This is a genomic window from Haloarcula sp. Atlit-47R (assembly GCF_003665985.1).
GTDB classification, from domain to species: Archaea; Halobacteriota; Halobacteria; order Halobacteriales; family Haloarculaceae; genus Haloarcula; species Haloarcula taiwanensis.
Genome location: NZ_QPLQ01000005.1, coordinates 109,036 through 223,211, shown reverse-complemented (window position 1 = coordinate 223,211; position 114,176 = coordinate 109,036). Strand labels below are relative to the sequence as shown.

Annotated in this window: 101 protein-coding genes and 1 tRNA gene (2 of these 102 only partly in view); 50 read left to right on the top strand and 52 right to left on the bottom strand. The window is 62.1% G+C overall.

From position 1 onward, the window contains the following. The 3 genes from DVK00_RS18050 to DVK00_RS21845 form a co-directional block, all read right to left on the bottom strand. Positions 1–212 carry the start of a phosphopentomutase/phosphoglucosamine mutase gene (locus DVK00_RS18050; protein WP_121512487.1) on the bottom strand. The gene continues 1,156 nt to the left of window position 1, outside the view, so 212 of the gene's 1,368 nt are visible here — the first part of the coding sequence; its start codon is at positions 210–212; its stop codon lies beyond the left edge, outside the window. Positions 213–343: 131 nt separating this feature from the next. Continuing rightward, positions 344–1,066 (bottom strand): archaeal proteasome endopeptidase complex subunit beta, encoded by a 723-nt coding sequence (gene psmB, locus DVK00_RS18045; protein ID WP_121512486.1) that lies wholly within the window; start codon positions 1,064–1,066, stop codon positions 344–346. 90 nt (positions 1,067–1,156) lie between these two features. Further along, positions 1,157–1,327, bottom strand: coding sequence for a hypothetical protein (locus DVK00_RS21845; RefSeq protein ID WP_198560228.1), 171 nt, complete (start codon positions 1,325–1,327; stop codon positions 1,157–1,159). A 273-nt stretch (positions 1,328–1,600) separates the two neighbouring features. Here DVK00_RS21845 and DVK00_RS18040 point away from each other — a divergent pair, with 273 nt between their 5' ends. The 3 genes from DVK00_RS18040 to DVK00_RS18030 all read left to right on the top strand — a co-directional run bounded on the left by DVK00_RS18040 (position 1,601) and on the right by DVK00_RS18030 (position 2,851). Continuing rightward, a complete protein-coding gene (locus DVK00_RS18040; protein ID WP_004515717.1) occupies positions 1,601–1,972 on the top strand; it encodes a DUF555 domain-containing protein in 372 nt (123 codons plus the stop codon). A 70-nt stretch (positions 1,973–2,042) separates the two neighbouring features. After that, positions 2,043–2,585 (top strand): CBS domain-containing protein, encoded by a 543-nt coding sequence (locus DVK00_RS18035; protein WP_005534977.1) that lies wholly within the window; start codon positions 2,043–2,045, stop codon positions 2,583–2,585. Between the two features lie 86 nt (positions 2,586–2,671). Next, positions 2,672–2,851, top strand: coding sequence for a hypothetical protein (locus tag DVK00_RS18030; RefSeq protein ID WP_101349801.1), 180 nt, complete (start codon positions 2,672–2,674; stop codon positions 2,849–2,851). Between the two features lie 29 nt (positions 2,852–2,880). Here the strand turns inward: DVK00_RS18030 and purM are convergent, their stop codons facing one another. Genes purM through DVK00_RS18015 form a run of 3 tightly spaced genes read right to left on the bottom strand, consistent with a single transcriptional unit; the run spans position 2,881 to position 6,148 of the window. Continuing rightward, positions 2,881–3,888 carry a phosphoribosylformylglycinamidine cyclo-ligase gene (purM, locus tag DVK00_RS18025; RefSeq protein ID WP_121578134.1) on the bottom strand — a complete coding sequence of 336 codons (1,008 nt, stop codon included), beginning with the start codon at positions 3,886–3,888 and terminating at the stop codon, positions 2,881–2,883. 53 nt (positions 3,889–3,941) lie between these two features. After that, positions 3,942–4,616: a metalloprotease gene (locus DVK00_RS18020; RefSeq protein ID WP_101349803.1), complete on the bottom strand. Its 675-nt coding sequence runs from the start codon at positions 4,614–4,616 to the stop codon at positions 3,942–3,944. Further along, complete coding sequence (locus DVK00_RS18015; RefSeq protein WP_101349804.1) at positions 4,616–6,148, bottom strand: TraB/GumN family protein; 1,533 nt, start codon at positions 6,146–6,148, stop codon at positions 4,616–4,618. The genes DVK00_RS18020 and DVK00_RS18015 overlap by 1 nt, the downstream gene beginning before the upstream one ends. 247 nt (positions 6,149–6,395) lie before the next feature. On the opposite strand from DVK00_RS18015, the gene DVK00_RS18010 reads away from it, so the two are divergent. From DVK00_RS18010 to DVK00_RS17995, 4 genes are all read left to right on the top strand, one after another. Continuing rightward, positions 6,396–6,671, top strand: a complete 276-nt coding sequence (locus tag DVK00_RS18010) for a PadR family transcriptional regulator (RefSeq protein WP_004515723.1) — start codon at positions 6,396–6,398, stop codon at positions 6,669–6,671. Between the two features lie 57 nt (positions 6,672–6,728). Beyond that, positions 6,729–7,172 (top strand): acyl-CoA thioesterase, encoded by a 444-nt coding sequence (locus DVK00_RS18005; protein WP_121537659.1) that lies wholly within the window; start codon positions 6,729–6,731, stop codon positions 7,170–7,172. Positions 7,173–7,283: 111 nt separating this feature from the next. Continuing rightward, a complete protein-coding gene (locus DVK00_RS18000) occupies positions 7,284–7,739 on the top strand; it encodes a hypothetical protein (RefSeq protein ID WP_121512482.1) in 456 nt (151 codons plus the stop codon). 121 nt (positions 7,740–7,860) lie between these two features. Beyond that, entirely contained in the window at positions 7,861–8,040 is a 180-nt protein-coding gene (locus tag DVK00_RS17995) for an HEWD family protein (RefSeq protein WP_004593110.1), read from the top strand. 134 nt (positions 8,041–8,174) lie between these two features. On the opposite strand, the gene DVK00_RS17990 is transcribed toward DVK00_RS17995, so the two are convergent. Continuing rightward, entirely contained in the window at positions 8,175–10,991 is a 2,817-nt protein-coding gene (locus DVK00_RS17990; protein WP_101349807.1) for an oligosaccharyl transferase, archaeosortase A system-associated, read from the bottom strand. A gap of 96 nt (positions 10,992–11,087) precedes the next feature. Between DVK00_RS17990 and aglG the strand changes: the two genes are divergently transcribed. Further along, positions 11,088–12,023 carry a glucosyl-dolichyl phosphate glucuronosyltransferase gene (gene aglG, locus DVK00_RS17985; RefSeq protein WP_101351417.1) on the top strand — a complete coding sequence of 312 codons (936 nt, stop codon included), beginning with the start codon at positions 11,088–11,090 and terminating at the stop codon, positions 12,021–12,023. A gap of 21 nt (positions 12,024–12,044) precedes the next feature. On the opposite strand, the gene DVK00_RS17980 is transcribed toward aglG, so the two are convergent. The 4 genes from DVK00_RS17980 to DVK00_RS17965 are packed head-to-tail and all read right to left on the bottom strand — an operon-like array spanning position 12,045 to position 16,863. Continuing rightward, positions 12,045–13,496: a lipopolysaccharide biosynthesis protein gene (locus DVK00_RS17980; RefSeq protein ID WP_101349808.1), complete on the bottom strand. Its 1,452-nt coding sequence runs from the start codon at positions 13,494–13,496 to the stop codon at positions 12,045–12,047. Beyond that, complete coding sequence (locus DVK00_RS17975; protein ID WP_101349809.1) at positions 13,496–14,599, bottom strand: sulfatase-like hydrolase/transferase; 1,104 nt, start codon at positions 14,597–14,599, stop codon at positions 13,496–13,498. Before DVK00_RS17975 ends, DVK00_RS17980 begins: the two co-directional genes overlap by 1 nt. 39 nt (positions 14,600–14,638) lie before the next feature. After that, entirely contained in the window at positions 14,639–15,934 is a 1,296-nt protein-coding gene (locus DVK00_RS17970; RefSeq protein ID WP_101349810.1) for a sulfatase, read from the bottom strand. 2 nt (positions 15,935–15,936) lie between these two features. Beyond that, positions 15,937–16,863, bottom strand: a complete 927-nt coding sequence (locus tag DVK00_RS17965) for a glycosyltransferase family 2 protein (protein ID WP_233560830.1) — start codon at positions 16,861–16,863, stop codon at positions 15,937–15,939. 311 nt (positions 16,864–17,174) lie between these two features. Here DVK00_RS17965 and DVK00_RS17960 point away from each other — a divergent pair, with 311 nt between their 5' ends. The 3 genes from DVK00_RS17960 (at position 17,175) to DVK00_RS17950 (ending at position 21,721) form a co-directional block, all read left to right on the top strand. Beyond that, complete coding sequence (locus tag DVK00_RS17960) at positions 17,175–18,875, top strand: glycosyltransferase family 39 protein (protein WP_101349812.1); 1,701 nt, start codon at positions 17,175–17,177, stop codon at positions 18,873–18,875. 105 nt (positions 18,876–18,980) lie between these two features. Further along, complete coding sequence (locus DVK00_RS17955; RefSeq protein WP_101349813.1) at positions 18,981–20,120, top strand: glycosyltransferase family 4 protein; 1,140 nt, start codon at positions 18,981–18,983, stop codon at positions 20,118–20,120. Positions 20,121–20,284: 164 nt separating this feature from the next. Then, the gene (locus DVK00_RS17950) at positions 20,285–21,721 is read left to right on the top strand and encodes an oligosaccharide flippase family protein (protein WP_101349814.1); all 1,437 of its coding nucleotides are present in this window, start codon (positions 20,285–20,287) and stop codon (positions 21,719–21,721) included. Positions 21,722–21,734: 13 nt separating this feature from the next. On the opposite strand, the gene DVK00_RS17945 is transcribed toward DVK00_RS17950, so the two are convergent. Next, positions 21,735–23,159 carry a sulfatase-like hydrolase/transferase gene (locus tag DVK00_RS17945; RefSeq protein ID WP_101349815.1) on the bottom strand — a complete coding sequence of 475 codons (1,425 nt, stop codon included), beginning with the start codon at positions 23,157–23,159 and terminating at the stop codon, positions 21,735–21,737. A gap of 125 nt (positions 23,160–23,284) precedes the next feature. Between DVK00_RS17945 and DVK00_RS17940 the strand changes: the two genes are divergently transcribed. The 3 genes from DVK00_RS17940 to DVK00_RS17930 all read left to right on the top strand — a co-directional run bounded on the left by DVK00_RS17940 (position 23,285) and on the right by DVK00_RS17930 (position 26,969). Continuing rightward, positions 23,285–24,466 (top strand): glycosyltransferase, encoded by a 1,182-nt coding sequence (locus DVK00_RS17940; protein ID WP_101349816.1) that lies wholly within the window; start codon positions 23,285–23,287, stop codon positions 24,464–24,466. A 68-nt stretch (positions 24,467–24,534) separates the two neighbouring features. Beyond that, entirely contained in the window at positions 24,535–25,512 is a 978-nt protein-coding gene (locus DVK00_RS17935) for an alkaline phosphatase family protein (protein WP_101349817.1), read from the top strand. Positions 25,513–25,514: 2 nt separating this feature from the next. Further along, the gene (locus tag DVK00_RS17930) at positions 25,515–26,969 is read left to right on the top strand and encodes a sulfatase (protein WP_101349818.1); all 1,455 of its coding nucleotides are present in this window, start codon (positions 25,515–25,517) and stop codon (positions 26,967–26,969) included. Here DVK00_RS17930 and DVK00_RS17925 read toward each other — a convergent pair. Beyond that, positions 26,960–27,808, bottom strand: coding sequence for a TrmB family transcriptional regulator (locus tag DVK00_RS17925; RefSeq protein WP_101349819.1), 849 nt, complete (start codon positions 27,806–27,808; stop codon positions 26,960–26,962). The genes DVK00_RS17930 and DVK00_RS17925 overlap by 10 nt on opposite strands. 328 nt (positions 27,809–28,136) lie before the next feature. Between DVK00_RS17925 and aglJ the strand changes: the two genes are divergently transcribed. After that, positions 28,137–29,183, top strand: a complete 1,047-nt coding sequence (gene aglJ, locus DVK00_RS17920; protein WP_121537661.1) for an S-layer glycoprotein N-glycosyltransferase AglJ — start codon at positions 28,137–28,139, stop codon at positions 29,181–29,183. 1 nt (position 29,184) lies between these two features. Here the strand turns inward: aglJ and DVK00_RS17915 are convergent, their stop codons facing one another. After that, the gene (locus DVK00_RS17915) at positions 29,185–29,511 is read right to left on the bottom strand and encodes a hypothetical protein (RefSeq protein ID WP_101349821.1); all 327 of its coding nucleotides are present in this window, start codon (positions 29,509–29,511) and stop codon (positions 29,185–29,187) included. Positions 29,512–29,557: 46 nt separating this feature from the next. Continuing rightward, on the bottom strand, positions 29,558–29,908 hold the full coding sequence (locus DVK00_RS17910; protein WP_101349822.1) for a helix-turn-helix domain-containing protein: 351 nt from the start codon (positions 29,906–29,908) through the stop codon (positions 29,558–29,560). Between the two features lie 136 nt (positions 29,909–30,044). Between DVK00_RS17910 and DVK00_RS17905 the strand changes: the two genes are divergently transcribed. Both DVK00_RS17905 and DVK00_RS17900 read left to right on the top strand, forming a co-directional pair. Beyond that, positions 30,045–30,464 carry a DoxX family protein gene (locus tag DVK00_RS17905; protein ID WP_101349823.1) on the top strand — a complete coding sequence of 140 codons (420 nt, stop codon included), beginning with the start codon at positions 30,045–30,047 and terminating at the stop codon, positions 30,462–30,464. Between the two features lie 109 nt (positions 30,465–30,573). Beyond that, positions 30,574–32,226 (top strand): rhomboid family intramembrane serine protease, encoded by a 1,653-nt coding sequence (locus tag DVK00_RS17900; protein ID WP_101349824.1) that lies wholly within the window; start codon positions 30,574–30,576, stop codon positions 32,224–32,226. Here DVK00_RS17900 and DVK00_RS17895 read toward each other — a convergent pair. From DVK00_RS17895 to DVK00_RS17865, 7 genes are all read right to left on the bottom strand, one after another. Further along, a complete protein-coding gene (locus tag DVK00_RS17895; protein ID WP_101349825.1) occupies positions 32,223–32,849 on the bottom strand; it encodes an METTL5 family protein in 627 nt (208 codons plus the stop codon). The two genes, DVK00_RS17900 and DVK00_RS17895, sit on opposite strands and share 4 nt — an antisense overlap. 50 nt (positions 32,850–32,899) lie before the next feature. Next, positions 32,900–34,459 carry an ATP-binding protein gene (locus DVK00_RS17890; protein ID WP_101349826.1) on the bottom strand — a complete coding sequence of 520 codons (1,560 nt, stop codon included), beginning with the start codon at positions 34,457–34,459 and terminating at the stop codon, positions 32,900–32,902. Between the two features lie 96 nt (positions 34,460–34,555). Next, entirely contained in the window at positions 34,556–35,629 is a 1,074-nt protein-coding gene (locus DVK00_RS17885) for an ATP-binding protein (protein WP_101351418.1), read from the bottom strand. A gap of 2 nt (positions 35,630–35,631) precedes the next feature. Further along, a complete protein-coding gene (locus tag DVK00_RS17880; RefSeq protein WP_121512473.1) occupies positions 35,632–36,078 on the bottom strand; it encodes a response regulator in 447 nt (148 codons plus the stop codon). Then, positions 36,071–38,002: an ATP-binding protein gene (locus DVK00_RS17875; protein WP_121578132.1), complete on the bottom strand. Its 1,932-nt coding sequence runs from the start codon at positions 38,000–38,002 to the stop codon at positions 36,071–36,073. The genes DVK00_RS17880 and DVK00_RS17875 overlap by 8 nt, the downstream gene beginning before the upstream one ends. A 60-nt stretch (positions 38,003–38,062) precedes the next feature. Further along, positions 38,063–39,109: a diphthamide biosynthesis enzyme Dph2 gene (dph2, locus tag DVK00_RS17870; RefSeq protein ID WP_101349829.1), complete on the bottom strand. Its 1,047-nt coding sequence runs from the start codon at positions 39,107–39,109 to the stop codon at positions 38,063–38,065. A gap of 55 nt (positions 39,110–39,164) precedes the next feature. After that, complete coding sequence (locus tag DVK00_RS17865) at positions 39,165–40,439, bottom strand: methyl-accepting chemotaxis protein (protein WP_121537665.1); 1,275 nt, start codon at positions 40,437–40,439, stop codon at positions 39,165–39,167. A 218-nt stretch (positions 40,440–40,657) separates the two neighbouring features. On the opposite strand from DVK00_RS17865, the gene DVK00_RS17860 reads away from it, so the two are divergent. Then, a complete protein-coding gene (locus DVK00_RS17860; RefSeq protein WP_008309674.1) occupies positions 40,658–41,056 on the top strand; it encodes a YlbF family regulator in 399 nt (132 codons plus the stop codon). A gap of 111 nt (positions 41,057–41,167) precedes the next feature. Here the strand turns inward: DVK00_RS17860 and DVK00_RS17855 are convergent, their stop codons facing one another. Beyond that, positions 41,168–41,617 carry a universal stress protein gene (locus tag DVK00_RS17855; RefSeq protein WP_101349831.1) on the bottom strand — a complete coding sequence of 150 codons (450 nt, stop codon included), beginning with the start codon at positions 41,615–41,617 and terminating at the stop codon, positions 41,168–41,170. Between the two features lie 180 nt (positions 41,618–41,797). On the opposite strand from DVK00_RS17855, the gene DVK00_RS17850 reads away from it, so the two are divergent. The 3 genes from DVK00_RS17850 (at position 41,798) to DVK00_RS17840 (ending at position 44,842) form a co-directional block, all read left to right on the top strand. Then, complete coding sequence (locus DVK00_RS17850; protein ID WP_101349832.1) at positions 41,798–42,631, top strand: MBL fold metallo-hydrolase; 834 nt, start codon at positions 41,798–41,800, stop codon at positions 42,629–42,631. A 171-nt stretch (positions 42,632–42,802) separates the two neighbouring features. After that, positions 42,803–43,906 carry a hypothetical protein gene (locus DVK00_RS17845; protein WP_101349833.1) on the top strand — a complete coding sequence of 368 codons (1,104 nt, stop codon included), beginning with the start codon at positions 42,803–42,805 and terminating at the stop codon, positions 43,904–43,906. 39 nt (positions 43,907–43,945) lie between these two features. After that, complete coding sequence (locus DVK00_RS17840) at positions 43,946–44,842, top strand: hypothetical protein (RefSeq protein ID WP_101349834.1); 897 nt, start codon at positions 43,946–43,948, stop codon at positions 44,840–44,842. Between the two features lie 12 nt (positions 44,843–44,854). Here the strand turns inward: DVK00_RS17840 and DVK00_RS17835 are convergent, their stop codons facing one another. The 7 genes from DVK00_RS17835 to DVK00_RS17805 form a co-directional block, all read right to left on the bottom strand. Further along, on the bottom strand, positions 44,855–45,799 hold the full coding sequence (locus DVK00_RS17835) for an ABC transporter permease (RefSeq protein WP_101349835.1): 945 nt from the start codon (positions 45,797–45,799) through the stop codon (positions 44,855–44,857). Further along, the gene (locus tag DVK00_RS17830) at positions 45,796–46,791 is read right to left on the bottom strand and encodes an ABC transporter ATP-binding protein (RefSeq protein ID WP_101349836.1); all 996 of its coding nucleotides are present in this window, start codon (positions 46,789–46,791) and stop codon (positions 45,796–45,798) included. Before DVK00_RS17830 ends, DVK00_RS17835 begins: the two co-directional genes overlap by 4 nt. Then, the gene (gene nosD / locus DVK00_RS17825) at positions 46,778–48,169 is read right to left on the bottom strand and encodes a nitrous oxide reductase family maturation protein NosD (RefSeq protein WP_101349837.1); all 1,392 of its coding nucleotides are present in this window, start codon (positions 48,167–48,169) and stop codon (positions 46,778–46,780) included. Before nosD ends, DVK00_RS17830 begins: the two co-directional genes overlap by 14 nt. Beyond that, positions 48,166–48,966 (bottom strand): hypothetical protein, encoded by an 801-nt coding sequence (locus tag DVK00_RS17820; protein WP_121578131.1) that lies wholly within the window; start codon positions 48,964–48,966, stop codon positions 48,166–48,168. The genes nosD and DVK00_RS17820 overlap by 4 nt, the downstream gene beginning before the upstream one ends. Before the next feature lie 29 nt (positions 48,967–48,995). Then, positions 48,996–50,975, bottom strand: coding sequence for a TAT-dependent nitrous-oxide reductase (nosZ, locus tag DVK00_RS17815; RefSeq protein ID WP_121578130.1), 1,980 nt, complete (start codon positions 50,973–50,975; stop codon positions 48,996–48,998). Position 50,976: 1 nt separating this feature from the next. Beyond that, positions 50,977–51,489 carry a plastocyanin/azurin family copper-binding protein gene (locus tag DVK00_RS17810; RefSeq protein WP_101349840.1) on the bottom strand — a complete coding sequence of 171 codons (513 nt, stop codon included), beginning with the start codon at positions 51,487–51,489 and terminating at the stop codon, positions 50,977–50,979. Positions 51,490–51,728: 239 nt separating this feature from the next. After that, entirely contained in the window at positions 51,729–52,454 is a 726-nt protein-coding gene (locus DVK00_RS17805) for a hypothetical protein (RefSeq protein WP_101349841.1), read from the bottom strand. Positions 52,455–52,977: 523 nt separating this feature from the next. Between DVK00_RS17805 and DVK00_RS17800 the strand changes: the two genes are divergently transcribed. From DVK00_RS17800 to DVK00_RS17760, 9 genes are all read left to right on the top strand, one after another. Then, on the top strand, positions 52,978–53,784 hold the full coding sequence (locus tag DVK00_RS17800) for an IclR family transcriptional regulator (protein ID WP_101349842.1): 807 nt from the start codon (positions 52,978–52,980) through the stop codon (positions 53,782–53,784). Between the two features lie 710 nt (positions 53,785–54,494). Next, complete coding sequence (gdhB, locus tag DVK00_RS17795) at positions 54,495–55,778, top strand: glutamate dehydrogenase GdhB (protein ID WP_101349843.1); 1,284 nt, start codon at positions 54,495–54,497, stop codon at positions 55,776–55,778. Between the two features lie 6 nt (positions 55,779–55,784). Beyond that, positions 55,785–56,732 (top strand): arginase, encoded by a 948-nt coding sequence (gene rocF / locus DVK00_RS17790; protein WP_394337678.1) that lies wholly within the window; start codon positions 55,785–55,787, stop codon positions 56,730–56,732. Positions 56,733–56,824: 92 nt separating this feature from the next. Further along, positions 56,825–58,147: an aspartate aminotransferase family protein gene (locus DVK00_RS17785; protein ID WP_101349844.1), complete on the top strand. Its 1,323-nt coding sequence runs from the start codon at positions 56,825–56,827 to the stop codon at positions 58,145–58,147. 59 nt (positions 58,148–58,206) lie between these two features. Continuing rightward, positions 58,207–58,995 (top strand): basic amino acid ABC transporter substrate-binding protein, encoded by a 789-nt coding sequence (locus DVK00_RS17780; RefSeq protein ID WP_101349845.1) that lies wholly within the window; start codon positions 58,207–58,209, stop codon positions 58,993–58,995. A 4-nt stretch (positions 58,996–58,999) separates the two neighbouring features. Further along, on the top strand, positions 59,000–59,680 hold the full coding sequence (locus DVK00_RS17775) for an amino acid ABC transporter permease (protein WP_101349846.1): 681 nt from the start codon (positions 59,000–59,002) through the stop codon (positions 59,678–59,680). Next, positions 59,677–60,429, top strand: coding sequence for an amino acid ABC transporter ATP-binding protein (locus DVK00_RS17770; RefSeq protein ID WP_101349847.1), 753 nt, complete (start codon positions 59,677–59,679; stop codon positions 60,427–60,429). The genes DVK00_RS17775 and DVK00_RS17770 overlap by 4 nt, the downstream gene beginning before the upstream one ends. Then, the gene (locus tag DVK00_RS17765) at positions 60,426–61,412 is read left to right on the top strand and encodes an amino acid ABC transporter permease (protein ID WP_121537679.1); all 987 of its coding nucleotides are present in this window, start codon (positions 60,426–60,428) and stop codon (positions 61,410–61,412) included. The genes DVK00_RS17770 and DVK00_RS17765 overlap by 4 nt, the downstream gene beginning before the upstream one ends. A 42-nt stretch (positions 61,413–61,454) precedes the next feature. Further along, positions 61,455–62,171 (top strand): helix-turn-helix domain-containing protein, encoded by a 717-nt coding sequence (locus DVK00_RS17760; protein ID WP_121537681.1) that lies wholly within the window; start codon positions 61,455–61,457, stop codon positions 62,169–62,171. Between the two features lie 249 nt (positions 62,172–62,420). On the opposite strand, the gene DVK00_RS17755 is transcribed toward DVK00_RS17760, so the two are convergent. The 6 genes from DVK00_RS17755 to DVK00_RS17730 form a co-directional block, all read right to left on the bottom strand. Then, positions 62,421–63,458 (bottom strand): tyrosine-type recombinase/integrase, encoded by a 1,038-nt coding sequence (locus DVK00_RS17755; RefSeq protein ID WP_101349850.1) that lies wholly within the window; start codon positions 63,456–63,458, stop codon positions 62,421–62,423. Continuing rightward, positions 63,455–63,868, bottom strand: coding sequence for a DUF5805 domain-containing protein (locus DVK00_RS17750; protein WP_101351420.1), 414 nt, complete (start codon positions 63,866–63,868; stop codon positions 63,455–63,457). The genes DVK00_RS17755 and DVK00_RS17750 overlap by 4 nt, the downstream gene beginning before the upstream one ends. A gap of 2,068 nt (positions 63,869–65,936) precedes the next feature. Beyond that, positions 65,937–66,407 (bottom strand): hypothetical protein, encoded by a 471-nt coding sequence (locus DVK00_RS17745; RefSeq protein WP_101349851.1) that lies wholly within the window; start codon positions 66,405–66,407, stop codon positions 65,937–65,939. Positions 66,408–67,183: 776 nt separating this feature from the next. Continuing rightward, on the bottom strand, positions 67,184–67,609 hold the full coding sequence (locus DVK00_RS17740) for a hypothetical protein (RefSeq protein ID WP_101349852.1): 426 nt from the start codon (positions 67,607–67,609) through the stop codon (positions 67,184–67,186). A gap of 56 nt (positions 67,610–67,665) precedes the next feature. After that, positions 67,666–69,588 (bottom strand): methyl-accepting chemotaxis protein, encoded by a 1,923-nt coding sequence (locus DVK00_RS17735; protein WP_121578129.1) that lies wholly within the window; start codon positions 69,586–69,588, stop codon positions 67,666–67,668. A gap of 2 nt (positions 69,589–69,590) precedes the next feature. Then, positions 69,591–70,799, bottom strand: coding sequence for an ABC transporter substrate-binding protein (locus DVK00_RS17730; protein WP_101349854.1), 1,209 nt, complete (start codon positions 70,797–70,799; stop codon positions 69,591–69,593). Positions 70,800–71,135: 336 nt separating this feature from the next. On the opposite strand from DVK00_RS17730, the gene kdgK1 reads away from it, so the two are divergent. The 3 genes from kdgK1 (at position 71,136) to DVK00_RS17715 (ending at position 75,010) form a co-directional block, all read left to right on the top strand. Further along, positions 71,136–72,095: a bifunctional 2-dehydro-3-deoxygluconokinase/2-dehydro-3-deoxygalactonokinase gene (gene kdgK1 / locus DVK00_RS17725; protein WP_121578128.1), complete on the top strand. Its 960-nt coding sequence runs from the start codon at positions 71,136–71,138 to the stop codon at positions 72,093–72,095. A 100-nt stretch (positions 72,096–72,195) separates the two neighbouring features. Then, positions 72,196–73,986: a pyruvate kinase gene (pyk, locus tag DVK00_RS17720; protein WP_121578139.1), complete on the top strand. Its 1,791-nt coding sequence runs from the start codon at positions 72,196–72,198 to the stop codon at positions 73,984–73,986. 52 nt (positions 73,987–74,038) lie between these two features. Further along, complete coding sequence (locus DVK00_RS17715; RefSeq protein WP_101349856.1) at positions 74,039–75,010, top strand: ROK family protein; 972 nt, start codon at positions 74,039–74,041, stop codon at positions 75,008–75,010. A gap of 28 nt (positions 75,011–75,038) precedes the next feature. Here the strand turns inward: DVK00_RS17715 and DVK00_RS17710 are convergent, their stop codons facing one another. From DVK00_RS17710 to DVK00_RS17695, 4 genes are all read right to left on the bottom strand, one after another. After that, positions 75,039–76,214, bottom strand: coding sequence for a Cdc6/Cdc18 family protein (locus DVK00_RS17710; protein ID WP_121512453.1), 1,176 nt, complete (start codon positions 76,212–76,214; stop codon positions 75,039–75,041). 54 nt (positions 76,215–76,268) lie between these two features. Continuing rightward, positions 76,269–77,360: a hypothetical protein gene (locus tag DVK00_RS17705; protein WP_199722479.1), complete on the bottom strand. Its 1,092-nt coding sequence runs from the start codon at positions 77,358–77,360 to the stop codon at positions 76,269–76,271. 42 nt (positions 77,361–77,402) lie between these two features. Further along, a complete protein-coding gene (glpK, locus tag DVK00_RS17700; protein WP_121537697.1) occupies positions 77,403–78,935 on the bottom strand; it encodes a glycerol kinase GlpK in 1,533 nt (510 codons plus the stop codon). A 128-nt stretch (positions 78,936–79,063) separates the two neighbouring features. Further along, positions 79,064–81,607: an extracellular solute-binding protein gene (locus tag DVK00_RS17695; protein ID WP_121578126.1), complete on the bottom strand. Its 2,544-nt coding sequence runs from the start codon at positions 81,605–81,607 to the stop codon at positions 79,064–79,066. 348 nt (positions 81,608–81,955) lie between these two features. Here DVK00_RS17695 and glpA point away from each other — a divergent pair, with 348 nt between their 5' ends. From glpA to DVK00_RS17680, 3 genes are read left to right on the top strand one after another with little or no spacing between them, the layout of a single operon-like run. Next, a complete protein-coding gene (glpA, locus tag DVK00_RS17690) occupies positions 81,956–83,683 on the top strand; it encodes an anaerobic glycerol-3-phosphate dehydrogenase subunit GlpA (RefSeq protein WP_101349861.1) in 1,728 nt (575 codons plus the stop codon). After that, positions 83,673–84,947, top strand: coding sequence for a glycerol-3-phosphate dehydrogenase subunit GlpB (gene glpB / locus DVK00_RS17685; RefSeq protein ID WP_101349862.1), 1,275 nt, complete (start codon positions 83,673–83,675; stop codon positions 84,945–84,947). The genes glpA and glpB overlap by 11 nt, the downstream gene beginning before the upstream one ends. Then, a complete protein-coding gene (locus DVK00_RS17680; protein ID WP_101349863.1) occupies positions 84,944–86,320 on the top strand; it encodes an anaerobic glycerol-3-phosphate dehydrogenase subunit C in 1,377 nt (458 codons plus the stop codon). The genes glpB and DVK00_RS17680 overlap by 4 nt, the downstream gene beginning before the upstream one ends. 7 nt (positions 86,321–86,327) lie before the next feature. On the opposite strand, the gene DVK00_RS17675 is transcribed toward DVK00_RS17680, so the two are convergent. Beyond that, a complete protein-coding gene (locus tag DVK00_RS17675; RefSeq protein ID WP_121537701.1) occupies positions 86,328–86,780 on the bottom strand; it encodes a universal stress protein in 453 nt (150 codons plus the stop codon). Positions 86,781–86,877: 97 nt separating this feature from the next. Next, positions 86,878–89,574: a phosphoenolpyruvate carboxylase gene (gene ppc / locus DVK00_RS17670; protein WP_101349865.1), complete on the bottom strand. Its 2,697-nt coding sequence runs from the start codon at positions 89,572–89,574 to the stop codon at positions 86,878–86,880. A 153-nt stretch (positions 89,575–89,727) separates the two neighbouring features. Between ppc and DVK00_RS17665 the strand changes: the two genes are divergently transcribed. Beyond that, a complete protein-coding gene (locus DVK00_RS17665) occupies positions 89,728–90,432 on the top strand; it encodes a helix-turn-helix domain-containing protein (RefSeq protein ID WP_101349866.1) in 705 nt (234 codons plus the stop codon). Positions 90,433–90,440: 8 nt separating this feature from the next. Here DVK00_RS17665 and DVK00_RS17660 read toward each other — a convergent pair whose 3' ends face one another. Then, a complete protein-coding gene (locus DVK00_RS17660; protein WP_121578125.1) occupies positions 90,441–90,836 on the bottom strand; it encodes a hypothetical protein in 396 nt (131 codons plus the stop codon). A gap of 119 nt (positions 90,837–90,955) precedes the next feature. Here DVK00_RS17660 and DVK00_RS17655 point away from each other — a divergent pair, with 119 nt between their 5' ends. The 8 genes from DVK00_RS17655 (at position 90,956) to DVK00_RS17620 (ending at position 100,639) form a co-directional block, all read left to right on the top strand. Then, positions 90,956–92,368 carry an ABC transporter substrate-binding protein gene (locus tag DVK00_RS17655; protein WP_121578124.1) on the top strand — a complete coding sequence of 471 codons (1,413 nt, stop codon included), beginning with the start codon at positions 90,956–90,958 and terminating at the stop codon, positions 92,366–92,368. A gap of 2 nt (positions 92,369–92,370) precedes the next feature. Continuing rightward, complete coding sequence (locus DVK00_RS17650) at positions 92,371–93,183, top strand: ABC transporter ATP-binding protein (RefSeq protein WP_101349869.1); 813 nt, start codon at positions 92,371–92,373, stop codon at positions 93,181–93,183. Beyond that, positions 93,180–93,878, top strand: coding sequence for an ABC transporter ATP-binding protein (locus DVK00_RS17645; protein WP_101349870.1), 699 nt, complete (start codon positions 93,180–93,182; stop codon positions 93,876–93,878). Before DVK00_RS17650 ends, DVK00_RS17645 begins: the two co-directional genes overlap by 4 nt. Continuing rightward, positions 93,875–94,864, top strand: coding sequence for a branched-chain amino acid ABC transporter permease (locus DVK00_RS17640; RefSeq protein ID WP_121578123.1), 990 nt, complete (start codon positions 93,875–93,877; stop codon positions 94,862–94,864). The genes DVK00_RS17645 and DVK00_RS17640 overlap by 4 nt, the downstream gene beginning before the upstream one ends. A 136-nt stretch (positions 94,865–95,000) precedes the next feature. After that, entirely contained in the window at positions 95,001–96,164 is a 1,164-nt protein-coding gene (locus DVK00_RS17635) for a branched-chain amino acid ABC transporter permease (protein WP_121512439.1), read from the top strand. Between the two features lie 73 nt (positions 96,165–96,237). After that, positions 96,238–97,092, top strand: coding sequence for an alpha/beta fold hydrolase (locus DVK00_RS17630; protein ID WP_121578138.1), 855 nt, complete (start codon positions 96,238–96,240; stop codon positions 97,090–97,092). Further along, a complete protein-coding gene (locus DVK00_RS17625; RefSeq protein WP_121578122.1) occupies positions 97,085–98,713 on the top strand; it encodes an AMP-binding protein in 1,629 nt (542 codons plus the stop codon). The genes DVK00_RS17630 and DVK00_RS17625 overlap by 8 nt, the downstream gene beginning before the upstream one ends. A gap of 54 nt (positions 98,714–98,767) precedes the next feature. Next, on the top strand, positions 98,768–100,639 hold the full coding sequence (locus DVK00_RS17620; protein ID WP_121578121.1) for a PAS domain S-box protein: 1,872 nt from the start codon (positions 98,768–98,770) through the stop codon (positions 100,637–100,639). An 82-nt stretch (positions 100,640–100,721) separates the two neighbouring features. On the opposite strand, the gene DVK00_RS17615 is transcribed toward DVK00_RS17620, so the two are convergent. The 3 genes from DVK00_RS17615 to DVK00_RS17605 form a co-directional block, all read right to left on the bottom strand. Further along, the gene (locus tag DVK00_RS17615; RefSeq protein ID WP_101349874.1) at positions 100,722–101,972 is read right to left on the bottom strand and encodes a mandelate racemase/muconate lactonizing enzyme family protein; all 1,251 of its coding nucleotides are present in this window, start codon (positions 101,970–101,972) and stop codon (positions 100,722–100,724) included. Positions 101,973–102,179: 207 nt separating this feature from the next. Continuing rightward, positions 102,180–102,250: transfer RNA gene (locus tag DVK00_RS17610), tRNA-Pro, on the bottom strand. 95 nt (positions 102,251–102,345) lie between these two features. Next, a complete protein-coding gene (locus DVK00_RS17605; RefSeq protein ID WP_101349875.1) occupies positions 102,346–103,431 on the bottom strand; it encodes a nitrous oxide reductase family maturation protein NosD in 1,086 nt (361 codons plus the stop codon). Between the two features lie 151 nt (positions 103,432–103,582). Between DVK00_RS17605 and DVK00_RS17600 the strand changes: the two genes are divergently transcribed. Together DVK00_RS17600 and DVK00_RS17595 are read left to right on the top strand one after the other, a co-directional pair. Continuing rightward, positions 103,583–104,917 carry a DEAD/DEAH box helicase family protein gene (locus DVK00_RS17600; RefSeq protein WP_121537712.1) on the top strand — a complete coding sequence of 445 codons (1,335 nt, stop codon included), beginning with the start codon at positions 103,583–103,585 and terminating at the stop codon, positions 104,915–104,917. Between the two features lie 68 nt (positions 104,918–104,985). Next, the gene (locus DVK00_RS17595; protein ID WP_121537714.1) at positions 104,986–106,563 is read left to right on the top strand and encodes a DUF790 family protein; all 1,578 of its coding nucleotides are present in this window, start codon (positions 104,986–104,988) and stop codon (positions 106,561–106,563) included. Between the two features lie 77 nt (positions 106,564–106,640). Here the strand turns inward: DVK00_RS17595 and DVK00_RS17590 are convergent, their stop codons facing one another. The 4 genes from DVK00_RS17590 to DVK00_RS17575 form a co-directional block, all read right to left on the bottom strand. Continuing rightward, positions 106,641–107,864 (bottom strand): nucleotidyltransferase family protein, encoded by a 1,224-nt coding sequence (locus tag DVK00_RS17590; RefSeq protein ID WP_121578120.1) that lies wholly within the window; start codon positions 107,862–107,864, stop codon positions 106,641–106,643. After that, entirely contained in the window at positions 107,858–108,772 is a 915-nt protein-coding gene (locus DVK00_RS17585; RefSeq protein ID WP_101349879.1) for a hypothetical protein, read from the bottom strand. Before DVK00_RS17585 ends, DVK00_RS17590 begins: the two co-directional genes overlap by 7 nt. A gap of 423 nt (positions 108,773–109,195) precedes the next feature. Beyond that, the gene (locus tag DVK00_RS17580) at positions 109,196–109,633 is read right to left on the bottom strand and encodes a lasso peptide biosynthesis B2 protein (RefSeq protein ID WP_121578119.1); all 438 of its coding nucleotides are present in this window, start codon (positions 109,631–109,633) and stop codon (positions 109,196–109,198) included. Further along, positions 109,614–109,910, bottom strand: a complete 297-nt coding sequence (locus DVK00_RS17575; protein ID WP_121578118.1) for a PqqD family peptide modification chaperone — start codon at positions 109,908–109,910, stop codon at positions 109,614–109,616. The genes DVK00_RS17580 and DVK00_RS17575 overlap by 20 nt, the downstream gene beginning before the upstream one ends. Positions 109,911–110,058: 148 nt before the next feature. Here DVK00_RS17575 and DVK00_RS17570 point away from each other — a divergent pair, with 148 nt between their 5' ends. After that, positions 110,059–111,870: an ABC transporter ATP-binding protein gene (locus DVK00_RS17570; protein ID WP_394345574.1), complete on the top strand. Its 1,812-nt coding sequence runs from the start codon at positions 110,059–110,061 to the stop codon at positions 111,868–111,870. Positions 111,871–111,902: 32 nt separating this feature from the next. On the opposite strand, the gene DVK00_RS17565 is transcribed toward DVK00_RS17570, so the two are convergent. Both DVK00_RS17565 and DVK00_RS17560 read right to left on the bottom strand, forming a co-directional pair. Beyond that, positions 111,903–112,403, bottom strand: coding sequence for a hypothetical protein (locus tag DVK00_RS17565; protein WP_121578117.1), 501 nt, complete (start codon positions 112,401–112,403; stop codon positions 111,903–111,905). Next, on the bottom strand, positions 112,400–113,311 hold the full coding sequence (locus tag DVK00_RS17560) for an RsmB/NOP family class I SAM-dependent RNA methyltransferase (RefSeq protein ID WP_121578116.1): 912 nt from the start codon (positions 113,309–113,311) through the stop codon (positions 112,400–112,402). The genes DVK00_RS17565 and DVK00_RS17560 overlap by 4 nt, the downstream gene beginning before the upstream one ends. A gap of 51 nt (positions 113,312–113,362) precedes the next feature. On the opposite strand from DVK00_RS17560, the gene DVK00_RS17555 reads away from it, so the two are divergent. Both DVK00_RS17555 and sppA read left to right on the top strand, forming a co-directional pair. Beyond that, positions 113,363–114,136 carry a proteasome assembly chaperone family protein gene (locus DVK00_RS17555; RefSeq protein ID WP_121537722.1) on the top strand — a complete coding sequence of 258 codons (774 nt, stop codon included), beginning with the start codon at positions 113,363–113,365 and terminating at the stop codon, positions 114,134–114,136. Next, positions 114,136–114,176, top strand: partial view of a signal peptide peptidase SppA gene (gene sppA / locus DVK00_RS17550; protein WP_121578115.1) — the 5' end (the start) only. Its footprint extends 955 nt past the window's final position; only the first 41 of its 996 coding nucleotides appear in the window; the start codon lies at positions 114,136–114,138; its stop codon lies beyond the right edge, outside the window. Before DVK00_RS17555 ends, sppA begins: the two co-directional genes overlap by 1 nt.

Here is a 114,176-nt window from a genome sequence, read left to right as displayed (position 1 = left end):
GGCACGCGGCCGATTCTGACGACTCGCGCGCCGGCGCTTTGCAGTCCCGCGGCCATCGCATCAGCGAGCGCTGGCGAGGTCACGCGCCCGTCGTACCCAAGCACGAACGTCTCGCCGTCCTGCCCAGTCGCCTGTCCGACTCGCAGTGCAAGGTCCGGCGTCACCTTCGATACAACATCACCGCGGATCCCCGCGGTCCCGAACAGTTCCATACCGGCGATGCGGAAGCCGACCGTATAATTCTCTCGTTCGCACGTCAGTTCAGAGACGCCCCGTGGACGGCTGGTCGAGAACTGTGGTTAGCGTCGGAGACAAGCGGTCGAAAAGAGACTGGAAAAGCCGATTACAGCAGTTCGTCGAAATCGTAGCCGTTGATGTCGACGCCGTCGGCAGTGACATCGGCGAGGTAAATACCGTTACCAGAGCCGGTGTCACGCTCGGCGGCGGCGTTGATCGAGGCGGCAGCGACTTCTTTTGCCTCTTCGTTTGTCATCTCTTCCTCGTAGCGGTCTTCGAGTGTCCCGTACGCGACGGTGAGCCCGGAGCCGGTGACAGTGTAGTCGTCCTTCATGACGCCGCCGGCCGGGTCGATGGAGTAGACGTGGTGGCCGTCGTCGTCGACGCCGCCGAGGATAGGGTTGATAGCGAAGAAGGGGCCGCCGCGGGCGAAGTTACCTGCCAGCGTCGAAAGCGCCTTCATGCTGATATCCTCACCGCGGCGTGCCTCATAGAGATTGACCTCCGCGCGAAGCGTCCGGATGAACGACTGTGCGCCGCCGACGCTCCCAACGAGGGTCAGCGCCGCCGTAGGGTGAATCTGTTCGACTTTCTGGACGTTCTTGTTCGAGACGAAGCGACCGCCAAGCGAGGCGCGCATGTCCGTCGCGATGACGACGCCCTCGGACGTGCTGATACCGATAGTGGTCGTTCCGGTCTTGTTCACCTTCTCTGAATCCTGTGTGGACTGTGCGGGGAGCTCGCCGACTTCGGGTGCGTACGGGTCGCTCTGGAACTCGTCAGCAGCCTGGGGTCCAGAAAGATCCGGCCCCGGAGTCATATCTCGCATTACTGTGGGGTACTAGTCGGGCGCTGATAAAACCTCTTTTCCTGATGAGCCTGACCGCAACCGTCGGTAGGCTCAGTCGGCTGTCCCGTCTTACGCGCTCGCCTGATCGTAGGCCTCGTTGAGTCCTGACACGGCCCGGTCCATCGGCAGTCGGAGTCCGAACCGCTCCGTGAGCATCGCTACCGGTAGCAGCACGATGCCCAGGAGCAGGGTAAGTTGATACAGTGCGAACAGCGTTGCGGTGTACAGTCGAGCTACCATCTTCCTCGGTCGTTTCAGAGAGAGACTTGTATATAAGTCTTGCTGCCACATTTCAGTCAAGAATTATCGATTATGAAGAACTGATGGGCCGCGGTCCTGCGGTTTACTCAAACGCCCGAGAAGACGAGCAACCGACTGGACAACTCTCTGAACAGATATAATGGGGGGATGAGTCAGACGGCTGGTTTGCATAAGTTATAGAGATAGTAACGGTGACGTGCGCAACAGAAGCGAATCAAAACTATCGAATAGTCGGGCCACGAGAGCTAATGTATGAACTACCTCGTGGCGATGGAAGCAGCCTGGCTGGTTCGTGATGTAGACGACATCGACGACGCTATCGGTGTCGCAGTGAGCGAAGCGGGGAAGCGGCTCAACGAGGCCGAGATGGACTACGTCGAGGTCGAGGTCGGCGCGACCGGCTGCCCGGCCTGTGGCGAACCGTTCGACTCGGCGTTCATTGCGGCCGACACGGCGCTCGTCGGACTGGTACTCGAGATGGATGTGTTCAACGCCGAATCCCCGGAACACGCACAGCGGATCGCCAAAAGCGAAATCGGCGGTGCACTCCGGGATGTCCCGCTGAAAGTCGTTGAGGTATTTGAGACCGAGGCCGACGAGGACGAAGCCGAAGCCGAGGCATAACTAAACCCACCTTGATTCGCTTGCCGCGGTAGCCGTGGGCTTTTTATATTACCTCTGGTAATTAGCGGATATGGACTTACCGACGCCACAGGACCTGCGGGAACGCCGCAACGAACTCGGGCTGACCCAGAGTGAACTGGCGGAGCGGGCTGACGTCTCCCAACCCCTTATCGCTCGTATCGAAGGTGGTGACGTGGACCCGCGGCTGTCGACACTCCGTCGCATCGTGACTGCTCTCGAAGAGGCCGAGGGCGGCATTATCAAAGCCCGCGACCTGATGAACTCGCCTGTCGTTGGCGTTGCGCCCGACGATTCCGTCCACCAGACGAAAGACGTGATGGACGAGAAGGGGTACTCACAGGTCCCCGTCATCCGGGACGGGGCCCCGCAGGGCCTCATCGGCAACTCCGATATCCGTCAGCGGCCCGAGGAGAACGTCGGCGACCTTCCAGTGGCTGAAGTGATGAACGAATCTATCGCAACCGTTGAGCCAGACGCACCCATCGACGAAGTCGACGCTTACTTGAACCATAATGCGGCTGTGATGGTCGTTGAAGGTGGAGAAACTATCGGTGTCATAACCGAAGCAGACATCGCGCGTACGGTCAGCTAACTCTGATTCTCACAAACGCGAATAGGGATAGTGGGGCCGTACTCCCCGTAGGAGGGGCTTACTACCGAAAACAGTGTCAGGGGTATATGTCTATTCTCACCAACGATAGACGTATTCACATGGCCAATCCCAGCGACCCACTGTACGCCGAACTCGAAAAGGCACTTGAAACCGCCGAAACTGAAGCGGCCAGATACCATATCCGCCAAGCACTCCAGATTCGGATTGCGGAGGAGACCGCCGGCAAAGACATCCTGTCAGCCTGAACGCGCCCGATGGGCATCCGTCGCGCCGCTCACTCGGTAAGTCCGAGGCCGCGAATCGAGACCGCCTCGTCCCCGTCAGTCACTTTGCCGATGACGCGCGCGTCCTCGCTGTCGTTGACGATTGCCGCAGCATCGGCCTCGGACACTGCGGCGACGAACCCGGTCCCCATGTTGAACGTCCGGTGCATCTCCTCGTCAGAGACCTCGCCTTCCGCTTGAACGAACTCGAAGACGGGCTGGGCCTCGAAGGGATCCGTAATCTCGTACCGGTAGCTCCCCATCCGCGTGAGGTTCGTCCAGCCGCCGCCGGTGACGTGTGCGGCCGCATGGGTCTCGCTGGCCCGGAGCGGGGCCAGCACCTCGCTGTAGATCCGTGTTGGCGTCAGCAGTTCCTCGGCGATGGTCCTGTCGGGGTTCGGCGGGAACGGGTCGTCGTACTCGTGGTCGCGCGTGACCGCCTCGCGCGCCAGCGTGAGCCCGTTGGAGTGGATGCCCGAGGAGGGCCAGCCGACGATGGCGTCGCCGGGCTCGGCCTCGCCGGGGAAGACGGCGTCTTTCGGGGCCAGTCCGGCGCAGGTCCCAGCGATGTCCAGTCCCTTGATGACGTCGGGCATCACGGCGGTTTCGCCGCCGACCAGCGCCACGCCGGCCCGCTCGGCCCCCGCCCGGAGCCCCGCGCCGATGTCCTCGCTCGTCTCCTCGTCGGGCGTCTCGACCGCGAGGTAGTCGACGAACGCCACCGGCTCGACGCCGGTCGCGATGAGGTCGTTTGCGTTCATCGCAATGCAGTCGATGCCGATGGTCGAGTAGTCGTCGATGGCCTCGGCGACGAGCAGTTTCGTGCCGACGCCGTCCGTCGCGAGCGCGAGGTACTGGTCGCCGATGTCGACCAGCCCGGCGTAGTCGCCCTCGAACTCGCCGGCCGCGCCGATGAGCGCCTTCGTCGCTGCCTCGCTGGCGTCGATGTCCACACCGGTTTCTGCGTAGGTCAGTCCCTCCTCGCCCTCGGTGTCGTCCGCGGACTCGCTGTCGGTCATACCCGAGAGCGCGCGTGGCGCGGGCAAAAGAGCGTCGTTCCGGCGGAGGCGGCTTAGAGGACAAACAGCGCGCCGACACCGAGCAGAATCGACGGAATCGCCACGACGAGAAACACCGGCGTGCTCCATTCTCGGACCGTTCGGCCGTCGAGCGGGCCGAAGGGCAGCATGTTGAAGCCGGCGAGCAGGAGATTGATCTGCAGGCCCATCTGCGCGACTTCCCAGAGGAAACCGCCCGTGCCCGACAGTAGCGCCGCGACGAACGGGACGAGGAAGACGGCGGCGAGCGCGAGGTTCGTCACCGGCCCGGCGACGGCGATGAGGCCGTGTTGCTTGGCCGTCAGGCGGCCGCGGTGGACGACCGCACCCGGCGCGGCAAACAGGAAGCCGACGAGGCCGCCCAGGACCGCGAACCCGAGCATCCGGTAGTCGGCCTTGAACGCGGCTATCTGGCCGAAGCGGACGGCGACAACCTTGTGAGCCAGTTCGTGTAGCAGGAAGCCGACACCGACGGTGAGCAGACTGACTGCGAACGTGCTGGCGATTTCGGCACCCGAGAGGCCGCCGAACTGGCCGAAGACGATGCGCCGGAACTCCCGTTCAAGGAAGAACGTGAACGCCAGCCCGAGCGCGAGCCAGGCGACGAGAAGGTCCCGGAGTTCGCGCTGGCTGAAGCTGAGGCCGCCGATGGTCCGACCCGCAGCGGTTCGCCGTCGTCGACCCGCCATCAGAGGACCCCCACGAGTATCTGCGTTCCTTCGCGGACGCCCTGCCAGAGCAGGCGCGAGACGCCCTGCATTCCGCCGATGTCCGACGAGATGTACGGGATCAACACCGGGAAAACGACGTACGACGCGATGGCGCTGCCGACGTTCGTCAGCGCGACGACAAGAATCAGCCGGAACAGTGGCACCGCACGCATCCGGCTGACGAGGTCCATGACCGGCGACTCCTGGTCGTTGAGTATCTCGTTGAGCGTCGCGATGTCGCTGATGTTGACGGAGATGTACCGGAGTTCGACGTAGCCCGCGAACCAGCCGGCCGCGAGCAGCGGGAACAGGCTGGTCAGCCAGCCGAAGGCACCGGCGGCGGCCGCACTCGACCAGTGTGCGCCGGCCACCTTCGCCAGCCCGCCGGCCAGCACGGCGTTGACGGCGACCAAGGCGACGAAAAGCTCCAGCAGTACCGCCTGGCTCGCGCCGCCGAGGATGAGCAGGCCAAAGAAGACGAGAAAGACGACCCCGAAGCCGTAGCCGACGAGCTTGTACAGCGACACACGACGGCCCCCCTCGGTGCCGGTGAGCGACTCCATCGGCGGGAGCGTCTCCGGATTGTCGAGATAGTTCTCGATGCCCTCACGGTGGCCAGCACCCACAACGGCGAGGACGTGATAGCCGGCCTCGCGGAGGGCGATAAGTCTGTGTGCAATGAACGCATCGCGTTCGTCGATGAGCGCCTCCGCGCCGCCGGGAGAAAACTGACGGAACTCCTCCATCATCGCGCTGACCACGTCGGTATCCGTCAGTTTCTCCATGTCGAACTCCTCAACGTCGGCCTCGCCGCGGAACTGGACCAGCAGTGCGGCGATAGGGATTCCGAGACCGGCCGCGGCAACACAGATGAGCAACAGCGTATCGAGCAAGCCCTCGACGGTCCCGCCGAGACCGCCCGGCAGAACCCCCGAGAGCGCCCCACTCGGGACAATAAACGGACCGCCGAAGGCCCCGGCGACGACCGCAAACAGCCCGCCGAAGACAGCGCCGACAGTCAGCCCGACGGTCAACGGCGGCCCCATCTCGGCCGCGAGACTGCCGACGAGCTTGAGCTTCTCGACGGCCGTCAGCCGCGCCCAGAACCGCTGGACGGTCGTCTGAATATCCCGGTCGACGAGTGCGACGCCGAGGCCGAGCCGTTCGGCGGTGTCGATGCCCGCTTTCATGTCCGCACCCGGCTCGATGTCGAACCGGTCGCCAAGTCTGGTCTGGATGTACGACAGCATCCAGTACGCGAGGAACTGAAAGACGGTGTTCCCGCGCAGGAGGTCGCTCGCATCGAGGTCGTCAGGCGTTTCGCCTTTGATCTGGCGATACCGACCCTCGTCGAGTTCGACGGCGACGATATCGGGCTCGGAGTCCTCAATCGCTGATTCCACTTCCCTGACGCTGTGCTCGGAAACGTGAGCGGTTCCGACGACATCGACGCGTCCCGCCCCCGACGGTTCCGGGAACTCGTCTGCCGCCGACTCCGCGTGTTCGGTCATCACCCGCGTTACACATTCGCTTCCCTTACCCTTGTCGGGTCCAGGTGACTACGCTGAAACACCGACCGAAATCATGTTTGTGGCATTGTATGTTCCCGCCACGGGGCGAAGCTATTACCGACTCTCGTGTTAATACAGCCAGAGATGCCGTGGTAACTACTGGACGGTGACGGCATCTGTAAATACGTAATAGATTTGCTGATTCAAAAGACTGATATGTATAGAGTCAAACTGTATCGGATATACGATGTATGACCTGACTGGATTCCAGCGGGACCTGCTGTACGTCATTGCAGGCCTTGACGAGCCCCACGGGTTAGCAATCAAGGAAGAGCTCGAAAACTACTACGAAAGCGAGGTCAACCACGGCCGGCTGTATCCGAACCTTGACACGCTCGTCGAGAAGGCACTCATCGAGAAGGGCGAACGCGACCGCCGAACGAACTTTTACACGCTGACCAAGCGCGGCCAGCGCGAACTTGACGCCCGGAAAGAGTGGGAAGCACAGTACGTTTCGGCGTAGCCACGTTTTCGAAGCCCGTTCGACAGACTCAACCCAAGTGCTGGCCAACCTCGGGCCATGCCAACGGTACTGGAAACCTATATCGAGAACCGCTGGATGGTCCAGCCCAACCACTCGAATCATCTGGGTTCAACCCACGGGGGAAACGTCCTGAAATGGATGGACGAACTCGGGGCGATGTCGGCGATGCGCTTTGCCGGTGAAACCTGTGTCACCGCGCGGATGGACCAGGTAAACTTCAAGCGACCCATCCCTGTCGGTGACACGGCTCTTATTGAGGCGTTTGTCTACGACGCTGGCGAGACGAGTGTCAAAGTTCGGCTCCGGGCCGCCCGAGAGAACATCAGAACCGGCGAGACTGAATCGACCGCTGAGTCGTACTCGGTGTACGTCGCGGTCGACGAGGACCGGAACCCGGTTCCCGTACCCGACGTGGCGACCGAGACTGACCGTGGTGAACAACTGCGACAGCGCGCCCTCGACGGGGAAGCGAACCGCTGATACTGTCTGCTGCAATTACCACACTGTCACCTCGGAGCGACGACTACCGTACCGTCACGACGGGACAGCCAACAGTATGAGCTTTATTCGGCTCCGCCACGTACCACGACTATGACACTCGATGTTGAGACGCCGGAGCGGCCGGCGCTGTCTACCGGCGTCGCTGCCGATGAGTACGACGATGCGGACGTACAGGGCGACGAATACCGGCGCGAGGAACTCGCCGAGGCCCTTGACGACGGCGCGTGGGCCGACGCGTTCGAAGAATGGGCCGCGGACGCGTCGCTCGATGCCGACCAGTGGCAAATCGTCACCGACCTGGGACTCATCGAGGAGTTCGATTTCTTCTGGGACTCCTTCGCAGGTCGCGTCGGCTACCACGCACCGGGCTTGCCCGAGGACTGGCGCGAGCGGGAGATCCATCCGGGCATCGACTCCTGGGGGACGGTCTCGGGTATCAACGCCGGACTGACCGAGTTCGGACAGGTCGTCTGTGAGGTACTGGCCGACGAGTACATTGACTGGGAAGCGGAAGAAGTCAGCGCGGACGACCTCCCGGACTTTTGAGCGCGGTAGCGGTTGCTGTCGTCAGTGCCGGTGTGGCACTCCAACGCTGTCGGCTCTGACTCGTCCCGAAGACCGGTCAGGGACCGGCAGCCTGATAACGACCCACGCGCTTGGACCAGATATGGCTGAAATCGTTACCCCACGCAAACGCGAGTGTGAGCGGTGTGGGCGGGTCGACGAGTGGGACCCGGACCAACACAGCTGGCGTATCGTCACTGACGACGGCACCAAGCAATCTGGCGACCCACACTGTCTCCACGAGTGGGATATCAACGGCACGTTCAATCCGCTGGCCGAGTGAGTTCGCCGCCCGCTGCTCCCGACTTTTCGACCGGCAGGCCTGTCACTGTTAGAACGGAGTCAGCCGACAGAATCCAACAAAAAGTCTCGGGTAGGCCGCACAGGCTCCGCCAGTGACCAACCGCCGGGACGCAGCTATGCCCCCGCTTCAGCCACGCCTTCGGTCACTGGTGCGCGTGATTCACCGCTGGTCTCGTTGCCCTGCTGAATCGTTACCGGTTCCAGCTCGACGGTCGCGGCGGAGTCGTCCTCACCGATAACCTGTCCCTCGGTGACCTCGGTCGTGCCAGTAAAGCCGGTCCTGTTACCGTTGTTAGTACCGACTGCGCTGAACTGGTACTGGGTCTCGGCACGGACACTCACGTTCGTGTAGCCCTCGTCAGTTCCCCAGTCGTCGTAGCCGGTCGTCGAGTAGGGCACGGTCATCTCGAAGTTCCCGTTCTGATCTGTCTGGGTCCGCTGGCGGTAGATGAACGTCTTGTTCGTGGCTGGGTTGCGCATCTGGACGGCGGTCTGGACTGTCGTGTTGGCCGGTCCGGTCCCTTCAATCGTCGCACCGGGGACGCGCTCGAATATTTTCGTCCAGGCGGAGTGCTGGTATTGCGGACTGTTCGGGAACGCCTCAGTCTCACTGGAACCGACCAGACGGTAGTGCTCCATCGCCGGTACACGCTCGCCAGGTGCGTCGCCGTAGCCGCCGAGTTGCGAGGTCGCATCCTGTTCGACGTACTGACGGGCCAGTTCAAGTGACTGGAACTGGCGGATGACCTGGCCCTGCTGTTGGCCCTCCGGCTCCTGTTCGTTCGTCGGTGCACCACGGTACTGCACGCCTTGGCTCGTCTGTTTGTTCTCCCAGTCGATGACAATCGGCTGAGGCTCGGCGGCACTTCCGTGGAAACGGTACAGCCGAGTGACCATCGTCTCGTAGTAGGCCTGGTGCTGGAACGTCACCTGGCGGACCCCACCGGCTTGGGACTGGATGTACAGCCGACTGTAGTAATCACTAGTCTGTACTCCGTCAACGAATGCCGGTGGTGCAAAGAACTTGCCACCGAGGTTTCCGTTGGTCTCAGCCATCTTCCAGTCGACGGCAACGTACCGCGTCTTCGCGTCGTCTTCGTCTGTGCTATTGAGGATACTGTTGGCCCGCGTCTCGTTCTGTGCGATCAGGAACGGTGCGGCCGTATCCGTTCCCTGCTGGAAGGGGTTCGCGTTCGGCACCCGTTCGCCTCGCGTCGTAATCCAGTGCCCGTAGTCCCACCACGACAGGACGCCGTACTGCCCCTGCTGGTAGTCGAAGTCGTCCTGTTTCTGATAGGTGCCGTAGTAATCGAGAGTCGCGTCACCACCGGTGCCGTACGCGCCCTCCGCGGGCGTGTTCCCTTCCATCCACTGTAGGCTCTCGTCCCAGCCCTGAATACTCGGCCCGGGACCGGTCGAACCGGCTTCGACCGGCGCTGTGCCGAACGCGAATAGTGGGACGACGATGACGAGAAGTACCGTGAGAATCGTCATGACCTGATAGTATTCGATCCCGTCGTCGGCGCTGAAATCGAACCAGTGGATGAATTGGCCGACAACCATTCCCGATAGCACTGCAATCGGCGCGGCCAGATAATACGCGAACCGCTGCTGTGTAAACGCGGCAAGTAGAATGAACAGTGCCCAGACGACGACGAGCAGTTCTTCAGCGGGCGCATCGTCGGAGAGGAACTGTTTTGCGAGCAGAAAGATTCCACCGATAGCCGCAACGATGACAGCAAACCCGTGTGCCTCGAACAGGACCCCAGCGCCCCGTAGCGGCGCGGCCTCGCCGACGGTTCCGGCCGTTTCACTGATCGTGAACCCGATGACTCTCGTTACGTTTCGCGTGAAGAAGTCCCACAGGCTGGGAGTCAGCAATGCCATCAGAACAGCCCCGGACGCGAGGATTCCAAACACGACCGCTGGATACACGTACCGGCCGTATTTGCGCTGCTCCATGAAGCGGGCTAGCCACGCCATGAACACACAACCGAAGCAAACGGCCAACGCCAGCCCCGGCTGGAGCAGCGACTGGGCGGTCGCTGTGATCTCTAGGACGTTGATTCTCGATGCACTCACCACGGCGGCAGTCGCCATCGTGATTGCGCCCGCGATAGCTGTGTGTTCTGGGCTGCTGTCGTGAACGTACTCCAGACACAGTCGGAGCAGGAAGAAGACACCGAGTATCCCGAGAAGGAGCACACCCGGGGGCCAGACCCAGAGATACATCGCAATTGCCACACCGGCCAGCATGGACCAGCTGATGGTGTCCCGGAGTGCGTCTATGTCTCGCTCGGTGAACTGCTCGTAAATCGGTTTGTCACGTGCGGCGACGCTGACCGCCACCATGACACCGAGGACACCGAGTACCTGAAAGAGCGCTTCGGCGACGTGGTGGTCAGAGAAACCGACGAGGCTCCGCTGCAAGAGCCACCCGGTCGAGAATGCCATCACAGTAACCGCAGTTACGCCGCCGAGGCGGCCGCCGAGTCGCCGTCCGATAAGATACGTCGGAATGGCAACTAGCGTCCCGAACACGGCCGGCGCGAACAGAACCGTCATCGCGACTGTCTGGTCACTGGGGGAACCCAGGCCGATAATCAGGGCCACTGTCGCGATGATCTGGTCGAAAAGCGTCCCGAACTGCCCGTTACTGGTCCCGTATGGGAACGCTGTCCACGGATCGAACGGCATCGTCGAGGGCCAGTTTTGTACGACGTACTGGGTCGAACGGTAGTGATACCAGGCATCGTTCCCGCTGAAGAGAACTTCGCCGTCAACAATGAAGTTCTCCCAGCTCCGGACGCGATTCCACAGCATGAACCCGAGCAGTACCAGGAGGACCGGAATGTGGTACCAGCGCTCGGCCCACTCTAGGGCGGACTCGAGTTCGGGGTTGTCGTCAAGATAGCCCCGTGATTGACTCATTGCACGGAAAAACTGCCAAGGCGCGCATAAGCCTTTTGACCTCTATGCGGGCGCAGGATGGAAACGCCTAACAGTACCGGTGGCACACCACCGACCATGCGAGTCTCGGTCGTGCTCTGTACGCACACGATGGAGCGATACGACGACTGTCGAGCGGCGGCCGAGAGCGTCTTAGCCCAGACCTACGACGACGTGGAACTCGTACTGGTTTCGGATGGGAACCGGGACGTGTACGAACAGTACGAATCCGACTTCGGCAACCGAGACGATGTCCTGATACACTGTAACGACGAGAACGTCGGACTGCTAGAGAGCCGGAACAATGGGGCCGAAGTCGCCACCGGGGACGTTGTCGCATTCATCGATGACGACGCCATCGCTGACGAGAAGTGGGTCATGGCGCTAGTCGATGCCTACCAACAGGAGAACGCGCTCGCGGTCGGCGGCCGAATGACGCCAGCGTGGGTCGCCGGCAAACCCAGCTTTCTGCCTGCGGAGTTCTACTGGCTTATCGGTGTGACCCACCGCGGATTTGGACCGAACGGCGACCCCGACGAATCCGGCGTCGTCCGCAATACCTTCGGCTCGAACATCTCCTTCAAACGGGACGTGTTCCTTGAACTGGGCGGCTTTGAGGACGACATCGGCGGCCGACAGGGCGAGAAGAACCTCCAGGGCGGCGAGACGGAACTCTGTGCGCGCCTGCGTAGCGAATACGACAAAGGGGTGTACTACACCCCCGACGCGCTGGTCGCACACAAGATATTCGACTACCGGACCGACCCGGGGTGGCTCGTGGACCGCGCGTTCTGGCAGGGCTACTCCAAGCGCGGGATGGAGGTGTTCGTCCCTGAATCGACCGGCGCGGAGTCGGACTTCCTGGGGGACCTCCTGTTCCGGTTCGCCCCGTCGCGTCTCCGCGATATCGTCACGTCCCCGTCGCTCGGGGCCGTCCTGCAGTTCCTCTTCCTCTTTCTGCTCACGGGGAGCGTCGGCGTCGGCTACCTCTATGGGATGTACGTCTGGCGGTAGCCTCAGCCGCGCCCCACTGACTCAGTTCAGCACCGAGTCCAGTACCTCGGTGGCCTCGTCGAACGTCAGGACGCCGGAGACGTGGCTACCGAGCGCGTAGACGCCGAGGCCCACGAGCGGGAGGATGCTCAGGTCGATGAACCACGGCCCGTATGGTTCCAGCGCGAGCAACAACAGCGTCGTGCCGAGGCCGAGAGCGAGCACCCGGACTGCCGGGAACCCGGTGAGTGGCTTGAGACCGACGTTACGCGCCGCTACCACGTGAGTCACCGCCATGAGCCCGTATGCGGTTGAGGTGCCGATAGCCGCGCCGACGATGCCGATTCGCGGTATCAGCGCTAGGTTCAGGACGACGTTCACCACCACCGACGCGCCGGTCGCGAGCAGCAACTGCCGCAGGTGTCCCCCAGCCTGTAGCACCGGCCAGATGACCCGCGCAATGGCGAAGCCGAGCACGCCCGGCAGGAGAACCTGGAGCGGTCGGACGCTCGCCTCATACGGTTCGCCGAAGTACACGGTGAGGAACTGCTCGCCCAGGACGAACACGCCGGCGACGAGCAACACCGTGAGGACGACGACGTACCGGAGGAGCCGCGACAGCAGCGACGTGAGGCGGTCTATCCGCCCGTCGGCCCAGAGGTCCGCCGTCGACTGAATCATCACCATCTCCATCGCCACCGAGACGACCCACATGAACTCAGAGACCTGCAGTGCCGCCCGGTAGTGACCGGTTGTCGTTGCGTCCCAGAAGTGACTGACAAGCAGGATGTCGACCTTGTACATGCTTGTCAGGAGGAGCGTGAGTACCATCGACTGGGCCCCGAACCGAACGAGCGGCCGCGCGTAGGTCCGGAGAGCCAGGCTACGTATCGACGGGAGTACGCCGGCCTCGCGGAACGCAAGTGCCGTCGAGAGCAGGCCGGTGAGCAGGAACCCGGTCGCGAACCCGGCGAAGACACCCGGCACGCCGTACCCGGCCCCGGCCAGCCCGAGCCCCACGACGGCAAGGATGACCGACCGGGCCGGGACGAGCGGTTCGGCGAGTTCCTCCCGCTTGTAGGCGTGGAGCACGCCGCGCCCAAAGTAGTACAGCTGCTCCCCGACGACCGCACCGAGCATCAGGTACAGCGCCGTCTGGAGCGTCCCGTCGGTAAGCCAGGTTATGAGCCCGACCAGCGCCGGAATCCCGACGAGGAGGCTCCCGACGTGGAGTGCGAAGGACGTGGTGACAACGCTTGCTCGCTCCTCGCCGCGCTCCCGCGAGGCGTAGGTCTTGGTCGCCTCGAACAGCCCGAGGTTCAGTATCTTCCGGCTCGGGAGGAAAATCGCCATCACGAGCGCGTAGGTCCCGAACCCGCCTTCGCCGACGGTACGGACCAGCAACGGGATGAAGACGGCGAAGGTCAGGAGTCGGCCGAGGTCGCCGGTAAACACCGAGAGGTAGCCTTTCAGGATGCTGTCGTCATCGGCCATCACTCGACGTAACCGAGGTCGCGCATCTGCTGTTTGAGGTCCTCGTCGACGTCCTCGCGCTCGACGTCGACCGTCTCGCCGTTCCGCACCATCGACACGTCGGCGTCGCGGCTCACGATTTTCGTCTCGAAGTCCTGCCACGCGACGGTCGTCGTGCCGTGCCACGGGGCGATGGTGAGCGTCTGGTCTCGGGGCGTCTCGCGGACGTCTTTCCCGTGCCACTCGGACGGGATCTCGCCGCCGACTTCGGCAAGCAGCGACGGGGCGATGTCGAGGACGCTGAGTGGCTCACACAGCGAGAGGTCGTTCGTCGCCACGGGCACGGTGGTCAGCGCGTCGACCACCCGCCGCCGCTGTGGCTGGTGGAAGTAGTGTCCGTCCTCGCCGAACTCGTCGCCATGGTCCGAACTGAACACCACGAGCGGCTCCGACGAATCCACCGAGTCGACGAGGCGCTCTATCTCGGCGTCCGCCCGAGAGAGGGTCTGGCGGTACTTCCGCGTAATCGTCTCCTTCTCGTCGGCAGTGAGCTTCTCAGGGGCGAACAGCGCCTTCCGGTCTATCTCCTTGGGCACGGCGTCGTCGCCGAGGCCGTACGGGCGGTGGGTGCCCATCATGTGGAGCCACATGAACCGCGGGCCCGACTCGTCGTTGAACGCCGCGATGGCGTTGTCGATGAGTTCGTCGTCCGGGAGCCGGTTCGATAGCTTCGCGTGGGGCGGCCGGAAGCGGTGGTAGACCTTCCGGATGAGGTCGAACTGTGAGGCGAACTGTCGGAGCGGGTTGCCGCGGTTGCCCGCCTCGCAGTAGTTCTCGTAGACGTCAAATCCCGCGTCGAACCCGAACCGCGGGTCAGTGTGGGGAGACGAGGAGAGGCCAATCGTCGTGTATCCGGCCTGGGAGAAGGCTTCGGCGACTGTCGGGGACATCGCGCGGGACTCGATAGCCCCCTGGTACGAGGCGGTCAGAATACTGGCGAGGCTCGGTCGCGTGTAGTGGGCCCCGGTCACGCCCCGGTGGTTCGAGAACGTAGAAACGAACTCCATCGCGTCTAGGAAATCGTGACGGACGGAGTCCGCAGTAACGAAGATGACATCCCTCATTGCTACCAGCACCGATTGAGAAACACTTGAGTCCTACGGTCAGTCCACGTAGCCGAGGTCTTTCAGCATCTCTTGCGTGTCGGCATCGATGTCCTGGTCGCTGACGTCGCTGCCGGCGCTGTCCCACGCCTGGAGCTTCTCGCGGAGGTCGTCGTACGGCGTCCCGTCCGTCGCGCCGGCGGCGACGAGGTCGTTCGTCTCCTCGGGGTCCGCCGAGAGGTCGTACAGTTCGTGCTCGGTCCCCTCGCGAATGAGCTTCCACCCCGGCGTGCGGAGGCCGATGGACTCCGCGAACTCCGGATAGGCGGTCAGGAACGCGTCTCGGTCTCCCGGCGGCGTCCCGTCGTCGTTCACGCGGAGGCTCCGCCCCTCGAACGCGTCCGGGACCTCGACGTCCAGCAGGTCGAGCACCGTCGGCGCGATGTCGATTGTCCGGACCTGGTCGGAGACGGTCTCCGCGTCGATGTCCGGGTGGTGGAACGCGAGCGGGACGTGCAGTTCCTCGTCGTAGAGCTGGCGGCCGTGGCCCGTGTAGCCGTGGTCGTCCAGCGCCTCCCCGTGGTCGGCCGTGAGAATCACGAGCGTCTCCTCGCGGAGGTCCCGCGCTTCGAGTTCGTCGAGTACCTGCTGGACGTACCCGTCGACGAGCTTCATCGCGGCCGTGTACTCGTCGTGCGTGTCGAGGTCGCCGCGGTCGTAGTTCCGCGGTTCGTGCATGTCGAAGTAGTGGACCCAGCCGAAGAAGGGGCCGTCGACGCGGTCTAGCTGCTCGACGGCGTCCTGTGTCACGCTCTTTGCCGTCCGACAGTGCAGTCTGATGAGTCCCGTCTGTCGCAGGAGCGACTTGAGGTTCCACTGCTCGGTCCCGACGTCTTTCACCGCACCGAACACCGTGTTGAACGTCTTCGTGTCGTATATCCGGCTCAGAATCGGGTACAGCGTATCGTAGGAGCCGCCGCCGTCACAGTACTCGTCGAAGCCCCGGCCCAGCCCCGAGTGCTCGTCGCTGAGGTGGTCGACGCTGACGACGCCGAACGTGTCGTGGCCCGCGTCCTGTACCGACTCCGCGAGGACGGGGATAGACTCGTCGAGCCCCCAGCCGTTCTCCTGGACGCCGTGGGTGTGGGGGTACGAGGCGGTCATGAACGACGTGAGGCTCGGGTCGGTGGTGTTTGCCACGGTGAACGCCCGGTCGAAGTACAACCCCTCGGTCGCCAGCCGTTCGAGCGTCGGGACGATGCCCTCCGAGATGCCCCGCTGGAGCCAGTCTTCCCGGAGACAGTCGATGCTGACGAGCAGTACGTTCTCGATAGCGTGTGAGTCGAAATCTTGCATTGTCAGTCCTCACCGATGATGGTGTTGACGCGGTACGGTCGCTCGTCCCGGTACTGCTGTTTCACTATCATCTCCGCGAGGAACCCGAACATCACCAGCTGGACGCCGAACAGGACCAGCGCGACGGTCAGGATGAGCCGCGGGACGTGCGGTGCCAGCGACTGTCCGAAGGCGTACTTGAGAAACACCATGTGTGACCCGATGAGGCCGCCGGCCGTCATCAGGACGAGCCCGATACCGCCGAAGAAATGCGACGGCCGGGTGGAAAACCGGTTCCAGAAGACGTGAAACAGGAGGTCGACGAACCCCTTGACCAGCCGCTTCATCCCGTACTTCGTCTCCCCGGCGGTTCGCGGCCGGTGGTCGACGGGCAGTTCCGTTATTTTGTACCCTCGCTTGTGGAGCTTCGCCGGGATGTACCGGTGGCCCTCGCCGTAGAGGTCTATCTCCTTCAGCCCCGCAGCTCGGTAGGCGGTCAGCGTGCATCCGAAGTCGTGAATGTCCGGCCCTGTCAGCTTCGCCAACCGTGTCTGTATTGCCGACGGAATAGTTTTCGAGAGCGGGTCGTCGCGGTCGCGCCGCCAACCGCTGACGCAGTCGTACCCCTCTTCGAGTTTCGTGAGGAGCTTCGGGATGTCTGCCGGATTGTTCTGCCGGTCGGCGTCCATCGTCACGATGTATTCCCCTATCGAGTAGTCGATTCCGGCAGCCAGGGCCGCACTTTGCCCGAAGTTACGTCGAAGTAAGACTCCTGTCACTTCGTCACGGTCCGTCGCGATCTGCTGTATCGTCTCGGCCGTCCCGTCCGTACTCCCATCGTCAACGACAACTATCTCGTATGGGCCGTACGTCGTATTCTCACGGAACGTAGACTGGATCTCGTCGACTAGCGGCTCCAGATTCTCGGACTCGTTATATGCAGGAAGCACAATAGACGTTTGGACGTCACTGTCGGTATCTGTCGCTGATACGGCCGACCCGTCCGGTAGACTCCCTGTTTTTGCCATTCTGAGGGTCTGTATGTGCTACAAGATGCGCATTTATTAACAGTTGCCATTTGCTACCTGCTCAAATTATGCCGATACCGCGAACATCCCGATCATTAGTCCTTTAGAGTGGTTTTCAGGCTGACACTCCCCTGATGAAGAGACGTATACAAAATCAACACGCATGCCTGTAATCGGGGTGCTGTCTCCCGGAACCGTACAGACTATTACAGTCAGTGGTCAATCACGAGGAAATGCCCTCTATCCTGTGGAACAGAATCAGCAAGTCGGTCCGACGTGAGCCGTTTGTGCCGCTCATCGCGCTCGCTGCGTTCCTGCTGATGGTCTTCGGTACCTGGCGACTGCGGCCGCATCTGACGTTTCCGGACGAAACCGGCGCTATCGAACTCGCTCTCAGGATGGGATACGAGCAGAACCCCTTCATCGATAACTTCCGGAAAGGCGGGAACCTCCACCTCTACCTTCTGGCGCTCTCTTTCGTCCCGGTGACGCTGTACTGGCTTGTGACCGGACAGTTCGGCGACATCATGTCGGGCGCAGCCAGCGTCGGAAGCTCGCCGAGCTGGGGTGTGTCTCCCGACCTTCTCACAGCCTTCTACGACGTGCTGTTCGCCGGTCGGCTTGTATCTGTCTTGTTCGGTGTCGGGACTGTTGTCGTCCTCTATTACCTTGGTAGAGAACTACTGGACCGCCGTGCCGGAATCCTCGCGTCCGTTTTTCTCACGACTTCTGTCGGGTATGTCCTCACCGCCCACTACGCTACTGAGGACGTCCCGATGACGTTCTTCCTCATGCTCGGATTCCTGCTAACGGTTCGTGCGTTTCATTCGAGAGAGACCAGAACGTTGTTGGCTGCCGCACTGGTCGCTGGTTTAGCAGCGTCGACGAAGGCAACCGCCGGGCTCCTCGTCTTGCCTATTGCTATCGTCATCATCGAACGCCACTGGGACGAATCGGGGACCGTCGGTGAGTTCATCAAAGCGGTTTGGAGGTACCCGACGCTAACTATACTCGGTTACATCGCCACGACCCCGTCAATCTTTTTCCATCCAGTGTCGTGGGCCGATGAGATTTCTCGGTACGTCGTCCGCAGTACGAGCGACTCCGTCTCGTACAACTGGTCTGACCCCGGGTGGCTCATTCAGCTTGCACACCTCGCCGAAGGACAGGGCATCGTACTGTTCCTGTTTTCGATACTGTCCGTACTACTCGTCATCGCTTTCCTCTTGCGAGGCACCCTTGACAGTGCGGTCTGGTTGTTGCTTCTCTATGCTATCCCGTACTTCGCAGTCATCACTCAGGGGAACATGACACAGTTCCCGCGTGTGATGCCGTTATTCCCGGTTCTCGCGGTCCTCGCCGGCGTCGCCGGGTCCGATCTGACCCGATCCGATCGCTCAATGCGCGTGGTCGGCATCGGATTTCTCACGCTCGTCGTCGTCTTTTCGGGCGTACACACTGTCGCCGGTGTCGCCGATGTCAGCCAGTCCCGGCAGGAGGCAACTGAGTGGACACACGCGAATCTGGATAGCGCTGATACTGTCGACGTGTATTCCCAGCGCGTGTACCTCCCGGAGTTCCCCGAAGAAGCGACCGTGAACCGGTACGTCATTCATTCGACGTTCCCTCGCGAGGAGTGGCAGCCGGGGCTTGAACGACTGGACTGTAACGCGCCCGAGTACGTCGTGCTCTCCAGTTACCACTACTTCCGCTTTTTCAAGGATCCGTCCGTGTACCCGGGTGTGACTGAACGCATGTCGGCGCTGTTTGCCGAGGAGGACTACGAAATCGTCCGGACGTTCGGTCCGCCGGTGGACACCGAACTCAGCGCGGAGCGAAAGTTCAGAGACAGCGCCGGACTTTCGTCGTTCCCCGAAGACGGAAACCCGACTATCGTCGTGCTAAAGCGGATAGACGATGAACCGGCTTGCTAATGACAACTATATGTCGAAATCACTCCCCGGGACCCGTTCTCTCCGCCCACAGACACTACAGAGTAGCCAGCGAATCACCCGTGACACCGAACGAAAGTGGATTCTATGACTGACGAATCACTCCCGAGTGTCTGCGTCGTGACCCATCCCCTCGCCGCTGCTGGCGAGAACGCCACACGAAGCCTGCTCGACATCCTGTCGGCTGTGACATCGGTCGCGCTCGTGACGGCTGATCTGCCGGCTGATTCCGAGATTCGCGACCGGCACGAACTCGTCGAGCTCACGCAGAAAGGCGCGGGCGACTCCGTCGTCACCGCCGCCGTCCGGTTCCTGTTGAACCAGCTCCGGATGTGCCGCGTCATCGCCGACCGTGACGAAGACGTAGTCCTGTTTTTCGGCGCAACGTCGTACCTGCTTCCCATTATCGCGGCTCGGTTGCTCGGTAAAACGGTTCTCGTCGAACCCCGCGGTGATGTGCCGCTGACGCTCCGGCTGAACTGGGAACAGCAGTTGCCGGACCCGGTGGCTGCCGGGCTCGCCAGTGCCGTCCGTGCACTTGAACGAGCCGGCTTCGCCGCGGCTCACGGGGTCATCACATACACGCCCGAGATGGCCCGCCAACTGGACCTGCATCCGGAATCCCCGACCGTGTATCCGACGGGGGCGCGCTACGTCCGGACGGATGAATTTCGCGTCCAGCAGCCCTACGCCGACCGCGACCGCATCGTCGGGTTCCTCGGTCGGCTTGACGAAGAAAAGAACGTCCGCGAACTCGCTGCTGTCGCCACAGAGCTACCCGACGACGTGACCTTCCGGTTCATCGGCGACGGTGACCTCCGGGAGTGGCTGGAAACCGAACTCGCGTCTGAAATCGAGCGCGGCGCAGTCGAACTCACCGGCTGGGTGGATCACGACGATGTGCCCGACCAACTCAACGATCTCTCGCTGCTCGTGTTGCCGTCACAGCCGACGGAGGGACTACCGACGACAATACTGGAAGCGCTGGCCTGCGGAACGCCGGTACTGGCCTCACCGGTTTCGGGCGTTCCAGACGTTGTCCGCGAGGGCGAAACCGGCTTCCTGCTTGATTCACGGGAGCCGCCGGCGCTTCGACAGACTATACTCGATAGTCTGGACCGAGACGATCTTGACAACATCAGCGAGAACGGACGCAACCGAATCGAGACTGAGTACAGCTTTGAGGCGGCCTGTGAGCGGTACAGGTCGATACTCAAGCGGCTGTAGGTGTGCTATCTTGCTGATTGGCCAGCGTTCCGATAGTCGGCACGTCACCTATCGCCTCACAGGCTGATTAGGCGCGTTACCACGGTATACGCTGATTTACACACCCACTCACAGAGATATCAACAAGTTCTAATAACGTCTTGTCCATCTCCTGATGCATACGGATGCGAATCGGACAAACATCGTTCATCTCTTTCGTTTCGAAGGGGCTCTCTTCTGCGGCCGGCTTCATCGCCACGATCCTGTTCGCACGATTACTCGGTGCGGAAGTCCTCGGGAGATACTATCTCTTGCTCTCTATCGTTGCGTGGCTCTCGCTTCTGGGATCTATCGGAATCGGCAGCGCGATTACGAAACGGGTCAGCGAGGGGACGGACATAGGGGAGTACAAGCTTGCGGGGGGGCTCACAATTGCAGCCATCGGTGGCGTAATCATTGTCGGTCTGTTGCTGTTTCAGGACGTCGTCACCAGCAGCTTTGATGTCGACCATATCGGGTTCGTAATTATCCTTCTCGCGGTTGGACTACTCGGGTCGTACGTCGATGCGATGCTCAACGGGGCCCACATGGTCCACGTCGCGGCGGTGCTCAAGGTTGCACGACGAATCGCCAGGACGGTCCTGCAGGTCGGAGGTGTACTTCTCAGCTTCGGATTGACTGCGCTCGTCATGGGGTATGCGCTGGGTGGCCTCGTCCTCGTGGTCGCCGGGCTCTACGTTCTCGGTGGACCGTACAACCTTCCGGAGAAGAAACACTTCGAGCGTCTCGTCGACTACGCGAAGTACGCTTGGATGGGGCGGCTCGAAGGGAAAACGTTCCAGCAAGCCGACGTTATCATTCTCGGGCTGTTCGTGCCGAGTTCGCTCGTCGGCGTCTATGGGATCACCTGGAACATCGCGAACTTCCTCATTATCTTCAGTACGTCGATCAGTGGCGCGCTGTTTCCAGAACTGAGCAAGCTGTCAGTAGACGATCGAGACCAACAGGTCGCATCCCTCGTAGAGGATGCGCTCTCGTACACCGGGTTGGTGACGATACCCGGTCTCGTCGGCGGGCTGTTGTTGTCCAATCGCATCCTTCGAATCTACGGTGACGAGTTCGTACAGGGGGCACAGGTCCTCGGGCTGCTTATTCTCTCTGTGTTGTTCTACGGCTACCAGAAGCAGTTCACGAACGCGCTCGGGGGGATCGACCAACCGAAGGCGGCGTTCAAGGTAAACGGGATACTGATCGCCTCGAACGTGACACTGAACGCGGCGCTTGTCTATACCATCGGTATGACCGGGGCTGCGCTGGCGTCCGCGCTGTCTTCGCTCCTGAGCCTGATCGGTGGCTATCTCATCCTTGGCAGACATCTCGACTTCAGTGTTCCAGTCACCGAAATCTTGCGACAGATTGGTGCGACGGTAGCGATGGGGATACTCGTCACCGTTCTCAACGGTGTGCTAACGCGGGCGAACGAACCGTTCCCCAACGAGGTCGCGACGACCGCACTTATCATCCTTGGGGCGGCCACCTATTTCGCAGTGTTAGTGTCTATCTCGTCTCAGTTCCGGACTGTAGTCCTCGACAACATCCCGCAAGTCGCTTCACTGCGATAACCGGTGAAGCTGATTACCGGAGATAGCCCAGCTCTTCCAGCTGTTTTTCGACATCATCATCAAGCGCCTGTCCGTCCTTCTGATCCTTCCGAACGCCCTTAGTTTCGAAGCTGTCGTAAACGGCTCCCAGAGACGATTCCTCGTCGTCTCGCGGATAGGACACCTGAGCGTTCTCTATCAGTATCGTTCGCGCCGTCGATCCGTGGTCGGCGACCTTTCTGACGCGGTCGCCGTCCTGTCGATAGACCGCTCGCCACGGGCCGCCGTATTTCGACCGGTCCTGACACGCTGCCGGTAACACTCGTTCCGGCTGTTCGAGACGGTGGGTCATGGCAATCGCATGATCGTCGACGGTGAACGATCCACGCTCGCCGTCGATCTCGTTTCTGACTACGTCGGGGAACCGGGTGAGGCTCGCGATCCGGTTCTCGACGACGCCGTCTGACTCGCCCGGCCGGCTAACGACGAGCGGGACGTGCGTCTGTACCTCGCTGATCCCCCAGCTGTGGTCCGCGACCTGAACACTGGGGTCGATACGACTTCGCTCGCCGAATCCCTCGCCATGGTCGCTTGTGATGACCAGCAGTGTTTCGTCTAGATCGCCTCGGTCCCTGAGCGCCGCTGTGAGGGACTCCATCGCGGCATCGAGTTGCCTGATACACCCGTCGTAGAGACTCTCCACCGCCCGGAGCTTCCACCAGTCCCCGTCGGTGGCAATCTCTCGTGACGGTGGGGCCGGCAGGGAATCGTGGAGGGCCTGTAACTCGTCGCCACCCCACTGATCGTACTCCGCGCCCGGCTCGTACGGGTAGTGTGCGCCCATCAGGTTGAGACACGCCGCCCATGGCCCGTTCCGGGACCCTGACCAGTCCAGAAACGAATCGATGTATTCAGTGGCTGACTCGTCTTCCGCCTCGGTTCCGCCGTCGTAATACTGGAAGTACAGCCCGTTGATCACCGACCGCAGCGGCGCATCGCTGTTGAAACACCGAGTGAGGTACTCGCGGTTCGTCTGATGCCCTTCGACATCTGAGGGTGCGATTCCCTCCTCAAAGTAGCGGTGACCCGGGTCCTGTCGCGGCCCGTCGACAGTCTGGAACGGTTCGACGAGGTTCGAGGAGACGCTGACGACGACGTTTGGGGTGAAGACACCCGTCTCATAGCCGTAGTCGTCCGCGAGCTCGCGCCAGATCGTGCTCTCCGGGTCCAGTTCCGATTCGTGCTTGGTCACGCCGTGCTCAGGGACGTGATAACCGGTAAAAATGCTCGCGTGGCTCGCAACGCTGTGAATACTCGGCGCACGCGCCTGTTCGTACACCTCTGCCTCGTCGGCGAACCGTTCGAGAAACGGCGTCGTCCGGGCACCGTACCCGTAGAGACTCATGTTTTTCGCCCGGACGCTATCGAGAATGACGAGGAGAACGTTCGGCGGATCCATTGTGTTGAGTGACCGGAGTGGCAATAATATGTCTTTCGTGAACTGCGGCGCGTAAAATACCGAGCGTGATCAATGCCAAAACGCCAGATATAACGGTTAACTCCACCACTGCTCCACCACCACTCATGCCGCGGGTTCTCGTCGGGCCGACCAAGGCGGATATGTCCAACGACGAATACGGGAAGAGCTACAATCTCTTGAATAATCTCTACGACGACGACTTTACTGTCGACACGTACACGCGGACGGTCTCCGACCGGCTTGACCCCGAAAACGTCACTGTGTACCCGCTCGGTGGCGCTAACCGGATCGCGTACTACGTGAAGTTGTACCGGACGCTTCTGGGAGATTTACGCACTGGTCCTGTAGACATATACCACCATATGAACCTTAGCTATCGGTGGTTCAATCCGCTTCTGGTTTCGGGCCTTCAGGGAGACGTCCCGATCGTCATCGGACCATGTCAGGCGGGACACGCGATTATGGCTGAGGAGTTCAACCGCATGGTCTCCTCGTGGGTGGGGTCGGATCTGCCGCGTCCACTTACGGACCCGCTACACGCGGCTGTCGACGCAACGCGTGACGCGGTTCTGGACCCGCCCCGGATGGAACTATTCGAGCGAACGCTGGAAGCCGCTGACCGGGTCGTCGTCGTCCACGAGGAAGCTCGGGACGTGTACGCCGAGTTGGTCGACGAGTCAAAGCTCCGGACGATCCCGCTCGGCGTGGATCCGGATCTCTTCGAGTACAGCGAGCCTGCCGACTCCAAGGTGCTCGTGGCTATCGGGAGTCTCAGGGAACGGAAGGGCTACGATATCCTGTTCGATGCACTTGACATAATCCGACAGGAGCATCCAGATGTCCATCTCAACATCTTCGGTGATGGGCCGCTGGAAGACGAACTGCACGAGCAGGTTGAGCACCTCGATCTGGAGGAGAACGTCACGTTCCACGGGTACGTCGACCAGTCAATCGTCCGGGAACACCTGTCGCAGGCGCGTGCCTTCATCCACCCGTCCCGGTCGGAGAGCTTCTCCCTCGTCCGTCTGGAAGCGATGTCAACCGGCTGTCCGGTGGTCGTCACCGATATATCCGGGGCGCGCGAGATGGTCCGCGACGGGGAGGAGGGCTTTGTCGTTCCGACAGAGTCACCGGAACCAATCGCAGACGCCGTCACCACCTTGCTCTCCGATTACGAACTCACGAAACATATAGCCAGACAGGCACGAGACCGTGTTGAGGAGAAGTACGACTGGCAGAAAATCGCGGAGGAGTACCTCGACCTGTACCGTTCGCTGTCTGGCTAAGGTCGCACCGACGTCTATCGCGTGCATCGAAAGGTCTTAAGCCGTCGACTGAGACGTTCGAGGTAAATATGGTCCTCGTAGTGCTGGGTATCGATGCACTCGACCCGGAACTAGTAGACTCGACGGCACATCCGAATTTGACGCTCGCTGATCACCACGCTATCGAGACGATCAGGAGCGTCGAGGGCGGCCCCAGCACGCACGAACTCTGGCCGACGATCATTACCGGCCTCAGGCCACCGGAACACGGGATCACGCTCGACAACGGCGTCGCCTGGGAGAACCCTGCCCTCCGATTCGGGAGCGCTGCCGCGGATTACCTCCTCCCGTCGGGGCTGCAGACGCGTCTCGGGGCGTGGCTACTGAATAACACCGAACAGGACGCGTTTCGGATCCCGGCGACGTATTACGAGGAGAACGGCCTGTCGACAGTGTTCGACGGCCGAGAGGCGGCACCAATCGGCATCCCGAACTACGTGATCGACCCGGACACCGAGGACCGCGAGCACAGCCTTCGGCGAAACCTCGGCGACCTCTTCGAGCGCGACCTCGAAGCGAAAGGCGGGCACTCGTCGACGGACCCGGCGCTGTTCTACGAGCAGTGCCTCGAAATGTCGATGGTTCGCCTCGCTCGCGCACGACGGGCGCTCAGAGGCGGCCGACACGAACTGGTGTTTGCATACACGAGCGGGCTCGACCTCGTCGGCCACGTCGCGTACGAACAGCCATCGCTGCAGGACCGCGCCTACGAGGAACTCGACGAGTTCGTCGGCGAGGTCCGTGACGACCTCGGTGACAACGACGAGCTACTGCTCGTCAGCGACCACGGTCTGCAGGACGGGGTCCACACCGACGAGGCGATGATTGCGGGGACCGACGCGGCCATGGTCGACGCGATCGAGAGCGTCGTCGACGTCCGTGCGGCCATCGAAGCAGAACTCGACGGGACCGACCACACGTCGACGCCGCAGGTGACGGCGTCGCACGACGGCGACCGGTCAGGGGAGGAAGTCAAGGAGCATCTCGAAGACCTCGGGTATATGTAGCTATGTCGGACGATCCAAACGTCTTGCTGGTCATCCTCGACAGCGCCCGGGCACAGAACCTCAGCGCCTACGGCCACGTCAACGAGACGACGCCGTTTCTGGACTCCTTTGCCGCGGAGCGGGCGACACTGTACGAGCAGGCCCGGGCCCCCGGTGCGCGGAGCGTCACGAGCCACGCGAGCATCTTCTCCGGTCTACACGTCGAAGAACACGGCGTCGTCTCGGCGGGCCACCGGCTGGACCCCTCGGCGTCGGTATTCTCGCAGTTGCGCGAGGACGGCTACGAAACGGGCGTGTTCACCGAGAACGACTGGCTGACGGCCGTCGATGTCGGACTCCGGGACGGGTTCGACGAGGTCGTCGGTGCACGGAACGTCCCGTTCCCGGGCGCAGTCAATCCCCACGAGTTCGTCTCGAACGAGGGGCGGGGCCAGTACGCGGAGTTCGTCAAACTCGCGCTGACAGACGACGCGCCGCTCCGGTCGCTGGCAAACGGTGTGGCGACGAAACTCCAGTCCGATTACAAGCGGCTCCTCCCGGACAGCGTCAGAGCGTCGACGCCGGCGGACGTCTACGTGGATTCGCTGCTGGACTGGAGCGACCGGCAGGAGGGGCCGTGGGCGGCGTGTCTCAACCTGATGGACGCACACATTCCGTACGAACCGATGCCCGAATACGACCAGTGGGGCGGCTCGGAGGCGTCGTCGCTGCAGGCCTCCTTCGAGGACCAGAAGTGGGACTTCAACGGCGGCCACCGGCCGTGGTGGCAAAAGAAGGCGGTGGAGTCGTTGTACGATGGGGCGATTCGCCAGATGGACGCGGAGCTCGAACGGTTGGTTTCGGCACTGGAACAGCGTGGCGAACTCGAAAACACCCTCCTCGTCATCACGAGCGACCACGGTGAAGGATTCGGCGAACGGAGCGACGTGCGGCCGGGCGTCCGGGTCGCAGAGCACGGCGTCACGATTCACGACAGCGTGCTCCACGTCCCGCTCATCGTGCGCCATCCGGGCCAGACCGAACCCCAACGGGTCGACGGTCCCGCGTCGCTGGTCGAATTTCCGCGGGTCGTGAATCGGCTTCGAGACGGAGACCGGCAGCCGGCCGGCTTCTGTCCTGACGGGCCGGTCCTCGCCACTGCGGTCGGCCTCGACGAACCGCTGCAGGAGCGTGCCGGTGCGTACGTCGACGACCTGTCGCCGTGGACTGCCACGTCGCGAGCGGTGTTCGAAGACGATAGCGAGGGCGTTGTCAAGTACTGTACTAGCCGCGACCACGCCGCCACAGTTGTCAGCCGCGACGCCCAGACGTCCTACAAGGTTTCCGACGACGGTGCGGAACACGTCGACCGTGCGTTCGAGTCGATAAAGGAACGCGACGTCAAGACGGCGGGCGAGGACTTCGACGACCTCGACGACAGGACATACCAGCGACTGGAGGACCTTGGCTACGTCTGACGGGCCGTGTCGACGCTCTCATACTCCCAGATCAGATCGAAGTAGCGCTGCATCCCAGCGACGAACGAGCCGTTGTCCGTGAGTGCGGCCTGCCGCATGTGGTTGGGAACGTCCGGCTCCTCGACCAGTAGAATCGCCTCACCGCTGTCGTAGTCCATGCTCGGATCGACGAGCGTCCCGCGCCAGGGGAGTTTCTCCGTGCTGAATCGCAGGTCGACAGCAGGGTACTCCGAGGCCAGTTGGTCGACGATGTCGGCCTGAACAGCAGCCTTCTCCGCTGGTAGCTCGTCGGGATGCAAGAAGAGAACGCTGACCTCGACTCCACGGTCGAGTGTCTCCGCCAGTGCGCGTTCGACGCTATCGAGGTAGGCGAAGCTATTGGTGATGACACGAAGCGTCGCTTCGGCGTCATCATACAGCCGGCGGGTCTCGCGTTCGCTTGGTTCGCCCACGTCGACGACGTGGAACAGTTCTGCCGTCGGCGAGATGTCTTCGCTTGCCCGTTCAAACCGTGGTTCGTACTCGGCGAGGAAGGCTTCGCGGTAGGAGTCGATGTCTGTGGCAAACGATTCGTATGATTGCCTGCGGTTCTCGACGGCCCGGTCGAGGATTTCGCCAGGCGATTTCGGCTGGTACTCTTTGGGACGGCCGGGAATCACCTTGATGAATCCGCGGTCGGAGAGCGACTCCAGCACGCCGTAGACGCGGGCCTTGGGGATGCTGCTCGCTTCCGCGAGATTCGGGGCCGTCGTTCGGCCGAGCGAGAGCAGCTGTTCCAGCGCTGTCGCCTCGTATTCGGTCAGCCCGACTAGGTCGAACACGTCCGCAGGGTCGCTCATACACGCTCATGTGTGGCAGGGAATGTAAAACGCGTCGCCCGCCGCCCAAATCTATTAGTGGGTGGCGGCGAGTAGTTACTCGCAGAGTGAGTAACATGACTGCGACATCCCAGACAGAGGAAGACGATCACCTGGCAGACATCGAAGACGGCTGTGGCTGTGCGGAGGTCTGGGAGCACATGAGCGAGCAGCGCAACGACTGACACGGCTGTTGTCAGCGCTTCCTGGCAGTCACCGCTTTTTTATCGGCGACTGCGAGAATCTGACCGAAAACCCGCACGCGGGCAGACCCGCATTTATTTGTCTTCGCGTGGATGACGTTGAGTCAATGGCCGACCGAGACGACGTCTGTATACTGTTGCCGACGTTCAACGAGGCAGAGACCATCGAGTCGGTCGTGTCCGGGTTTCGTGAGCAGGGCTTTACCAACGTTCTCGTCATTGACGGCGGCTCGACCGACGGAACACAGGAGGCTGCCGAGTCAGCCGGCGCGCGAGTCGTCGAACAGTCCGGCTCGGGGAAGGGGCAGGCCGTCAGAGAGGCGGTGACGCGTCACATCGAGCAGCCGTACGTCCTGATGGCCGACGGCGACGCGACCTATCGGCCCGACGAGGCGGACAGGCTACTCGAACCGCTGTTGTCAGGCCAGGCCGCCCACGTCATCGGAAACCGGTTTGCGGATATGCGACCCGGCGCGATGACGAAACTGAATCAGATCGGCAACCGCATCATTAACAGTGCCTTCGAAACGATTCACGGACGGGACCTCACCGATATCCTCTCCGGGTATCGAGCCTTTACGCGCCAGTCCTTCCAGCGGAGCTCGCTGACGGCTTCTGGCTTCGGTATCGAGACGGAGATGGCCGTCGAGTGTGTCAAACACAATATCTCGACGACGGTGGTGCCGATCACCTACCAGCCCCGGCCCGACGAGTCCGACACGAACCTCCGTCCGTTCCGGGACGGCGCGACAATCATCCTGACGCTGTACCAGATGGCAAAGACCAACAATCCACTGTTTTATTTTGGGAGCGTTGGCCTCGGGAGCACTGTGGTCGGGTTCCTCCTCGGCGCGTACGTGGCCTATGACTGGGTCGTTAACAGCATCTCACACGAGGTGATCGCAGTTGTCGGCTCGTTCGCCATTCTGCTGGGGATTCAGCTCCTCATGTTCGGCGTCCTGTCTGATATGCTCGTGGCGGTAAACCGCGAACAGACACGCCGTCTAGAGGACATTGCTGTCCAGCTCACACACGAGACCCGCGATCAGCCGGCGGACGTGTTCAACGACCAGCCGGTCGGTGACGCGGAGGGCACCGGAGAGAGTGATACAGAGACAACGCCAGCGGTCTCTCCGCACCAGCCCGACGAGTAGTTTAGAACGGGACCAGCGCGCGGAGCTGGGAGAGCAGACTGTTTCTGGTTGCTTCCCGTTTGCGCTCGAATATCGGATGGAGATCGTTGAGTAGCTCCTGCTCGTTGTCGAATTCCGTGGCGTTCGTCTCGTCAAGCGCCTCGGCGACGGTCATCGAGTGGCCCGACGCGTCGAACGGGACCGTGATGTGGCCGGCGGCGTCCCGGACCTCCCTCGCGGTCGCGGGATACTCGATGTCCACGTCCGACAGGCGGGCGTCGAGTGCCGCGATACCGAACTCGATGACGTCTGGCTCGTCGCTGTTATCGGCTGGTGGCCGTACTCCCATTGGTAAAGCGATGGGGCCGGGGGATAGAAAAGTCTGCGTTGTCCAGTCAGTTCTTGCACCCGGCCAGCCACTCCTCAGCCCAGTCCTCGATTTCGTCGAACACCGGACAGAGGGATTCACCCTTTGACGTGAGTCGGTAGTACGTCGCGACTGGCGCGTCTTCTTCGAGCCGTCGGTCGACAAAGTCCATCTCCTGGAGATCATCGAGGACCCGCGAGAGGGTACGAGAACTGGCATCGGTGGCCCGTTTGAGTTCGTTGAACCGCTGTTCGCCGTTCTGGAGTTCGTGGAGCACGACCAGTCGCCAGCGCGACCCGATCTGTTCCAGTGACTCGATGACGGCACACGGCCCGCTCTCCTCTTCCTCGTCCGCGGCAGTGAATACTTCAGATGACATCAGTGCTACCTGGTATCCCCATTGTCCGGGAACGTACAAATAGGTTCGGATACGAACCAAGTAACGTAATGAAACCACTAATCGCGGTTCGACAGTCTCGTAGCGAAACGACTCCGGCCATGGAGGTGAGCGCCTGATGGCGTTTGAGTCCGCCGGAGCGGGCGAGCTGTTCTTGCTGGGCCGACTCCTGTTCGGTGGGGTGCTTGCCTTCATGGGCCTGAACCACTTCCAGAACGCCGGCCAGATGACGCCCTACGCGGCGGCGAAAGGGCTCCCGGCACCCGCGGCGTCGGTCTACGGGAGCGGCGGATTGCTCCTCGTCAGCGGCGTCCTCGTCATCCTCGGCGCGTACCCCGTCATCGCGGCCGGGGCGCTGGCGACGTTCCTCGTCGCTTCCGCCGTCATGATGCACAACTTCTGGGCGGTCCCGGACGAGCAGGTACAGGACGAGATGACGCAGTTCCTCAAGAACATCGCCCTCGCCGGCGGCGCGCTGTCGCTGCTTGCGGTAGCTGGTACGTCGTGGCCGTACAGCGTCGGCCTGTCTATGTTCTGAGGTCCCGCGTCTACCACAGTCGGTTGCCTTCGCCCAGCACCATCAGTCACTGTTGGCGAGTGACACCTGTCGCCATCCATAAGCCGTCGCGTACCCGAACTGTGCGTGAATGATGCAGTCGCTGCCGACGCCGGCCATGCCCGCGTGGCTCCCATGGCAGGAAGCGGTCGTCCTCGTCGTGGTGCTTGTCATCCTTCTTGCCGTCCGCCGACTCTCGGGTGTACGACTGGGCGATGGTGTACGGGCGCGACTCCTGCTTGGGGTCCCGTGGGGGACGCTGGTGACAATTGCGGGTGTCACGGCGGTGTACCTGTTCCTGCAGGGCGCATGGTGGCACCCGCGGGACCCGCTTGTGACCCCGTTCCGGACGTGGTCGTACTTCTACCCGTTCGGGATGCTCACGGGGGCGTTCACTCACGGCAGTCAGGGCCACATCACGGGCAACCTCATGGGCACACTGGTGTACGGAACGGTCGCGGAGTACGTCTGGGGCCACTACCCTCGCAAGCGGGGTGTCCAGACCTTCACGTCGCTTCGGACGAACCCGTTTGCCAGGATTCTGGTTGTTCCCGTCGCCATGTTCGTCGTGGGTGTGTTCTCCGCGGTGTTCGCTATCGGGCCGATTGTGGGCTTTTCCGGCGTGGTGTTTGCCATTGCCGGGTTCGCGCTCGTGACGCGGCCGACGCTGTTTCTCGGTGCATTTCTCGGAACCCGCGTGCTCGACCTCCTGTATTCGGCACTCCGATATCCGGTGTCGACGGCCGCTGGCCAGACCCGGTTTGTGACGCCGTGGTGGTCGAACATCGCTATCCAGGGGCACGCTATCGGCATACTCGCAGGCGTCGTCGTGGCGCTCGCGTTGCTTCGGAGCCGGGACGAACACCCGGACATGTTGCGGGTGTTCTTTGCGACGCTCGTGTTCGCCGTCGCACAGGGCCTCTGGGCGGTGTACATCCCGCTCGGCAGCGGCCGGTTTCGGTTGTTCCGCTGGGCTGGGACGGCACTGGTGTTTCTCCTCGCGCTCGTCGTCGCCGCCGCGACCGTCGGCTCTGACCGGCGCCTTCGCCCGTCGTTCGACCGCCACCCGGCATCACTCGCAGTGATAGTGCTGCTCGTCGTCCTCGGTGCACTGAGTCTCGCTGCCGTCCCGACGAACGTCGTCGACCTGCAAGCGGACCAGCTCCCCGAAGACGGCATCGAGGTCAGAGACTACGTGGTGGCCTATGACGAGAACGTTCCGAACGCGTACTTCGAGAGTATCTGGGTGCCTACGCAGCAAGCGGAGACAACCGTCAACGCCAGCGGCGTCATCGTCGCTAGTGCAGAGCGGGAGGTCTGGATCGCCGCCGTCCAGCCGGGTCAGCTCGCAGTTAACGGCAAGGAGCGTGTCACGGTCGGTGGCTCGACCTGGCGTGAATCGGTGTACGCGAACCGGACGGACTGGTCGGTGCTTGGCAATGCCAGCGTCTACCGGGTTCAGCTCAGGCGCGAGAGGGGCCAGTCTCGGACCGCGTACACCTCGGAGCCATCGACGGCGGACGTGATACTCGACGGGCGGAACGTGACCGTGGCGGCCCGGCAGAACGGATTCGACGTGGTCGTAACACGGGGGAATGAAACGGTCGGGCAAGCACCGCTTCCGGCGAACATGACGCGGACGCGAATCGGCGGGCTGACCTTCGAGCGGAACCGCTCGCGGCTGTACGCGGGGACAGATGGGACTCGTGTGAAGATTGCGGAGCGCCGCCAGCAAGCGGCCTAGGTCCAGTCGATGCGGTACACTTCTGCGGTAATCGCCTGACGGTCCGATTCGTGGAACTCGAACTGTCGCGGCAGGTCGAACTCCGTCTCGAAGGCATGGGTCACTTCGCCGCCGTTGTCCCCGGCGAAGGATTCGACGAACGACTGGCTTCCGTCGTTGTGAATCGAGTACGACACGGCTGCGATGGACGCAGCAGTTTCGAGGAACCGTCGGTCGGCGTGTTCGTTGTCCGACTGCGCGCCGAAGGGCGGGTTCATCACGACGGTCGTTTCCTCGACAGGCGGGGACAGCGGAGCGGTGGTGGCATCTGCCCGAACCCACGACACTGGGGTCGTCGAACCGACCTTCCGCTCGTTTTTGCGCGCCGTCGACAGCGGCGCGGGGTCGATGTCCAGCCCCACAACCCGCGCCGGCGACCGCAACGCTGCACCCAGCGCCAACATCCCGGTGCCACAGCCCAGATCGACGACCATCCGTCCCTGAATGTCGCCTTGAAGATCCGCAGTATGGACCAGATGGGCCGCCAGATTCGGCGGAGTCCGGTACTGTTCGAGACTGGCCCGCGGATTGTCGAATCCGGCGACAACGGCGAGTTGCTGGGCGAGCGCACTCTTTGTCGGCATTACCTGAAATACGCAGAAATCATTCAAAAACGTTTGGAAATGCCCACTGGTTATGCTACCGGGAGCGTAACGACGAACTCGCTGCCGCCGAGGTCGCTGTCTTCGACCCAGATGTCGCCGCCGTAGTTGTTGACCATCACCGACACGAAGTACAATCCGAACCCTGTCCCCGTCGACTCGGGTCCACGCTCTCCCTTCTCGAAGATTGCCTCACGCTCTGCGGGCGGTATCCCGGGTCCGTCGTCAGCGATGCGAAGATGGACCATCGAGCCGACGCGGTCCGTCGTCACCTCGATTGTGGTGCCTGGACCGCCGTGCTCGACAGCGTTCGTCAAGATATTTCCGACGACATCGTCGAGGAGGTCGTCAGCCACGACCACGGTATCGCCATGGATGTCTGTTCTGAGCGTACAGTCTTCAGCCATTGAAACCGCTTTTTTCGTTGCCCCTTCGACGACCGGCCCTAATTCTATCGTCTCTGCCTCGGTCAGCTCATCGTCTGACATCGTGCTCAGGACGCTCCGGACCTTCTGTGTGAGGTCGACGATGTCCTGACTCCAGTCCAGAATCGTCTCGGCGTAGGCCGCCTGTGTCCCAGTAAGTGCATCTGCCAGCGTTTCTGCGCGCGCCTCGATGACTGTCATCCCGTTGAGGATGTCGTGCCTGAGAATACTGTTGAAAAACTCCATTTGCTCTTCGCGGCGCTTGAGATCCGTGATGTCCGTCCCCTCGACGATTACCTTCTGGACGGTCCCGTCGACCATTACCGGCCGGGCCACGACGGCGGTCGAGATACGCTGGCCGTCTGCACCGACATGCTCGGCCTCGAACCTGACCATCTCGCCCTCACTCGCCCGCTCAACAGCGTTCTGGCAACGGCACGCTACTTCGTCACTGTGGTTCCACCAGGGCGTTTCCCAGAACAGTTCCCCGAGGACGGCGTCGTCATCGGCGTCGATGAATCCGAGGGCTGTTGTGTTCGCCCTGAGAAGGTTTCCGTCAGCGTTGAGAATACCGATGAACGTCTCCGGTGAGTTGAACGTCGCTTCCAGCAGTCGCTGGCTCTGCTCGCGTGTATCAACAGCTAGCTCGCGTTCGATCTCTGCTTCGACCCACTGCGTGAGATGTTCGAACAGCGTCTGCTGCCAGTCCGAGAACTCCGAAATCGACTCGCTGTCGTTGACGAAACACAGCGTTCCGTACTCCGCCCCGTCCGCCCGCAACGTCGCGCCGACGTAGGCCTCTAGTCCGAACCGCTCGTAGGCAGGGTCAGTCGCCATTTCCTCACTTGCGTTGGTGACTATGTACATCCCGGATTCGCTGAGGGTGTGTCTACAGTACGTCTCGGAACGTGGTGTCTCGTCACCCGCCGTAATCGTGGATTGTAGACCGCTACTGGCGACGATTTCGTGGCTGTCGCCAGCGATCACTGCGATGTGTCCGTTCGGAAACCCGAGGTGTTCTCGACCGACGGCCAAAACTGGCTCGACGCGCTCCCGAAACGAGGTTCCGCTGGCCGCCATCGCCGCAGTGAGGTCCTGCATAGCCGCAAGATAGCGATCCTGTTCTTCCGGGTCGCTACCCTCGGCACCGTCCAGCGGATCATTCATAGCCGGAGACTCGACCTCCCCGGAATTGAACATTCGGCCCCGTTTCTCAGAAGCTGAAATGCGGCTGACCGGTAACAGTGTGGCAATCGATTCCCTCTACGGAGTCGCGTGTGGGAGTTCGATATAAAACGCTGCGCCACCAAGGTCGCTGTCCTCGACCCAGACATCGCCACCGTAGCTCCGGACCATCGTGTCCACGAAGTAGAGCCCGAAGCCGGTGCCGCCGGACTCAGAGCCCTTCTCGCCGCGCTCGAAGATGCGCCGGGCCTCGCTGCTCGGAATGCCGTCCCCGTCGTCGGCGAGACAGACTGTGACAACCCCGTCCTCGACCCTCGTCGTCACATCGATGGTCACATCGGCACCACCGTGTTCGACTGCGTTGAGAAAGAGGTTCGCGAACACGTCGTCGAGCAGTTCGTCGGCGACGACGGTAACGGCCTCCGATTCGACGGTGACAGTACAGTCGTCACCGACCGACCGGGCGCGCTCCGCCGCGGCCGTGAGGACGGCCTGTAGCTCCCGGTGTTCGTGGCTTCGCCCGTCCTCGTCGGTGACCGTCTCCAGCACTGACCGGACCTTCTCCGTGAGGTCGATCAGGTCGTCGCTCCACTGGACGATGGTCGACGCGTACTCGCGTTCCTGGCTGTCGAGCGTGTCTTCGAGGAGTTCGCCGCGTGCCCGAATGACGTTCATCCCGTTGAGGATATCGTGTTGCAGGATGCTGTTGAAGAAGTCCATCTGGTCTGTCTGGCGCTGAATCGCACGCTGCTGGCGGCTCCTGACGACTGCGTACCGGAGTGCCCTCACGAGTCGGTCACCGTCCAGATCCGCTTTCGGCAGATAGTCCTGTGCGCCGCGGTTGATCGCTTCGATAGCCATCTCCCGGTCCTGCATGCCCGTGAGAACGATGATCGGCACTCCCCTGACCATCTCGGTTGCCCGGTCGAGTGTCGCGAGCCCTGTTGACTCGGGGAGTCCGAGGTCCAGCAGCACCACGTCGTAGGCTGTGTCCGGCTGTTCACCGACCGGCGCCAAGGACTCGACGTGGGAAATCGTCACGTCATCGACGAAGTGCGCTACGGCTGGCGAGTTCAGGTGATGCTCGACGAGCTGAGCGTCGCCCGGATTGTCTTCGACGAGGAGCACGTTGAGGTGTATCGTCTCAGTCATCGTCATTTCGGTGGCCGCTTGACTACCGTGAGGAAGAACTCCTCGACGCTGCTCACGATGTCGACGAAGCCGTCGAAGTCGACTGGCTTCGTCAGATAGGCGTTCGCGTGGAGGTCGTACGATTCGATGATGTCTTCCTCCGCCTCAGAACTGGTCAACACGACGACCGGAATCCGCCGAAGCGACTCGTCGTCTTTCATCTCTTCGAGGACCTCTTGCCCTCCTTTACGTGGCATATTGAGGTCGAGTAACAACAGATCAGGCCGCGGTGCGTCGTCGTACTCGCCTTCCTGACGGAGGAACGCCAGTGCCTCGACACCGTCGTTGACGACGTGCAGGTTGTTCAGCACCTTGCCCTTCTCCAGCGCTTTCTCGGTCAGCTTGACATCGCCGGGATTGTCCTCCGCCAGTAGAATCTCCACCGGCCGTCCCTCGCTGGATTCAGTCATCGCCGCACACCTCCGTTACCGCGGGCAACGTAAACTTGAACGTCGCGCCGTCGTCCGACGGTTCGACCCAGATGCGTCCGTCGTGGCGCAGGACAATTCGCTGGCAGACGGCTAGCCCGATGCCGGTTCCTTCCGTGTCGTGGGCTCCGGCCCGGTGGAAGATGTCGAACACCTCCTCGCGGTCCGCCGCCGGAATCCCCGGCCCGTTGTCCGAGACGGTGAACACAACATCGTCGTCATCTCTGTCTGCGCTGACCTCGATACGTGGCTCCATGCCGGCTTCCACGGCGTACTCGATAGCGTTTTCCAGTAGATTCTGGAATACCTGCCCGACCTGGTTCGGATCGGCTTCGACGGGTGGCAGTGCCCCCACTGTGATTGTCGCGTCTACCTCTTCTATTCGCATCTGTAAGGCGTCCAGCGTCCGGTCGATCACCGCCTCCGGGTCCGTCTCCTCGAACTCGCCCGAGGTTGTCTCGACCCGCGAGTACCGGAGCAGGGCATTGACCATCTCCTGCATTCGGCGAGCCCCGTCGATGGCAAAGGCCATGTACTCGGCGGCCTCGTCATCAAGCTCGTCGCCGTATTCGCTGTCCAGCAGGTCCACGTAGCTTGATACCATCCGGAGGGGCTCCTGCAGGTCGTGTGAGGCGATGTAGGCGAACTGCTGGAGCGCCTCGTTCGACCGTTCGAGTTCCGTCTGCTTTGATTTGAGTCGCGTCTCCCGTTCGACCCGGTCAAGCGCTGCGGCCCCAGTACTCGCAAGAATATCGAGCAAGAACCGGTCGTGGCTGTCGAAGGATTCGACAGTCGGCGAGCCGATACACAGCATCCCGTAGTCCTCGAGCGGGAGAAACAGCACCGTCCGCAACGATGCCTGTGGCGATGACGGGTTCGATAGCGCCTGATAGTCCTCGACGACGGTCGGACTACCATCGTGGAACAGGCGGTTCTCGTCGCTTTCGGGACCCATCGGTGGGAGATCCGACGCTGCCTCCACCGCCGCGAAGTCGACCGCTTCGTCCGTCGCACCAATCGGATAGAGGGTGTCGTCGTCACTGTCGTAGGACCACATCGCTGCCAGTGGCTGGTCGATGATGCGCTGTGCGATCTGTGTCACCGTGTCCGCGACCGCCTGCTCCGTGCGGGTGTACAGCAGTTCATTCGTCGCTTCGCTGAGTGTTTCGATGCGCGCCTCACGCTGTTTGAGGTCAGTGATGTCGCGGGCGACGCTGACGACCTGCGTCAGTTCTCCGTCATCGCCGAACACTGGCCGATACCACGTCTCGAAGACGAGGCCATCCACTTTCTGTGTCACGCGGACCTCTTCGCCGTCCAGCGCTTGCTCGACAGCGGCGACGATGTCCGGATACTGGCCGTACGCCTCGAACACCGAGACGCCTTCGAGTTCGCCGGGTTCTAAACCGAGTTCGGCCAGTCCCTTCCCGGCCGAGTAGGTGAAGACGCCATCGGAGTCGAGAGTGAACACAACGACCGGAAGGTTCTCGATCAGCGTCTGGAGTTGCTGGCTCCGTTCAGTATTTTTGCGTTCCTGTCGCCGGATTTCGGTCACATCGTGAATGAACGCCACAACACGAGTTACGTCGTCGATAACGGCGCGCTCGAGCAACACTTCGACCCGCCGGCTCTCCCCATCCGGACCCTCTGTCGTCCACTCGACCTGTGTCGACCCCGACGTGGCTGCCTCCGCAATCAGGGCGTTTGCGTCCGCCGTCGAGAACCCCGGCGGGCTGAACTCGCCGACGTGCATCCCGACGACATCCGCCGGGGGACATCCGAGCAACGCGCCCGCTGCCTCGTTAGCCCTGACAACAGTCCCAGTGTCGGCGTCGTGGATCATAATCGGGTCCGGGTTCACCTCGAAAACGTCGCGGAAAAGAGTAGTGTCCTCCGTAGAAGCCATACAGAGATTCGGCTGGCGGAATATAAGACTGTATTCCCGCCGTTCTCAGGTCTGAGAACGCTACCAGGTGCCGTGGAAGGTGTCGAACTCCAGGGATTCTAGCGGCTTCTCGCCGATGGCAATCTCGTACTCTCCGGGGGTGAGCATCGGCTTCTTGAACTGCGGGCCGTCGTCGGTCGTGATGCGCGGACAGCCGGTGTTGACGTAGGCGTCCATCCCGAAGTTCGTCAGCCGGTCCGGTGTCACCTCATCCATGGTGATGAGGTATGCGTTCTCGTTGTTCTCGACGATTTCCTGGGCCTTGTCCCAGCGGCCCTGCCCGATTTTGGTACAGAAGATAACCCCCCAAGACTCGGCGTCCATCGCGCGGTGGACCGCGCCGTAGCGCTGCTTCATGAACTTCTCCGTGTCAGCGACGGTAACGACGTTGTTGACCGGGTCCGCGATGACGACGTGCTTCTCAGGGTGTTCCATCGCCAGCCCGAGCGGGTGGAACTTCCCGCCACCGACGTACAGCATCTGGTCGGCGTCCACGTCGGCGCTGGCGTAGTTACAGCCAAGCACCTGCCCCTCGTGGGTCAGCCGCTCGTCGCCGCGGCGCGTGTGGACCGTGTAGCCGCGCTCCTCTAGCCACTCGCGCATCTCCTCGAACTTGTTCATGTGCTGGGCCGTCGTCACCAGCCCCACGTCGGGGTCCTCTTCGGGGTCGGCGAGTTGCTCCTCACGGGCCTGCTCCATGATGGGGAAGACGTCGACGTTGGAGAACAGCGGCACGTAGATAATCTTGTCAGACTCCTTCATCGGTGAGTGACCGAAGTGGACGAACACGTCCGTCCGGCGCATCATGTACGTATCGAGGTCACAGGCCCCATAACAGGGCTGGCCCGAGAGCAACACCGTCACGTCGTCAGGCAGTTCCTCGCGGAGGTCGTCGGCCACGGCCGGGCCGCGGCGTTTCAGTCCCTCGGGGAACTGCAGGCCCACCTTCTCTGCGTCGCGCTCCTCGACAGCTTCGATGATTCGGTCGAGCTCGTAATCCCACTCGCGGTCGTGTTTGAGCGACAGTCCGGTGTTCCGGAGGTCGCCGTCAGTCCGCTCTTGACTCATTGAAACCCTGTACCCGTTCGAGCGTCATAACCCCCGTGTTTCGATGAGCGGGCAGTCACCTCATGATCTCGGCGAGTCGGCGCTCGACACGCTCGACGTTCTCCTCTAAGTCCCGGGCCATCTGATGTTGGGTTTCGTTTTCGTCAGCCAGCTCGTCGATGGACGCAGACACCTCGGCGGCACGCTGGGCGATTTCGTCGATCATGCTGGCGATTTCCTCGGCACTTGCGGCCTGGTCGTCAGTCGCCGCCGCAACCTCGCCGATGCCCTGTTCGGTTTCCGACGCGGCGTCGAGAATGGCCTCCTGATTGTCAAGCACCGTCTCGAGGTCAGTGAGCGCCTGCTGGATCGCGTCCGTCGTTTCCTCGACGTTTTCGGCGGTGTCGTCGGCCATTTCGCGGACCTCCCCCACGATACGCTCGACCTCGTCGGCGTGCTGCTTGGACTCGTCGGCCAGTTCCTTGATCTCGTCGGCGACGACCGCGAACCCGTCGCTGTCGCTGTTGCTCCGCGCAGCTTCGATGTTGGCGTTCAGTGCCAGCATGTTCGTCTGGTCCGCGATGTCGTTGATGACCTCGACAAACTCGTCGATTTCTTCGATGTGGCCCCGGAGCTCCGCCGAGTCCGACGCGACCTGTTCGGCGGACTCAGTCGCATCCTCGACGCGTTCGATGGTTTCCTCGGCTGTTTCGACGGATTCCTCGGCGAGTTCCCTGGCCTCACCGCTCTGGCTGCTCACTTCCTCGGCGCTGGAGGCGATTTCCTCGACGGTGGCGCTGAATCCGGAGACCTCGGACTGGACCTCGTCGAGATTGTCGGACTGCTCTCCGGCCATCTCCTTGATCTCGTCGGACTGCTCGGTAACGGCTGCGGCGGAGTCGCTGATTTCGCTGACCGCCGACTCGACGTCTGTCGCCATCTGTGACTGGAGGTTCTGGAGCGCTTCGCGCTGTTCAACGATATCGCTGAAATCGATCAGTAACTCCAGTGCTCCGATAGCCTCCCCGCCGGGACCCATGAGTGGGACAGCAACCGCCCGCGCGTGGGCCATCGTCCCGTCGGGCCGCTCGGCGGAGCGGAACTCGTCCTCGCGGACTGGCTCCCCTGTCCTGATGACCTCCTGAGCGAGCGTCTCGTCTTGACCTTCTGTGCCAAACACATCGTAGGCGTTCATCCCGACCGCCTCACTCGCCGGAAGGCCGAGAATGTTTGCCACTGCTTGATTCCAGTGTGTGATATCGCCGTCCGCATCAACCACGAACGCCGGCTCGGGTAAATCCGCGACAAGCGACTCGAACGCATGGAGCCAGAACTCTCCGCTGTTGTCCATTGACTCTGGTAGTAGACCGCTTTCAGGTGCAGTTTCCGCCATTGTGGGTGATATCTCGGAAACGGATATACCGTTTTCGACCGATTATGCGAGTTGATAACTGGATTGGGTCGCCTTTCCCGCGGGTGAAGCTACAGCCCGATCAGTATAGCGACGGTCCTGGCCGGAACAACCCGGTTTCGGCAGGCCTATACCGCCCGAGCCCATACACGACGATGATGAGCATCGAGACCGATACCGCCGCTGATATCGACGGTGACCACGTCGAAGCGCTCGCTACAGAGTTCGGCGAGGCAATCGCCGAGCTGCCGGTGTACCAGCGATTCAAGGAGACGAAAGACGCCGTCGAGAACCACGACGAGGCGCAGGCGGCTATCAAGGAGTTCGAGCAGATCCGAGAGGAATTCATGCTCGCCCGTCAGACCGGGAACGCTTCGCAGGAAGACCTCCGGAAAGTCCAGCAAAAGCAGGAGGAACTCCACGACATCCCGGTAATGAGCGACTATCTGGAGGCCCAGAACGAACTCGAACTGCGCCTGCAGGAACTCAACGAGATTGTCTCTGAGGAACTGGCCGTTGACTTCGGGCAGAAAGCCGGCGGTTGCTGCGAGGACTGAACACCGGGATTTTTGCGGTCGCGGTTCTGCTGACCCTGAGGCAGCCAGTCAGAAGCGGCGATACCGCCGCCAGCTATCGCCAGTCAGCGGTCCACTCGACCGACTGGGCGGTTACTCCTCGACTTCAGTTTTCACTACGACCGCCGGTCGTTCGCTCAGCCTGAGCACTTTGTCTGTGATGCTGCCGAGAAGGCTCCGGTACTCCGCCGGCCGCCGCTTCGTCCCGAGTACGAGCAGATCGACGTCCGCCTCGTCGGCGGTTTCGATGATGGACTCGGCTGGCCGTCCGTGTTTCAGGGTCGTCGTTGCGTCGACGCCGGCCGACTCCGCGTCGGCCTGTATCCGGGCCAGCGTCTCCTGACCCGTCTCTTCGAGGCCGTGTTCCGGTCCTTCCGACTCGTCGACGTACTCGTCGCCGCTGTAGGCCGTGTACACGTCTTCGTCGACGACATACAGCACGTGGAGGTCCGCATCGTGTTCCGCTGCGAGGGCAATTGCGTGGGATTCGGCATTGGTTGACGCTGCTGTCCCATCCGATGCGAGGAGGATATGATCGTACATACAGGTCACATTTCTCTCAGGTGGGAAATAAACTGAGGGCTCCGTTCTCAGACAGCGGGAGACACTACGACCATCGTGGAACTGGGTCCGGATGTCAGGCCGAACCATCCGTACAGCATCCAGCGGCCCCGGCACAGCGTCTTCGAAACACCTTAGCGACCGGGCGTGGCATCTCCCGGCATGACAGTCGAATCTGATTGGGACGACTGGCTCCCGCGTGCGGTGGAGTCGGCGACGCCTGACGGGCTGGCGATCTGGTATCTTGGCTGCAACGGCTTCATCGTGAAATCGAGCGGCGGGACGACCGTCTTCATTGACCCGTACCTCGGTACGGGCGACCCACCGCGAACCGTCCGGATGGTTCCAGTGCCGTTCAACCCTGAGGACATCACTGAGTGTGACGCCGTTCTGGGCACCCACGAACACACCGACCACGTTCACGGGCCGTCTCAGGCCCCGATTCTCGCCGGGACGGGCGCGGACTACTACACCACTGACAGCGGTCACGACGTCATCCGCGAGGAGGCGTGGCTGGAGAACTACAGCGTTACTGACGATCAACTCCACGAGGTCACGGAGGGCGACACGCTCGATATCGGTGACGTGACCGTCCACGTCGAACCGGCCAACGACCCCGACGCCGAGCATCCGGTGTCGTACGTGTTCGAACATGACTCCGGGACGTTCTTCCACGGCGGCGACGCCCGTCCCGGCGAATTCGAAGCTATCGGCGAGCGCTACGACATCGATGTCGGCGTCCTCGCGTTCGGAACGGTCGGGATGATCGACGACAAGGAAACCGGCGAACCCACGCGAACACAGTGGTATAACGATGAGAACATGATCATCGAAGCCGCGAACGAACTCCAGCTTGACACCCTTGTCCCGACCCACTGGGATATGTGGAAGGGGATGACCACGGAGCCGACCGTCTTGCACAACCACGCCAACAGCTTCGCATATCCATCGGCGCTTTCAATAGTTGAAATCGGCGACCGGTACGATCTCGACTGAGAGCGGCCTGCCAGTGGCACACGGACGGCCTGCCCTGACTTCCAGGATCACGCCCTGTTCATGTTCCTGAACGTATGTATATAGATTATATTAACTGATAGGTTGTAGAAAAAAGGCGTAAATGTTGGTCAGGTACGTACCTTTAATACTATTGCTGAGACCATACAGACCATGAGCAATTCGCAAGCCTACGATGAAGTCACTGTCGCCGCAGATGGCGTGACAGTGACCAAGCGGTTCGAGGCGGACGAGTTTCCCGTGCCCGCCATAGCATTTAATCTCACGTCGCGACGGTCCGTTCCGGTGACAGTCAGGCTGGTCGACACCGTGCCGGCGGATGTCGCCGTCGAAGACCTGGGCTTTCACCCCGAGTACGGCAGTGAGTACTGGGACATCAACGAAGACCGGATCGCCTTCGAAAAGGAACTCGAACCGGAAGCCGACTACACGACCGTCTACGGTATTCGTGCGACGGGAACTGACGACGTCGAGAAGTTCCTGACAGAACCCGACATCGAGCGTGTGAATCCGCCTCTAGACGAGGACGAGGAAGACCTCGTCGGTGGCGGCGACGAGGCTGTTCGGGACGTCATCGCCGGTGACGCCGACAGCGTTCCCGGCCTCGAAGACGATGACGACGAAGACATCGAGACCCTCGACCTCTCGGACCCGAACAACCCGGATTCAGGCGTCGAAGCCCCCGAAGCGAGCAACGCTGCACCGGCAGACTCCGAGGTCCAATCCGGCGCTGTTGTCGCGACGATGGCACAGGAAATCCGGGATCAGAACGTCTCCCCGGAAGACGTGAAGCTACTCAAGCGTGCGCTTGACGCCGTCTCCGAAGATGAAGACGACGGTAACACCGGCGGCGTCAACGACGCCCGGATCCAGCGCATCCAGAGCGACGTCGCGGACCTCCGTGCGTACACCGACGCGCTCGAAGAATTCCTCGAAGAGAACGGTACCGGCGAGGACATGATCCAGGAGTTCGGCGAGCGTCTCGACTCCTTCGAAGCGGCTCTTGAGGATTTCCAGGACGAAGTCCAGTCGGCGACGAAGACAGCCACGTCTGCCTCCGATCAGGTCGACGACCTCTCCGAGGAAGTCGAGAGTGTCGAAGGGCAGCTCGACGACCTCGAAGACGACATCGAAGCCGTCCGCGCGGAAATCGACGACGGTGACCTCGCCGACCGGATCGACGAAACCGAATCGGAAATCGAGGAACTCAAACAGTGGCGCGAACAGCTGTCGTCGGTTATCGGCGGCGGCGATTAACCGAACTCGTTTTACCGGTCCCCCGTCTGTGCCTGCATAATGACGACGACGAGAGTGGCTGTGCCGCGCAAAGGCCGGCCCCTCGAAGCAGTGCTGGAGCGACTCGCCGGGCGCACAGGGACGACCGAGCTGGTCGACGATATCATCTCGACGCTTCGCTACGAGAAGGCTGTCACCAAGGGCAACCAAGACGCGGTCGCCGACGTGTACCATCGCATCAGCGACTACTCCTCGCTTGATGAGCCATACAGGCCGGAGTACACGCTGCTCCGTGACGACCGCGACGGGATGCCTCGACGGATCGTCTTCGACAGCGTCACAATTCCGACAGCGTACGGTGATGTCCAACTGGTCGGCCGCGAGGAGCCGTTCCGGGCGCTCCGGACTCATGAGTTCGCGCTCGGATTCGACAGCGCCGACCTCGTACTCGAAGAAGTCGTCCAGCTTCGGGACGACCCGCTGACCGCCATCCACGAAATCAACGACCGTATCGACCCGCTTGATACGGACGTACGGGTCGTAACCGGGCTGGGCGATACAGTGTACCACACGCTGCTTGCGACGCCGGATGTCATCGATGCACAGGACGGTCCTCTCGACCGGGCCTTCGTCACCAACTACGAGGGCGACCTGTGTATCTCACCGCGGTACGAACGGCTCGTCGAAGCCGTCCTCGGGACGAGCGCACTCGATGGTGTCTCCTTTACGTATCCCACCGAAGGCGGCGAGGAAGAAGAAGATATTGCGGCGACTGGTATCGGTGTCTACCTTACTGTCACGGGATCGACTGCACGCGATCACGGCCTCGAACTCGGCGAGCGGCTGTTCCCCAGTGAGACCGTGCTGCTGGAGAACGCCCACGAGCGTACCGAGACGACGGAACAGGTCGCCAGTCTGTTCGAAGACCCCGAAGAGACGGCGCTGCAATCGGTCTGAGACGCCGTCGTCTCAGAGACGCCGCCGCTCGATGAGTTTTGCCGCGACGCCGACGGGCACGACGACCCACGCCAGGAGCCCCGCGGCGACCATCGGCGTAGTCAGCCCGGCCTGTGCCAGCACGCTGCCGAAGCCGCCGGCGACCACGTCCACCTGCGAGAGCGCGAGCACGCGGAAGCAGTCCACCGGGTTGAGCAGTATCGCCGCGGCGATAGCGCCGGACCCGAGGTCGAACCCAGCGACGGCCCCCAGCGCGACCAGGTCGTGCAACAGCGCGACCCACAGCCAGATGGCCAGCGCGGCACCGAGTGCGTGTGTTTTCGTCCGTGCGACCGTCGAGACCAGTACCGCGACGCCGAGCATCGCGCAGGCGGTCAGGACCGCGGCGAGGGCGACGGCCGCGTACTGGCCGACGCTGGCGAGACCGAGATAGCGAACGGTCAACAGTGCGCCGGGAACGAAGCCGAGCAACATCGCGCCGGACAACACCGCCGCCCGGCCGATGGCAGTGCCGACGACGACACGGCCTTTCGTCACCGGGAGCGCGAGCAGGAGTTCGAGCGAGCCGCGCTCGTCGGCCCCGACGATGGCGTCGTAGCCGACCGCCAGCGCGGCCAGGGGGACGAGGTAGACGCCGAGTTCCGCGATGGTCGCAATGACCGCGTCGAAGCGACCCGGGCCGACTGAACTCGCCCCGAACTGGACGACGGCGGTGGTAAAGAGGCCGAACAGTAGCGCCACGCCGAGCGCCCATCGGCTCCGGACGGCCAGCCGGTACTCACGGCGCGCGATGGTGAACAGGCTGCTGTCGGCAAGTCGGGCGAACGCCGATTCGTCGGCAGCGTCTGTGGTCGTGCTTCCCTCGGTACCGCCATCGTGCAGCCGGGTACCCGGAGCGTCGGCCGCGACGACGCCGCCGTCGGGTGTCGGATCTGTCGAGGAGTCGTCTCCCATCATGCCGGCTCGCCTCCCGAGTCCTCGGCGGCCGCAGCCGCAGTGCTGTCGGAACCGGTGCGCTCGTCGCCGTCGGCCGCCCCGACGACCTCGTGGAATGCGGCTTCGAGACCCGGTTCGCGGACCTCGAAACGGTCGATATCGTACTTGTCGCCGACGGCCGTCAGGAGGTCGTAGGCGTCGGTGGGGGCGGTGGTGACAGTCAGGTCGACGCCGCCGCGGCTGACACTCGACGCACCCTCGTAGTCTCGAAGCATGCCTGCCACGTCGCTCGCAGCCGCCTCAGACGTGAGCGACAGCGACACTGTCACCTCGTCGGCGGCGGCGCGGCGAAGCTCTTCGACCGGCCCCGCAGTCGCCACCTGTCCGTCCGCGATGATGACCGCCTCCGAGCAGAGCCGCTGAATCTCCCCGAGCGCGTGCGAGGAGAAGACGATGGTCACGTCGGTCTCCGCCGCCAGCGACTCCACAACCTCGTGGAACGCCCGGATACCGTCGGGGTCGAGTCCCGCGGTCGGTTCGTCGAGGATCAGCACGGCCGGCTCGCCAACGAGCGCAGTGCCGAGGCCGAGCCGTCGGTTCATCCCGTTGGAGTAGCCGCCGACGCGGCGGTCCGCGGCGTCTGCGAGTCCCACGGTGTGCAGGATGCGCTCGACGTGGTGGCTCCGGTCTTCCCGTGGTACCGAGCGCATCCGGGCGTGGAAGCGGAGTATCTCGCGTCCGGTCAGGCTCGGCGGGAAGCCGGCGTGTTCCGGCAGGTAGCGCACCCGCTCGCGGACGGTGGTACCGCCGGTCGGGTCCGCGCCGGCGACGGAGACGCTGCCATCGTCAGGCCGGTTCAGCCCGACGAGTAGCTTGAACAGCGTCGTCTTGCCGGCACCGTTCGTGCCGAACACGCCGAGGGTCGTCCCCTGTTCGACCGAGAGATTCAGTCCGTCGAGCGCCTGCACGTCGCCGTAGGCTTTCGATACGTCGTCGACTTCAATCACGTTCATAGTATTTCCTCCAGTCCTCGTGGGGCGGTTCGGTGAGCGGACGGGCGTCGACCACGCCGGGCGACTGGACGACCGGCACGGACGACTCGGCCAGCCGAACGGCATCAAAGGCCGGACTGCTTGCGAACACTCGCGCGGCGGGCTTCTCGGCGGTGACCTGCTGGACGGTCCCGGCTGGCTGGTAGCGCGTGTCGCCGACGCCGTCGTCGTCGATGTCGGTCGGGTTCGCCCGGGACCAGTAGTTCCCGACGCTCTCGTTCCAGTGGACCTGGTCGCTCATGACCGCAAGGACCGGCCTGTCGTTGCGGATAAAACTGTTCTCGGTCACGGTGCCGTCGGTACTCCCTGCGGCGATATGGACGCCGATATCGTTACCGACGACGAGGTTATCGACGATGCGGTTGCTGACGGAGTTGTAGACAAACAGCCCGTTCTCGTTGTTGACGAGGTGGTTGCCGCGGATGTCCGTGTCGTCGATGCTCTTGACGAGGATCCCGTGGCCGGACTGCCCGCTGTTGTTCACCGCCACGTTGTCCTTGATGACGAGGTGTTTCGACACCATCAGCGCGTACCCGACGTCGTTGTCGAAGGCGGTGTTGTTCCGCAGATTCGAGTCGTCCGAGTACATGTAGTGGACCCCGTACCGGAGGTCCCACATCGTGTTCTCGCTGGCGTTGACGTCTTTCGCCCAGTTGAAGTAGAGTCCGTCCCGGACGGTGGTGATGTCGTTGTTCCGGATGACGCTGTCCTCGGTCTTCCATATCTGGATACCGTTGCCACGCTTGGTCAACTGCCGTATCTCCTCGCGGCCGACGATGGTGTTGCTCCGTATCTCGGTGTCGTCGACGCCGTTGAGCCAGATACCGAAGGTCATGTCGGTCACGCGGCTGTCGCGGACGGAGACCTCGCTTGCGTTGACGAATATCGCGGCGTCGTTGTCGGCGGTACTGTAGCCGCTGTTTCGGACCCAGAGGCCCGTCACGGAGACGCCCCGTGCTTCGACGGCGAGCACATCGCCGTCGCCGTCGCCGTGTAGCAGCGCCGATCCGGGACCGCTCCCGGCCAGCGTGACGTTCGGCGTTGTCACGACGAGCGTCTCGTCAAAGCGACCGTCGAGCGTGACGGTATCGCCGGGGCTCGCGGCATCGACCGCCGCCTGCGCGCTGTCGTAGGTCTCGCCGTCGACCGTCGCGGTCCCCTCGGCCGATGGGGCGGTGAACGAGTCGGTGTCAGGCACGTCGGGGTCGAAGTTGAGGCTGTCGCGGGCGCTGTCGGCTTCGCCGGCGCTGGCCATCCCGACAGCGACGACCGACAGCACGAGCAGGGCTGCGGTCCCGATGGCGAACACACGCTCGGAATCGTGGGACAGTGGGATCATGAGTGTGTTTCCGGGTGGTTTGGTTCAGCCGCAGTGGTCGTCGGGCGGTGCGGGGCGTCTCCCTCGTCGTCAGTATCGCCCTCACGACCCAGTCGGTCCTGAACGGCGTCGGGAAGTCCGGTGAGCCCGTCGCGAAGTCGGGCCGGGAGTTCCCTGAACGTCGCGGCCTGATCGCGGTAGTAGTACGAAACCGCGAGCAGTCCAACAGCTGTGGCGGCCATGTATGCGCCGAGGCCGAACCGGGAGACGCTGGTGATATTGGCGACCTGGTACTGCCCCCACAGTGGCGGCGTGAAGCCGTCGACGCCCATCACCGGCGCTCCGGGGTCGAGCGTGTGGCCAGCCTGCCAGAGGCGGTACTGGATATCGGCCAGCATCACGGTGAACACCAACACGGTGCCGCCGAACTGGTATTTCAGGCCGCGTTTGAGTTTCTCGGTAGTCGGTGCGACGGCGACGAACACCGACAGCAGCGACACGCCAATGAACGCCACCGGACCCAGCGCCCACTCGGGCACGTCGATGGCGTTCTCCTCAACGGGGAAGTTGGGCTCGACTAACACCGGGTCGGGGAAGTAGAACCCGACGTAGTGGTTCAGTCGCGCCATCTCGGTGAAATCCCCGGCCAGGTGCGGGTAGGCGTACAGAGAGACGCGGAGCGTCGTGCTCGGGTACTGCACCGCATCAACGCTGATGCGCCACATCGGGAACGCGAGCGCCGCGACGAACAGCAGCGCCGCTACCACGGGGAGGCCCCGCCTGATCTCGCGGAAGTCGTCAAGGGTGGGTCGTTGCATGGCTGGACACCTCCGAGGTGAATCGTGACTTACCCCTCCGCCGGTTCGACGATCATCCGGCTGCGCATCTCTAAGTGCAGGGCGCTACAGAAGTACGTGCAGTAGATCCAGTACACGCCAGGGTCGTCAGCCGTGAACGTGACCTCGCGGGTGTCCTGTGGGGCCACGGCGTAGTTGATGTCGTGTTCGGGGATGGCGACGCCGTGGATGATGTCCTGCACGCCCTCGATGTTGGTCGTGGACAGTTTCACCTCGTCGCCCTCCTGGACCGTGAAGTCCGGCAGGCCGAACTCCGAGCGCTTGGTCGTCATCTTGACGTGGACGCTGTTCTCGCCCGTGCGCTCGACGCCGGAGTCCTCCTCGGTGATGTAGGTTTCTTCGTAGTCGGCCTTGTCGTAGACCTTCTTCGCGTCTATCTTGTCCTTGTGGGCGAAGACGCAGTCGTGTGGCTCGGGGTAGGCCGGGTGGTCCGCGACCAGTTCCATCTCCGCCTCGCCCTGCCCGATGTGGATGAGCTGGTCGTTGTCGGGCATAATCGGGCCGACCGGAAGGAACCGGTCTTTCGAGAGCTTGTTGAGACTGACGAGCCACTCGCCGTCGGGATCGGTCGTCATCGCCTCCAGCGCCTGGATGTGGCCCGGGTTGTAGTGGACATCCTGTTTCTCGATGATGGGGTCTTCTGACCCCTCCTCGGCCTCGACGGCGGCCTGAATATCCCACTTGACGGCCTGCGAGTCGATGAACAGCGACGTGTAGGCGTGGCCGTTGCCGTCGAAAGTAGTGTGCAGCGGGCCGAGTCCGACGCGCGGTCGCCCGGCGACGACGTCCTCCGGGTCGGAGGAATCGGCCAGTGCCTCCAAGTCGATCATCGTCACCGTCGGCGAGAGCTTCCCCGCGACGAAGGCGTAGTCGCCGTTGGGTCCGACCTCGACGCAGTGGGGGCTTTTCGGCGTCGGAATGTACTTCACGATGGGGCGGTCACCCTGATTGAGCGAACTGCCCTGCGTGCCGTCGACGACCGGAATACCGTTGACTTCCTCGTAGTTGCCGTTCTCGACGGCCTGCTCGATGGCCGGGATGTCGAAGGCCTTGACGTTGTCCCGGTCGTCCTTCGTCATGCCCTGAATGTCGGTGGCCTCCTCGCTGTTGTACGCCGAGGAGATGGCCCACCGACCCTCTTTGCCGGTGTCGACGATGTCGAGGTTGCCGTCGACCTTGACCTGCCACTGGGTCTCCATCGACTCGGGGTCGACGGCGACGAACAGCGACGTGTAGTTGTCCGGGTTCTTGGCGTCGGTCCCGTCGTTGGGCAGCGGCGCGCGGAACTCGCCGTTGCCGAGCACGTACTTCGTGTCCGGCGAGAGGACACAGCAGCCGTGGATGGCCTGCATGTTCGGCACGTCCGTGATGGCGTCCGTCTCGAAGTACGTGAGGTTCACGCGGGCGATGCGACCGTTCGCCTTGTCGTTGACGTACAGGTACTCGCCGTCGTAGTCCCCGTCTGTCTCCGAGAGGTTCGGGTGGTGGTTGTCACCCCAGGAGTAGCCGCCGCTCTCTTCGAGCAGTTCCTTGGTATCATCGGTGAAACCATAGCCCGACGCACAGTCGGTGTTAAACACCGGAATGCGGGTGAGTTCGCGCATCGACGGGATGCCGATGACCCGCAGTTCGCCGGAGTGGCCGCCGGACCAGAAGCCGTAGTATTCGTCGTGTTCGCCCGGTTCGACCGTGTGGCTCGCGCCGCTGCCAGAGGGCGTCGACTGGCTGCCGGCGCTGCCATCGCCGCCGGTCAGCGCCGAACAGCCCGCAACGGAGCCCATCGCGCCAGCGGCCACGCCGGCCTTCATGAAGTCCCGGCGGCCGAGTGAGAGGCCGGGTAGTCCCAGTGAGATGTCGTCGTCCGCAGTCGTTTCATCCGGGGACTCGACATCAGCCAGTACCGAGTCGAGCGTTTCTTCGTATTCTTCGAGGACTTCGTTCGGGTCGCGGGGAGTCTCGTTTTCACTCATATCAGACCACCTTGATTGTGCCGACCATCCCGTTCATCTCGTGGGGGATGCAGTAGTACTCGTACGTTCCGGTCGTCTCCAGCGTGACCTCGTAGCTCTCGCCTTTCGGGATATTTCCTTTCTGCCCGTTGCTGTAGCCGTCCTTCGCGGCCTGCAGGGAGTCGAACCCACCGGAGGCGAAGTAATCCGCGCCATCGGGAATCTTGTCCTCATAGGCCGTCACCGTGTGGCCGATGCTACCGACGTTCTCGAACGTGACTGTCGTCCCTGCCTCGACCTTGATTTTCTTTGGCTCGTATGCCAGTCCGTCCGTCATTTCGACAGTACTTGTCTCGGCCCACTCGGAGCCGCTCCCGCCGTCGCCGGACTCGGTCTCACCGCCGTCTGCGCCGTCACCGCCGCTACCCGAGTCGCCGTCACTGCCACTGTCGGACCCGCCGCCCGATGAACAGCCAGCTAGTGTGACTCCAGCCGCGAGAGCCAGACCGCGAACGAATGTTCTACGTGTTTCCATGGTAGCTCACGGCTGCAACTCGAAGACCTACCTGTATATATAGGGACCCGCACTCTCATTTCGCAGGAAGTGGGGCGAATATGTTCGTCGGTAAATAGTGAATGGTAACTACTCGCGAACATCGCCGCAGAGTACAACAACTGTGCAATCGTCTCCGTACTCTCCGGGGTGGGTGGTGGGTGCCGGCGTCGGATGCACCGCGCTTCGGTGACACGGTCTGCTGTAGGCACCGCCTTCGTTCAACTGTCCACAGACTCTTGTAGCCGTGCGAGACTGGTCAACACCGGATACGTCCAGAGTTGGTCTTCGTACATATACGTGCAGAACTCGTGTGTTTCGAACCGGTGAACGCTAGAGTGGAGTTGATCCTGCCGATCCTGTAAAATCGCAGCAATGTCGCTCTGGAACGTTTCACGATACCACTCGGGCACGACCGTACTGTCGAGTGTCTCAATAATCTCCTGCAGACTGCCGTGGTACTCCTGTATCGATTCTTGTTCGATTTTGACAGCGCGGTCCAGCGACGTCCGTTCGTCGATTGCTTGCTCAGCCGCAGCTACGAGTGACCGTTTGAGCGGCGGGGAAAATCCGACGTTCGTCTCAGGGTGAAATAGTGCTGCGTAGTCCTGTCCAAACTCGATCGCGACGTTTTCGACCAGCGATTCATCGTACACTGACTCGTAGTGGTCGACAGCTAGCACCGTGTCGGTGTAAGCGTCTCGTAGCGCTTTGACGGGGTCGGGTGCGGGTTGTCGGCTTCGCGGACCGACGGGGGAGGAGGGCTGTTCAACGGGGTCGAGGGCGCGGAGGCGCTGCAGGAATTCTTCGAGACCAGCCTGCTCGGCGGCAAGTTCAGTATGCTCCTCGTCAAGCACAGTGAGAGCCGTCTCTACCGGCTCGAGGATGTGGTCTCGCCATGTGTGCAGGAACCACTGCGCGCCGTCCTGCGCAGGCGTCGTTGCCATGCTAGTGTATCGTCTGGTAACAACAATAAGTGTTTTAGTTACCGGACAACACCGCTCTGTTCCGGACGGCTATTTATATAGTCCCGGCGTCGTTGCCGGGGCCATCGTGCGGTTTCGATATATTGGTATTTTCAATCCTCATAGAATACCAGGCGCCTCGGTGAACTGGCATGATTTATCTAGTTTTCCGGCAGGTATATCTGAGTATGTCCATATACGACCAAATATGCACCAGTAAATCCGTAACACGGATTTTTGAAATAGTAATGCTGTATTCGTTAGTGGTATTGAATTATATCTATATAAACTCGGCATAATGAGATAGAGAAATCTCATTTGGATCCATATTCCCAGAGATACACATTTCGATACATTCCGGTCCTGTCGTCCAGTCAATTGGTTGCGGGCAATTTTGCGGTGCTAAGTATTGCTACCAGTCAGTTGGTAGCGGCTGAGCGATTGCTCTGGCCGCACATCGCTCACATCCGGGTTTTTAAATAATGACGGCAACTCTACTCGGGTAATGACCGACGACGCCGACACACAAAACACGGGCCGACGGATACAGTCCGTGGAGAACGCCTGTGAGATTATTGAAGCTGTTCAGGAGTCACATAGCGCGACGTTGCAGGAGTTGAGCGAGCGAATCGAACTCTCCCAGGGAACGCTTCACACGTATCTTGCGACGCTGACCGACTGCGGCTTTCTCTCGAAGGACGACGACACGTACCAGCTTGGCTTTCGGTTCGTCACGATGGGTGAACACGTCCGAAACGAGACGGAACTCTATACCGCCGGCCAAGAGGAAGTGGACAAGCTGGCGGACAAATCCGGCGAGTACGTCCATCTGGTCGTTGAGAACGACGGGCGCGAAGTCGCCATCTACGAGCGGCGAGGGGAGCATGCCGTCGGGATGGACTATCACCTCCAGCTGCGGGAAGCACCACAGCATCTCCACGACAGCGCGTCTGGGAAGGCGATCCTCTCGTGTCTCCCAGACGAGCGTGTCAAGAGAATCATCGACCGAGAAGGGCTCTCACGACAGACACAGCACACGATTACGGACCGAGAGACGCTCTGCGACGAGCTAGAGACCATCCGGGAGCGGGGATACGCGACGAACGACGAGGAAGAAATCCGCGGTCTCCGGGCAGTCGGTGCGCCGATACTGGACAACGATGGGACCGTCGTCGGCGCGGTCAGTGTGACTGCACCGACCAGCCGTCTGAAAGGAGCCCGCTTCGACACTGAGATCCCCGAGATGGTGATGGAAGCTGCGAACCTCATCGAAGTCAATCTCGAAATGACGTCGTTCGACCGCGGCACATAATCGCGGTGTCTGACACCTGTCGCTCTGTGTCGGCGACGACCGCTACCCAACAACGGCGTTCAGTCTCCGTGATTTGGATACCTCAAATCTCTGCTGTCCGACTGTGACTGCGGAACGGAGCGATTCTCCCGGTGACTGAACCACAATAACAGTCGTACCACCGTTAGGAAGACCCTTGGATGGGCGTCTCCAGCCCGACAGCAGGCCTACAGGCTGTCTCCGGCGTCTCACAGGGGAATCTAGGTGGTATGCTCATGGACGGGAGTCTGCCACCGCCGTGCTCTGTTTATTTTTGATTTGGTCAAAAAGTCTATCCACCCTCTCTTCGGTACGTAGATTAGATCACAGCACACACGCGTCGATATCTTCGCGGTCATGTCCACTTTTATCGGCTCAGTGTCGCTTTTTCTATTGAATATACCAAGTTCGATTTTGCGAAATCTTCCGCATAGACAGCGAGAGTTTGGCCCATAATCCCGCAAGCACTTCTCACGAGAGTCTTCGATTGGTTTTGCTATTTTCAAATAGTTTGCTCCGGAGACACTCCCAAATATTTATTAACAATACCGGTATTGATGCCGATACACTGTCTCACTCCAGCCATTGGATGCTGACAGTCAGGACGGAACCGGCAGCTGAACAACGCAGCGTACTCGCCCCGTTGGTCCCGAATCGAGTGGGCGTACGCACCGCCGAACCCACAAACACTCATGAGCACACAGACGGAGCCACCAGAGCAAGCGCCAGATGAGGACGAATCGCCAATCGCGACTGCCCGCCGCCAACTGGAGCGGGCGGCCGAACACCTCGACCTTTCCGAGGGGCTGCTTGAGCAGCTCCGCCATCCATCGAAAACCGTCGAGGTATCTGTCCCGATCCGCCGAGCCGACGGGAGTGTCGAGGTGTTTAACGGGTATCGCGTCCAGCATTTCGAGGTTAGAGGCCCGTACAAGGGCGGTATGCGATACCACCCGAGCGTCTCCGCAGAGGAGTGTACGGCGCTGGCGATGTTGATGACGTGGAAGTGTGCGGTGATGGACCTTCCCTTCGGCGGTGCGAAGGGCGGAATCGTCGTCGACCCGTCGACGCTCACTGCACAGGAAACCGAGCAACTGACCCGCCGGTTCGCTGAGGAACTACGCGAAGTCGTCGGGCCGACGAAAGACATCCCCGCACCTGACATGGGGACCGACGAGCAGACCGTCGCCTGGTTCATGGACGCGTATTCGATGCAGGAAGGCGAGACAGTCCCCGGCATTGTGACCGGCAAACCAACAGCGGTCGGCGGCACACACGGCCGTGAAGAGGCACCCGGCCGAAGCGTCGCCATCGTCGCCCGCGAAGCGCTCGACTACTATGACGGAAATGTCGACGGTGCCACCGTCGCTGTACAGGGCTTCGGTGCTGTCGGCGCGAACGCCGCACGTCTGCTCGATTCCTGGGGCGCATCCGTCGTCGCTGTCAGCGACGTCGACGGCGGTATCTACGATGAATCCGGCCTTGATGTCGAATCAATCTCCGCTGACGGCGACGAACACGGCCAGCTGGGGGACGTTGACGCACCGCGTCAGCTATCCAACGCCGAGTTGCTGGAACTCGATGTCGATGTCTTGATTCCCGCGGCGGTCGGAAACGTATTGACCAAACAAAACGCTGCGGACGTGCAGGCAAGCATTATCGTCGAAGGTGCGAACGGGCCGACAACGACAGCAGCCGACGCTGTGTTCAAAGAGCGCGACATCCCAGTTATCCCAGACATCCTCGCCAACGCCGGTGGCGTCACTGCGAGCTACTTCGAATGGCTCCAGCACATTAACCGGCGGAGCTGGTCCCGCGAGGAGGTCAACGAAGAACTCGAAGCCGAAATGCTCGATGCATGGGAGGCGCTCCAGACCGAAGTCGAGGACCGCGATGTCACGTGGCGAACGGCGGCCTACATCGTTGCGCTCTCGCGAATCGGTGACGCTATGAACGCCCGCGGGCTATGGCCGTAGCAACGGATGTCGCTTCAGTCTACCCACTCGCGAGACCACAGTCGTTCCGTGTCACCTGTCGCGGTGCTCGGTGTCCCCTTCGCGCTCGGCGCTGACCGGCGTGGCGTCGACATGGGACCGTCGGCGATTCGCTACGGCGGCCTCAGTACCGCGCTCGATACGGCCGGCATCGAATACACTGACGCCGGGGATCTAGCACTGCCGACGCTACAGTCGCAGTCAGCGACTCCCGACGACAGTGCGAAGTACCTCGATGCGATCGCCGAAATGACCGACACCCTTGCCGACCGGGTGGCGACCGAGATAGCCGACGGGAGCGTGCCGCTGGTGTTAGGTGGCGACCACTCTATCGCCATGGGCACTATGCGCGGTGCAGCCCAGACGTCTGAACTCGGCGTCATCTGGTTCGACGCGCACGGCGATTACAACACCCCGACTACGTCGCCCAGCGGCAACGTCCACGGCATGCCGCTCGCGGCCGCCCACGGCTACGGCGACTTCGCAGAGATGCCGTGGGCCACCGCCCCGAGCGTCGCCGAGGAGAACACCGTCATCGTCGGCGCGCGGAGCCTCGACGCTGACGAACGAGCGGTCCTCCGTGAGAGCGATATCTCCGTCTTTACGATGGCAGATATCGATAAACGGGGTATCGGGCCAGTCACCGACGAGGCACTCGACATCGCGACTGACGGCGTCGACGACATCCACGTCAGCCTCGACCTCGACTGGCTTGACCCGGAGGACGCACCGGGAGTCGGGACACCGGTACCCGGTGGCGTCACCTACCGGGAGGCGCATACGGCGATGGAACGGGTCGCCGACCGCGACGCCGCCGAGTCGGTGCTGCGCTCGCTCGATGTCGTCGAAGTCAATCCCATCCTCGACCAGCGCAACACGACGGGCGAACGAGCGGCCGAACTCGCCGCCAGCGCGTTCGGCAAGCGGATTCTGTAGCTCTTTTCGAACCGCGGCAGGTACCCGGTCGTGTGGCCGCACGCTGGCCCGGAACACAGTGATTTATTACCAATGATTGCTACTGTGATAACATGGACCGCAATACTGCAGAGCCGCGTGTCGATAGCCTTCCTGGCCCACAGAGCAGCGAGTGGGTCGAGTACCACCACGAGACCGCCGCGCCGAGCACGTACGTGTACGATTTCGTCTGGGACATCACCGAAGACGCAATCGGTCCGTTCTGCACAGACGCGGACGGCAACGTCCTGCTCGATTTCACCTGCCACGTCGCCGCGTCGCCGCTCGGCTACAATAACCCGAAAGTGCTCGACCGGGCCGACGAGTTTGACATGGTCGACCCGCTGAAAATCGCCGGTCAGGACTTCTACGTCAGTACCGGTGGGTCGCCCGACGAAACGTCGCTGCCGGGCCCTGCCCACCTGATGGATCGGCTGACCGATATTACCAGCCACTACGACTTCGACACCGTCTTCCTCTCGAACTCCGGCGCTGAGGCCGTCGAAAACGCAATGAAGATCTGTTACGATAACTGCGAGACGCCGAAGTACGGCATTACCTTCGACGGCGCGTTCCACGGACGGACCCTCGGAGCGCTTTCACTGAACCGTTCGAAGTCCGTCTACCGCCGGAAGTTCCCCGAACTCAGCGGGATTCACGACGTGGAGTACTCAGAGGCCGGCGTCGAGCGCCTCCGTTCGAAACTCGACGCAGATACCGGCCATATCCCGCCCGAAGAAGTCGCGTTCCTCATTCTGGAGCCGATACAGGGCGAAGGCGGCTACCGCGTCCCGAGCCCCGAGTTCCTCTCGGCCGTCGACGACCTCTGCCGGGAACACGACATTCCGATCATCGCCGACGAAATCCAGTCGGGAGCCGGCCGCACTGGCGAGATGTGGGCCGTCGACCACTACGACATCGAACCGGATGTCATCACGAGCGCCAAAGCGCTCCGGGTCGGCGCGACCATCTCCCGGTCGGACATCTTCCCGTCCGAAACGTCGCGGCTCTCCTCAACGTGGGGGGCTGGCGACATCCTCGGCTCGATGCGTGGCGCGCTGACCCTCGCCGCTATCGAGGACCACGACCTGCTGGACAACGCCGCCGAGAAAGGGACGTACTTCATGGACCGACTCCGCGATATCTCGGCAGACCGTCCGCTGGTCGAAGACGTTCGCGGCCTCGGCCTTATGACCGCGGTGGAATTTGATACGGCTGACCGCCGCGACGCCGTGATGGAAACCGCACTCCAGCACGGCCTCCTCACGCTCGGCTGTGGCCAGAAATCCCTCCGACTGCTCCCGCCGCTTGATGTCACCGAGCGCGAGCTGGAACTCTGTGTCGACATCCTCGATTCGGTCTTTACCGAGGTTGCAGACGCTGTCGCGTCGGCCTGACTCTCGCTACTTCTGCGGTAACCGAAATGTTAAAATATGATTGATTCGACTGTGGCACTATGCCACGAGAGGCACGCGTAGACAGACGGAGGTATCTGCAGGCAATCGGTGGCACTGTCGCGACCCTGTCAGTCGCCGGCTGTCAATCGGGCAGCGGTGACTCACAGACGCTCACTGCGGGAACGGCGCCGGGCTTTCCGCCGTTTGAGATGAAACAGGACGGCGAACTCGTCGGCTTCGACGTCGAGCTACTGGAAGCCGTTGTCGCGGCGACGGAGTACGAGCTGAGCGGCTGGGAGGAACTGGAGTTCAAATCACTTATTCCCGCGTTGAACAACGGCAACGTCGACGTCGTCGCGGCTGGCATGACGATAAACGATGACCGCGACGAGGCAATCGACTTCTCTGACCCATACTACAGCTCGAATCAGGCCATCATCGTCCGGGAGAGCGGGTCGTTCTCGCCGTCGTCGCTGGCTGACCTCTCCGGGGCGACGGTCGGGGCACAGAAAGGGACGACCGGTGAATCCGTGATCAAAGACCAGCTCATCGAAGCCGGGACGATTCAGGCGTCTCAGTACAACGCGTACGGCAACTACGTGCTCGCCGTCGAGGACCTGCTGAACGAAAACGTCGATGTCATCATCATCGACGTCCCCGTGGCGAACTCGTTCGTGGCAGATCGCCCCATCAAGTCTGCGTTCGTCCACGAGACTGGCGAGCAGTTCGGCTTCGGGATTCAGTCCGGTGACGACGAACTCGCGGGCGCGCTCAACAGCGGGCTGACCACAGTTGAGGACGACGGGACGTACCGGGACCTGACCGAGAAGTGGTTCGGACAGAAGTGAGGCCATGGCAGCAATCCTACTCCAGACCGCTGACTGGCTGTTCGTCATCGACAATCTGGGCCTGTTGCTCGGCGGGACAGCTGTCACCATCGCGCTCACTGTCGCCAGTATTCTCCTTGGATTCGCCATCGGATTCCCGGCCGGTGCGATAGAGGTGTACGGCTCGGAAAGGGCCAGTCGGCTGGTCGAACAGGTCGGGGTTGTCCTTCGCGGCACCCCGCTGTTGGTCATCATTATGATCCTGTACTTCGGCCTGTCCGTTTCCAGCAGCGCATTTGTCACGGCGACTATCGCGCTCGGACTCCGGAGTGCCGCTTACCAGTCACAGATTTTCCGCGGTGCGCTCCAGAGCGTCGACGACGGGCAACTGGAAGCGGCCCGCGCCGTCGCTATGTCCCGGTTCGAAGCGATCCGGTACGTCGTCGTCCCGCAGGCGCTCCGCCGGAGTGTGCCGGGATTCCAGAACGAGTTCACTATCGTCCTCAAGGACACGAGCATCGCCATCGTCATCGGCATCGGCGAACTGCTGACGACGGGTCAGAACCTCTACGAAGGCGGACAGTCGACCGCGGCGCTGGAGATATTCCTCGCCGTCAGCCTCGTTTATTTCGTGCTGACGTTCGCGACGAACCGGTCGCTCGATAGACTCAGTGACTACTACGCAGTACCGGAGGGAACGACATGACACAGCCATTACTCTCAATCGACGACCTGCACAAGTCCTACGGGAGCGAAGAAGTACTGGAAGGCGTTGGCCTCGATATGGATCAGGGAGACGTGACGGTTCTCATCGGCCCGAGCGGCTCAGGGAAGTCAACGCTGCTCCGGTGTGTGAACCGCCTGACCGAGATCAACAGTGGTCAAATTGTTCTCGATGGGCGGGACGTGACCGGGGCCGACACCGATGTCAACGAACTGCGAAAGCAAGTCGGCATGGTGTTTCAGGATTTCAACCTCTTTGCGCACCTGACGGCGCTCGAAAACGTCACGCTCGGCCCGAAAAAAGTGCTCGGCATGGACGCTGCTGACGCCGAGGCGGCCGGACGGGACCACCTCGAACAGGTCGGATTGCTGGAACAGGCGGACTCGTACCCCGCTGAACTCTCCGGCGGACAGAAACAGCGCGTCGGCATCGCACGCGCACTCGCAATGGACCCAGAACTGCTGCTGTTCGACGAGCCGACCAGCGCACTCGACCCCGAACTCGTCGGCGAAGTCGTCGAGGTAATGCGTGACCTCGCCGCCGAGGGCATCACCATGCTCGTCGTCAGCCACGAGATGGACTTCGCCCGGTCGGCCGCATCTGACATCGTGTTCCTCGACGACGGTGAAATCGTCGAACACGGCCCGCCGGAGCAACTGTTCCGGAACCCCACAGCGGACCGAACCGAACAGTTCCTGAGCAGATTGCACGCACACGAGGCGACGCCATGAGCACGGCCGAATCGACGACATCACCGAACCCGGGACTCCGTGACCGCGTCGGCACAGTGTTCACTATCCGCCCACTTACCGTGGGTCTAGCGCTGTTCTGGGTCTGGGTTCTCGCTCGCTGGACCACCGATTTCGTCCTCGCAGGGCTACTCGGGCTCGACCGCGGCACACCGTTCATCCCGGCAGCTCCGTTTCTGACAACAGCGGACACTATCAGCTCGCTCGCCGCGTCACTCGGTGCGGCCGGAGCGCCACTCGCGTGGGTCGCTGACACGCTCCGGTTCGCCGCCGACGCGACGGCGTACCTGCCGGCGCTGGCCCAGGGCATCTGGACGACGGTTCTACTCACGGTCTTCAGCGTCTGTCTCGGATTCACGCTGGCGCTTCCGCTTAGCGTCGTTCGCGTGTACGGTGGACGGTGGGCTCGCTGGCTCGCGCTGTCGTACACTGAACTCATCCGCGGGACGCCGCTGCTCGCCCAGTTGTTCGTGCTTTACTTCGCGACCTCACTCACGCAGGTTCTCAGAGGTGTCCCGGGGGTTGGTGTCGGCTTCGTTCCGGCGCAGGCGTTCTGGGTGGCCGTGATCAGTTTCACGCTGAACAGCGCTGCCTACCAGTCCGAATACCTGCGTGCGTCGCTGGAATCAGTCGACGGCGGTCAGTTGACTGCCGCACGCGCCATCGGACTCTCAAAGCTCGAGGGAATACGGTACGTCGTTGTTCCCCAGGGCCTTCGGCTCGCGCTGCCCAGTTGGACGAACGAACTCGTGTATCTCATTAAGTACTCCTCACTGGCGAGTTTCATCACTGTACAGGAGCTGTACGGCAGAACAAGTACTATCGCGAACGAAACGTACCAGTATACGGAACTCTTCGTGCTGGTGGCGATACTGTACTTGGCCCTTGTCGTGTCGGCATCGGCATTGATGGACCGCGTCGAATCGCACACTGCAACCGCCGGTGTCGGACACACGAGACAATGATTACCCTCTTGGGGCCTCCGATCAACTATTATAACACATCCTATGAGTCACGCTGATAGCGCCGGAGCACGGCTCACACTCGACCTGTGGCACCCGAACTGCTGGGCTATCGAGGCGACCGACCGCACGGACGGCGGCATTCTGGCGCACACGGTCCAACAGACCGTTCAGTCGTCGACAGTATCGGTCAACGGTGTGTTTACAGTGTATGGAGCTACGAAGTCGGCTGTCGAAGACTGCCTCGACGCAGTCCGTGCCTCACCCCACGCCGGAGAGATACAGGAACTCCAAGCACGGATCGGACACAAGCGCGATGCACCCGGCACCGTCGTCAGACAGTTTCTGCTAGAGTACGATCCAGACGAACTAGTCTGCCCGACGCTCCTTGAACACGGGTTCGTCCACAGTGCGCCTGTTCGTATCGAAGACGGTCGCGAACGCTGGCAAGTGAGTTTCACCGGCGAGCGGCCCGAAATTCAGTCAGCACTCGATTCCGTCGAAGCTGACGCCGACGCTGACGTGTCGGTCGAATCCATTGTCACGCCTGACAGCGATTCTGACCGGTCGGTGGGTAGGCTACGAACTGACTCGCTGACGCCGGCGCAGCGACGAGCCTTCGAAGCGGCCCGCGAAGCGGGCTACTATCAGTGGCCGCGCGGGATCTCGGTTCGCGAACTCGCCGCACAGATGGATATCTCGAAGACGACGCTCCTCGAGCACCTCCGAACTGCCGAGTCGAAACTTCTGGATCCCGAGTAGCCCTATCAGTGGCGCTTTCTTCGGATGGATTTTCCTGAGACGGCTGTAGTCATGGCACCTGCAGTTTCTTGCGGGGCAGCTCGTACGAGCCCGTGATAGCCTGGCTCGCTTGAGACAACTGAAATCGTCCGCTGAGCCAGTGCAGTTGCCAGGCAGTATCTGCTTAATTCGATATAGCGGTATGTGATTTACAAGTCCAGCACCCACCATCTCGGCTACGGCTAAAGCATGATAGAAATAACAAATCAGTCACAGCAGCGAGTAGATTTCAGCCTCGTACACATCCCTGACCCGAGTCCCCCATTCGTGGGTGTACGTGTCGATGACATCCTGTGCCACGTCGCCTCTGAGGTACTTGACGACACCGCGGTCGCCAGTCCGATCCCGGAGATGTGTCGTGAAGAAGTGTCGAAAGTAGTGCGGTGTCACGTTTTCTTCGGCCCCCCCACCGTCCGTGTACCACCCGAACTCGCGAGCGTGGGATTCGACGATGTGGTGTACCATGTTCGGCGTGAGTCGCTCTCCCCAGCTGTCGCTTGTGGACACAAACAGCGGCGCTGCGGGGGACTGCGTGTCCGGTCGAATCGCGAGCCAGCGTCGCAACACTGCGCCTAGCTCTGCGTCGACTGGAATCGTTGTCTCGCGCTTGCGCTTGTTGGATGCGGTCCGCTCTTCGCCGTTACTAGCCTCACCACGAGTCGGGTCTGCCGCGATGAACAATGAGTCCGGACGCCCATCAAGCCCCGGTCGGACCGGAATATCTGGTCTGGGGCCGGGGGTGTCGAGGTTGAGGTCCCGGATGTCGAGGTTACACAGTTCGCCGGCCCGCATTCCCGTTTTCAACAGTGTCACTGTGATAGCTCGCTCAAGTGGGTGTGAAATGCTATCAACGAACGCACGCATCGATTGGAGGTCTACCTCCCGACGGGTCGGGTCGGTGTTGATCGATTCGTCCATCTCCTCCATGACTAACGTCATCGGGTTCGAATCGAAGACGCCGACCTGAGTCATGTACGCAAAAAACCGGTGCAGATAGGATGCATACGTTGCGACAGTGCTTTCCTCGGCATCTCCACGGATACTGTGGACGTATGCCATACAGTCGCGGTGGGAAGCCTCCTGAACAGGAAGGGGCTGGCTGCTATCCGACAGATAGGACTCGAAGTCTCGCAGGACGCGCTCATAGGAGGCACGAGTCCGGTCGCTCTTTCCGTGGTACCTGATGTCATCGAGGAAATAGCCGATCGGGTCCGATTCGGCGTCTGGTGTGGCTGTATCCGTGCTCATTCGTCTCGAACGTACCCTCCATGTCGCCCGCTGTACTGCACTTCGTTGTTGGACTGCAGTTCCTGCAGCGTGTCTTCGAGTCGTTCCTCGATATCGTCGGTCAACTCGGCGAGCAGGTCATCCCACTCGTAATACTCCCCGTCAGCCAGGATGTCTCGCACCCGGTCTTTCAGCCCGTCACCCCCGGGGGTAGCGCCCGGAGAACGGGGCTTCTCGCTATCGCTCTCTATGGCGTCCGATTCAGCCGTCTCGGACACTGCTGGCTCGAAACCGCTTCGGCCTGCCTGTACCATCGTCCGGACGAACTCGCTTTGACTCATATCCAACTCCTCGGCGTGGGCCTGCCACTGTTCCTTCTGATAGGCCGGAATGTACGTTCGAACCGTCGTTCGCTCACTGTCACTGGACACAGTTTCCCCTCGGACGCCGGGAACTTCAATGTAGTCCCATATTCAGAGATAAAAGCCTTTATTTGGGTATATGATACCCTATTTCGCCGCATATGTGACAGATATTCTATAATTTTGCGGAAATATAAGCATACACTCACAAATATAATAAATACCAGAAAGCTGGCCCCATTTGTTGGTTCGCCCAGACGGGGGTTGATCTGGCACGCCGTGAAGTGTCGATACGGTACTCCGAATGACCTGGCTGCCCTGCGCGGTTGCTTCTTTGGCCGTCTCACGCACAAACATCCGCGGCCCCAATGACACATGTGCTGCCGCTGTTGGCATCCTACGGTGAAACAGTTCGGTCCTCTCCGTAGACACCCCAACCGGTCACTGAGCTCTTGGCAGACTATTCTAGTATGCTGGGCGACACCATCTCTGTGCACTACTCTCTGAACCGCTGCGATTCCAACAGTCGTGGTCGTCCTATCCAAAGCTATGCATCTATTTGCATGTTTTACTGGCGTTTCAGGCTCGTTTCCGACACTGTGCGGCTGGCGGAATCGCACTGCAGACGGTCCTGCTACGGTGTTGTCCGGCCTGTCCCGCCACACGCAGAGAGTCTTAGTCGGCCACGCTCCGACTTGCCATCAACATCCACTGTCCACACCATCTCCGTATAGCAATTCCAGCAGGCACGACGTACTGCTTTTCCTCGTGACTGCGCGGTTCCCGGGATCGCTTCCAGCACAGTCGCTAGAAACGCTTACGACTGTCTCGATCCTCCCGGAAATCGTCCGGAAAACTCCACCTTCAGCGGTTCCGGAAGGCTTCGTTTCTCAGATAGTCGCTGTATTTTCGCGTCATTTCATTGCGTCACTGACCATCTCATGACTTTTGTACAGACCTGTTTGCCTGTCGTGATGGTGTAGCTGCCTTGCCACTCCCTGAGCGGCCGTGTCGTCGGGCAGTTGCGTGTCCTCCGCCAGAAGCAGTCATCAGTAAGCTCGGAAGAGGCACCCGGTGTTTCGTACCACAACCCAACGACTCTATCCCGTGTTGTCGAGCTACTTCGGGTTAGCAGCGATGTAGAACTGGAAACATCCTGTGGTTGTCTGCTCACAGTGAACTTCCGATCAGCATCTCAGGCCCTCGGGACTGCCAATCTCTTTTATCGCTCTACGATATGCTGCGAATGCTGCCCTTGCGTACACGCCCGTTGCCCTCGTTGCAACGGAAATCCGGTAGGTGTTCTGCAACCGATGTCCTCCGTCTGGAAGACTTTCTTCGTCTTCAAGTATTCGTGCCACGTGTCGCTGTTCCGTGTCACCTATTGAGTAGCAGGCCATCGAAAAAACATCGCACTGTCTTGGGGCGGTCTGTACGACTCTGTCCGCTCCTGTATAGTACCACCAAGCGTCCGATCGCTGGGACGCAACATCGGGCTATAGAGTACCGAACCGAAACCCTCCTGCATTAGCGTGTCGAGACTGAAACTAGCGATATGCGTTCCCGACGACACGCGTCCGCTCAGGTGGGTGAGTCCGGTGGCTAACGACGCACTTGTTCTTTTGTTCATGATTGCGATCGTTCTGGTAGTCATGATTGTGACCCTTATTGGTGGGTTCTATCTGGTTAAGTATCTCGTCGAGCGCACGTTCAATTCGTAAGCGTGGCTCACCAAAGCGCTCTAACTAGCTGACACTTTAATTACCATCAGTAATTCCGATGGACGCCCCAGTGATGTACTCGGAACAAGTAAACTGCATATGACTATATGAATTAAGGGACAATCAGTCCTGCACAGGTTCGGAACGTGGAACCTACAAACCGAGATATTTCTAATATTTATTATAGGGAGTTAATACCTCATGAGTTATTGAAGCGCCCCAAGGCTGTAGATCAGCAAACAAACAGCGTCAACTAATGCCAGTTTCTTAAATAATATGCCCTGTGAAATCCTCGTTGGGTAACACACTCCTGTCCCGTTCCAGTCAATACAATGATTGTAACTCAAAGGCCAGAAATGTCACAGGTTGGCCGAGACCCACTTCGGGGTTGAAACTAAAGGCGTCAAAAGGATACACTACCGATTGTCAGCCGTTGGGTCGGCTTCCTCATTCACCAAGCGATACACTCCGAGCACTAATAGGACTATCCCAGCGAGCCCAGCCCCGTAGCCGAGTGCATCCACGAGGCCACAGAGTTTGCATCTTGAGGCGGTGATTATACTGTATACCGTCCCGTTTTTTTCCACAAGGGCAGTGGCCGATGTGTCTCCAGTTGGATACTCGAAATCTGGCGGTGACTGATACACCCGAATAAATTCATCAGCACGAAGTCCTTGGTCAAACAACTCTTGGCCCCCCTCTGAAAGGTCACTGTACCTGAGCACCTCATCATCGGGAGAGACAACCGATTCATCCACCTCCGTGACGAGAACTTGGGTTCCCGTATCGGGGGCAACAAAAAGGAGTAGGCCAGATATGACGAGTGCTGCTACTCCAATTATAATGAGAGCCCGGCCGCTGAATCGAAATCCTGCTGGTGATCCCATTTTGTAGCCTGTCTGGAATGAATAAAGTATGTTTTCTAGATTCCTAATACGTCAGCTGAGGTAGCAAGCGTATCTTCTGTGCAAGAACTTATATCGGTTATGGCACCGTTGGCCTCCTGTTCGGGATTACCCGAGCGGTTGTCGCAAGGTGGTGGGTTCCCCGATGCGATAGCGGTTGCATACCAGATTTGTGCTGGTGATGCGTTATTGTGTGAAGTGATTTCACCAAGAGAGTGGTCCTTGGAATGAGCTTGGGAACAACCGCTGACGGTGTATCAATATTATCCACCAGAGGCGAGTGGAGGGCATTGTGGATGACAGTGAGCTCAAATTTATCATTTCGACCCACTAGACGCGACCGCGTAAGTTCCGGGTTCATCCGAAATCGGTAGTAACACGTCCGGTATTTCGACCTTTTTTTACGATCATTCTTCTGTAAATCGTAGTTCTCTGTATCGATTGTGCTGGCGAGCAATTGTTTCTGCAGCTAGTAGCTCGAATCCCGGCTTCTCTCCCTGTTTGTCTGTTATTACCCCTACCCTCAGAATCTGTGAGTCCGTATTCGGATTGGAGATCCGCCCCCCAGTAGAAGGCATCTGGTGTAGCATGTCGGCAGCGATCTGAACGGACCGAGCCGGGATAGTTCATCCTCGTGGCGAGGATATCTCTTCTCACGAGCCACTCGAATTCAGCGTTAGGCTCCCGTGAAAACGATGGCTGTCAACCGAAACCAGCGATGTATGGTCGACCGACCCGGACTTCCGCTAGAACACCTGTCAGTCTCGGTTTCTTCCGGTCGCTACGCCCAGAACCGTCGTCTCAGCGTCGAAATACGCCGGCGCGTCGGTTTCGATTTCGAATTCAAGAACGGTTTCGAGATCGCCAGAGTCTTCGGCGAATTGCTCTGCAAGATCTGTATATCCCTCAGCGAGTGTCCGGTATTCCTCTATTGTTGCCTGTTTCGATTGCGCTCGCTCCTGCTTAGCCTCGATTTCGCCGATAGTAGCTTCCGTATCACTGTCGGGGCGCTCGGAACTCTCGGTCAATGTCGCGCGAGCGTTGGCAGTGTCCTGTTCGATTTCTTCGAGCAAATCGGAGAGCACCGCGCTCTGTCGATCTATGTGACCCGCAAGAATCGCAGCCTGTGTTCGACAGTACTCGGCGAGTTCAGCCCGTGAAATATCGCCTACGTCGTCGCTCATTGAATGCGGTACGTCGCCAGCGCGAAAGTCGGTTTCGGTGAAAGCGGCGACGCGGGTTACTCTTCTTCCTCTTCACCGAGACTCTGTGACGGACCACCCGAGAAGACGAACTCGTGTTCGGCCTCGGTTTCGAAGCGGTTCAGGATGTCACCGAGTGGCTTCGCGTAGCGTTTGAGCTGTTCGGCCCGCGAAGACACCTCGTTGAGCTCTGCGGCCTGCTCTTCAGCTGCGCCAGCGACGGTCTGAGTCTCGGCCATCATCTGGTCACTCGTTTCAGCGGCCGACTGCAGTGTCGTTGCAACCGTTCGGAACCGGTCAAGTGAGTCACCCAGATCGATGTCCGGATTGTCCGCGTCCAGTTCTTCTAGCGTGTCCACGAGGGTGTCGAGGTCCTCCGAGATGGTAGCGAGACGATCCTTCTGATCGTAGGCGTCGTCGGAGATTTTCTGTGTCGATTCGGCGACCTGCTCGGACGCGTCACGGACTGACTCCGCACTGGACAGAACGACATCCCCGGATTCCGCGACTTCATCGGCGAAGCTGTTGAGCTGGCCGATTGTCTTTTCGAGTTCGTCGACCATACCGTTGAACTCGCTGGCGATACGATCCATCGATTCGTTCTCGCCGTCGGTAGCCATCCGCTCGGTGAGGTTTCCAGCGGCCGTCTCCTCCATCACGTCGGAGAACTCCTCGGCCTTCTTCTGGAGATACTTGTTGACTTCGAGGGCTTCGGCCCGGGAAACTTCCGCCTCTTTCTGTGCACGCTCGGCCTCGTTGATCTGCTGTTTGAGCGCGTCACGCATACCAGCGAACCCGCTGTACAGGCGGCCCACGTTGTCGATGCGGCTGGTAGCGATATCGACGTCGAGGTTCCCCTGTCGCATCTGGTCCGTTTTTCGGGTCAGGCGGTCAATCGACGTCGCCGTGTTGTATCCGAGTATCGCACCGACACCCGCAATGAGCAACACCATCAGTGCCGTCCCGATGAGCCCGTACTGTTGGACGTTCTGGACGAACCCAAATACCGCAGAGTTGGGCGCGTGCACGAGGACGACCCAGTCCGTTCCCTGTATCGGTGCGTAGCCGACGGTGTAGCGTTCGCTGAGGACGTCGGCCGCCGGCATGTCAGCGATGACGCCGGATTGCTGTTCCGAGGACCGGAGGTCGTTTGCCTCGCTGATCGGCGCGGTAGCGCGGCTGTTCTCGCTGTACGACTGCAGCATATTCTCCCCGAGGCCACGGCTCCCGTCTCTGGGCTCGTCGATCATGACGACCGCCGACCCGTTGACGACTTGCGTAAATCCACCTTCGGCCCTGTTGTTCCCCTGTAGCGAGTTCGCAATCTCGTCGAGTGAGTATTCGATGAGTATATACCGGTTTTGCGAGGCATCGACAGGGCTGACAAAGCCAACGACTGGGCCGGAGTTTGTCTGATACACATCGGAGACGACGACATCGCTTGCCGTCTCGAAGTCGGTACCGGCAAGCCACCCCCTGCTCGTCGATTCGAGGGGTGAGTTGGTCAGTACCTGTGAGTTAGATGTGCTGGCGACAACTTGAGACTGGGCGGCGTTTCGTTCGATCAGATGGATATCAGCAGCGTCTGCCGACAAGGCGGCTTTCCGATTGTTGAGTTCGATATTGATATCGTCGGCACCGCTACTGGCCCAGATGTCATCTGAGGAGACGAATTGAGTCGATAGACGGTTTCGGTCTACCCACTGTGACAGGATGTCCGCTTCCTGTGCGGCGGCGTTCTGGTAGTCACTCAGAACCTGTTGTTCAGTGTAATCTCTGACTTGTTCTGTCGCGGCAAGGCCGATGAGCCCAACCGACAGCGCCATGATGAAGAGAACGATGCCGAATTTGAGTGCGAAGTTCCGCCGGATGAAATCCGGGACAACTGTCGCCAAAATCCCACCGGAGGCGTTCGAATCGGTCTCTGAACTGTCTGGTATCTGTGTGTCTCCTGAACTCATAGTTAGTTTCCTCCAAGCGAACAGTTCGCCGCTGGGTCGCTATCGCACGCGTACTGTACGTCCGCTGGTTCCCCGACCAGCTCGTAGTAGGTACCATAGGATTGCTGTATCTCCGACTTTCCTCTCACAACCGGCACCTGACGCATCGCCTGATGATCACAAGCTCGAAGCGTCTGCGGTCCGAGGCCGGCGTCGTACTCGTACCCTTCGAGCGCTCTGATGACATCGATCGGGTTGAACGTTCCCGCGCGCTCGACTGCGCTGGCGTATTGCAACGTTTGCGTATATGCGATATGTGCTGGCCCTGATGGAGTGGCTGATTTCGAGGAACCAGTCGAACTGCCGTACTCCTTACGGAACGCCTCTCGGAAGGTATTGGACAGCGGCGAGTTGATTGCCGGACTCCAGGCGACAGTTCCGATAACGCCCTCTATCGCATCGCCTGCGGTCTGGGCAATATCCTTCGAAGCCATCGGAAGAACGATATTCGACTCCGGGAACTCATCTCGGAACGCCCGGAGTGCGTTTACTGCGTCAAGGCCCCCGAGTCCAAGCACAATCACGTCGAAATCGACCGATTTGATGTCTGCTGCGTACTGGGAGTAGTCGCTTGTCCCGACCTGTGCGGTCGTGTCCCAGACAGGTGCCCAGCCGATATCTCCGAGGGCTGCATCCATATCATCCCGGAGCGTCTGTCCCCAGTCGCTGTCCTGAAAGATTTTGACGTAATTGACGTCGTCTCCGAACTCGGTACTGAGTGCCGGGGCCAGCGCCTTTGCCGCCATGCGGTTGTTGAATATCTCGCGGAAGGAGTACCGGTTACAGTCGGCCCCCGTCAGCGAGTTTGTGTTGGCCATCGTCGCCATGTACACGACTTGGTTCTTCGCGGCTACCTTCTGATTAGCCAGGCCGGAACTGCTGGACGTACCGCCAGCAAGCATAATCACTTCCTCGCTATCAACAAGCCGCTGTGCGTTACGCCGAGCGGTATCTGAATTGCCACCCGTGTCTTCGACAGCGAATTCGACATCCTTATCGAGAAGACCGTCACCGTCAAGAGGCGACTCGTACTTCTCGCTCGTTACCCACCCACCGCCGTTGTTAATGTGCTTGACAGCGAGTTTGAACCCCCGGAGTTCCTGCTTGCCGGCAGTTGAGTACGCCCCAGAGGAAGCGATGTTGAAACCAAATGTCACCGAATCCCCGGACACCGGAAAGTTTCCAACCGCTGTTGGGGTCGGTGTCCCATCTCCATCTGTTCCGGCCTCGCTGCCACCACAGCCTGCAAGTCCGGCCAACCCGGCCGCACCAATCGAACGGAGTAGGTTCCGCCTAGAGACCGACGGTCCACCTCCATCTCTCCCTGAATCCATACTGCCGTGTCTTAATTAGTATAGCACATAAACTTTTGGAGAAAACTTATACTGCCTATAAGCTATGGCGAAAAATACGAGCTGACGCGCTCCACTGCAGTAAGGAGAGACTAACAAAGCCGTCTGGCGGCTGGTTCTCCGGGATTTATACCCAGTCAGTGAGCAACGTCGGATATGACGGAGTTAGTTACGTTCGGTGAGACAATGTTGCGGTTGTCGCCACCCGACGACGAGCGACTGGAGACCGCAGACCAGTACACTGTCAGAGCAGCCGGCGCAGAGTCAAACGTTGCGGTCGCTGCGCAGCGGCTTGGACTCGATGCACTGTGGGCCTCAAAACTCCCCGATTCGCCGGTCGGTCGACGAGTCACAGGAGAACTCAAGCACCACGGCGTGTCGGTCGATATCGCTTGGGACGACGCGGACAGCGCCCGACAGGGAACCTACTATCTAGAACAGGGTAGTCCACCGCGTGGGAACGATGTCATCTACGACCGTCAAAACGCCAGTGTCACAACCGCCACACCGGCGGAGCTTCCAACCGAGACTATCGCAGACGCCGCGGGGTTCCATACCTCGGGTATCACACCGGCGCTGTCGGAGACGCTCAAATCGACTACTGCTGACCTCCTCTCGCTCGCACAGGACGCGGGTACGACCACGAGCTTCGACCTGAACTACCGCTCGAAGCTCTGGACGCCAGCCGAAGCCCGTTCAGTCCTGACCAAGCTATTTCCGTCTGTCGACGTGCTCGTCGTCGCAGAACGGGACGCGAACGTCGTGCTGGACCGGACTGGCGACCCGGAAACGATTGCTCAGGACCTTGCTGCCGAGTACGGGTTCGAAGCGACAGTGGTCACTCGCGGCAGCGACGGGGCGCTCGCGCTCGCTGACGGGACCGTAACGGAGCAGCCGACCTTCGAGTCGACCGATGCACATCCGGTCGGCACTGGCGATTCCTTTGTCGGCGGCTTCCTCTCGCAGTACCTCTCCGGTGGCTCCGTTGCGGATGGGCTTGCCTGGGGGGCCGCGACGGCCGCACTCAAACGGACGATTCCGGGCGACATTGCCGTTGTGTCCCCCGACGAAATCCGCTCGATTCTCAGCGGCGACACGGAAGCGATTTCGCGGTAGCTACGCCGTCCAGCAAGCTTCTTATCCCTTCGCGGGGAACGGCAGGATATGATTAACTATGAACGCTGTAAACTGTGGCTCCCCGGAGACGGAGGTCACAATGCGTAGCGCGAAGATCGTCTGTACTCTCGGTCCCGCGTCGGATTCAGTCGACGACATCGCGTCACTTGCAAAAGCCGGGATGTCCGTTGCCAGACTGAACGCGAGCCACGGTTCGCCGGAACACCGCCGTGAGATGATTGATCGAATCCGTGAGGTAGACGAAGCGGTCGAGGAGCCGGTCGCGGCCATGCTTGATATGCCAGGACCGGAGGTCCGCACCGCAGAGATCGACGAACCGATTCAGCTCACGGAGGGGTCCACCATCCGGTACGTCGTCGGTGACGACGCGACACCGGAGGAGGTCGGTCTCTCGCAGTCGATTACCGCAGTCGAGCCGGGTGATCGCGTGCTGCTTGATGACGGACGCATCGAAACGACTGTCGAGCGCGTCGATGATGATACAGTGTTTGCGGCCGTTGAGAACGGCGGCAAGCTGTCCGCCCGCAAAGGCGTCAACGTTCCCGGTGTCGAACTCGACCTGCCGACCATCACGGAGAACGACAGACAGGAACTCGACGTGGCCGCCGAGAAAGAACCCGACTTCGTGGCCGCGTCGTTCGTCCGCGACGGCGAGGACATCTACGAGATCAGCCAGGCCCTCGAAGAGCGCGGCGTCGACATCCCCATCATCGCCAAGATCGAACGAGCCGGGGCCGTTGAGAACCTCGATTCGATCGTCGACGAGGCCTACGGCGTGATGGTCGCCCGCGGTGACCTCGGCGTCGAGTGCCCGCTCGAAGACGTGCCGATCATCCAGAAGCGCATCATCCGCCGGTGCCACGAGGCCGGCGTGCCGGTCATCACAGCCACCGAGATGCTTGACTCGATGGTTCACTCTCGGCGGCCGACTCGTGCAGAGGCATCGGACGTGGCAAACGCAGTTCTTGACGGCACGGATGCAGTGATGCTCTCTGGCGAGACGGCCATCGGCGACCATCCGACCCGCGTCGTCGAGACCATGGACCGGATCATCCGTGATGTCGAGGGCAGCGAGGAGTACGCCGAGTCCCGCGAACAGCGCGTGCCAAACGCCGGTGATACCCGAACGGACGCGCTCGCGCGCTCCGGTCGGTTCCTCGCCCGCGACATCGGCGCGTCGGCGATTGTCGCGGCGTCCGAGTCCGGCTACACCGCGCTGAAATCGGCGAAGTACCGGCCGTCGATCCCCATCGTCGCGTCGACGCCGAGCGAGCGCGTCCGCCGGAAGCTCGCGCTTTCGTGGGGTATCACGCCCGTAACGACCGAGTACACTACCGAGGGCGCTGACGCCGTCATCCAGACGGCAGTTCAGGCGGCCCTCGACACCGAGGCCGCGGACAGCGGTGACACGGTCGTCGTCCTCTCTGGAATGATGACCGAACTGGAGGGGATGAACACGGCGAATATGCTGAAAGTCCACGTCGCGGCCGAAACGGTCACCAGCGGTCGCTCCATCGTCGACGGGTTAGTGACCGGTCCTGTCCATCGGATTTCGACAGCACCGCCCCGGGAGTCGCCGGGCGATCTCTCAAACGTCCCCGACGGGGCGATCTTGGCTGTTCCGGAGGGATTCGACGGCGAATTCGTCGGCGACACCAGCCACATCGGCGGCATCATCGACGGCCACGAGGGTGTCACGAGCTACGCGGCCATCGTTGCCCGTGAGCTTTCGATTCCGATGATATCGAACGCGGACCTGCCTGATACGGTCTCCGACGGGGCGACTGTCACACTGGATTCCGAACGCGGCGTCGTCTACGAAGAGGCCGTTGGACGAGAGGACATCTCGGGCAGAGAGCGAGACTACTAATCGCAGTAGAATCTGTGTAGTTAAGTATCGGTGGGGCAACCCTTCGACCAGCATGGGCGCTTACGCAGGGGTCGACCTCGGAGCGACACATATTCGGGCTGTTATCGGTGACGAGACGGGCTCGATAGTCGAGTCACACAAAACTGAGACACCGCGTGGACCGGCAGGTATCGCGGTCACGGAAGCGGTCCTCGACGCGATTCGGCAGGCCTGCGACGCTGCTGATATCGCCCCGACAGACGTGATTGCCGCCGGTATCGGGTCCTTCGGTCCGATGGATCTGGCTGAAGGCGTCGTGGAAAACCCAGCAAACCTTCCAGACACCATCGACCGGATTCCGCTGACCGGGCCGGTCGAGAACCTCATCGGCAGCGAGCGGGTCTCGTTGCACAACGACGCCAACGCCGGCGTCATTGGCGAACGGTTTTATTCGGACCGAAGCCCCGATGACATGGTGTATCTCACTATCTCCTCCGGAGTCGGCGCTGGAGTCGCTGTCGACGGGAACATCCTCTCAGGCTGGGACGGCAACGCCGGGGAAGTCGGCCACTTGACGATTGACCCGCACGGGTTCATGACCTGTGGCTGCGGACACGACGGCCACTGGGAAGCGTACTGCTCGGGCGAGAACATCCCGCGGTATGCCACACAGCTCCACCGAGAGGACCCTGTCGAGACGGCACTCCCAATCGAGACAGAGGAGTTTTCTGCGGCGGATATCTTCGAGTACGCCGGCGAAGACGAGTTCGCCTCACACGTTCTCGATCAGATTTGTCACTGGAACGCAATCGGCGTTGCTAACATTGTCCACGCGTACGCGCCCCTCGTGGTTTACGTTGGCGGGGCCGTTGCGCTCAATAACCCTGAGCAGGTGCTAGACCCCATCCGGGACCGACTTGATGACATGGTGATGTCGAACATTCCGGATATCCAGTTGACGCAGTTTGGCGACGATGTCGTGGTTCGCGGCGCACTGGCGTCCGCGCTGACTGGCGGCACAGGCGACCCGTCACAGCGCGTCTGAAAAGCGTCGACAAAACCGCACCGTCGCGTTACTGTTGCAGGTCGTACAGCCGCCGGAAGGCCGTCGGAGGGAACCGCGGCTCGACACGGCTCGGCGGACGTCCCTGCCCGTTGGTGACTGTCGCCTCGACACGGTCGACGACGCCGGATTCCGCCATTTCATAGAGGAACCGCTTGACGGTCCCGGCGGAGAGCTCGACTGATTCTGCCGACGCAATCGCCTCAGTCGTCGCCGTTACCGAAGAGCGTTCGCCCTCCTCTAAGTCGATGAGTTCTCTGAGGACCGCCTGCCGGTTCGTCGGCAGAGAGAGGACGACGCCCAGCGACACACAGGGGTCGGGAACTTCCCCGATAGCCGCGTCGACGTTGGCCTGTGTGATGCGGTCCTGACCCCGCTCCTCGGCTAACTCTGCAGCAATAAACAGCGCGGCAAGGGCATCGTGGGCGTTTCCGTCTGCCCAGTCGGCGATATGCCTCGCCAGACTGTGGTCGAGCCCCTGCTGAGCCAGCCCGTTCGAAGCTCTGGTCATCAACACGTCGACGAGCATCTGCCGTTGATAGCGGTCGATACTGATCGACTCCGCGGTGTACCGTGTCAGTTCAGTCGCCGACGGGTCGTCGCGACCGATAGCCAGCCAGCTGACGTTGCTCGGTAAGCCAGCAAACAGGTCAACGAGGTCCGGTGCCTGGATACTCTCCGGTTCGCTGATGTGGTCGACTGCAATGACGATCCCCGTGCGTTGCTCTCGGACGAGGTCGTGGAGCCGTGATTTGAGCGTCTCCGTCCCAATTCCGTGTTCCGGCACCGATTCGTCAACGAGTGCGTCCAAGATTGCGTGGTAGAACGCAAACTCGCTTGCGGTCTCTCTGGCGTTCACATAGACGAACGACGGAGAGGTCGGTGGCTGTGCACGGGTCGTCGTGTGGATGATCGCCTGTTGCTCCGTCGGGAGCTGTTCTAAGTTGGCGAACAGCGCCGTGATAACCGCGGACTTCCCTGAACCGTGGGGGCCGTACACGTACGCGTTGGGCGGAAGCTGGCCATCGAACACCGGATCGAGGTGGTCGAGCAGCCGTTCGAGGACCGGACCTCGGTCGGCCGGCTCCTCTATGTGGACGACCGGTGAGATGGACTCGTAATCCTGAATGAGCCGTGGCTCACCGTTCCGGCGTTGTCGACGCTTGATTCTCGCTTCAATGTCCATCGTTCAGAGAGATATGTGTTATAGCGTTTGGGACGGGAATATAGAGGTACCGCTTTAGAGCATACCCAGGGCCGGGACCCAGGAGGTGCCGCCAAAGACGCCCACGACAGCGAGGATAAAGACGGTCAACGTCGCGACAACGATTGCCGCTGCGGGCGGGTCAAAGTGGGTGTCCGAGTGTGCGTAGAACACGCGCTGGACGACCTCACCGATGAGTGCGCCGTAGGCACCGAACACGCCGGCAACGAGGATGGCGATGACGGCGGCCATCGTACCCAGCTCTGGCGCACCGCCGAAGACGGCCAGCGCGGCCGTGCTTGCGGGCAAGGTCATGTGGTGGGTCACCGGAATCTTCTCAACGCCGAGGTTGAGGAATGTTAGGCTCGCTGCGGAGATACCGAAGCCGAGGAACGCACTGCCGGTCTGGATAGCGATCCAGCCACCAAGCAGGCCGGCGACGAGGCCGATCATCGCGACGTTCGCCCACCGGTACTGGTGGGGCAGCCACGGCTCGACGGCAAGGCGGTACGATTCCGCCACGCCGCCGTCAGTCGCTTCGGCACCGCCACCGTCCGTTGCCATCCGCTTCTCGCCGTTCTCGAACGGCGACATATCGAGAATGTTCCGACTGCCAGCGCCGATCAGCGGGTAGCCAAACGCGATGCGGTGGGCGACAGCCGACAGAACGACGCCCAGCGCAATCGGGTCCCACGGGAGCAAAAGTCCACTGGACAGTTGTTGGACAACCATCCCGAAGATACCGAACAGGCCACCGACTGCGAGGATGTCCGGTCGCGTCCCGAGCGCGTAGGCGATGTCCTTTGCGGGGTGGTAGTCGCCGTCGTCCGGCTCGTACATCCCATCGCTCTTTGCGGCGTACGCGGCCGCTGCGGCACCGCCCGCGAAGGAGATGTGTGGGCCGAAGACGGGACCGAACGCGATAGCGCCGGTCACGCCGGTCGCCAGCCCATCAGCGCCGAGTTCTCCGAGTTGGCCGACGAGGCTGCCTCGGAGAATTGCGACTGCCTGCCCGGCGATGACCATGAAGCCGGTGAAACAGAACGCCGGGAGCGCGCCGACTGCTGCGCCGAAGGCACCGCCCGCGAAGGCGGCGATTATCAGCAGTAGGAGATCCGGAACTCCCATACCGAAAACGGGAATTTGGAGCGGAAGGGTCTCTATCATGGATTACTCCTCCTGTGCCCAGTCGCGGGAACGGTCGACGGCGTCGTCCCAGCGAGCGTACATCTTGTCTGCCTTCCCGGAATCCATCTCGGGCGAGAATTCCTCGTCGATCTGCCAGTTGTCCCGGAGTTCGTCGACAGTGTCCCAGTACCCAACAGCGAGGCCGGCGGCGTATGCTGACCCGAGGGCAGTGGTCTCGTCAACCTGCGGCCGAGCGATGTCCGTCTGGATGATGTCGGACTGGAGCTGACAGAGGAAGTTGTTCTTGACGGCACCACCGTCGACTCGCAGCGTCGTCATCTCGACGCCGGAGTCTTCTTCCATCGCTTCCGCGAGGTCGCGGGTCTGGTACGCGATAGACTCTAGAGTCGCACGCACGATGTGCTCCTTTCGCGTGCCGCGAGTCATCCCGACAATGGTCCCGCGAGCGCGCCCGTCCCAGTGCGGAGCGCCGAGACCAGTGAAGGCCGGAACCATGTAGACACCGTCGGTTGAGTCAACCGAGCGGGCCAGTTCTGCGGTCTGGGCGGCGTTGTTGATGAGGTCGACGTCTTCGAGCCACTCGATGGCCGCGCCGGCGATGAAGATGGAGCCTTCCAGCGCGTACTGAACGGGTTCACCGGACATCTGGAAGCCGACGGTCGTCAGCAGGCCGTTGTCCGAGGCGACTGCTTCGGAGCCGGTGTTCATCAGGTAGAACGCGCCGGTCCCGTACGTGTTCTTCGCATCACCCTTATCGAAGCACGTCTGGCCGAACAGTGCGGCCTGCTGGTCACCCAGCGCGCCCGCAACGGGGACTTCCTCTTCGAGGAAGCCGTCCGCGTCGGTGTGGCCGTACAGACTCTCGTCGGAAGACGGGCGGACTTCCGGAACCATGGACTTCGGAACGCCGAACTCTTCGAGGAGTTCGTCGTCCCACTCCATGTCGTGGATGTTGTACAGCATCGTCCGCGATGCGTTCGAGACGTCCGTGATGTGGTTGCCGGTGAGCTTGTAGATGAGCCACGCGTCGATGGTCCCCATCAGGAGCTCGCCGTCTTCGGCCCGTTCGCGGAGGTCAGCGCCGCGCGAGCTCTGCATCTTGAGCGGTTCCGCGTTGTCGAGGATCCACTCAGTCTTTGTCGCCGAGAAGTAGGCGTCACATTCCAGCCCGGTCTTCCCCCGGATCCACTCGACCTTGTCCTCTTCCTGGATTTCCTCGACCCGGTCGGTGGTTCGGCGGTCCTGCCAGACCAGCGCGTTGTGGACCGGTTTGCCGGTCTCCTTGTCCCAGACGATCGTCGTCTCGCGCTGGTTCGTGATGCCGAGTGCCTCGAGCTGTTCGGCACCGACACCTGCGTCCGCCAGCCCTTTCGTCACGACTTCCTGCGTGTTTTCCCAGATTTCGACGGGGTCGTGCTCAACCCAGCCGGGCTCCGGATAAATCTGTTCGTGCTTCTCGTAGGCGTTCGCAACGACCTGGCCGCTGTGGTCGAATACCATGAAGCGGGTACCGGTCGTTCCCTGGTCGATCGCGCCAACGTATGTGTCTGCCATTGTTGTGTTCTCCGTGGTGGAGGTAGCTTATTTATGAAAGCTACCACCTTGCCAGTAAACAACATAGTGAACCATTATAAAGATTACTAATGGTGATGTTTGGGGAGTAAAGAAAGGCCGGGACGGCGCTACCGTCCGGAATTGTACCGCTCAAGCTGCTTTGTGACCTGTGTGTCGAGGCGGTCAAGTGCAGACGGAACCGAATCAGGCCCATCCATACTGTCGACGGCATCTTCGATGATTGTTCGAACCGTATCGAACGGTCCGATCTGCGCGCCCCGCGTTGCAGTGGTATCGCGCGTCTCCATGAGCTGGTCGAACGCCGTTCTGTAGTGGGGGTTCCGGTCAAACCAGTTGTCGGCCCGGAGCCGTGGAATCGTCTCCTCGTGGACCGGGAAGTACCCGGTTTCCTGGTGCCACCGTCGCTGCTGGGCTGGTTCGGTAAGCCAGGTGAGGAACTCCCCGACAGCGTCGTGTACGGCCCCGGAAACTGCATCGCCGACCCAGAGGGATGCGCCGCCGACGAGTACACCGGTCCGGTCGTCGAGCACTGGGAGCTGGCTGGTTCCGACATCGAAGTCGGCGCTACGTTCGATACTGTTCAGCGACGACGTCGAGCCGATGAGCATCGCGGCGTTCTCCTCGGCAAAGTGGGTCCGAGCCGCCCCTCTGGCTTCGATTCCGGGGTCGTGGTACAGTCCGTCCGCTTCGAGGGTCTGCCACCATTCGAATAAGTTGTGGGCGAACTCCCCGTCAAGATAGCTCTCTGTCGGCGACCCGGACCGTCCGTTGTTCTCGTCTACGAGGAGCTGGTCAGCTTCGGCAAACCACTGTTCGACGAACCACGAGTAGTTCGCGAACGTGATACCAGTGTCCACGCCACCCCGGTCGACGAGCGTCTCAGCTGCGCTCCGAACGTCAGCGAGGGTTTCCGGCGGCGAACTGGGATCGAGCCCAGCCTGTCTGAACGCGTCCCGGTTGTACGCCATCACCGGGTTCGACGCATTGAACGGCAGCGAGTGGAGCGTCCCGTCGAAACGGTAGTAGTTCGTCACTGGATCGAGCAGCGCGTCGATGTGAGCGCTCGGGAGCAGTTCTTCGACCGGGATGAAATGACCGCTATCGCGCGCACGCGTGGTGCCAATCTCGAATATCTGTGCGATCGCCGGTGGGTCACCGTTTTCAGCGGCGTTCAGCGTCGCATCGAGAGTCCCGCGATAGCTCCCTTTCGACCGCAGCGCGAGACTGATCCCGTCGGTCTGTGATTCGAACTCGCGGACGAGGTCTTCCAGCAGTAACGCCTTCTCGCCGCCCATCGCGTGCCAGAATTCGACGACAGTTCCGTCCGTGGTCGCCGCCGCCGAACCGGTCGCCAGTTCGAAGGACTCCAGCGACGCTTCAAGCGATTCAGCCCGCTCGGTAAGCGTGGAAACTCGCGTCGAGACCTCTGCAAGTTCCGTTGTCTGGTCCGCTGCGGCGTCGGCGGCGACAGCTGCCTCTTCGGCTGTCCGGGCGCTGATATCCTCGACATCGTCGACCATCGACACGACTTCTTGTGTGGAGTCGGCCTGCGTATCCGTCGCATCGTCAATCTCCTGGACGCTCGAATCGACCTCCTCGACCATCGAGACGACGGAATCCAGTTCATCAAGCGCACTGGCGACTGACGAGCGGGTGTCTTCGACACTCTTCCGGGTATCGTACATCTCCGAAACCGTCGCGTCAGCCTGTTCGTGAACCTCCTGGATAGACGCTGCAATCTCGTCAGTCGCTTCCTTCGTCTCTGTTGCGAGCGATTTGACCTCCTCAGCCACGACGGCGAACCCGTCGCCGGATTCCCCTGCTCGGGCCGCTTCGATGTTGGCGTTCAGTGCCAACATATTGGTCTGGTCCGCGACGTCCGTGATGAAGCCCACAATCTCCTCGATGTCAGACAGCAGGTCGTTCAGTTGTTCGACCTTGTCGACGGTCGCTTCGGCGTTGTCAGTCAATCGGTCGAGCGTCGTCATCGCCGAGGACGCCGACTCTAGTGCGGATTCGCCCCGAGCGCTGGCTTCGCTTGACGTGTCCGCAACCTCGTTTGCGGCGCTCGCTATCTCCTCAATCGTCGCCGAGAGGTTCCGCATCTCGTCGGAAATCGACTGTATCTCGTCGCGCTGCTCGTCCGAACCAGCCGAAATCTCGCCGACAGCACCGCTCACATCCCGGCTGGCGGACTTGACCGATCCGAGACGGGTGTCGACCTGTTCCGTTGCGGCGGTCACCTGTTCGCTGAACGACGCCATCCGATCGACAGTGTCAGTCCATTCCCGGAGCAGTTCCTCGTATGCGTCGTACAGCGGCTCAGCCGCCTCAGCTGGTGGCTGTCCGGGTTTTGCGGTCAGGTCGCCGTTAGCGTTCGCCTTGGCAACAGACGTGAGACGGTCGACAGTGGTTTCGAGCGCCTGGCGGTCTGCCCGCTCCTGTTCGAGTTCCGCCGCCAGTTGCTCACATCGTGCTTCCAGTTCCGCCCGTTCAGGGTCGTTTTCGGTCTCTGCGTCCTTCTGGAGGGCTTCTGCTGACGGCGGTTCAGTCTCAGACTCGTTTCCATCCCGCCCCTCTGTGACGCCGCCGTCGGTGTGCTCCCTGTCAGGCGGGCCGTCTTCTGAATCAAGTGGGTTCCATTTACTCATTGTCGCTCCCGTTGGCCGAACGACCAACACGCTCTCGGGAATAGTCCACTATCAAAATATATAATAGTTACTGTCGAAACGGTAGGAGTGATAATTAATACGCGAGCGCGGTTTCCATTCTACAACGTCGTCTCTAGTACGCCAGTATTTGAAAATATGGAGTTATCTCTCGAATTTGAGAGGATGTGGTCAACCACTACCTGGCCAATCAGCGAAAAATAATATGCTGTGCGTTCACAATTAACAGTAGGTGTCACGGTATTCCTCATGATTACATAGAAAATTTACTGTCCAAGCACCAGCAACGGTAAAGTGAAGTGTGTGCGCTCCAAAATCACGGAAAGATAGATGGGACCGACACCACACATCGCCGTCATCGGTGGCGGCTCGACTGGGGCGGGCATCGCGCGGGACCTCGCGATGCGCGGGCTCGACGTGACCCTCGTAGAACAGGGGAATCTAACCCACGGGACCACCGGTCGAATGCACGGGCTGCTCCATAGCGGCGGGCGATACGCCGTCTCGGACCAGGCCAGCGCGACCGAGTGTATCGAGGAAAACCGGGTACTGCGTGACATCGCAAGCCACTGTGTCGAAATGACCGGTGGCCTGTTCGTCAAGCGACCTGAGGACTCCGAGGAGTATTTCCAGAAGAAGCTCAGCGGCTGTGAGGAGTGCGGCATCCCCGCCGAAGTCGTCTCGGGCGAAGAAGCCCGCGCGATGGAGCCACACCTGGCGAAGGACATCGACAAGGCAATCAGCGTTCCTGACGGGGCCATCGACCCGTTCCGGCTGGTCGTCGCGAACGCCGCGAGCGCACAGGAACACGGCGCGCGCATCGAGACCCACTCCAAAGTGACCGACCTCCTCGTCGAGAGCGGCGAGGTCGTCGGCATCGAGGTCGAACACGACTCCGGCCCCGGCAAGCGCGTCCACGGCACGGAGGGCGGAACCGAACAGATCCGCGCTGATTACGTCGTGAATGCAACTGGTGCCTGGGCCGGCCGCATCGGTGACATGGCCGGGCTGGATATCGAAGTTCGCCCCTCCAAGGGTGTCATGACCATCATGAACATCCGTCAGGTCGACACCGTCATCAACCGCTGTCGACCGAAGGGCGACGCGGACATCGTCGTTCCCCACGAGACGACTGCGATTCTGGGGACGACTGACGAGGAGGTCGAGGACCCCGAAGACTACCCCGAGGAGCAGTGGGAGGTCGACATGATGATCGACACCCTCTCGGAGTTGGTTCCGATGCTCGACGAGGCGCGGACCATTCGCTCGTTCTGGGGCGTTCGCCCGCTGTACGAACCGCCGGACGTCGGCAGTGACGACCCGACCGACATCACGCGGGACTTCTTCCTGCTCGACCACGACGAGCGCGACGACCTCCCCGGCATGACCAGCATTGTCGGCGGGAAGTTCACGACCTACCGGATGATGGGCGAGCAGATAAGCGACCACGTCTGCGGGAAGTTCGGCATCGACGCCGACTGCCGGACCGCCGACGAGCCACTTCCGGGCAGCGAGGACTTCTCGGTGCTCCGAGACTACATGGACGAGTTCGGGCTGCGCTCGCCCATCGGTCGGCGGAGCGTCGAGCGACTCGGCTCCCGGGCCGACGAGGTACTCAAAACGGACGGCCCGAACCCGACCGTCTGCGAATGTGAAGGCGTCACCCGCGCCGAGATTCAGGACGCTATCGAAGGGTCCGGCTCGGACCTCAACGCCGTCCGCATCCGCACCCGCGCGTCGATGGGCAACTGCCAGGGCGGCTTCTGTTCCCACCGGATGGCGAGCGAACTCCACTCGGAGTACGACGAGAGCATCGTCCGCGAGGCCTGGGATGAACTGCTCCAGGAGCGCTGGAAGGGCCAGCGCCACGCCCTCTGGGGCGAACAGCTCTCGCAGGCGGCGTTGAACTACGCGTTGCACGCAACGACACAGAACCGCGATCAGGACCCGGCGGACGGCGAGCCGGTCGACTTCTCGGCGTTCGACACCGGCCACAGTCAGGCGGGCGGCGTCGACAGCGCGGACGTGGCCGCCGACGGAGGGACAGATGGCTATTGAGTCAGAGGTACTCGTCATCGGCGGCGGCCTCGGCGGACTGACCAGTGCGCTGGCGGCCGCCCGAGAAGGAGCCGACGTGCGACTGGTTTCCTACAAGCAGAGCACGCTTCGCCAGGCGTCTGGCCTGGTTGACGTGCTCGGCTACACGCCAGACGGCGACGGCCCACTGACCAACCCGTACGAGGCGATTCCGTCGCTCCCGGAGAGCCACCCGTACCGGAAAGTCGGCGTCCAGACGGTCCGTGACGCGCTGTCGCTGTTTGACGACGCGGTCCCGACCTACGAAGGCGAACACACGGAGACGAACGCGCTCTTGCCGACCCACGGCGGGAGTATCAAGCCGACCGCCCGCTACCCGGCTGGAGCCAGCGCCGGCCTCGCTAGCGACACCCGCGACACGCTGCTTGTCGGCATCGAGGAGATGGTCGACTTCGACGCCCCCCACGTCGCTGCCCATCTCGACGCGACGGGCGTCCCGTTCGATGTCCGCGGCGAGACGATCCGATTCCCGGGCGACCTGCGCGCGGACGCGAAGGTCACCCGATACGCCAAACTGCTCGATACCAACAGCGAGGTGGCGGTCCGCGGGCGCATGGTCCCGGCCCGCGAGGCGCTGGCACAGCGCGTGAACCCGTTGCTGGAGGACGAGGATCGGGTCGGGTTCCCGGCAATTCTCGGCGACGACAATCCCGGCGCGATCCGCGACGCACTGGGCGACCGCCTCGGCGTCGACGTGTTCGAAGTCCCGATGGGGCCGCCGTCGCTGCCCGGCCTCCGCCTTGAGGACGCGCTGTTTGCGGCGCTTGACGAGGCCGGGGCCAGCATCGAGACCGGCAACCCCGTCGTCGACTTCGAGGGCGAGGACCGCATCGAGAAGGTATTCATCGAGAAGAACGGTGCGAAGATTCCCAACAGCGCCGACCAGTACGTCCTCGCGACCGGCGGCTTCGTCGGCAAGGGCGTTGAGTCCGACCGCGAGGGTGTGTACGAACCTATCTTCGATTGCCACGTCCCCCACGCCGAGGACCGTTACGACTGGTTCGAGGGCCAACTGTTTGGCGACCACGAGTTCGCCCGCTACGGCGTGGCGACCGACGACGACCTGCGCCCCCTCGACGCGAGTGAGCACAGCGAGTTCGAGAACCTGCGGGCCGCCGGCTCCGTGCTTGGCGGGTACGACTTCGCCGCCGAGAAGTCCGGTAGCGGGGTCTCGATTGCAACAGGCTACGCGGCGGGCCAGCGCGCCGCACAGGAGGCACGATGAGTGACGCTGAAACCCCACCAGAGACAGAGTTTGACCCGGTAGCACCGAATACAGGCGAAGAGTTCGAACCAGTTGATGTCTTCCCCGACAGCGACGACTTCGACCTCCGTCCCGGCGCGGACTCCTGTTATAAATGCTCGACCTGCGACACGAACTGCCCTGTCGCGGAGGTCGACGACGACTTCCCCGGCCCGAAGTTCCAGGGTCCCGAACAGTGGCGGCTCAAGCAGTCCGACGACGACTACACCGTCGACGACTCGGTGATGGACTGCTCGAACTGCATGCGCTGTGACAACGCCTGTCCGTCTGGCGTCCCGCTCAGCCAGATGCACAACACCGCTCGCGGGGAGTATGTCAGCGAGCAGATGGACAAACTCTCCGTCGAGTACATCCGCAACCGCATTCTGGCGAACTACCGCACCTCCGCGTTCTTTGCGAGCAAGGTCCCGCGGTTGGCCAACTTCGCCATGAACTTCGGCCCGGCCCGCTGGGTCATGGAGAAGACACTTGGCGTCACCAGCGAGCGCGACTTCCCCGAGTTTGCACGGCAGACCTTCCGCGAGTGGTGGGCCGACCGCGGCGGTCAGGCGGCCTCGCGTGAGAACGCGAGGGAAGCGCGCGAGCGCCGCGGACTCCCCGAGGACGCCGACAAGAAGGTCGCGTATTTCCACGGCTGTTACTCCAATTACAACACGCCGGAGGTCGGCAAGGCCATGGTCCGGGTGTACGAGGAGTTCGGCTACGAGGTCGTCGCGCCAGAACAGAAGTGCTCTGGGACGCCGATGTTCGCCAACGGGATGCTCGACGACGCCCGCCGCCACGCCGAGACCAACGTCTCGTCGATGTCAGAACTCGTCGACGAGGGCTACCACGCCATCGCCTCCTGTACCTCCTGTTCGATGGCGCTCCGACAGGAGTACCCCGAACTGTTCGACATCGACGGCATCGACAAAGTGGCGGAGAACACGTTCGAAGCCGTCGAGTACCTCCGCATCCACGAGGACCTCAAGGGCGAAGTGCAGGCGGCTGACGTGGACGGCGAGCTGGCCGAAGAGTTCGCCTACCACGCCCCGTGTCACTCACGCAACCAGGGGCTTGATCGCCAGGCCGTCGAACTGTTCCGCGACCTCGACGGCGCTGAAGTTGAGGACGTGGGCGACTCCTGTTCCGGCATCTCGGGAACCTACGGCTGGAAAGAGGAAAAATACGAGAAGTCGATGGAAATCGGCGAGGAGATGTTCGAGCACATGGAACACGCCGAAGGCGATACCGGTATGACCGAGTGCCCGACCTGTGCGATGCAGATGGAACACGGGAGCGGATACGAGATCCGCCACCCGCTCGAACTCCTTGAAGCCGCGCTGGTCGAGTAAGTACCTCCTACTCTTCGCCGCGGACGAACGTGACTGGGCACGGCGCGTTCAGCATGACTTCCTGTGCGGTGGAGCCGAAGACGGCCTTGCCGGTCGGCGAGCGCTTGCGGCCGCCGACGACGACGAGGTCCGACTCCGTCACCTCTGCGAGGCTGACGATCTGTTCGCCATGGTTGCCCACGGCACCCCGGACCTGCGTCGACAGACCGGCGTCGTCGAACCGTGAGACAAGTTCCCGGACGGTTGTGTGGCGGTCGGCGACTTCGTCGGGGTCGGCTTCGCCGGTCGATTCGAATTCGAGCCTGTCGACAACGCCGTCGTACTGGTCGTCGGTGAATACGTGTGCAACGATGACCGTCGCGCCGGCCGGACTCGCGATATCAAGCACGGCGTCAGCGAGTTCGTCGATTCGGTCGGCGTCGTTCGGTCCGACTGCGAGAAGAACGGTTTCGAGTGCCATACCGGCTACTCCGGGGGCAGACGCCTAAATCCTTCGATGGGTACTACTTTCGTAGTAAGTTATTCCAGCTATGCCGCAGCCGGTGACGCTCAGTGGCTCACCCAGTGTTTTTCATTCCGGCCGCGATGCCCTGGACGGTCAGCCGCAGGGTCCGGCGCTCGGTTTCGGTCCGGTGGGACTGCTTGAGCAGGCGGACCTGCAACAGGTTCAGCGGGTCGACGTACGGGTTCCGGCGCTCAAGGTTCTCCTTGAGCCAGTCCCGCGAGAGGAGCCCGTCCTGCCCAGTGATTTCGAGCACCTTCTCGACAGTGTCCTCGTACTCCTCGACGATTCGCGGGTAGATACGCTCGCGGAGTTCGGGGTCGGCGAGGTCGGCGTACTCCTCGGCGATTCCGAGGTCGGTACGGGCGAGTGCCAGCGACGCGTTGTCGAGTTTCGTCCGGAAGAACGGCCAGTTCTCGTACATCTCCTGTAGCGTTTCCATATCGCCGCCGTTTTCTAGGTATGCGTCCAGCCCGGTCGAGATGGAGTACCAGCCGGGGATGATACAGCGGGCCTGCGTCCAGGAGAACACCCACGGGATGGCACGGAGGTCCTCGACGCTGCGGTCCTCGCTGCGGGAGGCCGGTCGCGAGCCCATGTTGAGGTTCTCGATGACGGTGATGGGCGTCGCCTGCTCGAAGAACTCGACGAAGCCGTCGGTCTCAAGCAGGTCCTGATACTCGTCGCGGGCAGCATCGGCCGCCGTCTCCATTGCGTCCTCCCACTCGTCGGGGATCTCCTCGACCGGCTCCTCGATGGCGTTTTTCCGCGCCCGAATCTGGGCGTTGAGCATCTGTTCGAGGTTGCGCTCGGCGATGTCGTGGTTGGCGTACTTCTCGGCGATGGCCTCGCCCTGCTCGGTGAACTTGATCTGGCCGGTCACCGTCTCGTTTGGCAGGGCCAGCATGGCGTCGTTCATCGGACCGCCACCGCGAGAGATAGAGCCGCCGCGGCCGTGGAACAGACGCATCTCCACGTCGTAGTCGTCCGTGATGTCCGCCAGACGCTTCTGGTTGTTGTACAGCGACCAGTTGGCGGCGAGGAAGCCGTTCTCCTTGTTCGAGTCGGAGTAGCCCAGCATGATTTCCTGAATGTTGTCCCGGGCCTCCAGTGCCTGAGAGTAGGCTTCGTTCTCGAACAGCGTGCCCATGATGCGGCGCGCGCCCGAGAGGGCGTACTCCGATTCCAGCAGCGGCACCACGTCGAACCCGCAGTAACCGGGCAAGTCGACGATGTCGACCTGGTCAGCGAGGAACAGAACTTCAAGCGCGTGGCTGGGCTCCTCACACCACGAAATGGCGTAGGTGTCGATAGCGTCGATGCCGAACTCGTTTTGCCAGTCGGCGGTGGCGCGGAAGCGGTCGAGGACGCGGGTAGCATCCTCCGAGAGCCCCTCGGTGTCTTCCATGTCGATGACGGGGTTGTCCTGCAGAATCGCTTCGGTCAGGAACTCGACGCGCTCGTCCTCGTCCATCGCCGCGTAATCGATGCCTTGCCGGTCGACAGCCTCGGCGATGGCGTCGGTGTGCATCTTCCGGTGGTCGCGCAGATCGAGGCTAGCGAGGGTGAAGCCGAATGTCTCGACTTTGCGGATCAGCGGGTCGACGTGAGCCTCTGCGATGACTTCGGCGTCGTTCTCCCGAAGACTGTCGGCGATGACGCGGAGGTCGGTCAGCAGTTCCTCCTCGTTCTCGTAGCCGCCCTGACGAACGTCGCTGACCCGGATGACGGATTCGCGCATCAGCCGGAGCTTCTGGCGGTAGGGCTCGTCCGGATAGCGTTCCTCAGCCTCCGCGGCGATGCCGGGGAGCCTGGACTTGTGCCGGTCCAGTCGCTCGTTGAACAGCGCGTCGGTCGCGATGTTCGAGGCGTCCTGACTGAGCACGCCGGAGAGTTCCTTGAGCTTGTTGCGGTACAGCGGCAGGACGGTATCGCGCTGGCGCTCTAGGGTCTCCTCGGTCACCTCGGTGGTGACAAACGGGTTGCCGTCACGGTCCGAGCCGGCCCACGAGCGGAACTCGTAGAGGGTGTCGATATCGATGTCCTCGTCGTACACGTCTTCGAGCGTGTGTTCGAGTTCGTCGTACACCTCGTCGATGACATCGAACAGGACGTTTTCGAGGTACCACTGCACGTTCAGTGCCTCGTCGGTGACCTCCGGCCGGCGGTCCCGTACCTGCGGGGTCTGCCAGAGGCTTGTCACTTCGGCGTCGAGATCCCGCTCGATACGATTCTGTTCGCGTTCGGTGAGTCGCCGCTCGTCGAGTCGTTCGATGTCACGGGCCACTGACCGGAGCTTCGCCTTCACTGTCTTCCGGCGGGCTTCGGTCGGGTGGGCCGTGAACGTCGGCTGGATGAGCACGTCTTCGAGGACCTGCTCGAACTCCTCCGGGTCCGCGCCGCGTTCGGCCAGGTCCCGGACGGCTTCCTCGACGCTGTCTGCCAGCACGCCTTCCTGACTGCCTTCTCGGATTTCCCGGACCCGTTCGCGTTCCTCGGCGAGATTGATAAGTTCGAAGTAGGTAGTAAACGCGCGTGCGACAATGTCCTGCGTCTCCGGATTCAGCCGGTTCAGTGCCCGGTGGACCTCGTCCCGCGTCTCGGCGTCCCCGCGCCGGTAGTCGATACACGAGTTCCGAATCGTTTCTACCGTTTCGAACGCTTCGGTCGAGGTCTGTGCCTCCAGCACTTCGCCCAGGAGCGCACCCAGCTCCCGTACGTCCTGGTTTATCTCTCTGGCGTGCAAAGTCATACCACTTCATCCAGAACCGAGCCCTAAAACACTATTGAAACGGTGTATCAGGGATAGACGTTCGTGAAGAACCCGTTTGCGGAAAACAGCTATTATTAATCGTGGGGTTCTTTACCGTATCACACGAACCACATACGAGACAGTGGACTGCCAATGATAGACATCGCTCTGGACATGGAGCAGTACGACTGCCCCTTCATCGACACGACGGCAGACCACAGTGTCGCCTTTGCAGCAGTACACTGGGACTTCGATCAGCGTGCGCGGGAGTTGGAGACGCGGATGGTTGTCGAAGCCGAGGACGCGGGGATACTCGATACGGGGCTTGACAGCTTGCAGGCTCACGAGAACATGAACGACTGTGTGCTGTTACGCCGCGAAGAAAACGCCGCGCACATCCGGACGACGATCGAAGAAACAGCGGCGATGCAGACCATCAGGGACAACGGCGGCTACATCACCGGGCCGTTCCACATCGAGGCGGGCAGCGAGACCTGGCACGTCGGCTTCGACCGCGGCCGGGACGCCGACACGACGCTCTCGGAGCTTGACCGCGACAACGAGTACGACGTGGTCGAACGCACGTCGACGACGCTCCCACAGCTTCAGGACCTTGTCCAGAACGCCGGCGCGGCGATGACGCTCGTCGACGGCTGTCGGGACCTCTCGGACACCGAACGCGAGACGCTGGAGACCGCCGTCTCCGAGGGCTACTTCGAGTCGCCCCGGGACGCGACGCTGGGGTCGCTGGCCGAGGACTTCGGCGTGTCCAAACCCGCCGTCTCGAAGAACCTCCGGCGCGGTGAGCGGAAGATGATCGAGCGCGTCGTCGACGCACTGGACGAGATCGAGGACTGACACGGGACTCACTGCCGCCGCTGTAACGCGACCAGTCCCAGCACGCCGATTCCGGTCCCGACGTTCAGTAGGACCGTCGGCCGGGAGAAGCCGACGCTCACCTCGACGGCAACCCACGCCAGGAGTGCCACGGCGACGCCGACGGCCGCCGGCTGTGCCCACCGGCGAGTCGCGTAGGCCCCGTAACAGACGACCGCGGCTGTCAGCCCGAACACCACGAACAGCACTAGGCCGGGGACGAGGAAGGTATCGAACGGCGTGTTGTCGAGCGGCCCCGGCGGTAGTCCGACGAGCGTGCCGGCGGGAGCGGTAAGCAGCGCCGCGCCCCCGACGAGCGCGCGAACCGAGAGCTGGCCCAGCAGGAGTACCAGCAGCCAGCGCGACAGTTGCTCTCGTCCCGGCATCGATTGCGTTCCGTCCGCCCCACACTCGAAGGTTAGGGCCGCTGCAGGCCCGACGGCCCCGCCGCGTTAACATGTTAACTCAGCACACTATGTGGCCGACGGGTCTACGATAATCTGTTATGCAGAATACGGCTACACGGAGGCGCGTTCTCGGCGCGCTCGGTGCCGGTGTTGTCGGACTCAGCGGCTGTGTCAGTGACGACTCATCCATGACTGAACAGGACGATTCGGACGGCGGTACGACGGACAGCGGCACGAACGGTGAATCGGGCGGCAGTGGCTCGGCACAGACAGTTACCATCGGGGTGCTCCAGCCCCGAGCCGGCGACCTGAAGTACTACGGCGACCAGGCGCTGTGGGGCTTCCTCTCCGGGCTGGCGTACAAGGGCGGGACGGAACCGCCGACAGACGCCGGGAGCGGCGAAATAACGGTCACTGCTGATGACACGGAGTACCGGCTGCTGATACGGGACACGGAGTTCTCGGCGGACACGGCCCAGACGGCGGCGACGAACCTCGTCGAGAACGAGAGCGTGGACCTGCTCGCGGGCTGTACGTCCTCGGCGGCGGCCAGCCGGGTCGTCACGACGGTCGTCAATCAGGCACAGGTCCCCATCATGCTCGGGCCGGCGGCGTCGGCCGACATCACGTCCAACTCCGAGACCTGTAGCGACCTCGTCTATCGGGCCAGCGAGAACACCGCGATGGACGCGCGATCGGGCGGGAAGTACGTCGCCAGAGAGACGGACGTATCGAGCGTCTACCTGTTCGGCGCGGACTACAGCTTCGGCCGCGCAGTCGTCAACAACTACCGAGACGTGCTCGAAGCCGAGGGCGTCGACATCGTCGGTGAGCGCTTTGTCGAACAGGGCTACGCCGAGTGGGACGGTTTGCTGGACAACGCCGAGGAGGCCGGAGCTGAGGGGGTCGTCGGCGGCTTCACGGTCGCGACGCTCCCGGCGATGTTCAATGCGTTCCTCTCGGGCGAGTATTCCTACCGCGTGTTCGGCGGGTTCGCAACCCGAATCACCAACAGCGTTGTCGGCGGGACGATGCAGAGCGTACTCGGCGAACCCCTGACCGAGGAGAAGATACGGAACTCACAGCTGGGGCCATTCACGACTCGCTACCACTGGAATCAGTACGACAATCCCATCAACGACGCGTTCGTCGAGAGCTACACCGACGCTTACGGCGTCGTCCCGGACCTGTTCTCGGCGGGGACGTTCACGGGCGCGTCGGCGATTCATCAGGCCATTCAGGAGAGCGGGTCGACCGACGGTGCAGACATCGCCACTTCCCTGAAGGGGCTGACTGTCACCGACACGCCGAAAGGCGAGAACGGCTACACTTTCCAGTCGTACAACAACCAGGCGCGGTCGGCGATGACCGTCGCGAACCCGATTCCGACGACCGACGAGTGGGCCGACAACTGGGGCGCAGCCATCATGCCCGGTGAACCGCTCGCCCGCATCAGCGACGACGAGACGACCATCCCGCAGGACAGCGATCAGATGGGCTGTTCACTGTAGGTATGCTCAGAACACAGGGACTGACCAGAGAGTTCGGGGGACTCACTGCCGTCGACAGCGTCGACTTCGAACTCGACACCGAACTCTGCTCGCTCATCGGTCCGAACGGGGCCGGGAAGACGACGTTCTTCAATCTGCTGACCGGGACCCTCTCGCCCACTGAGGGGACGGTCGAACTCCAGCGTGACGGACGGTGGGAAAACATCACCGACGCGTCACCCCACGAGACAGCCAGCAAGGGCCTCCACCGCTCCTATCAGGTGACGAATGTCTTCCCCAACAGCACGGTCTTGGAGAACGTCCGGGTCGCCGAACAGGCCCACAGCGACGACGCCACGACGTTCTGGCGTAACGTCGACCACTACGACGAGTTCACCGAGCGCGCCCACGAGCTTCTCGACCGGGTGGGGCTCGCCCGCCGGGCGCAAGATATCGCGAGCACGCTGAGCCACGGCGCGAAGCGCAAGCTCGAAGTCGCCATCGCGCTGGCCGGCGACCCCGCGGTCCTCCTGCTCGACGAGCCAAACGCCGGCGTCTCCTCGGAGAGCGTCGACGAAATCCGGGACCTCATCGAAGCAGTGGCGGAGGACTACCCGGTCCTGCTGGTCGAGCACAATATGGACATCGTGATGGGGGTCTCCGACCGCGTTGTCGTCCTGCATCAGGGCGCGGTCATCGCAGACGGACCGCCAGCAGAGGTACAGGCTAACCCCGACGTACAGTCGGCGTATCTCGGCGGCTACGAACCGGGGAGTCTGAATGATGAGTCGACAGCGGCCGAGTCAGACCCGGACTCGGGGGAGGGGACGGCGTGAGCCTGCTCGAACTCGCCGGCGTCCAGACCTACTACGGCGACAGCCACATCCTCGAAGGCGTCGACCTCTCGGTCGAGGAGGGAGAGGTGGTCGCGCTCGCCGGCCGTAACGGCGTCGGCAAGACCACCACGCTCCGGACGGTTCTGCAGTTGACGCCGCCCCGCGAGGGGTCGATTACCTTCCGGGACGAGTCGCTGGTCGGCCTGGAGACCCACGAGGTCGCCGGCCGCGGCCTCGGCTGGATTCCGGAGGACCGCCGGATATTCGGTCAGCTCACGGTCGAGGAAAACCTCCGTGCAGCGATACCGGACCCGGACGACGTGGGCGACGGCCTCCGGCTGGCCTTCGACTCGTTCCCCATCCTCGAAGAGCGACGCGGTCAGGACGCCGGCACGCTGTCGGGCGGGCAACAGCAGATGCTCGCCATCGCCCGCGGGCTGGTCGGCGACAACGACCTCCTGCTGGTCGACGAGCCGAGCGAGGGGCTGGCCCCCCAAATCGTCACGGACGTGGCCGAGGCGCTGTCGACGGCGAGCGAGGACGTGACGATGTTGCTGGTCGAGCAGAACCTCCCGCTGGCGCTGGACCTGGCCGACCGGTTCTACATCCTCGACAAAGGACGGGTCGTCGACGACGGCGAGACAGCGGCGGTCACGGCCGACGACGAACGGTTCAGGAGGTATCTGTCGGCATGATACTGGAAGCTCTCGCGGAGTTTCTGACGCTGGGCGAACTCGGCGGCGTCATCGTCAACGGTCTCGCCAAGTCGGCGCTGTACGTCATGATCGCAAGCGGCCTCACACTCATCTTCGGCCTGATGGGCGTGTTGAACTTCGCCCACGGCTCGCTGACGATGGTCGGGGCGTACCTCGGCGGCCTCCTGATGGTGGTGACGGTCACCGGCGGGACAGCGCCGCTGACTCGCCTCGGCCTGTTCTTCGTCGCCATCGTCGTCGCCTTCGCCCTGCTGACGGCGCTCGGCGGGGCCATCGAGACGACCATCATCCGGCCGCTGTACGACCGCCCGCCGATATACCAGATTCTGCTGACGTTCGGCCTGACGCTTGTCATCGAGGAGCTGACCCGCATCGTGCTGGGGGTCTACGGCCTCCAGCCGCTGTCTGACTGGCAGGCCGCGCTGGCGACCAAGCCGCAGTTCCTGCGGGAACCGGTCGCGCTCGGGCCGGTCAGCGCCGGCTGGATGTCGCTGTTCCAGATACTCCTCGGCACGATTACGGTGGTCGGCATCTGGGCGTTCCTTACGAAGACCCGGTACGGCCTGTACATCCGGGCCGGGAGCGAGGACGCGGAGATGGCGGCGGCGCTGGGCATTGACGTGCGCCAGGTGTTCACTGTCGTGTTCGCGCTGGGTATCGGCCTGGCCGGCGCGGCCGGGACGCTCCTGATGTGGGACCCGACGTGGGGCGCGAGTGTGCCGCTTGCGGCCGAGACGCTGCTGCCCGCGTTCATCGTCGTCATCGTCGGCGGCCTCGGCACGTTTCGGGGCACCGTCGTGGCCGCCCTCGTAGTGGGGATGGCCGACGCGGTGACGACCTGGTGGTTCCAGAACGTCATCGAGTTCACCGGCCTGCCGGAACTGGTGCTGTTCCTCGTGCTCGTGGTGACGCTCATCGTCCGCCCGCAGGGCCTGTTCGGCGTCGAGGAGGTGGGAGGCCATTAGCGCCGAGACCGAGGCCGACGCCGAGGCGGCGTCCGAGCCACCGGAGACGACCGTCGAGACGGGGTGGCCCCGAGAGTACCTGCGGGACCACACCGCTCACATTCTCGTCGTCGCCCTGCTGGCGCTGTACCCGCCGGTGTACCACACCCTGTTGAGCTCGCCGGTCAGCGCCGAGACGCAGATGCTCCTGCCGACGGTGGAGACGATGGTCGGCGTCCTCTATTTCGGCCTCTTTGCCATCTCGTTTGATTTCATCAGCGGCTACACCGGCTACCTCTCCTTCGGCCACGCGGTGTTCTACGGCACCGGCGCGTACACGGTCATCCTCATCGCCAACGGAAAGGTGCCGCTGCTTGGTCCCGGGACGCCGTTCATGCTGTCGTTGCTGGTCGGCGGTCTCATCGCCATCGTGCTGGCGATACTCGTCGGGCTGGTGTCGTTCCGCCTCTCGGGCGTGTACTTCGCGATGATCACGCTCGGCTTCGCGCAGGTGTTCTACGTGTTCGTCCGCGGCTGGGACTACGTGGCGACCAACCCCCGGGATGGCCCCGCCGTCGGACCAAGCCACGCCGAGGGCTTCCAGATCGGAGTCCCCGGAATCGACCAATTGTCGCTGTCTATCGGCGTCCTCACTGGCGACGAGGTGGCCCTGCTCGGGGCCACGCTGTCCGGGACGGAAGTGTCCTACTACATGGTCGGGCTGGTCGTCCTCGCGTGTTACTTCGCCATGCAGCGGGTCATCCACTCCCCCTTCGGCCGGGTGTTACTCGCCATCCGGGAAAACGAGGAGCGGGCCGTCGCCGTCGGCTACAACACCTACCTGTACAAGCTCGGAGCCTTCGCTATCAGCGGGTTCTTCGCCGCCGTCGCAGGCGGGCTGTTCGCCGGGTTCAAGCGCTCGGCCAGCCCGGAGAACTCGTTTTACTTCCTGGTGACCGGCGACGCGCTGCTGGCGAGCATCATCGGTGGCTTCGGCACGCTCGCCGGCTCGCTGTACGGCCATCTGTTCGACGAAACGGTGCGAGAGTTCCTCTCGAAGGCCGGGCAGGGCGGCGGCCTGTTGCCCTACCTCCGCGCGCTGCTGGGCCAGGGGACGCTGGACACGACGCTGGTCGGCGGGACGACCATCGGCGGCCTCATCGACCTGCTGTTGAACGGGCATGCCAGCCTCTACGTCGGCCTCGTGTTCGTGCTGTTCGTCCTCTACGTCCCCGACGGCCTGCTGGGCACGCTTCGCGCCCGGCTCGGCGGCACGTTCGCCGAGGCACTGCCCGCAAAGCTATGGGGTGACTCGGAATGACCGACGCCGGACACCCGACCGCCGGACCGACCGCCCGACAGCCCGACCGACCGAAACCGGAGGCAGAACCACGATGAGTCAGGAACCGGACCACTTGAAGGATTTCCAACCAGAACCGACCACTATGCAATACGCGACCAACGACGGCGTCGACATCGCCTACGAACGTGAGGGGCCGCCGGACGCCGAGACCGTCGTCTTTGTCGAGGGTATCGGCTACGGCCGCTGGATGTGGCTGTGGCAACAGGAGACGCTCGTCGACGAGTACCAGACCATCGTGTGGGATAACCGCGGCACCGGGGACTCGGACGAACCAGAGGGGCCGTACACGATGGGCCAGATGGCCGGGGACCTGGAGGCCGTCCTCGACGACGCCGGCATCGAACAGGCCCACGTCGTCGGGGCCAGCATGGGCGGGATGATAGCCCAGCAGTACGCCCTAGAGTACGACCGGGCGCAGTCGCTGACGCTCATGTGTACCTCCCCGGGCGGGCCGGAGGCCAAGCCGGTCCCCGAGGGGACCCAACAGCGGATGTTCGACGTGCCCGAGGACCTCGACGAGCGGGAACTCCGATGGTACAAGATGCAACCGGCGCTCTCGGAGTCGTTCATGGACGCCCACGAGGACCTCATCGAACGCATCGTCGACTGGCGCATCGACAGCGACGCGAGCGACCGGGCACTGGAGTGGCAAGGCGCGGCGGTCCAGGCGTTCGACGCGTCGGACCGCCTCAGGGAAATCACGGAGCCGTGCCTAGTCATCCACGGGACCGCCGACGAGGTGGTGCCATACGAGAACGGGGAACTGCTGGCCCGCGGACTGCCAAACGCCGACTTCGTCACCGTTCACGGCGGCCCGCACCTGCTGTTCATCGAGGAGTACGAGCGCGTCAACACACAGATTCGGGAGTTCATCGACGATGTCTGAAATCGGTCCCGGCACCCCACAGGAGTGGGTCGGTGCCTGGAGCGAGCGCCGGGCCGCGCTCACGCCGGACCGCGAGGGACTGGTGGACGCGACGACCGGCGAGCGGTTCACGTACGCCGAACTGGACCGGCGCGCGAACCGGACCGCTCGCCTGCTCCGGCAGTACGACGTCGGCGATGAATCGAGTGTTGCGGTCGTCTCGCGGAACCGCCCCGCCGTCGTGGACCTCTTCTTCGCGACCGGCAAGACCGGGAGCCGACTGGCCCCGCTGTCTCACCGGCTCGCACCTCCTGAACTCGCTGAACTGCTCGACCGCGTAGACCCCGACCTCCTCGTCGTCGAAGTCCCCTTCGCCGAGACTGTCTCGACCGCACTGGAGACAGCCGACGCGACGGCCCTCGAACTCATCCATCTCGAAACCGCCGACGGCGCGTCCTCGGATTCCACGCTCGACAGCACGCCCTACGCTTCGGCCCTCCCCGAGGACGACGGGCCCGTCGAAACCGCCACTCCGGCCCCCGGCGACACGCACCTCCTCCTCCACACCGGCGGGTCGACGGGGACGCCGAAAGAGACGAAAATCACCCACCGCGGTATCGTCTGGAACTCCCTGAACACGATCACGGCCTGGGGGCTGCGCGAGGACGACGTAACGCCGATGGTGTTCCCGATGTTCCACACCGGCGGCTGGAACGTCCTCACCGTCCCGCTGTGGCACATGGGCGGAACAGTCGTCATCGCCCGCGAGTTCGACCCCGGCGACGTACTGGAGACCATCGACGCGGAGGGCGGGACCGTCCTCGTCGCCGTCCCGGCTGTACTGCGGATGATGACGGACCACGACCGCTGGGCAGAGACGGACCTCTCGACGCTCCGCTTCGCCAAGTCCGGCGGCGGCCCCTGCCGCAAGAGCGTGATGGAGACGTGGTGGGACCGCGGCGTCGACCTCTCACAGGGGTACGGCCTCACCGAGTGCGGTCCCAACAACTTCGCGATGCCCGAGGGCTGGCCCCGTGAGAAGGCCGATTCGGTCGGCAAGCCGGCGATGCACGTCGACGCCAGAGTCGTCGCGCCTGACGATGCGGGCGATGGTGACAAGCAACCCGACCAGCGAGAGCCAGTCGACCCCGGCACCGTCGGCGAACTCCAGTTGCGCTCGCCCCACGCCGCGACGGGCTACCTTGCCAACCCCGACGCCACCGCCGAGACGTTCGGCGACGGCTGGGTGTCGACCGGCGACCTCGCCCGTGTCGACGCGGACGGCTACTACTATATCGAGGGTCGTACCAAGCATATGTTCGTCAGCGGCGGCGAGAACGTCTATCCAGCAGAGGTCGAGGACGCTATCGCCGACCATCCCTCGGTCAGTGAAGTCGTCGTGATTCCGGTCCCCGACGACAGGTGGGGACAGGTCGGGAAGGCCGTCATCGAACCTGCGACCGATAGCACGACGGGCGGGGCCGACGACCGGCCGCTGACACTTGACGGCCTCCGGACGTTCCTTGACGACCGACTAGCCCGGTACAAACACCCCCGCGAGGTTGCGTTCCTCGAGGCGATGCCGACCAGCGGCCCGGACAAGATTGACCGGGGTGCAATCTCGGACCGCTTTGGGTCGTAATCCGTCAATCCAGGCGTAGCTTCAAGAGGGGTGATGCAGTTCTATTTACACAATATGGTTGACACATATGCGACCGCAGATTCGATGCACGTGTTGCAGGTAGACGACACGCCGCTACTCGACGAGCCTGTCGATTTCCCGGATAGTCGAAACCAGGACTCGCTTACGCTGACCACAACCGACCGGGCAGACAGAGCGCTCGAACGCCTCGAAGGTACCGCTATTGATGGCATCGTCGTCGCGGATGACCTCCCGGACCGGTCCGGCTGTGCGTTCGCTGACGCGGTCCGCGAGCGGGACAGCACTGTCCCGGTGCTATTGCTGACCGAGTCGGACTCCGTCGCCAGCGACGTCCTCTCGAACGGTGTCACCGACGTTTTCAGCAGAGACACAGCTGCTGGCCGTAGTGACCTCCTCGCCAATCGGATTCGGCTGCTCGCCGAACATCACCAGTCGGCGGAACTCGCCAGCCGGACCAGACAGCAACTCACAGAGCTGGCAGAACAGTCGAACGAACTGCTATGGGTGTTTTCCGGGGACTGGTCCGAGATACAGTTCGTCAATTCGGCATACGAAACCATCTACGGCCGCTCCGTCGAGTCCTTGCAGGCCAGTCCCGCGGAGTTCATGGCGGCGATTCATCCCACAGACCAGGACAGTGTCATGCAGGCGATGCAGCGCGTTTCAGCCGGCGACTCTGCCGATATCGAATTCCGAATCACTAGACCGGAGGGCGAACAGCGCTGGGTACGGGCCACGGCCCAACCCATTATCGAGGATGGCACTGTCGCCAGAATCGTCGGCGCCTCGCGTGACATCACCGAGCGGAAGCGACGCGAGTCCGAACGCGCCGCGGAACTGGATAGCCTCGACGCGCCGGTCGATGCAGTCCCGGATCTGTTCTATGCACTCGACGAAAGCGGTGATCTCGTTCGCTGGAATGATGCACTGGCGGCAGCCACTGGATACGGGGACGCTGATCTCCCGTCGATGGCGCTACCAGCCCTCTTCGCCCCATCTGACCGTGAACGTGTTCGCCGAGGTATCGAGACGGCTCTTGCGACCGGTGAGTCGTCGTTCGAAGCTGAGCTGTTGACTGCCGACGGAACGGCAGTCCCGTACGAATTCACCGGTGGCCGAATATCAGCTGCTGACGGCTCGACGCTCGGCGTGGCCGGTATCGGACGGCAGACCGCTCCCCGCGGCAGCCGTCAACAGGCTCTTGAACGGCAAAACGAGCGCCTCGACGAGTTTGCCAGCGTCGTCAGTCACGACCTCCGGAACCCGCTTGACGTTGCCCGGGGCCAGCTAGAGCTCGCACAGCTGGAACACGACAGCGAGCACCTCGACGCAGTCGAGCGAGCCCACGACCGTATCGGACAGCTCATCGAGGACCTCCTGACACTGGCCCGGAACGGCGAGGCCGCACTCGACAGCGAGCCGGTGCCGCTCCAGACAGTCGTCGAGCAGTGCTGGCAAACCGTCGAGACTGGCGATGCAACGCTGGAGCTACGGACCTCGGCCGTGGTCCGGGCGGACCCAAGCCGCCTCCGGCAACTGTTCGAGAACCTGCTCCGTAACAGCGTGGAGCATGGACAGACGCCGCCTACCCAGAGACAGAATGACGCCGCCGGGCAGTTGGGGACGGCCTCGGTATCACAGTCGGAGGGAGCAACCGCCGGCCTGACGATAACTATCGGCGAACTGGACGGCGGGTTCTACGTCGCGGACGACGGCGTCGGGATTCCGGTTGACGAGCGTGAAGACGTGTTCAAGGGCGGCTACTCGCTGGCTTCGGGTCCCGGGTTCGGCCTCCGAATCGTCAGTGAGATCGTCGGTACCCACGGCTGGTCGATAACGGTCACGGAAAGCGACGCCGGCGGTGCTCGCTTCGAGGTCACCGGCGTCGAGTTCGAGACGGCGTAACTGTACCGCCGTGAGTACTCTCGGGTGACCACCACGTCACCCGGTGCCGTCCCAGTCAACACCAACAGATGGGGGCTGAACCTTACGCTTCGTCGAAGACGGTGTCGCCCTCGACGACGTGCTCTTCGACGGCGTCGAGGTCGAGTGTGACTCCGAGCCCCGGCTCTTCCGGAATCTCGATATAGCCGTCCTCGATGACGGTCTCCTCGACCAGATCCTCCCACCAGCCGAGTTCGTAGGAGTGGTACTCGACAGCCAGCGAGTTCGGGACCGCGGCCCCGACGTGGGCGCTCGCCATCGTCGCAATCGGTGAGGAAACGTTGTGCATCGCGACCGGGATGTAGTACTGGTTCGCCACGTCGGCGACCTTCCGCGTCTCGCGCATGCCACCGACCTTCGGCATGTCCGGCGCGATCATGTCGACAGCCTGGTTTTCGATAAGCCGCCGCTCCTCAGTGACACGATAGCGGTTCTCGCCGACGGTGATCGGCGTGGTCGTGGACTTGGTGACTTCCTCCTGTACCTCGAGGTTCTCCGGCGGAACGGGGTCTTCCAGCCACCAGACATCGTACTCTTCGATAGCCTCTGCGAGGCGCTTCCCGGAGCTACCCGAGAACGTCCAGTGACAGTCGAAGGCAACGTCTGCCTCGTCTTTGACCTCTTCGGTGACTTTCTCGACGATCTCGGCCTTGTGTCGAATTTCGCCCGGACGGAGGTGGCGGTTCGCGCGGTCCTTCTCCAGGCCGCTTGGCACGTCGAGGTCGAACTTCAGGGCGTCGTAGCCCAGTTCGTCGACGACGCGGCGCGCCTCCTCGGCGCAGGCCTCGGGGTCGGCCTCTTCCTCGGTGTGACAGTCGCAATACACGCGCATCTCGTCGCGGTATTTGCCACCCAAGAGCTGGTAGGCTGGCACTTCGAGAATCTTGCCCGCGAGGTCATGTAGCGCCACTTCGATACCGGCGATGGCCGTGACGGTCACGCCCTCGACGGACCCCTCGCCGCTCATCTTCTGGATGAGGTGTTCGTACAGGCGGTCGATGTCCAGTGGGTTCTCGCCGACGACGAACGGCTTCATCCGCTCGATGAGTTCCGGGACGCCAGCGCCCCAGTAGGCCTCGCCCGTGCCGACGATGCCTGCGTCAGTGTAGATTCGGACGAGCGTCCACGGGAAGTTCCCGTCGACCATCGTCGTCTGTACGTCGGTGATCTCCACGTCGCGGCCACCACCGCGCTTTGCGGTGACGCCCATCGTCTCCGCAGAGAGCTCCCGCATTGTGTACTCTGCGTTCGGGTCGTGCAGGTCAGCGTAGTCTACGTCGTTTGCCTTTCCCATACCCCCGCTTGCTAGTGGCGTCACAAAAGTGTAGAGGAAATCGGTTTCACACTGCCACGGCTACACGACACTCACTTTGCCTCACAGCCCTGCGCTCAGCTCACCGCCCTTGCTACGCTGATGCCCGTTACCCCCTGATTATAGGTTAGAATTCGACTTAGTCGAGTGTCGCTGTTGCTATCTGAGATGGCTTTAGAGAAGTTGAAGTGGGACCGCCGAGATTCGAACTCAGGTCCGACGCACCCCATGCGCCGAGGATACCGCTACCCCACGGTCCCGCACTCTGGGAGAGGTGGGTGTTTTAATTAAGAGCTTCGCTTTGATGACGAGAGTGCCAGCCCGTGACGGGGAAGAGCAGTGGCGGAGCGGCCGGTCACTCGGCGACTTCGATACCGGGGCTTTCGATGGTGACGTCGGTAAGCGACCAGCCGTCGGTCGCAGACCGGGCATCGACACCGATGGCATTTTGCTCTGCGGTCACGGAGATTGTCGAGTCAGAGACAGTCCATGAGGCGTTCGTCTTGACGGCGTGGATTCCCTGCAGTCGGCTCTCGATAGTCGTGTTCTGGATGGTCCACGCACCGGTCGTGCGAGCAGTGAAGACCCCAATATCTCGGGTTTCGAGCGTGGTATCTTCGAGTGTCCACGCGCCAGTCGAGAAGGCGGTCACGAGGCCGGTGTCGCTCTGGGAGACTGTCAAATCGGTCACCGACCAGTCACCACCGCTGTTGATGGCTTTGACGCCCGTATCACTCCGGCGGACCTCTGTGTTCTGGACCGTCCAGTCGCCAGTCGTTCCGGATGCGTCGACGCCGTCTGCGCCGGACCGGTCAACGACGACCGCGGCGACCGTCCAGTCACCGGCGGACTTGCGGACGTCGACGCCGTCACCGCCGACTTCGACGAAGCGGGTATCGCGAATCGTCCAGTCGCCGCTGGTGCCGCGGGCGAACACGCCGCTGTAGGTCGTGCTGGCGACGGCGGCGTCCTCGATAGTCCAGTTTCCAGTCGTGTTGGGCGCGTAGACGCCGACATCGGTAGCGATAACTGTCGTATCAGTGACCGTCCAGTCGCCGCTGGTTCCGTTGGCCGCGAGACCGAAGCGGTAGTTCCGTACGGTGAATCCGGTGACGTTCGCTTCAGCTGTGCCGGCCACCGTGATGCCGGTCCCGTTGACGAAGCGCGACCCGTCCAGTATCGCCCGGTCAGGGGCGACGAGAGTGATACTTTCGTTGATCCGGATCTCCTCACGGTAGGTGCCCGGCCTGACCTCGACAGTGTCGCCGCTATCGGCGGCATCCACGGCGGCCTGTATCGACCGGTAATCGGCACTCCCGGATTTGTCGACGGTCAATGTCTCCGCTGCTGTCTGGGACCCAGCTACGCTGGCTGGCATGACAGCCAGTGTCAGCAGTATCGACAACAGGATAGCACGTAGCCTCGTACGCGTACGTCTCATAGTTGGGATGATAGGGCGCGAATAGATGTAAACCGTAGTGTTCGTTTACTCGTCGCCGGCAGTACACTGCAGTAAAGCTGGAAGTACCGGCGACGCACGTGGCGGCGCAGCCCGCGAAAGCGTTATCGGCCGGACCGGCGAATCACCGGATGTGCTGGAGCTGAGGTACGAGTCGGGAACAATCCGCGTGTCAGGGGACCCGCCGTCGGACCTGCCCGCTGTCGAGTACGACCGGCGTTCACAGACAGGGCGAGCGCCGGCCTACCGGTACGCCGAACTCGCAGCCGAACTCGATGAGCGTGGGCTAGCATACGAGGACTGCGTCTGCTCTCTCCCGTCCCTGTCGCTCTCGACGGCGTACGACCTCAGAGACTACCAGCAGGCGGCTCTAGACGCCTGGCGCGAAGCCGACGACAGGGGGTGTCTCGAATTACCGACGGGGAGTGGCAAGACCGTTATCGGCATCGCAGCACTGGTCGCGCTGGGGACGCCAGCCCTGATCGTGGTTCCGACCATCGACCTGCTGGAGCAGTGGCAACGCGAGCTACAGCGGGAGTTCGACCAGCCGGTCGGCCGCATGGGCGGGGGCGAACAGCGAATCGAGGATATCACGGTTTCGACGTATGATTCCGCGTACCTGCGGGCCGACGAACTCGGCGACCGGTTCGGGCTCGTGGTCTTCGACGAGGTCCACCACCTCGGCGGCGAGGGATACCGCGACATCGCCCGCCTGTTCGCTGCCCCGGCTAGACTGGGACTGACGGCGACGTTCGAGCGGGCGGACGGAGCCCACGAGGTCATCGAAGAACTCGTCGGGCCGCTCGTCCGGCGAGTCAGCGTCGACGACCTGGCGGGTGAGCATCTCGCGGACTACGACATCAAGCGGATCGAGGTTTCGCTCACGCCGGACGAACGAGAGCGCTACGAGGAACAGCAGGGAATCTTCACCGACTACCTCAAGCAGTCAAACATCCAGCTCCGGTCGGGTAGCGACTACCAGGAACTCGTGAAGCGGTCCGGTAACGACCCGGCGGCCCGCGAGGCGCTGCTGGCGAAACAGCGCGCCCGCGAGGTGATGATGAACGCCCAGCGGAAGGTCGACCGGCTGGCGACGATTCTGGACCGCCACCGCGGGGACCGAATCATCGTCTTCACCGCCCACACCGACCTCGTGTATCGGCTCTCCGAGCAGTTCCTGATTCCGGCGATAACGCACGAAACTGGGGCGAGCGAGCGCCGGGAGATTCTGGAGCGGTTCCGCGACGGGACGTACTCGCGGGTCGTGACGGCGAACGTCCTCGACGAGGGTGTTGACGTGCCCGACGCGAACGTCGCCGTAGTCCTCTCGGGGAGCGGTTCAGAGCGGGAGTTTACCCAGCGACTCGGCCGGATTCTCCGGCCGAAAGCCGACAGCGGACGGGCACTACTGTACGAACTCGTGACCGAAGAGACCGCGGAAGAGCGGGTCGCCAGGCGGCGGCGGTAGCGCGCCGTCGTTCCGCACCGCGGCGGCTGTCGACAGCGTTTTTGTCGCTCCACGGCGGAGGCACGCGTGTGCTGACGAAAGACCTCCTGCGCGTCTCGCGGGCCGGCGGCGGCTATCATTTGCAGTTCGCCGACGCCGACGCGGAGCGGCTGGCGGCCCGCGTGCTCGGGATCTACCAGGGCCACGTCGGCGAGTCCCGCGAGACGCTGGAGGCGGCACTTGTGGACGTAGAGCGTGAAGCCGACGATTTCAAGCTGGTCCGCGGGCTGGCGAAGCTCGTCGAGCGAGAGGCCACCTTCGAGACGCGAGCACCGGTCGACCCTGTCCGAGCCCGTCGCCGGGTGTTCGAAGCCGCCGCGGGCGTCGGCGTCGTGAGCGAGGCCGAGCGCGAACAGGCACTCGCAGAGGCCGCCGACCACTTCGACACGGACGCCGCCGCGCTGGCCGACGCGCTGTACGCCGACCGGGACTCACGACAGATTCTCACCGATGTCGATTCCCGCTGGGGGCCGGCCGAACTGCGGACCCAGTACAACCTCTCGCTGGCGCAGACGGCGCTGTTCGACGCAACGGAACTTCGGGTCCGCTCTTCGGACCCGAAGGCACTCGTCTCGGCGGTCAAACGCCTCCGGCTGATGTACGAGATTCGCCGGACGGAGACCGGCCGCGAAGTGGTCGTCACGGGGCCGGACGCACTGTTCTCGAACACGCGCCGGTACGGGACCCGGTTCGCCCGCCTCCTGCGCACGGTCGCGGCTGCGAGCGAGTGGGAGCTGACGGCGACCATCGACGACCGGGGTACCGAGCGGGAACTCACCGTCTCAGACGGAGACATCTCCGTGCCCGGTGTCGAGCCCGTAACGGAGGTCAGCTACGACAGCGGGGTCGAAGCGGACTTCGCGGGCCGATTCGCCGCGCTGGATCTCGACTGGGACCTCGTCCGCGAGCCGGAGCCCCTGGCCGCGGGCGAACACGTCGTCATCCCGGACTTCGCCTTCGAGTGGCGACCCGGGGCCGACACCGGGGTTCGGGACACCGGGCGCGGCAGAGATTCGGACAGGGCTGACGGGACTGCCGGTGAGGACGCCCCCTTCCGCGTCTTCTTCGAGATTATGGGCTTCTGGACGCCGGAGTACGTCGAGAAAAAACTCGCCCGCCTCGACGCCTTGGAGGACGTGGAGATGCTGGTCGCCGTCGACGAATCGCTCGGCGTCGGGGAGGAAATCGAAGCGACAGACAACCGGGCAATCCCGTATGCCGGGACAGTCAGCGTGAAAGACGTGCGGGACGCCCTGCGACCCTACGAGGAGCGACTCGTGCGTGAGAGCGCTGCGGAGATACCCGACAAACTGCGTCCGGATGCCAGCGTTATCTCGCTCGCCGACCTCGCCGCGGAGTACGGTGTCAGCGAGGATGCGCTAGAAAACGTGGCCTTTCCGGCTCACGAGCGCGTCGGCCGCACGCTCATCGATCCCACTGTGCTGGACGAACTGGCTGATGAAATTGAACCCGGGATGGCATACGAGGCGGCGACCGACCGGCTGGCCGACTACGGTATCAAGGACGACAGCGCTGCGCTCGCACGCCTTGGCTATCGCGTCGTCTGGAAAGGACTTGGTGAGGGGACAATCCAGCCACGGGAGTGAATGGGCTGTGAGAAACGGCGGGGAACCCGCTCTCAAATACAGCAGATCCACACCGCAATGAATGGAGCCACCGTCGCTCAGGTCGGCTCGTCAAGTTGCTCCTCAGAAGACTGTCGCCGCCACTGTGGCGTTTCGAGGAGGAGTCGGAGCGGCCAGATAACGTAGTACAGCGGATGCAATGGACCAGGAAGCGGGTAAAACTGATACTCCGAGTAGGTCGGGTGAAGTGGCGAATACAACAGCAAGAACGGAACCAGCGCAGTCATCGAATCGCTGGCAGTCAGGTAAAACCGAGCGGCTTCGAACTTCGTGGGCGCCTCTGGCGTCCCGGCAGCCAGCGACTCGACGACGTCCTCGACTAATTCGGAGACGCGGCTATCCGTGCGAAGGCGGTCCAGTATCGGCGCTGGGAGGGAATATCCGAAGACAGAATGGGCGAGTGCGGCCCCGAGCAGTAGATTTCGCTCAACGCCGGTTTCCCGCGCCCGAGCAAGGACGTGTGGCCAGTCGGCTTCTGTCGACTCCAGTGCCGCAACGAAATCACAGAGCCACTTCAGGAGATACCAGCGGTGCTTGGTTCCGTGGAAAGCCAGCACGAGCAGTCGGTCTGGCTGTGCAAGCGCTGGAAGCGGTTGACCGCCGACCGATACGGTGTCGCGGTGATCCCAGAGTTCACTGAACGGTATGGAGAACGGTCGCTCGGCATCGCCAACACGCCAGCGAAGCTCCACGTCGAAATCTGGACCTCGCATCTCGTACTCGTGAACGATAGCTTTCGTCACAGGACCACCTAACAGCGCGGCGTCGTCCAGCCGCGGCGTGCCCCCGTGCCATTCGTATCCCCTCTCTTCCAGAATATCCGCAGCGACGGGGATATCTTCCGGATGGACGAGCAGATCCAAGTCGTTGTACTCACGCACCGTTGCGTCATCGTAGGCAGCGGCTGACAGCGCCGGCCCCTTGAACGGTATCGCGCGCACCCCGCGTGCCTCGAAGCGTTTCAGTATCTGCTGCAGCTCGGTCGTGAACGCGAGATTTCGCATCTGCTTTCCCTGTACGATGCTGCTAAGTCGTGTCAACACGGCCTCCGGCACGGTGAAGTCATCACCACACTTGCGTGCCATCGCTTCCAGCCCCTCATAGAGGAGTTGCACGACGCCGTGGTACCGGGCGAGTTCAACGACGCGGTCCCAGTCCGGCGTGCCATCCCTCGTGGGAGGCTCGGGGGAAGCGCCGGTGATAGTTGCGGTACGAGTACAATTGAGTACCAGTCGGAGTTCGGGTTCAGCCTCCGTCAGCATGAGTCACTCTGGAGATCAGATTGAATCCGGGCTGCGACATCCGGGATCGCATCGAGATGACGCGGCCGGCGGAGCCGTTTTATATCTGTCACATCGACAATCTCACCACAGGCGTTGAAATTGGATACAGCCTGGCCGTCGGCTTCCAGCGCGCCCAGCGTATACGTGTTATCTACGAGCGCCATGACCTGTTTGTCCGGCCTGACTGCGTCCACCTCGATTGTCTCGCCGTCTTCGAGCAAATAAATCCGTTCTAGCGGCACCGGAGTCGCGGGCTGGTCGTGCCTGAGTCCGTAGAAATGTCGAGGGCGTCCGCTGTGGACCTGTTCCGGCGGTTCGACCGGGGGGTCAAACATCTCGACCGCCTCCGGGTCGAGTTTCATCGATGGGTAGCCGCTTCGGACAATCGGTCCTTCATCGTCCAGCGCTATCGCAGCCACGTCGTCGCTGAGGACACGGTGTCCATCGAGCAGGCAGGCCATCGCAGTTGTCGTTTTTCCGACCCCCGACTCTCCGACGAACGCCACTGCACGCCCGTCGATGCTGACGGTACTGGCATGCAGCACGAAGTAGCCGCGCTGATCCAGCAGATGGTTCAACGCCGGGCCAACCAGTACGTGGCGGAGGACTTCGCTTGGCACGTCCGAGGCCGGGTCTACAGCGATGGATTTCCCGTCGAGAATTCTGACCGTTGCGGCGTCGTATAGCAGATAGTATTCGCGCTCGTCTACCGCGTGAAAGGTCGACCGGGGGTCTGCAGCCAGTGGGCGAGGAATACATTCGTCAGTGATGGTGACGTCAGCCTGCCCGTCGGGCGCTGGCTCAGCGAGCGGAAGCTCCGGTACGTCGAAAGCAGAGCGGACTGTCAGTCCAAAGGCTTCGTACGTGGCTGTCTTTGCCGTTGCCATCCTGCTAGTTGCCTCCCTGCGTGGCTGTCCATTGGTTCCATCCATGCTGAGATACACCCCATCGACGGCGCCCCTGATTCATACCAGACCGCTTGACTGCTGTGGTGGATAAGAATGGACTCTCTACTCCCAGCACACAGGCACAAAACCGTCGCGATGTATCCACTGAACGGTGCCAATGTCGAGTGCCGATAAAAAGGAAACTATTAGATATGTGAACCGGCTGTGGACGCTAGTCCCACTTCCCGTATCCGTCGTCGTGGTCCCACCAGTTCGTCTTTTCTTCGACAGTTCCGTACGTTTCTACCGACGGCGTTTCGTATTCCTTCATGGGTTACCCCCACCTCTGCTTTCAGATGTTTTTGTATTTGTTATATAATCTATTACTGCTAAATTTCGAGAGAATAGGGTATTTACTATCCGTTAGCCACGCACTTCGTGTTCAGTGAGTATTTGGAAACGCCCAAAGTTGTCGACATCCCCAATGAGGACCTCACCGTTCGACTCGATCCAGGCGTGGGCCTCGAAAGTGTTGGATTGCGTATCCACGCCGAAGCGGAGACAGTGTGGCAAGTCGCTCGCCTCCAGCAGTGTGCTACCAGTCAGTGCTCGATCAAGACAGTCGTAGGTGCCCGGAAGATGTGATACTGCTGTCAAAACCGCCCAGCGTACCACTTCTGGTGATCCAGACTGACGATGACACGGGAGAAACTGAGAGACCGTGCCGAAACAGCGCTCTGCGTCTTCCAGCCCAGCGACTGTAAGCAGTACTTTGCTCGTAACGATCAGTACCACTGCTTCACAGAGGAATAGCTTCTGCGCCCATGACAACGCTCTGAAATCACGGAGTCGGGCTCTCATCGATCTTGATGAGTTGCTCCGCGGCAAGCGTTTCCAGAAAACGTTCCACGTCATTTACTGCTCGGTCTCTGTCGATATCGTACTCTCTGACCAGCGCCGAGACGATGTCCGCTGGTTCCGTCGGTTCCTGAACCCGATCCCAGATATCCGGGCCAACCCCTGTCAGGCCCTGATACTGCCCCGTCTCGTTGTTGAGCAGCACGATCTCGCCGTCGATAGTTGTGGTGACACAGTCGTCAGTTGCGACGACAGTCGATCCGGAATCTATTGCGACCATGTGGATATCGGCGATACTCGCACTATTTGTTATGGACCCTTTTCACCCCCGTGGCAATTCTGATCACCGTAAGACGTGCCCTTCGCGCCCGTAGGAACCGACCGTAGTAAGTCGGTAACTATGCCGCATAGAAACCGCATCGGGAACAATGGTGGCTGCTACTCCCTCCGTCAGTGAAAAATACGCATCGTTGCGCCGCGTGGCACTGTACCGTCCGGCGTTGACAGGGAGTATCGTCGCAGCCAGCCTCTTCGTGATGCTACTGGAGGGTGTTGGCCTCTCGTTCCTGTTTCCGATACTCGACGCCGCACAGGCCGGGCAGGGTCTCCCGCTTCAGGCGGACGGCGTCACCGGTCAGTTCCTTTCGGCGTACGCCGCTGCAGGACTGCCGCTCACGCTCGAATTCATGTTGGTCGGCCTCGCGTGCGTGATGGTTATCCGATACACGGCATCGTTTGCGGTGAAATGGCTCGCAGCGAAGCTTACACAGACGTACGAACGCGATCTCAAGAACAGGGCCTACGAACTGGCGATGGGCGCGTCGGTTGCCTACTACGACGACAAGGGGTCCGACGACATCATGAACACGATTCTGACACAGACCCGGTACGCTGGCCGTGTCATCGGTCGGATCATCCAGTTCTTCCAGCAGGGAATCCTCTGCCTGGTGTATATCGGAATCGCACTAGCTATCGCACCGGTGCTGGCAGTCGGTGCGGCTGTCGCCCTCGGCGGCGTCACGGCGATTATCAGATACGGCATCGAGCCCGGCTACGCTGTCGGCGACCGTGTGGCGACGGCAAACGAACAACTGCAGGAGACAACACAGGCGGGGACGCAGGGGATCCGTGACGTGAAGCTGTTTGGTATGCGCGACGGACTGCTTGCTGAGTTCCGGGATACACTCGACCGATACACTGCAACCAGTGTCGCCGTTCGCCGGAACCAGGTCGCAATCGGAAGCCTCTATCGGCTCTCAGTCTCGCTGCTCCTGTTTGGGCTCGTCTACGTCGCCATCAGTTTTCGGGCGCTGTCTATCGCGGAACTCGGCGTGTTCCTGTTCGCGATGCTCCGACTCGCCCCCCGGCTGAGTTCGCTCAACTCTACCATCTACGCTATCGAGGGGGAGCTCCCACATCTGGTCCGAACCCACCAGTTTATCGACCGCCTTGAGGCCCAGCAGGAGCCAACTAACGGGCAGTCGGTTCCGGCCCGAATCGAGGCCCTCGCGTTCGAGAACGTCTCGTTCGCCTACGAGGACGAGCCAGTGCTTGCGGACTTCTCGATGGCTGTCGAGCGGGGGGAGTTCGTTGGCATCGTCGGCGAATCCGGCGGCGGTAAATCAACAGTCGTCTCGTTGCTCGCTCGGCTCTACGAGCCGGACAGTGGTGACATCCTGGCAAACGGGACGCCGATTTCGACATATGCCCTCGACGAATGGCGTGACGCTGTTGCGATGGTCCGACAGGACCCGCATATCTTCAACGACTCCTTGCGGTACAACCTCACCATCGGCAGGGATATTTCCGACGAGACGCTGTACGAGGTCGCAGAGAAGGCCCTCGTTCTCGAATTTCTCGAGGACCTCCCGCAAGGGCTCGACACGGTGCTGGGCGACGACGGCGTGAAACTCTCCGGCGGGCAACGCCAGCGCGTCGCACTGGCCCGCGCGCTGCTGACGGATGCAGAGATACTCGTACTCGATGAGGCAACCAGCGACCTCGACTCGAATCTGGAACGGCAAATCCACCGTACTGTCGAGACGCTTGACGGGGACCAGACCGTGATCGCAATCGCCCACCGGCTCTCGACCGTCTCGAACGCCGACCGAATCTACACCGTCGCGGACGGGCAGGTCACAGAACAGGGCAGCCACGCCGAACTACTCGACGACGGCGGGACGTACGCGGAGCTGTACGCGATGCAGGGAACGGCAGCCACACAGTCTTCAAGCGGTTGAGCGGCGCTCACTGGGACGGGTGGGCCACCAGATCAGACCTCTCGACGGCGCCCTTTCGGCACCTGTGACCTGAGTTCGCCGTAGACGTACAGGCCGACGCCGACCGGTTCAGCCTCACCGGCGAGATCGTGAGTGACGACGAGATATCCCCAGTCGCCGTCCCAGTCGAGTTCCCGGTCCTCGCCGGCGACGAACGCTCGGGCGGCGTCCTCATCGAGGTGGATGACGTTCTGCGTGGCGCGGTCGCCGAACCGCTGGACGGCCTCCAGCGTCGGTTTCCAGTGTTCCTGGCGCGTCCGCAGGAACGTCATCCCAAGCCCCTCGATGTCCACCGGTGACGGCGGGCGACCCCGATACAGCCACAGTTTGCCGGCGCCGCGTTCCCAGAAGGTGTACCCCTCGAACGTATCCGGCGGGACGCCAAAGCGGTCCTGCCAGAACTCAAGCACTTCGTCGCGGGTCGCCCGGTCGGGGTCCTCGCGCTCGTCGTCTGCCTCTGGGAGCCGTGTGAACTCCGTGCTCTGGTCGCTCATTCCGCTCGCACCTCCAGTTTCGCACAGAAGAACCCGCCCGTATCGTTGTGATGCGGATAGATGCGCTTGGCGTTTGCCACGCTGGGGTCGAAGCGCTCGTCCTGCCACTCGGTGATGCCCGGAGCGTGGTCCAGTGGGAGGTCGTACTCGACGATTTCACAGGCCACCTCGTCGAGCACGTAGTCCAGCACGGCCTCGTTTTCCTCCGGAGCGAACGTGCAGGTGGAGTAGACGACGGTGCCGCCCGGCTTGGTCACCTCGACGGCCCGCTTGAGGATGCCTTTCTGAACACCGGAGATGCCTTCGACGTGCGAGAGCGACCAGTCCGCCAGCGTGTCGGGGTTCTTTCTGATGGTCCCCTCACAGGAGCAGGGCACGTCGACGAGCGCGCGGTCGTACCCCTCGCCGCCGAAGGGCTTGAGCGAGTGGTTGCGGCCGTCCTCGTGGGTGACGGCGACCGTCGTCGCGCCCAGCCGCTCGGTGTTCGTCCGCAGCGCCGAGATGCGCCCGAGGTTGTTGTCGGTCGCGACGACCTCGCCGGTGTCGTCCATCAGCGCGGCGAGCTGGGTCGTCTTGCTGCCCGGCGCGGCACAGGCGTCCCAGACCCGGTCGCCGGGCTGCGGGTCCAGTACGGTCGCCGGAATCGCCGACACCTCTTCCTGGCCGTGAATCCAGCCGTGGAAGTACGGCCAGTTCGCGCCGGGAGAGTCATCGGGCAGGACGAACAGGCCGTCGTGCCAGTCGACGGGGTCGTGGGCGATGTCCGTGTCGGCGAGCGCCGTCCGGACCCGCTCGACGGTTGCTTTGATGGTGTTGACCCGAACGGCCGACGGCAGCGGGCGTTCACACGCGTCGATGAACGCCTCGAAGTCGTCGACGATGGGACGGTAGCGGTCGAGAGGTTCCATTGTCCGGCGTTCGCTGGCGGTCGGTTTGTGGGTTTCGAACGGCAGTGGCCCATGGCTTTCAAGCCGTCGGCGGCCGACATTCGAGATATGGCACACATACAGGTCCACCGCGACGATATCGCCCTTGACTCCCCGACGCTGGTCGAGGGGCTCCCGGGTGTTGGACTCGTCGGCAAGATAGCCGCTGACCACCTTGTCGACCTATACGACATGGAGTACTACGCGTCGGCTCACTGCGAAGGGCTGCCAGAAATCGCCGTGTACGGAACGGACGACCCGGACGTTCGCCCGCCGGTCCGACTGTACGCGGACGAGGACCGTGACCTGCTCGTTCTTCAGAGCGACGCCCCGGTGTCCCCGTCCGGCGCGAAGGAGTTCGCCGGCTGTATGGTCAGCTGGTTCGAGGCTAACGACGCGACGCCGGTCTATCTCAGCGGCCGTCCGGCCGAGAAAGACGGGGTTCCGGGCGTGTACGGCATCTCGACGGGCGACGGGGCGAGGCTGCTCGCCGAGGCGGAGGTAACTCCGCCCTCTGAGAACGGCGCGATCACTGGGCCGACCGGCGCGCTGGTCCACGAGTCACAGCGAATCGGCCTGACGAGTGTCGGACTCATCGTCGAGGCCGACCAGCAGTTCCCCGACCCGGAAGCGGCGCGGGCGCTGCTCCAGACGGGCCTCAGTCCGCTAGCTGACTTCGAAATCGACACCGAGGCGCTGGTCGAGCAGGCTGAAGAAATCGGGCGCGCCAAGGCACAGCTGGCACAGCAACTACAGGAGAATCAAGAGGAGAGTACGAGCGCGCGACCGCTCGGGATGTATCAGTAATGGCGGGCGCAGATGACATCGTTCGTGGGCTACTGGTCGT

What these genes read in the sequence shown, in the direction of transcription:
- DVK00_RS17810 (WP_101349840.1), bottom strand. Translation starts at nt 51,489, where the DNA reads ATGGAAACACGTAGAACATTCGTTCGCGGTCTGGCTCTCGCGGCTGGA.
- DVK00_RS17900 (WP_101349824.1), top strand. Translation starts at nt 30,574, where the DNA reads ATGATGCAGTCGCTGCCGACGCCGGCCATGCCCGCGTGGCTCCCATGG.
- DVK00_RS17760 (WP_121537681.1), top strand. Translation starts at nt 61,455, where the DNA reads ATGAGTCACGCTGATAGCGCCGGAGCACGGCTCACACTCGACCTGTGG.
- glpA (WP_101349861.1), top strand. Translation starts at nt 81,956, where the DNA reads ATGGGACCGACACCACACATCGCCGTCATCGGTGGCGGCTCGACTGGG.
- DVK00_RS18020 (WP_101349803.1), bottom strand. Translation starts at nt 4,616, where the DNA reads ATGGCGGGTCGACGACGGCGAACCGCTGCGGGTCGGACCATCGGCGGC.
- DVK00_RS17640 (WP_121578123.1), top strand. Translation starts at nt 93,875, where the DNA reads ATGATACTGGAAGCTCTCGCGGAGTTTCTGACGCTGGGCGAACTCGGC.
- DVK00_RS18010 (WP_004515723.1), top strand. Translation starts at nt 6,396, where the DNA reads ATGTATGACCTGACTGGATTCCAGCGGGACCTGCTGTACGTCATTGCA.
- DVK00_RS17950 (WP_101349814.1), top strand. Translation starts at nt 20,285, where the DNA reads ATGCGAATCGGACAAACATCGTTCATCTCTTTCGTTTCGAAGGGGCTC.
- DVK00_RS17970 (WP_101349810.1), bottom strand. Translation starts at nt 15,934, where the DNA reads ATGCAAGATTTCGACTCACACGCTATCGAGAACGTACTGCTCGTCAGC.
- glpB (WP_101349862.1), top strand. Translation starts at nt 83,673, where the DNA reads ATGGCTATTGAGTCAGAGGTACTCGTCATCGGCGGCGGCCTCGGCGGA.
- DVK00_RS17845 (WP_101349833.1), top strand. Translation starts at nt 42,803, where the DNA reads ATGAGCAATTCGCAAGCCTACGATGAAGTCACTGTCGCCGCAGATGGC.
- nosD (WP_101349837.1), bottom strand. Translation starts at nt 48,169, where the DNA reads ATGATCCCACTGTCCCACGATTCCGAGCGTGTGTTCGCCATCGGGACC.
- DVK00_RS17620 (WP_121578121.1), top strand. Translation starts at nt 98,768, where the DNA reads ATGGTTGACACATATGCGACCGCAGATTCGATGCACGTGTTGCAGGTA.
- DVK00_RS17735 (WP_121578129.1), bottom strand. Translation starts at nt 69,588, where the DNA reads ATGAGTTCAGGAGACACACAGATACCAGACAGTTCAGAGACCGATTCG.
- DVK00_RS17765 (WP_121537679.1), top strand. Translation starts at nt 60,426, where the DNA reads ATGAGCACGGCCGAATCGACGACATCACCGAACCCGGGACTCCGTGAC.
- DVK00_RS17960 (WP_101349812.1), top strand. Translation starts at nt 17,175, where the DNA reads ATGCCCTCTATCCTGTGGAACAGAATCAGCAAGTCGGTCCGACGTGAG.
- rocF (WP_394337678.1), top strand. Translation starts at nt 55,785, where the DNA reads ATGTCGCTTCAGTCTACCCACTCGCGAGACCACAGTCGTTCCGTGTCA.
- dph2 (WP_101349829.1), bottom strand. Translation starts at nt 39,109, where the DNA reads ATGAGTCAAGAGCGGACTGACGGCGACCTCCGGAACACCGGACTGTCG.
- DVK00_RS17650 (WP_101349869.1), top strand. Translation starts at nt 92,371, where the DNA reads ATGCTCAGAACACAGGGACTGACCAGAGAGTTCGGGGGACTCACTGCC.
- DVK00_RS17930 (WP_101349818.1), top strand. Translation starts at nt 25,515, where the DNA reads ATGTCGGACGATCCAAACGTCTTGCTGGTCATCCTCGACAGCGCCCGG.
- DVK00_RS17660 (WP_121578125.1), bottom strand. Translation starts at nt 90,836, where the DNA reads ATGCCGGGACGAGAGCAACTGTCGCGCTGGCTGCTGGTACTCCTGCTG.
- DVK00_RS17770 (WP_101349847.1), top strand. Translation starts at nt 59,677, where the DNA reads ATGACACAGCCATTACTCTCAATCGACGACCTGCACAAGTCCTACGGG.
- DVK00_RS17665 (WP_101349866.1), top strand. Translation starts at nt 89,728, where the DNA reads ATGATAGACATCGCTCTGGACATGGAGCAGTACGACTGCCCCTTCATC.
- psmB (WP_121512486.1), bottom strand. Translation starts at nt 1,066, where the DNA reads ATGCGAGATATGACTCCGGGGCCGGATCTTTCTGGACCCCAGGCTGCT.
- DVK00_RS17785 (WP_101349844.1), top strand. Translation starts at nt 56,825, where the DNA reads ATGGACCGCAATACTGCAGAGCCGCGTGTCGATAGCCTTCCTGGCCCA.
- DVK00_RS17835 (WP_101349835.1), bottom strand. Translation starts at nt 45,799, where the DNA reads ATGATGGGAGACGACTCCTCGACAGATCCGACACCCGACGGCGGCGTC.
- DVK00_RS17955 (WP_101349813.1), top strand. Translation starts at nt 18,981, where the DNA reads ATGACTGACGAATCACTCCCGAGTGTCTGCGTCGTGACCCATCCCCTC.
- DVK00_RS17715 (WP_101349856.1), top strand. Translation starts at nt 74,039, where the DNA reads ATGGGCGCTTACGCAGGGGTCGACCTCGGAGCGACACATATTCGGGCT.
- aglJ (WP_121537661.1), top strand. Translation starts at nt 28,137, where the DNA reads ATGGCCGACCGAGACGACGTCTGTATACTGTTGCCGACGTTCAACGAG.
- DVK00_RS17940 (WP_101349816.1), top strand. Translation starts at nt 23,285, where the DNA reads ATGCCGCGGGTTCTCGTCGGGCCGACCAAGGCGGATATGTCCAACGAC.
- DVK00_RS17705 (WP_199722479.1), bottom strand. Translation starts at nt 77,360, where the DNA reads ATGGGAGTTCCGGATCTCCTACTGCTGATAATCGCCGCCTTCGCGGGC.
- DVK00_RS17975 (WP_101349809.1), bottom strand. Translation starts at nt 14,599, where the DNA reads ATGAGGGATGTCATCTTCGTTACTGCGGACTCCGTCCGTCACGATTTC.
- DVK00_RS17925 (WP_101349819.1), bottom strand. Translation starts at nt 27,808, where the DNA reads ATGAGCGACCCTGCGGACGTGTTCGACCTAGTCGGGCTGACCGAATAC.
- DVK00_RS18035 (WP_005534977.1), top strand. Translation starts at nt 2,043, where the DNA reads ATGGACTTACCGACGCCACAGGACCTGCGGGAACGCCGCAACGAACTC.
- DVK00_RS17805 (WP_101349841.1), bottom strand. Translation starts at nt 52,454, where the DNA reads ATGGCAACGACGCCTGCGCAGGACGGCGCGCAGTGGTTCCTGCACACA.
- DVK00_RS17840 (WP_101349834.1), top strand. Translation starts at nt 43,946, where the DNA reads ATGACGACGACGAGAGTGGCTGTGCCGCGCAAAGGCCGGCCCCTCGAA.
- glpK (WP_121537697.1), bottom strand. Translation starts at nt 78,935, where the DNA reads ATGGCAGACACATACGTTGGCGCGATCGACCAGGGAACGACCGGTACC.
- DVK00_RS18005 (WP_121537659.1), top strand. Translation starts at nt 6,729, where the DNA reads ATGCCAACGGTACTGGAAACCTATATCGAGAACCGCTGGATGGTCCAG.
- DVK00_RS17695 (WP_121578126.1), bottom strand. Translation starts at nt 81,607, where the DNA reads ATGAGTAAATGGAACCCACTTGATTCAGAAGACGGCCCGCCTGACAGG.
- DVK00_RS17885 (WP_101351418.1), bottom strand. Translation starts at nt 35,629, where the DNA reads ATGACTGAGACGATACACCTCAACGTGCTCCTCGTCGAAGACAATCCG.
- DVK00_RS17905 (WP_101349823.1), top strand. Translation starts at nt 30,045, where the DNA reads ATGGCGTTTGAGTCCGCCGGAGCGGGCGAGCTGTTCTTGCTGGGCCGA.
- kdgK1 (WP_121578128.1), top strand. Translation starts at nt 71,136, where the DNA reads ATGACGGAGTTAGTTACGTTCGGTGAGACAATGTTGCGGTTGTCGCCA.
- DVK00_RS17605 (WP_101349875.1), bottom strand. Translation starts at nt 103,431, where the DNA reads ATGAGACGTACGCGTACGAGGCTACGTGCTATCCTGTTGTCGATACTG.
- DVK00_RS17755 (WP_101349850.1), bottom strand. Translation starts at nt 63,458, where the DNA reads ATGAGCACGGATACAGCCACACCAGACGCCGAATCGGACCCGATCGGC.
- gdhB (WP_101349843.1), top strand. Translation starts at nt 54,495, where the DNA reads ATGAGCACACAGACGGAGCCACCAGAGCAAGCGCCAGATGAGGACGAA.
- DVK00_RS17850 (WP_101349832.1), top strand. Translation starts at nt 41,798, where the DNA reads ATGACAGTCGAATCTGATTGGGACGACTGGCTCCCGCGTGCGGTGGAG.
- DVK00_RS17895 (WP_101349825.1), bottom strand. Translation starts at nt 32,849, where the DNA reads ATGCCGACAAAGAGTGCGCTCGCCCAGCAACTCGCCGTTGTCGCCGGA.
- DVK00_RS17625 (WP_121578122.1), top strand. Translation starts at nt 97,085, where the DNA reads ATGTCTGAAATCGGTCCCGGCACCCCACAGGAGTGGGTCGGTGCCTGG.
- DVK00_RS17800 (WP_101349842.1), top strand. Translation starts at nt 52,978, where the DNA reads ATGACCGACGACGCCGACACACAAAACACGGGCCGACGGATACAGTCC.
- DVK00_RS17860 (WP_008309674.1), top strand. Translation starts at nt 40,658, where the DNA reads ATGAGCATCGAGACCGATACCGCCGCTGATATCGACGGTGACCACGTC.
- purM (WP_121578134.1), bottom strand. Translation starts at nt 3,888, where the DNA reads ATGACCGACAGCGAGTCCGCGGACGACACCGAGGGCGAGGAGGGACTG.
- DVK00_RS17880 (WP_121512473.1), bottom strand. Translation starts at nt 36,078, where the DNA reads ATGACTGAATCCAGCGAGGGACGGCCGGTGGAGATTCTACTGGCGGAG.
- DVK00_RS17575 (WP_121578118.1), bottom strand. Translation starts at nt 109,910, where the DNA reads ATGGTCGCAATAGATTCCGGATCGACTGTCGTCGCAACTGACGACTGT.
- DVK00_RS17980 (WP_101349808.1), bottom strand. Translation starts at nt 13,496, where the DNA reads ATGGCCGATGACGACAGCATCCTGAAAGGCTACCTCTCGGTGTTTACC.
- DVK00_RS18015 (WP_101349804.1), bottom strand. Translation starts at nt 6,148, where the DNA reads ATGACCGAACACGCGGAGTCGGCGGCAGACGAGTTCCCGGAACCGTCG.
- DVK00_RS17945 (WP_101349815.1), bottom strand. Translation starts at nt 23,159, where the DNA reads ATGGATCCGCCGAACGTTCTCCTCGTCATTCTCGATAGCGTCCGGGCG.
- DVK00_RS18000 (WP_121512482.1), top strand. Translation starts at nt 7,284, where the DNA reads ATGACACTCGATGTTGAGACGCCGGAGCGGCCGGCGCTGTCTACCGGC.
- DVK00_RS17865 (WP_121537665.1), bottom strand. Translation starts at nt 40,439, where the DNA reads ATGGACAACAGCGGAGAGTTCTGGCTCCATGCGTTCGAGTCGCTTGTC.
- DVK00_RS17555 (WP_121537722.1), top strand. Translation starts at nt 113,363, where the DNA reads ATGGCTTTCAAGCCGTCGGCGGCCGACATTCGAGATATGGCACACATA.
- aglG (WP_101351417.1), top strand. Translation starts at nt 11,088, where the DNA reads ATGCGAGTCTCGGTCGTGCTCTGTACGCACACGATGGAGCGATACGAC.
- DVK00_RS17745 (WP_101349851.1), bottom strand. Translation starts at nt 66,407, where the DNA reads ATGGGATCACCAGCAGGATTTCGATTCAGCGGCCGGGCTCTCATTATA.
- ppc (WP_101349865.1), bottom strand. Translation starts at nt 89,574, where the DNA reads ATGACTTTGCACGCCAGAGAGATAAACCAGGACGTACGGGAGCTGGGT.
- DVK00_RS17915 (WP_101349821.1), bottom strand. Translation starts at nt 29,511, where the DNA reads ATGGGAGTACGGCCACCAGCCGATAACAGCGACGAGCCAGACGTCATC.
- DVK00_RS21845 (WP_198560228.1), bottom strand. Translation starts at nt 1,327, where the DNA reads ATGGTAGCTCGACTGTACACCGCAACGCTGTTCGCACTGTATCAACTT.
- DVK00_RS17910 (WP_101349822.1), bottom strand. Translation starts at nt 29,908, where the DNA reads ATGTCATCTGAAGTATTCACTGCCGCGGACGAGGAAGAGGAGAGCGGG.
- DVK00_RS17590 (WP_121578120.1), bottom strand. Translation starts at nt 107,864, where the DNA reads ATGCTGACGGAGGCTGAACCCGAACTCCGACTGGTACTCAATTGTACT.
- DVK00_RS17995 (WP_004593110.1), top strand. Translation starts at nt 7,861, where the DNA reads ATGGCTGAAATCGTTACCCCACGCAAACGCGAGTGTGAGCGGTGTGGG.
- DVK00_RS17560 (WP_121578116.1), bottom strand. Translation starts at nt 113,311, where the DNA reads ATGGAACCTCTCGACCGCTACCGTCCCATCGTCGACGACTTCGAGGCG.
- DVK00_RS17830 (WP_101349836.1), bottom strand. Translation starts at nt 46,791, where the DNA reads ATGAACGTGATTGAAGTCGACGACGTATCGAAAGCCTACGGCGACGTG.
- DVK00_RS18040 (WP_004515717.1), top strand. Translation starts at nt 1,601, where the DNA reads ATGAACTACCTCGTGGCGATGGAAGCAGCCTGGCTGGTTCGTGATGTA.
- DVK00_RS17680 (WP_101349863.1), top strand. Translation starts at nt 84,944, where the DNA reads ATGAGTGACGCTGAAACCCCACCAGAGACAGAGTTTGACCCGGTAGCA.
- DVK00_RS17580 (WP_121578119.1), bottom strand. Translation starts at nt 109,633, where the DNA reads ATGAGAGCCCGACTCCGTGATTTCAGAGCGTTGTCATGGGCGCAGAAG.
- DVK00_RS17615 (WP_101349874.1), bottom strand. Translation starts at nt 101,972, where the DNA reads ATGGGAAAGGCAAACGACGTAGACTACGCTGACCTGCACGACCCGAAC.
- DVK00_RS17740 (WP_101349852.1), bottom strand. Translation starts at nt 67,609, where the DNA reads ATGAGCGACGACGTAGGCGATATTTCACGGGCTGAACTCGCCGAGTAC.
- DVK00_RS17565 (WP_121578117.1), bottom strand. Translation starts at nt 112,403, where the DNA reads ATGAGCGACCAGAGCACGGAGTTCACACGGCTCCCAGAGGCAGACGAC.
- DVK00_RS17990 (WP_101349807.1), bottom strand. Translation starts at nt 10,991, where the DNA reads ATGAGTCAATCACGGGGCTATCTTGACGACAACCCCGAACTCGAGTCC.
- DVK00_RS17935 (WP_101349817.1), top strand. Translation starts at nt 24,535, where the DNA reads ATGGTCCTCGTAGTGCTGGGTATCGATGCACTCGACCCGGAACTAGTA.
- DVK00_RS17855 (WP_101349831.1), bottom strand. Translation starts at nt 41,617, where the DNA reads ATGTACGATCATATCCTCCTCGCATCGGATGGGACAGCAGCGTCAACC.
- DVK00_RS17570 (WP_394345574.1), top strand. Translation starts at nt 110,059, where the DNA reads ATGGTGGCTGCTACTCCCTCCGTCAGTGAAAAATACGCATCGTTGCGC.
- DVK00_RS17875 (WP_121578132.1), bottom strand. Translation starts at nt 38,002, where the DNA reads ATGGCTTCTACGGAGGACACTACTCTTTTCCGCGACGTTTTCGAGGTG.
- DVK00_RS17775 (WP_101349846.1), top strand. Translation starts at nt 59,000, where the DNA reads ATGGCAGCAATCCTACTCCAGACCGCTGACTGGCTGTTCGTCATCGAC.
- DVK00_RS17780 (WP_101349845.1), top strand. Translation starts at nt 58,207, where the DNA reads ATGCCACGAGAGGCACGCGTAGACAGACGGAGGTATCTGCAGGCAATC.
- DVK00_RS17585 (WP_101349879.1), bottom strand. Translation starts at nt 108,772, where the DNA reads ATGGCAACGGCAAAGACAGCCACGTACGAAGCCTTTGGACTGACAGTC.
- pyk (WP_121578139.1), top strand. Translation starts at nt 72,196, where the DNA reads ATGCGTAGCGCGAAGATCGTCTGTACTCTCGGTCCCGCGTCGGATTCA.
- DVK00_RS17675 (WP_121537701.1), bottom strand. Translation starts at nt 86,780, where the DNA reads ATGGCACTCGAAACCGTTCTTCTCGCAGTCGGACCGAACGACGCCGAC.
- DVK00_RS17710 (WP_121512453.1), bottom strand. Translation starts at nt 76,214, where the DNA reads ATGGACATTGAAGCGAGAATCAAGCGTCGACAACGCCGGAACGGTGAG.
- nosZ (WP_121578130.1), bottom strand. Translation starts at nt 50,975, where the DNA reads ATGAGTGAAAACGAGACTCCCCGCGACCCGAACGAAGTCCTCGAAGAA.
- DVK00_RS17890 (WP_101349826.1), bottom strand. Translation starts at nt 34,459, where the DNA reads ATGAATGATCCGCTGGACGGTGCCGAGGGTAGCGACCCGGAAGAACAG.
- DVK00_RS17655 (WP_121578124.1), top strand. Translation starts at nt 90,956, where the DNA reads ATGCAGAATACGGCTACACGGAGGCGCGTTCTCGGCGCGCTCGGTGCC.
- DVK00_RS17630 (WP_121578138.1), top strand. Translation starts at nt 96,238, where the DNA reads ATGAGTCAGGAACCGGACCACTTGAAGGATTTCCAACCAGAACCGACC.
- DVK00_RS17820 (WP_121578131.1), bottom strand. Translation starts at nt 48,966, where the DNA reads ATGCAACGACCCACCCTTGACGACTTCCGCGAGATCAGGCGGGGCCTC.
- DVK00_RS18030 (WP_101349801.1), top strand. Translation starts at nt 2,672, where the DNA reads ATGTCTATTCTCACCAACGATAGACGTATTCACATGGCCAATCCCAGC.